Annotated in this window: 111 protein-coding genes and 4 tRNA genes (2 of these 115 cut by a window edge); 37 read left to right on the forward strand and 78 right to left on the reverse strand. The window is 69.7% G+C overall.

All coding sequences use genetic code 11. The features are described from left to right. From rplN to ACZ7OH_RS10265, 18 genes are all read right to left on the reverse strand, one after another. Positions 1 to 189 carry the 5' portion of a 50S ribosomal protein L14 gene (gene rplN / locus ACZ7OH_RS10180; RefSeq protein ID WP_004558867.1) on the reverse strand. Its footprint begins 180 nt before the window's first position, so only the first 189 of its 369 coding nucleotides appear in the window; its start codon is at positions 187 to 189; its stop codon lies off the left edge, out of view. 91 nt (positions 190 to 280) lie between these two features. Continuing rightward, entirely contained in the window at positions 281 to 559 is a 279-nt protein-coding gene (rpsQ, locus tag ACZ7OH_RS10185; RefSeq protein ID WP_372671242.1) for a 30S ribosomal protein S17, read from the reverse strand. Further along, positions 556 to 801, reverse strand: coding sequence for a 50S ribosomal protein L29 (gene rpmC, locus ACZ7OH_RS10190; protein ID WP_086675500.1), 246 nt, complete (start codon positions 799 to 801; stop codon positions 556 to 558). The genes rpsQ and rpmC overlap by 4 nt, the downstream gene beginning before the upstream one ends. Further along, the gene (rplP, locus tag ACZ7OH_RS10195) at positions 801 to 1220 is read right to left on the reverse strand and encodes a 50S ribosomal protein L16 (RefSeq protein ID WP_004558864.1); all 420 of its coding nucleotides are present in this window, start codon (positions 1218 to 1220) and stop codon (positions 801 to 803) included. Before rplP ends, rpmC begins: the two co-directional genes overlap by 1 nt. 3 nt (positions 1221 to 1223) lie before the next feature. Next, entirely contained in the window at positions 1224 to 2063 is an 840-nt protein-coding gene (rpsC, locus tag ACZ7OH_RS10200) for a 30S ribosomal protein S3 (RefSeq protein WP_013222607.1), read from the reverse strand. Further along, on the reverse strand, positions 2063 to 2482 hold the full coding sequence (gene rplV / locus ACZ7OH_RS10205) for a 50S ribosomal protein L22 (RefSeq protein WP_086675501.1): 420 nt from the start codon (positions 2480 to 2482) through the stop codon (positions 2063 to 2065). The genes rpsC and rplV overlap by 1 nt, the downstream gene beginning before the upstream one ends. A gap of 29 nt (positions 2483 to 2511) precedes the next feature. Beyond that, on the reverse strand, positions 2512 to 2793 hold the full coding sequence (gene rpsS, locus ACZ7OH_RS10210) for a 30S ribosomal protein S19 (protein WP_003102083.1): 282 nt from the start codon (positions 2791 to 2793) through the stop codon (positions 2512 to 2514). Positions 2794 to 2811: 18 nt separating this feature from the next. Next, entirely contained in the window at positions 2812 to 3648 is an 837-nt protein-coding gene (rplB, locus tag ACZ7OH_RS10215) for a 50S ribosomal protein L2 (protein ID WP_086675502.1), read from the reverse strand. 15 nt (positions 3649 to 3663) lie between these two features. Next, positions 3664 to 3975, reverse strand: coding sequence for a 50S ribosomal protein L23 (rplW, locus tag ACZ7OH_RS10220; protein ID WP_003102087.1), 312 nt, complete (start codon positions 3973 to 3975; stop codon positions 3664 to 3666). Then, entirely contained in the window at positions 3972 to 4661 is a 690-nt protein-coding gene (rplD, locus tag ACZ7OH_RS10225; RefSeq protein WP_086675503.1) for a 50S ribosomal protein L4, read from the reverse strand. Before rplD ends, rplW begins: the two co-directional genes overlap by 4 nt. Further along, entirely contained in the window at positions 4658 to 5314 is a 657-nt protein-coding gene (gene rplC, locus ACZ7OH_RS10230; protein ID WP_086675504.1) for a 50S ribosomal protein L3, read from the reverse strand. Before rplC ends, rplD begins: the two co-directional genes overlap by 4 nt. 31 nt (positions 5315 to 5345) lie before the next feature. Next, complete coding sequence (gene rpsJ, locus ACZ7OH_RS10235) at positions 5346 to 5651, reverse strand: 30S ribosomal protein S10 (protein ID WP_003102098.1); 306 nt, start codon at positions 5649 to 5651, stop codon at positions 5346 to 5348. Positions 5652 to 6045: 394 nt separating this feature from the next. Then, positions 6046 to 7239, reverse strand: coding sequence for an elongation factor Tu (gene tuf, locus ACZ7OH_RS10240; RefSeq protein WP_470280533.1), 1194 nt, complete (start codon positions 7237 to 7239; stop codon positions 6046 to 6048). A 131-nt stretch (positions 7240 to 7370) separates the two neighbouring features. Continuing rightward, on the reverse strand, positions 7371 to 9470 hold the full coding sequence (gene fusA, locus ACZ7OH_RS10245; RefSeq protein ID WP_470280534.1) for an elongation factor G: 2100 nt from the start codon (positions 9468 to 9470) through the stop codon (positions 7371 to 7373). 63 nt (positions 9471 to 9533) lie between these two features. After that, a complete protein-coding gene (gene rpsG, locus ACZ7OH_RS10250) occupies positions 9534 to 10004 on the reverse strand; it encodes a 30S ribosomal protein S7 (protein WP_003102106.1) in 471 nt (156 codons plus the stop codon). Beyond that, a complete protein-coding gene (gene rpsL, locus ACZ7OH_RS10255) occupies positions 10004 to 10378 on the reverse strand; it encodes a 30S ribosomal protein S12 (protein WP_003102113.1) in 375 nt (124 codons plus the stop codon). Before rpsL ends, rpsG begins: the two co-directional genes overlap by 1 nt. Before the next feature lie 693 nt (positions 10379 to 11071). Next, the gene (locus ACZ7OH_RS10260; RefSeq protein ID WP_086675507.1) at positions 11072 to 11227 is read right to left on the reverse strand and encodes a hypothetical protein; all 156 of its coding nucleotides are present in this window, start codon (positions 11225 to 11227) and stop codon (positions 11072 to 11074) included. 163 nt (positions 11228 to 11390) lie between these two features. Next, positions 11391 to 11612: a hypothetical protein gene (locus ACZ7OH_RS10265; RefSeq protein ID WP_470280535.1), complete on the reverse strand. Its 222-nt coding sequence runs from the start codon at positions 11610 to 11612 to the stop codon at positions 11391 to 11393. A gap of 58 nt (positions 11613 to 11670) precedes the next feature. Here ACZ7OH_RS10265 and ACZ7OH_RS10270 point away from each other — a divergent pair, with 58 nt between their 5' ends. Beyond that, entirely contained in the window at positions 11671 to 12150 is a 480-nt protein-coding gene (locus ACZ7OH_RS10270; RefSeq protein ID WP_470280536.1) for a GNAT family N-acetyltransferase, read from the forward strand. Between the two features lie 39 nt (positions 12151 to 12189). Here the strand turns inward: ACZ7OH_RS10270 and ACZ7OH_RS10275 are convergent, their stop codons facing one another. The 6 genes from ACZ7OH_RS10275 to ACZ7OH_RS10300 form a co-directional block, all read right to left on the reverse strand. Then, complete coding sequence (locus ACZ7OH_RS10275) at positions 12190 to 12408, reverse strand: hypothetical protein (protein ID WP_400900746.1); 219 nt, start codon at positions 12406 to 12408, stop codon at positions 12190 to 12192. A 14-nt stretch (positions 12409 to 12422) separates the two neighbouring features. Next, complete coding sequence (locus ACZ7OH_RS10280; RefSeq protein ID WP_470280537.1) at positions 12423 to 12629, reverse strand: hypothetical protein; 207 nt, start codon at positions 12627 to 12629, stop codon at positions 12423 to 12425. Between the two features lie 26 nt (positions 12630 to 12655). Then, entirely contained in the window at positions 12656 to 14338 is a 1683-nt protein-coding gene (locus ACZ7OH_RS10285) for a hypothetical protein (protein ID WP_470280538.1), read from the reverse strand. A 54-nt stretch (positions 14339 to 14392) separates the two neighbouring features. After that, positions 14393 to 16240, reverse strand: coding sequence for a hypothetical protein (locus ACZ7OH_RS10290; RefSeq protein WP_470280539.1), 1848 nt, complete (start codon positions 16238 to 16240; stop codon positions 14393 to 14395). A gap of 310 nt (positions 16241 to 16550) precedes the next feature. Beyond that, positions 16551 to 17192: a zinc ribbon domain-containing protein gene (locus tag ACZ7OH_RS10295; protein ID WP_470280540.1), complete on the reverse strand. Its 642-nt coding sequence runs from the start codon at positions 17190 to 17192 to the stop codon at positions 16551 to 16553. 95 nt (positions 17193 to 17287) lie between these two features. Further along, positions 17288 to 18457 carry an MFS transporter gene (locus ACZ7OH_RS10300; protein WP_470280541.1) on the reverse strand — a complete coding sequence of 390 codons (1170 nt, stop codon included), beginning with the start codon at positions 18455 to 18457 and terminating at the stop codon, positions 17288 to 17290. A gap of 95 nt (positions 18458 to 18552) precedes the next feature. On the opposite strand from ACZ7OH_RS10300, the gene ACZ7OH_RS10305 reads away from it, so the two are divergent. Further along, the gene (locus tag ACZ7OH_RS10305) at positions 18553 to 19053 is read left to right on the forward strand and encodes an Lrp/AsnC family transcriptional regulator (RefSeq protein ID WP_400900758.1); all 501 of its coding nucleotides are present in this window, start codon (positions 18553 to 18555) and stop codon (positions 19051 to 19053) included. 47 nt (positions 19054 to 19100) lie between these two features. After that, positions 19101 to 19877: a M15 family metallopeptidase gene (locus tag ACZ7OH_RS10310; protein WP_470280542.1), complete on the forward strand. Its 777-nt coding sequence runs from the start codon at positions 19101 to 19103 to the stop codon at positions 19875 to 19877. 61 nt (positions 19878 to 19938) lie between these two features. Here ACZ7OH_RS10310 and ACZ7OH_RS10315 read toward each other — a convergent pair whose 3' ends face one another. The 16 genes from ACZ7OH_RS10315 to rplJ all read right to left on the reverse strand — a co-directional run bounded on the left by ACZ7OH_RS10315 (position 19939) and on the right by rplJ (position 41052). Continuing rightward, positions 19939 to 23850 (reverse strand): DNA-directed RNA polymerase subunit beta', encoded by a 3912-nt coding sequence (locus tag ACZ7OH_RS10315; RefSeq protein WP_470280543.1) that lies wholly within the window; start codon positions 23848 to 23850, stop codon positions 19939 to 19941. Between the two features lie 93 nt (positions 23851 to 23943). Then, entirely contained in the window at positions 23944 to 27447 is a 3504-nt protein-coding gene (gene rpoB, locus ACZ7OH_RS10320; protein WP_470280544.1) for a DNA-directed RNA polymerase subunit beta, read from the reverse strand. 656 nt (positions 27448 to 28103) lie between these two features. After that, entirely contained in the window at positions 28104 to 29057 is a 954-nt protein-coding gene (locus ACZ7OH_RS10325; protein WP_470280870.1) for a hypothetical protein, read from the reverse strand. An 86-nt stretch (positions 29058 to 29143) separates the two neighbouring features. After that, complete coding sequence (locus ACZ7OH_RS10330) at positions 29144 to 29728, reverse strand: hypothetical protein (RefSeq protein WP_470280545.1); 585 nt, start codon at positions 29726 to 29728, stop codon at positions 29144 to 29146. Positions 29729 to 29764: 36 nt separating this feature from the next. Further along, a complete protein-coding gene (locus ACZ7OH_RS10335; RefSeq protein WP_470280546.1) occupies positions 29765 to 31030 on the reverse strand; it encodes an MCE family protein in 1266 nt (421 codons plus the stop codon). Further along, on the reverse strand, positions 31030 to 32208 hold the full coding sequence (locus ACZ7OH_RS10340) for an MCE family protein (RefSeq protein WP_470280547.1): 1179 nt from the start codon (positions 32206 to 32208) through the stop codon (positions 31030 to 31032). The genes ACZ7OH_RS10335 and ACZ7OH_RS10340 overlap by 1 nt, the downstream gene beginning before the upstream one ends. Beyond that, complete coding sequence (locus ACZ7OH_RS10345) at positions 32205 to 33386, reverse strand: MCE family protein (protein WP_470280548.1); 1182 nt, start codon at positions 33384 to 33386, stop codon at positions 32205 to 32207. Before ACZ7OH_RS10345 ends, ACZ7OH_RS10340 begins: the two co-directional genes overlap by 4 nt. Further along, positions 33383 to 34369 carry an MCE family protein gene (locus ACZ7OH_RS10350; protein WP_470280549.1) on the reverse strand — a complete coding sequence of 329 codons (987 nt, stop codon included), beginning with the start codon at positions 34367 to 34369 and terminating at the stop codon, positions 33383 to 33385. The genes ACZ7OH_RS10345 and ACZ7OH_RS10350 overlap by 4 nt, the downstream gene beginning before the upstream one ends. After that, positions 34366 to 35394 (reverse strand): MCE family protein, encoded by a 1029-nt coding sequence (locus ACZ7OH_RS10355; RefSeq protein WP_470280550.1) that lies wholly within the window; start codon positions 35392 to 35394, stop codon positions 34366 to 34368. The genes ACZ7OH_RS10350 and ACZ7OH_RS10355 overlap by 4 nt, the downstream gene beginning before the upstream one ends. Beyond that, on the reverse strand, positions 35391 to 36716 hold the full coding sequence (locus ACZ7OH_RS10360) for an MCE family protein (RefSeq protein ID WP_400900778.1): 1326 nt from the start codon (positions 36714 to 36716) through the stop codon (positions 35391 to 35393). The genes ACZ7OH_RS10355 and ACZ7OH_RS10360 overlap by 4 nt, the downstream gene beginning before the upstream one ends. Next, positions 36713 to 37549 carry an MlaE family ABC transporter permease gene (locus ACZ7OH_RS10365; protein WP_003060266.1) on the reverse strand — a complete coding sequence of 279 codons (837 nt, stop codon included), beginning with the start codon at positions 37547 to 37549 and terminating at the stop codon, positions 36713 to 36715. Before ACZ7OH_RS10365 ends, ACZ7OH_RS10360 begins: the two co-directional genes overlap by 4 nt. Positions 37550 to 37553: 4 nt before the next feature. Next, positions 37554 to 38306 carry an MlaE family ABC transporter permease gene (locus ACZ7OH_RS10370; protein ID WP_086675527.1) on the reverse strand — a complete coding sequence of 251 codons (753 nt, stop codon included), beginning with the start codon at positions 38304 to 38306 and terminating at the stop codon, positions 37554 to 37556. Between the two features lie 38 nt (positions 38307 to 38344). Further along, the gene (locus tag ACZ7OH_RS10375; protein ID WP_400900780.1) at positions 38345 to 39541 is read right to left on the reverse strand and encodes an ABC transporter ATP-binding protein; all 1197 of its coding nucleotides are present in this window, start codon (positions 39539 to 39541) and stop codon (positions 38345 to 38347) included. 288 nt (positions 39542 to 39829) lie between these two features. Then, entirely contained in the window at positions 39830 to 39967 is a 138-nt protein-coding gene (locus tag ACZ7OH_RS10380) for a hypothetical protein (protein WP_400900782.1), read from the reverse strand. A 93-nt stretch (positions 39968 to 40060) separates the two neighbouring features. Further along, a complete protein-coding gene (gene rplL, locus ACZ7OH_RS10385; protein ID WP_400900784.1) occupies positions 40061 to 40447 on the reverse strand; it encodes a 50S ribosomal protein L7/L12 in 387 nt (128 codons plus the stop codon). Between the two features lie 50 nt (positions 40448 to 40497). Then, the gene (gene rplJ / locus ACZ7OH_RS10390) at positions 40498 to 41052 is read right to left on the reverse strand and encodes a 50S ribosomal protein L10 (RefSeq protein WP_086860692.1); all 555 of its coding nucleotides are present in this window, start codon (positions 41050 to 41052) and stop codon (positions 40498 to 40500) included. Positions 41053 to 41360: 308 nt separating this feature from the next. Here rplJ and ACZ7OH_RS10395 point away from each other — a divergent pair, with 308 nt between their 5' ends. Beyond that, complete coding sequence (locus tag ACZ7OH_RS10395) at positions 41361 to 42332, forward strand: hypothetical protein (RefSeq protein ID WP_470280551.1); 972 nt, start codon at positions 41361 to 41363, stop codon at positions 42330 to 42332. Positions 42333 to 42342: 10 nt separating this feature from the next. Here ACZ7OH_RS10395 and ACZ7OH_RS10400 read toward each other — a convergent pair whose 3' ends face one another. The 6 genes from ACZ7OH_RS10400 to ACZ7OH_RS10425 all read right to left on the reverse strand — a co-directional run bounded on the left by ACZ7OH_RS10400 (position 42343) and on the right by ACZ7OH_RS10425 (position 45942). After that, positions 42343 to 43122 (reverse strand): alpha/beta fold hydrolase, encoded by a 780-nt coding sequence (locus tag ACZ7OH_RS10400; RefSeq protein ID WP_470280552.1) that lies wholly within the window; start codon positions 43120 to 43122, stop codon positions 42343 to 42345. 70 nt (positions 43123 to 43192) lie between these two features. Next, positions 43193 to 43912 carry a 50S ribosomal protein L1 gene (rplA, locus tag ACZ7OH_RS10405; RefSeq protein ID WP_470280553.1) on the reverse strand — a complete coding sequence of 240 codons (720 nt, stop codon included), beginning with the start codon at positions 43910 to 43912 and terminating at the stop codon, positions 43193 to 43195. Positions 43913 to 43992: 80 nt separating this feature from the next. Further along, complete coding sequence (rplK, locus tag ACZ7OH_RS10410; RefSeq protein ID WP_043781763.1) at positions 43993 to 44430, reverse strand: 50S ribosomal protein L11; 438 nt, start codon at positions 44428 to 44430, stop codon at positions 43993 to 43995. A 74-nt stretch (positions 44431 to 44504) separates the two neighbouring features. After that, on the reverse strand, positions 44505 to 45329 hold the full coding sequence (gene nusG / locus ACZ7OH_RS10415) for a transcription termination/antitermination protein NusG (RefSeq protein WP_470280554.1): 825 nt from the start codon (positions 45327 to 45329) through the stop codon (positions 44505 to 44507). A 73-nt stretch (positions 45330 to 45402) separates the two neighbouring features. Continuing rightward, positions 45403 to 45843, reverse strand: coding sequence for a preprotein translocase subunit SecE (secE, locus tag ACZ7OH_RS10420; protein ID WP_470280555.1), 441 nt, complete (start codon positions 45841 to 45843; stop codon positions 45403 to 45405). 26 nt (positions 45844 to 45869) lie between these two features. Further along, positions 45870 to 45942, reverse strand: a tRNA-Trp gene (locus ACZ7OH_RS10425). Between the two features lie 197 nt (positions 45943 to 46139). Here ACZ7OH_RS10425 and ACZ7OH_RS10430 point away from each other — a divergent pair. Continuing rightward, positions 46140 to 47069, forward strand: coding sequence for a TIGR03619 family F420-dependent LLM class oxidoreductase (locus ACZ7OH_RS10430; RefSeq protein ID WP_470280556.1), 930 nt, complete (start codon positions 46140 to 46142; stop codon positions 47067 to 47069). Positions 47070 to 47163: 94 nt separating this feature from the next. After that, positions 47164 to 48069, forward strand: coding sequence for an SGNH/GDSL hydrolase family protein (locus tag ACZ7OH_RS10435; protein ID WP_470280557.1), 906 nt, complete (start codon positions 47164 to 47166; stop codon positions 48067 to 48069). Between the two features lie 148 nt (positions 48070 to 48217). Here the strand turns inward: ACZ7OH_RS10435 and ACZ7OH_RS10440 are convergent, their stop codons facing one another. From ACZ7OH_RS10440 to ACZ7OH_RS10465, 6 genes are all read right to left on the reverse strand, one after another. Then, positions 48218 to 48616 (reverse strand): MaoC/PaaZ C-terminal domain-containing protein, encoded by a 399-nt coding sequence (locus tag ACZ7OH_RS10440; protein WP_400900800.1) that lies wholly within the window; start codon positions 48614 to 48616, stop codon positions 48218 to 48220. Beyond that, positions 48613 to 49062 carry an FAS1-like dehydratase domain-containing protein gene (locus tag ACZ7OH_RS10445; protein WP_400900802.1) on the reverse strand — a complete coding sequence of 150 codons (450 nt, stop codon included), beginning with the start codon at positions 49060 to 49062 and terminating at the stop codon, positions 48613 to 48615. Before ACZ7OH_RS10445 ends, ACZ7OH_RS10440 begins: the two co-directional genes overlap by 4 nt. A 77-nt stretch (positions 49063 to 49139) precedes the next feature. Continuing rightward, a complete protein-coding gene (rpmG, locus tag ACZ7OH_RS10450) occupies positions 49140 to 49304 on the reverse strand; it encodes a 50S ribosomal protein L33 (protein WP_005152047.1) in 165 nt (54 codons plus the stop codon). A 49-nt stretch (positions 49305 to 49353) separates the two neighbouring features. Then, positions 49354 to 49426: transfer RNA gene (locus ACZ7OH_RS10455), tRNA-Met, on the reverse strand. A 51-nt stretch (positions 49427 to 49477) separates the two neighbouring features. Beyond that, a tRNA-Thr gene (locus ACZ7OH_RS10460) sits at positions 49478 to 49550 on the reverse strand. 80 nt (positions 49551 to 49630) lie between these two features. Then, positions 49631 to 52276 carry a putative bifunctional diguanylate cyclase/phosphodiesterase gene (locus ACZ7OH_RS10465; protein ID WP_470280558.1) on the reverse strand — a complete coding sequence of 882 codons (2646 nt, stop codon included), beginning with the start codon at positions 52274 to 52276 and terminating at the stop codon, positions 49631 to 49633. 237 nt (positions 52277 to 52513) lie between these two features. Here ACZ7OH_RS10465 and ACZ7OH_RS10470 point away from each other — a divergent pair, with 237 nt between their 5' ends. The 4 genes from ACZ7OH_RS10470 to lon all read left to right on the forward strand — a co-directional run bounded on the left by ACZ7OH_RS10470 (position 52514) and on the right by lon (position 57725). Next, positions 52514 to 53452 (forward strand): GNAT family N-acetyltransferase, encoded by a 939-nt coding sequence (locus ACZ7OH_RS10470; protein WP_470280559.1) that lies wholly within the window; start codon positions 52514 to 52516, stop codon positions 53450 to 53452. A gap of 70 nt (positions 53453 to 53522) precedes the next feature. Beyond that, entirely contained in the window at positions 53523 to 54377 is an 855-nt protein-coding gene (locus ACZ7OH_RS10475; RefSeq protein ID WP_470280560.1) for an SAM-dependent methyltransferase, read from the forward strand. Beyond that, positions 54374 to 55222, forward strand: coding sequence for an SAM-dependent methyltransferase (locus ACZ7OH_RS10480; protein ID WP_470280561.1), 849 nt, complete (start codon positions 54374 to 54376; stop codon positions 55220 to 55222). Before ACZ7OH_RS10475 ends, ACZ7OH_RS10480 begins: the two co-directional genes overlap by 4 nt. A 100-nt stretch (positions 55223 to 55322) precedes the next feature. Continuing rightward, a complete protein-coding gene (lon, locus tag ACZ7OH_RS10485; RefSeq protein WP_470280562.1) occupies positions 55323 to 57725 on the forward strand; it encodes an endopeptidase La in 2403 nt (800 codons plus the stop codon). A 67-nt stretch (positions 57726 to 57792) separates the two neighbouring features. On the opposite strand, the gene ACZ7OH_RS10490 is transcribed toward lon, so the two are convergent. Together ACZ7OH_RS10490 and ACZ7OH_RS10495 are read right to left on the reverse strand one after the other, a co-directional pair. After that, complete coding sequence (locus tag ACZ7OH_RS10490; RefSeq protein ID WP_470280563.1) at positions 57793 to 58587, reverse strand: class I SAM-dependent methyltransferase; 795 nt, start codon at positions 58585 to 58587, stop codon at positions 57793 to 57795. Between the two features lie 221 nt (positions 58588 to 58808). Continuing rightward, a tRNA-Tyr gene (locus tag ACZ7OH_RS10495) sits at positions 58809 to 58891 on the reverse strand. 129 nt (positions 58892 to 59020) lie between these two features. Here ACZ7OH_RS10495 and ACZ7OH_RS10500 point away from each other — a divergent pair. After that, complete coding sequence (locus ACZ7OH_RS10500) at positions 59021 to 59512, forward strand: YajQ family cyclic di-GMP-binding protein (RefSeq protein ID WP_400864504.1); 492 nt, start codon at positions 59021 to 59023, stop codon at positions 59510 to 59512. Positions 59513 to 59548: 36 nt separating this feature from the next. On the opposite strand, the gene ACZ7OH_RS10505 is transcribed toward ACZ7OH_RS10500, so the two are convergent. Next, on the reverse strand, positions 59549 to 60208 hold the full coding sequence (locus ACZ7OH_RS10505; RefSeq protein ID WP_470280564.1) for a hypothetical protein: 660 nt from the start codon (positions 60206 to 60208) through the stop codon (positions 59549 to 59551). 147 nt (positions 60209 to 60355) lie between these two features. On the opposite strand from ACZ7OH_RS10505, the gene ACZ7OH_RS10510 reads away from it, so the two are divergent. Both ACZ7OH_RS10510 and rfbA read left to right on the forward strand, forming a co-directional pair. Next, on the forward strand, positions 60356 to 61492 hold the full coding sequence (locus tag ACZ7OH_RS10510) for a sialidase family protein (RefSeq protein WP_470280565.1): 1137 nt from the start codon (positions 60356 to 60358) through the stop codon (positions 61490 to 61492). Between the two features lie 53 nt (positions 61493 to 61545). Continuing rightward, positions 61546 to 62427 carry a glucose-1-phosphate thymidylyltransferase RfbA gene (gene rfbA / locus ACZ7OH_RS10515; RefSeq protein ID WP_470280566.1) on the forward strand — a complete coding sequence of 294 codons (882 nt, stop codon included), beginning with the start codon at positions 61546 to 61548 and terminating at the stop codon, positions 62425 to 62427. On the opposite strand, the gene ACZ7OH_RS10520 is transcribed toward rfbA, so the two are convergent. Genes ACZ7OH_RS10520 through htpX form a run of 3 tightly spaced genes read right to left on the reverse strand, consistent with a single transcriptional unit; the run spans position 62424 to position 65735 of the window. Continuing rightward, entirely contained in the window at positions 62424 to 63734 is a 1311-nt protein-coding gene (locus ACZ7OH_RS10520; RefSeq protein WP_470280567.1) for an NtaA/DmoA family FMN-dependent monooxygenase, read from the reverse strand. The genes rfbA and ACZ7OH_RS10520 overlap by 4 nt on opposite strands. 1 nt (position 63735) lies before the next feature. Continuing rightward, entirely contained in the window at positions 63736 to 64830 is a 1095-nt protein-coding gene (locus ACZ7OH_RS10525) for an LLM class flavin-dependent oxidoreductase (RefSeq protein WP_470280568.1), read from the reverse strand. Between the two features lie 53 nt (positions 64831 to 64883). Then, complete coding sequence (gene htpX / locus ACZ7OH_RS10530) at positions 64884 to 65735, reverse strand: zinc metalloprotease HtpX (RefSeq protein ID WP_470280569.1); 852 nt, start codon at positions 65733 to 65735, stop codon at positions 64884 to 64886. A gap of 134 nt (positions 65736 to 65869) precedes the next feature. On the opposite strand from htpX, the gene ACZ7OH_RS10535 reads away from it, so the two are divergent. Both ACZ7OH_RS10535 and ACZ7OH_RS10540 read left to right on the forward strand, forming a co-directional pair. After that, a complete protein-coding gene (locus ACZ7OH_RS10535; protein ID WP_470280570.1) occupies positions 65870 to 66838 on the forward strand; it encodes a YncE family protein in 969 nt (322 codons plus the stop codon). 40 nt (positions 66839 to 66878) lie between these two features. Beyond that, entirely contained in the window at positions 66879 to 67751 is an 873-nt protein-coding gene (locus ACZ7OH_RS10540) for an LLM class F420-dependent oxidoreductase (protein WP_470280571.1), read from the forward strand. A gap of 65 nt (positions 67752 to 67816) precedes the next feature. Here the strand turns inward: ACZ7OH_RS10540 and ACZ7OH_RS10545 are convergent, their stop codons facing one another. After that, the gene (locus ACZ7OH_RS10545) at positions 67817 to 68185 is read right to left on the reverse strand and encodes a YrdB family protein (protein WP_470280572.1); all 369 of its coding nucleotides are present in this window, start codon (positions 68183 to 68185) and stop codon (positions 67817 to 67819) included. A 199-nt stretch (positions 68186 to 68384) separates the two neighbouring features. Between ACZ7OH_RS10545 and ACZ7OH_RS10550 the strand changes: the two genes are divergently transcribed. From ACZ7OH_RS10550 to ACZ7OH_RS10605, 12 genes are all read left to right on the forward strand, one after another. Continuing rightward, complete coding sequence (locus ACZ7OH_RS10550) at positions 68385 to 69617, forward strand: class I SAM-dependent methyltransferase (RefSeq protein ID WP_470280573.1); 1233 nt, start codon at positions 68385 to 68387, stop codon at positions 69615 to 69617. A gap of 1 nt (position 69618) precedes the next feature. Continuing rightward, the gene (locus ACZ7OH_RS10555) at positions 69619 to 70410 is read left to right on the forward strand and encodes a sugar phosphate nucleotidyltransferase (protein ID WP_400900848.1); all 792 of its coding nucleotides are present in this window, start codon (positions 69619 to 69621) and stop codon (positions 70408 to 70410) included. Next, the gene (locus ACZ7OH_RS10560; RefSeq protein ID WP_470280574.1) at positions 70407 to 71054 is read left to right on the forward strand and encodes a PIG-L deacetylase family protein; all 648 of its coding nucleotides are present in this window, start codon (positions 70407 to 70409) and stop codon (positions 71052 to 71054) included. Before ACZ7OH_RS10555 ends, ACZ7OH_RS10560 begins: the two co-directional genes overlap by 4 nt. A 5-nt stretch (positions 71055 to 71059) precedes the next feature. After that, positions 71060 to 72079 (forward strand): NAD-dependent epimerase/dehydratase family protein, encoded by a 1020-nt coding sequence (locus tag ACZ7OH_RS10565; RefSeq protein ID WP_470280575.1) that lies wholly within the window; start codon positions 71060 to 71062, stop codon positions 72077 to 72079. Then, positions 72079 to 73359 (forward strand): DUF4910 domain-containing protein, encoded by a 1281-nt coding sequence (locus ACZ7OH_RS10570; RefSeq protein ID WP_470280576.1) that lies wholly within the window; start codon positions 72079 to 72081, stop codon positions 73357 to 73359. Before ACZ7OH_RS10565 ends, ACZ7OH_RS10570 begins: the two co-directional genes overlap by 1 nt. 5 nt (positions 73360 to 73364) lie before the next feature. Continuing rightward, entirely contained in the window at positions 73365 to 74690 is a 1326-nt protein-coding gene (locus ACZ7OH_RS10575) for a hypothetical protein (RefSeq protein ID WP_470280577.1), read from the forward strand. 7 nt (positions 74691 to 74697) lie between these two features. Further along, complete coding sequence (locus ACZ7OH_RS10580; protein WP_470280578.1) at positions 74698 to 75642, forward strand: glycosyltransferase family 2 protein; 945 nt, start codon at positions 74698 to 74700, stop codon at positions 75640 to 75642. After that, on the forward strand, positions 75639 to 76823 hold the full coding sequence (locus ACZ7OH_RS10585; protein WP_470280579.1) for a polysaccharide pyruvyl transferase family protein: 1185 nt from the start codon (positions 75639 to 75641) through the stop codon (positions 76821 to 76823). The genes ACZ7OH_RS10580 and ACZ7OH_RS10585 overlap by 4 nt, the downstream gene beginning before the upstream one ends. Further along, a complete protein-coding gene (locus tag ACZ7OH_RS10590; RefSeq protein ID WP_400900862.1) occupies positions 76820 to 77368 on the forward strand; it encodes a dTDP-4-dehydrorhamnose 3,5-epimerase family protein in 549 nt (182 codons plus the stop codon). The genes ACZ7OH_RS10585 and ACZ7OH_RS10590 overlap by 4 nt, the downstream gene beginning before the upstream one ends. A 5-nt stretch (positions 77369 to 77373) precedes the next feature. Then, positions 77374 to 78690, forward strand: a complete 1317-nt coding sequence (locus ACZ7OH_RS10595) for a glutamate-1-semialdehyde 2,1-aminomutase (protein ID WP_470280580.1) — start codon at positions 77374 to 77376, stop codon at positions 78688 to 78690. 162 nt (positions 78691 to 78852) lie between these two features. Beyond that, a complete protein-coding gene (locus tag ACZ7OH_RS10600; RefSeq protein WP_470280581.1) occupies positions 78853 to 80334 on the forward strand; it encodes a right-handed parallel beta-helix repeat-containing protein in 1482 nt (493 codons plus the stop codon). Positions 80335 to 80500: 166 nt separating this feature from the next. After that, positions 80501 to 81115: an HAD family hydrolase gene (locus ACZ7OH_RS10605; RefSeq protein WP_470280582.1), complete on the forward strand. Its 615-nt coding sequence runs from the start codon at positions 80501 to 80503 to the stop codon at positions 81113 to 81115. Here the strand turns inward: ACZ7OH_RS10605 and ACZ7OH_RS10610 are convergent. The 16 genes from ACZ7OH_RS10610 to ddaH form a co-directional block, all read right to left on the reverse strand. Then, positions 81102 to 81716 (reverse strand): maleylpyruvate isomerase family mycothiol-dependent enzyme, encoded by a 615-nt coding sequence (locus ACZ7OH_RS10610; RefSeq protein ID WP_470280583.1) that lies wholly within the window; start codon positions 81714 to 81716, stop codon positions 81102 to 81104. The genes ACZ7OH_RS10605 and ACZ7OH_RS10610 overlap by 14 nt on opposite strands. Before the next feature lie 421 nt (positions 81717 to 82137). Next, entirely contained in the window at positions 82138 to 82785 is a 648-nt protein-coding gene (locus ACZ7OH_RS10615; RefSeq protein WP_470280584.1) for a phosphatase PAP2 family protein, read from the reverse strand. Next, positions 82782 to 83957, reverse strand: a complete 1176-nt coding sequence (locus ACZ7OH_RS10620; protein ID WP_470280585.1) for a glycosyltransferase — start codon at positions 83955 to 83957, stop codon at positions 82782 to 82784. The genes ACZ7OH_RS10615 and ACZ7OH_RS10620 overlap by 4 nt, the downstream gene beginning before the upstream one ends. After that, positions 83954 to 85207, reverse strand: coding sequence for an O-antigen ligase domain-containing protein (locus ACZ7OH_RS10625; RefSeq protein WP_470280586.1), 1254 nt, complete (start codon positions 85205 to 85207; stop codon positions 83954 to 83956). Before ACZ7OH_RS10625 ends, ACZ7OH_RS10620 begins: the two co-directional genes overlap by 4 nt. 1 nt (position 85208) lies before the next feature. Beyond that, positions 85209 to 86732, reverse strand: coding sequence for a right-handed parallel beta-helix repeat-containing protein (locus tag ACZ7OH_RS10630; protein ID WP_470280587.1), 1524 nt, complete (start codon positions 86730 to 86732; stop codon positions 85209 to 85211). A 9-nt stretch (positions 86733 to 86741) separates the two neighbouring features. Continuing rightward, positions 86742 to 88685: a heparinase II/III family protein gene (locus ACZ7OH_RS10635; RefSeq protein WP_470280871.1), complete on the reverse strand. Its 1944-nt coding sequence runs from the start codon at positions 88683 to 88685 to the stop codon at positions 86742 to 86744. A gap of 109 nt (positions 88686 to 88794) precedes the next feature. Further along, positions 88795 to 90972: a bi-domain-containing oxidoreductase gene (locus ACZ7OH_RS10640; RefSeq protein ID WP_400900882.1), complete on the reverse strand. Its 2178-nt coding sequence runs from the start codon at positions 90970 to 90972 to the stop codon at positions 88795 to 88797. Next, positions 90969 to 92879, reverse strand: coding sequence for an asparagine synthase (glutamine-hydrolyzing) (gene asnB / locus ACZ7OH_RS10645; protein ID WP_470280588.1), 1911 nt, complete (start codon positions 92877 to 92879; stop codon positions 90969 to 90971). The genes ACZ7OH_RS10640 and asnB overlap by 4 nt, the downstream gene beginning before the upstream one ends. Positions 92880 to 92915: 36 nt before the next feature. Beyond that, the gene (locus tag ACZ7OH_RS10650; protein ID WP_470280589.1) at positions 92916 to 94673 is read right to left on the reverse strand and encodes a Wzz/FepE/Etk N-terminal domain-containing protein; all 1758 of its coding nucleotides are present in this window, start codon (positions 94671 to 94673) and stop codon (positions 92916 to 92918) included. Then, entirely contained in the window at positions 94670 to 96031 is a 1362-nt protein-coding gene (locus ACZ7OH_RS10655; RefSeq protein WP_470280590.1) for an exopolysaccharide biosynthesis protein, read from the reverse strand. The genes ACZ7OH_RS10650 and ACZ7OH_RS10655 overlap by 4 nt, the downstream gene beginning before the upstream one ends. Before the next feature lie 111 nt (positions 96032 to 96142). Then, positions 96143 to 97324 (reverse strand): glycosyltransferase family 4 protein, encoded by a 1182-nt coding sequence (locus ACZ7OH_RS10660; protein ID WP_470280591.1) that lies wholly within the window; start codon positions 97322 to 97324, stop codon positions 96143 to 96145. Continuing rightward, entirely contained in the window at positions 97314 to 98630 is a 1317-nt protein-coding gene (locus ACZ7OH_RS10665) for a nucleotide sugar dehydrogenase (protein WP_470280592.1), read from the reverse strand. Before ACZ7OH_RS10665 ends, ACZ7OH_RS10660 begins: the two co-directional genes overlap by 11 nt. A gap of 182 nt (positions 98631 to 98812) precedes the next feature. Then, positions 98813 to 99076, reverse strand: a complete 264-nt coding sequence (locus tag ACZ7OH_RS10670) for a helix-hairpin-helix domain-containing protein (RefSeq protein ID WP_470280593.1) — start codon at positions 99074 to 99076, stop codon at positions 98813 to 98815. A 65-nt stretch (positions 99077 to 99141) separates the two neighbouring features. Next, positions 99142 to 99840, reverse strand: a complete 699-nt coding sequence (locus ACZ7OH_RS10675; RefSeq protein WP_470280594.1) for a glycoside hydrolase family 75 protein — start codon at positions 99838 to 99840, stop codon at positions 99142 to 99144. A gap of 204 nt (positions 99841 to 100044) precedes the next feature. Then, complete coding sequence (locus ACZ7OH_RS10680; RefSeq protein ID WP_470280595.1) at positions 100045 to 100680, reverse strand: polysaccharide deacetylase family protein; 636 nt, start codon at positions 100678 to 100680, stop codon at positions 100045 to 100047. A 95-nt stretch (positions 100681 to 100775) separates the two neighbouring features. Then, the gene (ddaH, locus tag ACZ7OH_RS10685) at positions 100776 to 101603 is read right to left on the reverse strand and encodes a dimethylargininase (RefSeq protein WP_470280872.1); all 828 of its coding nucleotides are present in this window, start codon (positions 101601 to 101603) and stop codon (positions 100776 to 100778) included. 83 nt (positions 101604 to 101686) lie between these two features. Here ddaH and ACZ7OH_RS10690 point away from each other — a divergent pair, with 83 nt between their 5' ends. Continuing rightward, positions 101687 to 102133, forward strand: coding sequence for an Lrp/AsnC family transcriptional regulator (locus ACZ7OH_RS10690; RefSeq protein WP_400900900.1), 447 nt, complete (start codon positions 101687 to 101689; stop codon positions 102131 to 102133). 563 nt (positions 102134 to 102696) lie between these two features. Here the strand turns inward: ACZ7OH_RS10690 and ACZ7OH_RS10695 are convergent. Beyond that, a complete protein-coding gene (locus tag ACZ7OH_RS10695; protein ID WP_470280596.1) occupies positions 102697 to 103065 on the reverse strand; it encodes a hypothetical protein in 369 nt (122 codons plus the stop codon). 22 nt (positions 103066 to 103087) lie between these two features. Between ACZ7OH_RS10695 and ACZ7OH_RS10700 the strand changes: the two genes are divergently transcribed. The 4 genes from ACZ7OH_RS10700 to ACZ7OH_RS10715 all read left to right on the forward strand — a co-directional run bounded on the left by ACZ7OH_RS10700 (position 103088) and on the right by ACZ7OH_RS10715 (position 107514). Next, positions 103088 to 103840: an enoyl-CoA hydratase gene (locus ACZ7OH_RS10700; RefSeq protein ID WP_470280597.1), complete on the forward strand. Its 753-nt coding sequence runs from the start codon at positions 103088 to 103090 to the stop codon at positions 103838 to 103840. 262 nt (positions 103841 to 104102) lie between these two features. Continuing rightward, positions 104103 to 106028, forward strand: a complete 1926-nt coding sequence (locus tag ACZ7OH_RS10705) for a 2-oxoacid:acceptor oxidoreductase subunit alpha (protein ID WP_470280598.1) — start codon at positions 104103 to 104105, stop codon at positions 106026 to 106028. Next, positions 106025 to 107089, forward strand: a complete 1065-nt coding sequence (locus ACZ7OH_RS10710) for a 2-oxoacid:ferredoxin oxidoreductase subunit beta (RefSeq protein WP_470280599.1) — start codon at positions 106025 to 106027, stop codon at positions 107087 to 107089. Before ACZ7OH_RS10705 ends, ACZ7OH_RS10710 begins: the two co-directional genes overlap by 4 nt. Before the next feature lie 95 nt (positions 107090 to 107184). Then, entirely contained in the window at positions 107185 to 107514 is a 330-nt protein-coding gene (locus ACZ7OH_RS10715) for a VOC family protein (protein ID WP_470280600.1), read from the forward strand. Positions 107515 to 107559: 45 nt separating this feature from the next. Here the strand turns inward: ACZ7OH_RS10715 and ACZ7OH_RS10720 are convergent, their stop codons facing one another. After that, positions 107560 to 108783 carry a sunset domain-containing protein gene (locus tag ACZ7OH_RS10720; RefSeq protein WP_470280601.1) on the reverse strand — a complete coding sequence of 408 codons (1224 nt, stop codon included), beginning with the start codon at positions 108781 to 108783 and terminating at the stop codon, positions 107560 to 107562. A gap of 18 nt (positions 108784 to 108801) precedes the next feature. Continuing rightward, a complete protein-coding gene (locus ACZ7OH_RS10725) occupies positions 108802 to 109854 on the reverse strand; it encodes a polyprenyl synthetase family protein (RefSeq protein WP_400901929.1) in 1053 nt (350 codons plus the stop codon). 238 nt (positions 109855 to 110092) lie between these two features. Here ACZ7OH_RS10725 and ACZ7OH_RS10730 point away from each other — a divergent pair, with 238 nt between their 5' ends. The 5 genes from ACZ7OH_RS10730 to ACZ7OH_RS10750 all read left to right on the forward strand — a co-directional run. Beyond that, a complete protein-coding gene (locus ACZ7OH_RS10730) occupies positions 110093 to 110749 on the forward strand; it encodes a hypothetical protein (RefSeq protein WP_470280602.1) in 657 nt (218 codons plus the stop codon). Between the two features lie 160 nt (positions 110750 to 110909). After that, a complete protein-coding gene (locus ACZ7OH_RS10735) occupies positions 110910 to 111326 on the forward strand; it encodes a hypothetical protein (RefSeq protein ID WP_470280603.1) in 417 nt (138 codons plus the stop codon). 17 nt (positions 111327 to 111343) lie between these two features. Continuing rightward, positions 111344 to 111958, forward strand: a complete 615-nt coding sequence (locus ACZ7OH_RS10740) for a DUF3558 domain-containing protein (RefSeq protein ID WP_470280873.1) — start codon at positions 111344 to 111346, stop codon at positions 111956 to 111958. Continuing rightward, positions 111958 to 113277 carry a PPE domain-containing protein gene (locus ACZ7OH_RS10745; RefSeq protein ID WP_470280604.1) on the forward strand — a complete coding sequence of 440 codons (1320 nt, stop codon included), beginning with the start codon at positions 111958 to 111960 and terminating at the stop codon, positions 113275 to 113277. The genes ACZ7OH_RS10740 and ACZ7OH_RS10745 overlap by 1 nt, the downstream gene beginning before the upstream one ends. A gap of 4 nt (positions 113278 to 113281) precedes the next feature. Further along, a protein-coding gene (locus tag ACZ7OH_RS10750; RefSeq protein WP_470280605.1) for an ESX secretion-associated protein EspG crosses the window boundary here: on the forward strand, positions 113282 to 113300 show its 5' portion. Its footprint extends 680 nt past the window's final position; the window shows 19 of its 699 coding nt (coding positions 1–19); its start codon is at positions 113282 to 113284; the stop codon falls past the right edge of the window.

The following is a 113300-nucleotide window of genomic DNA, read 5'->3' on the forward strand; positions in this document are numbered from 1 at the left end:
GACGATGACGGCCTTGACGACATCGCCCTTCTTCACCCCGGCAGCCGGGATGGCGTCCTTCACGGTGGCGACGATGATGTCGCCGATGCCGGCGTAGCGCCGCCCGGAACCACCGAGAACCCGGATGCAGAGGATTTCCTTCGCACCCGTGTTGTCGGCTACCCGAAGCCGCGACTCCTGCTGGATCACGTCAACTCCTGTATGTCGCGCCGGTTCTCGCCCGCTGGTGAGGATTCACCTTGGCGAGCCTTGCGGAACTAAAGACTCCGAAGAGCCCTGCTTACTTGGCCTTCTCCACGATCTGCACCAGGCGCCACCGCTTCGATGCCGACAGCGGGCGGGTCTCCATCAGGGTGACCCGGTCGCCCACGCCCGCCTCGTTGTTCTCGTCGTGCACCTTGACCTTGGTGGTGCTGCGGACGACCTTCGAGTAACGGGGGTGCTTCTTGCGGTCCTCGAGCTCGACCACGATCGTCTTGTTCATCTTGTCCGAGACGACGTAGCCCTCGCGGACCTTGCGGTCGTTCCGGGCCGGCGTCTCGGTGGTGGGCTCGCTCATGCGGCACCTTCACTCTCGGCGTCGGGGGCAACGGACAGGCCGAGTTCGCGCTCGCGCATGACCGTGTAGATCCGCGCGATGTCCGTGCGGACCGTGCGCAGACGGCGGTTGTTGTCGAGCTGTCCGGTCGCCATCTGGAAGCGGAGGTTGAAGAGCTCCTCCTTGTATTCCTTCAGACGCAGGACGAGCTCTTCCGCGGTGAGCTCACGCAGCTCCGATGCCAGAGCACCAGCGTTCGCCATCAGAACTCACCACCTTCACGGGTCACGATGCGGCACTTCATGGGCAGCTTGTGGATCGCGCGGCGGAGCGCCTCACGGGCGGTCTCCTCGTTCGGGAACGAGATCTCGAACATCACGCGGCCCGGCTTCACGTTCGCGATCCACCACTCGGGCGAACCCTTACCGGAACCCATGCGGGTTTCCGCCGGCTTCTTCGTCAGCGGGCGGTCCGGGTAGATGGTCGTCCACACCTTGCCGCCACGCTTGATGTGACGGGTCATGGCGATACGAGCGGACTCGATCTGCCGGTTCGTCACGTAGCTGTGCTCAAGCGCCTGGATGCCGTACTCGCCGAAGCTGACCTTCGTGCCACCCTTGGCGGCGCCGTGGCGCTTCGGGGAGTGCTGCTTCCGGTGCTTGACCCTGCGCGGGATGAGCACGTCTCAGCCCTCCGTCTTTTCTGCGGTCTCGGTGGCCGGAGCCGCCGGGGCCTCGGTCGTGGCCGCAGCGGCGGCGCGACCGGCTTCGGTCGAGGTGGCGGTCGTGCCCGAGGCGCCGGAACGACGCGGGCGGGACGGCCGGTCGCTGCGGTCGCGGTCGCGACCACCGCGCGGCGCGCGCTCGGCGGCGTCACGGGCTTCGCGAGCCTTCAGGCCACCGACGAGCTCACCCTTGTAGATCCACACCTTGACGCCGATGCGACCGAACGTCGTCTTGGCCTCGAAGAAGCCGTAGTCGATGTCGGCGCGCAGCGTGTGCAGCGGGACGCGGCCATCGCGGTAGTGCTCGGAGCGGGACATCTCGGCACCGCCGAGACGACCGCCGCACTGCACGCGGATGCCCTTGACCTGCGGCGAGCGCATGGAGGTCTGGATCGCCTTCCGCATCGCGCGGCGGAACGCCACGCGGTTGGAAAGCTGCTCCGCGACCGCCTGGGCGACCAGCTGGGCGTCGGCCTCGGGGTTCTTGACCTCGAGGATGTTCAGCTGGACCTGCTTCTTGGTCAGCTTCTCCAGCGCGCCGCGGATCCGGTCGGCCTCCGCGCCGCGGCGGCCGATGACGATGCCCGGCCGGGCGGTGTGGATGTCGACGCGAACCCGGTCACGGGTGCGCTCGATCTCGACCTTGGAGATGCCCGCGCGCTCCATGCCGGTGGCGAGGAGCTTGCGGATCTTGACGTCCTCGGCCACGTACTCGGCGTACTGCTTGTCGGCGTACCAGCGCGACTTCCAGTCCGTGGTGATACCCAGGCGGAAACCGTGCGGGTTGATCTTCTGGCCCACTACCGGCCACCTGCCTTCTTCTTGCTCTGAGCCTTCTGCGCGACGGCCGGACGCGACTCCACCTCGACGGTGATGTGGCTGGTCCGCTTGCGGATCCGGTACGCACGGCCCTGGGCCCGCGGGCGGATCCGCTTGAGGGTGGGGCCCTCGTCGGCGTACGCGTTCTTGACCCAGAGCGTCTCCGGGTCCAGCTGAAGGTTGTTCTCGGCGTTGGCCACGGCGCTGGCGAGCACCTTCGCGACCGGCTCGCTGGCCGCCTGCGGGGCGAACCGGAGCACGGCCAAGGCGTCGGCGGCGCTACGTCCCTTGATGAGCTCGATCACCCGGCGCACCTTGGTCGGCGAGTCCCGGACGAAGCGAGCCCGCGCGTACGCCGTAGGCAGTTCAGCCTCGGTCGTCACGTCGTTCTGGGCGTTCATCGCTACTTCCTGTCTGGTTTCGTGCCCGCTCAGCGGCGGCGCGACTTGCGGTCGTCCTTGATGTGACCCTTGAAGGTCCGCGTCGGGGCGAACTCGCCCAGCTTGTGACCCACCATGGCCTCGGTGACGAACACCGGGACGTGCTTGCGGCCGTCGTGCACGGCGATCGTGTGTCCCAGGAAGTCCGGGATGATCGTCGAGCGTCGCGACCAGGTCTTGATGACCGTCTTCTTACCCGATTCGTTCAGCGCGTCCACCTTCTTGAGCAGGTGGTCGTCCACGAACGGGCCCTTCTTGAGGCTACGTGGCATGTTGTTCTACCTCCCTGCTCAGCGCTTGTTCTTGCCGGTACGCCGGCGGCGGACGATGAGGGCGTCGCTCGGCTTGCGCCGGCGCGTACGACCCTCGGGCTTGCCGTTCGGGTTGACGGGGTGACGACCACCGGACGTCTTGCCCTCGCCACCACCGTGCGGGTGGTCGACCGGGTTCATGACGACACCACGGACCGTGGGGCGCTTGCCGCGCCAGCGGTTGCGGCCGGCCTTGCCCCAGTTGATGTTGGCGTGCTCGGAGTTGCCGACCTCGCCGACCGTGGCGCGGTTGCGCACGTCCACGTTGCGGATCTCACCCGAGGGGAGACGCAGCTGGGCGTACGGACCGTCCTTGGCGACGAGCTGCACCTTCGCGCCCGCGGACCGCGCCATCTTCGCGCCGCCGCCGGGGCGGAGCTCGATCGCGTGGATCACGGTGCCGACCGGGATGTTGCGCAGCGGCAGGTTGTTGCCCGGCTTGATGTCGGCCCGGGGGCCGTTCTCGACGGTGTCGCCCTGCTTCAGCTTCTCCGGCGCGATGATGTAGCGCTTCTCGCCGTCGGCGTAGTGCAGCAGCGCGATGCGAGCGGACCGGTTGGGGTCGTACTCGATGTGCGCGACCTTGGCGGGGATGCCGTCCTTGTCATTGCGACGGAAGTCGATGACGCGGTAAGCGCGCTTGTGGCCGCCACCCTTGTGCCGGGTGGTGATCTTGCCGGACGAGTTGCGACCGCCCGAACCGCTCAGCGGACGAAGCAGCGACTTCTCCGGGGTGGAGCGGGTGATCTCGGCGAAGTCCGAGACGCTCGAACCGCGACGACCCGGGGTCGTCGGCTTGTACTTGCGGATGCCCATTGTCAGCTCAGTCCTTTACGCGGTGGGTCCGCCGAAGATCTCGATCGCCTTGCTTTCGGGCGAAAGAGTCACGATGGCGCGCTTGGTGTCCTTGCGCTTGCCGAAGCCCGCGCGAGTCCGCTTCCGCTTGCCCTGGCGGTTGGCCGTGTTGACGCTGACCACCTTGACGCCGAACACCTTCTCGACCGCGATCTTGATCTGGGTCTTGTTGGCGTCCGGGCGGACGATGAACGTGTACTTGTGGTCCTCGAGCAGCCCGTAGGACTTCTCGGAGATGACCGGCGCGAGCAGGATGTCGCGGGGGTCCGGAATGGCGACCGAACTCACTTCTCGTCACTCCCTTCCGTGACCTCGCCCGACCGCGCGGAAGCCTTGACGGTCTTACCGCGGACGGGGCCGGCGACGAACGCGTCGTACGCGGCCTTGGTGAACACGACGTCGTCGTTGACCAGAACGTCGTAGGTGTTGAGCTGGTCCGCCCAGAGGATGTGCACCTCGGGCAGGTTCCGCAGGGAAACCCAGCTCAGCTCGTCGGCCCGGTCCAGCACCACGAGCACGCGCTTCGCGGCCGTGACGGCGGCGAGGGCGGTCTTGGCGGCCTTGGTCGACGGCTTCTCACCGGTCACCAGCTCGGTGACGACGTGCAGCTGGCCGGCGCGCGCCCGGTCGGAGAGGGCGCCACGCAGGGCGGCGGCCTTCATCTTCTTCGGGGTGCGCTGCGAGTAGTCACGCGGCGTGGGGCCGTGGACGACGCCACCGCCGACGAACTGCGGCGCGCGGGTCGAACCCTGGCGGGCACGGCCGGTGCCCTTCTGCCGGTACGGCTTCTTGCCGCCACCGGAGACCTCACCACGGGTCTTCGTGTCGTGCGTGCCCTGGCGCGCGGCGGCCTGCTGGGCCACCACCACCTGGTGCATCAGCGCGACATTGGCCTGCACGTCGAAGATCTCCTCGGGGAGGTCCACGGTGCCGTCGGCTTTACCGGCCGGGGTCTTCAGCTCGACGCTTGTCATTCGGAGTTACCACCCTTCGCGGCGCTGCGCACGAACAGCAGGCCGCCCTTGGGACCGGGCACGGCGCCCTTGATCAGCAGCAGGCCGTCCTCGGCACGCACGGCGTGCACGGTCAGGTTCTGCGTGGTGACCCGGTCGTTGCCCATCCGGCCCGCCATGCGCAGGCCCTTGAAGACGCGGCCGGGGGTGGCGCAGCCACCGATCGAACCCGGCTTGCGGTGCACGGCCTGGGCACCGTGGCTCGCGCCTTGGCCCTTGAAGCCGTGGCGCTTCATGACACCGGCGTAGCCCTTGCCCTTGCTGGTACCGGTCACGTCGACCTCGACGCCGGCGGCGAACACCTCGGCGGTGATCTCCTGGCCGACCTCGTAGGTCTCGGCGTCAGTGGTACGCAGCTCCGCGAGGAAGCGCCGCGGGGTCACGCCCGCCTTGTCGTAGTGGCCGGTGCGCGGCTTGTTCACCTTGCGCGGGTCGACCGCGCCGAACGCCAGCTGCACGGCCTTGTAGCCGTCCTTCTCCTGGGTCCGAACCTGGGTGACCACGTTCGGACCGGCCTTCACGACGGTGACCGGGACAACCCGGTTCTGCTCGTCGAAGACCTGGGTCATGCCGAGCTTGGTGCCCAGGATGCCCTTCATCTGCCTGTCAGACATGAGTCTCTTATCTCCGCCGCTCGCCCAACGCTTACTGGATGTTGACGTCGACGCTCGCCGGCAGGTCGATGCGCATGAGCGCGTCGACCGTCTTCGGCGTCGGGTCGAGGATGTCGATCAGACGCTTGTGCGTGCGCATCTCGAAGTGCTCGCGCGAGTCCTTGTACTTGTGCGGCGAGCGGATGACGCAGTAAACGTTCTTCTCGGTGGGCAGCGGCACCGGCCCGACGACCCGGGCGCCGGTGCGCGTGACCGTCTCCACGATCTTGCGCGCCGAGGTGTCGATCGCCTCGTGGTCGTAGGCCTTGAGCCGGATGCGGATCTTCTGTCCCGCCATGGTGGCTGCTCGTTCCTTGTCGTCTCGTGCCGCTATCTCACAAACCCCGCCGGGTGTTCCCACCCTGAGCCTGGGTTTCCGCAGTTCAACGGCCCTGTCCCCGGTCCACGCGGTCGGGCGTGTCGCGCCCGACGCACAGACGGATCCCGCGGGATCGTCGTCTTGCCTGGTCTTCCTCAACGTGAGGAGGCTATGAGCCGGCTGACCGTCTCACTGCCTTTGCCCGCTCGCCTGCAACCCGAAGGAAGAGCTCGGCGGACCGTGGCCACTCGCACCGAGGCGGCCGGACCCTCGCAAGGATCGGCCGCCCCAGGACGAGCAACCTGAATAGTGTCGCACACGTGATTTGACGCCCCTGACCCGGGGGTGTATTACCCCCGGGCGGGGCGCCGAATCACTTGATGATCTTGGTGACCTGACCCGCACCGACGGTGCGGCCGCCCTCGCGGATCGCGAAGCGCAGGTTCTCGTCCATGGCGACCGGCTGGATCAGCTGCACCGAGATGTCGGTGTTGTCGCCCGGCATGACCATCTCGGTGCCCTCGGGGAGGGTCACGACGCCGGTCACGTCGGTGGTGCGGAAGTAGAACTGCGGGCGGTAGTTGTTGAAGAACGGGGTGTGACGGCCACCCTCGTCCTTCGACAGGATGTAGACCCGGCCCTCGAAGTCGGTGTGCGGGGTGGTGGTACCCGGCTTCACGACGACCTGGCCGCGCTCGACGTCCTCGCGCTTGATGCCGCGGAGCAGGAGGCCGACGTTGTCGCCCGCCTGGCCCGAGTCGAGCAGCTTGCGGAACATCTCGACACCGGTGACAGTCGTCTTCTGCGACTTCTCCTTGATGCCGACGATCTCGACCTCTTCGTTCACGTTGACCACGCCACGCTCGACGCGGCCGGTGACGACGGTGCCGCGACCGGTGATGGTGAAGACGTCCTCGATCGGCATGAGGAACGGCTTGTCGAGCTCACGCACCGGGTCCGGCACGTTGTCGTCGACGGCGGTCATCAGCTCGAGAACGGCTTCGCCCCACTTCTCGTCGCCCTCGAGGGCCTTGAGGCCCGAGACGCGCACGACCGGAGCGTCGTCGCCCGGGAACTCCTGCGAAGACAGCAGCTCGCGGACCTCCAGCTCGACGAGCTCGAGGATCTCCTCGTCGTCGACCATGTCGGCCTTGTTCAGCGCGACCACGATGTAGGGCACGCCGACCTGGCGGGCGAGCAGCACGTGCTCACGGGTCTGCGGCATCGGGCCGTCGGTCGCGGCCACGACCAGGATCGCGCCGTCCATCTGGGCGGCACCGGTGATCATGTTCTTGATGTAGTCCGCGTGACCGGGGGCGTCGACGTGCGCGTAGTGACGCTTCTCGGTCTGGTACTCGACGTGCGAGATGTTGATCGTGATACCGCGCTGGCGCTCTTCGGGCGCGTTGTCGATCTGGTCGAACGCACGCGACTCGTTGAGCTCGGGGTACTTGTCGTGCAGAACCTTGGTGATCGCCGCGGTCAGCGTGGTCTTGCCGTGGTCGACGTGACCGATGGTCCCGATGTTGACGTGCGGCTTGCTCCGCTCGAACTTCGCCTTCGCCACTGGAATGTCCTCCTGGACTGGTTTCGCTTTGTGCTCGGAGGGCAGCGTGGCTGCTGCCCTCCGAATGTTCCTTCGTCGGTGCTAGCGGACGTTCAGGAGAGTCCCTTAATGCCCGCGCGCGGTGAGGGGTTTTACTCCCCCGTCGCCTTCGCGATGATTTCCTTCGCGACGTTCGCGGGAACCTCGGCGTAGGAGTCGAACACCATGGAGTAGTTCGCCCGGCCTTGCGTGCGGGACCGGAGGTCACCGACGTAGCCGAACATCTCCGACAGCGGGACCAGCGCCTTCACGACGCGGGTACCCGACCGCTCCTCCATGGCCTGGATCTGACCACGGCGGGAGTTGAGGTCACCGATGACGTCACCCATGTAGTCCTCGGGCGTGGTCACCTCGACCGCCATCATCGGCTCCAGGATCACCGGGCCGGCCTTCTTCGCGGCTTCCTTCATCGCCATGGAACCGGCGATCTTGAACGCCATCTCCGAAGAGTCGACCTCGTGGTAAGCACCGTCCAACAGGGTGAACTTCAACCCGACGAGCGGGTAGCCGGCCAGGACGCCGTACTGCATCGCGTCCTGCGCGCCCGCGTCGACCGACGGGATGTACTCCCGCGGCACGCGACCACCGGTCACCTTGTTGTCGAACTCGTAGAGCGCGCCGTCGGTGCGCTCGAGCGGCTCCAGCTTCACGATGACCTTCGCGAACTGGCCGGAACCACCGGTCTGCTTCTTGTGGACGTAGTCGAGCTTGTCCACCGTCTTCTTGATCGTCTCGCGGTAGGCGACCTGCGGCTTGCCGATGTTCGCCTCGACCTTGTAGTCGGACTTCATCCGGTTCACCAGCACCTCGAGGTGCAGCTCGCCCATGCCCGCGATGATCGTCTGGCCGGTGTCCTCGTCCAGCTTGACCTGGAACGTCGGGTCCTCTTCGGCCAGCTTCTGGATCGCCAGGGACAGCTTCTCCTGGTCGGCCTTCGTCTTCGGCTCGATCGCGACCCGGATGACCGGCTCGGGGAACGTCATCGACTCCAGCACGATCGGGTTCTGCGGGTCCGCCAGGGTGTCACCCGTGGTGGTGTCCTTCAGCCCGATGACCGCGTAGATGTGGCCGACCTGGGCGTCGTCGACCGGGTTCTCCTTGTTGGAGTGCATCTGGAAGATCTTCCCGATGCGCTCCTTGCGCTCCTTGGTCGCGTTGATGACCTGCGCCCCGGCGGCGACCTTGCCCGAGTACACCCGGATGTAGGTCAGCTTGCCGAAGAACGGGTGCGCGGCGATCTTGAACGCGAGCGCGGAGAACGGCTCGTCGACCGAAGCGGTGCGCGTGGCCGGGGTCTCCCCGTCGGTCAGCGTGCCCTCGACCGGCGGCATGTCCAGCGGCGACGGCAGGTAGTCGATGACCGCGTCGAGCATGGGCTGGACGCCCTTGTTCTTGAACGCGGAACCGGCCAGCACCGGGAAGACGTCCCGCGTGATGGTGAGCTTGCGGATGCCGGACTTGATCTCGGCCTCCGTCAGCTCCTCACCCTCGAGGAACTTCTCCATCAGCGCGTCGTCCGCCTCGGCGACGGTCTCGACGAGCTTCTCGCGGTACTCCGCAGCCTTCTCGGCCAGCTCGGCCGGGATCTCCTCGACGGAGTAGTCCTCGCCCTTCTGGACCTCGCCGCGCCAGGTCAGCGCCTTCATGCGGACCAGGTCGACGACGCCTTCGAAGTCGTTCTCGGCGCCGATCGGGAGCTGGATGACCAGCGGCCGGACGCCGAGGCGCTCGACGATGGTCTTCACGGTGTAGTAGAAGTCCGCGCCCAGCTTGTCCATCTTGTTGACGAAGCAGATGCGCGGGACGTCGTACTTGTCCGCCTGCCGCCAGACCTGCTCGGACTGCGGCTCGACGCCTTCCTTGCCGTCGAAGACGGCGACCGCACCGTCGAGCACCCGCAGGTTCCGCTCCACCTCGACGGTGAAGTCGACGTGCCCGGGGGTGTCGATGATGTTGATCTGGTGGTCGTCCCAGAAGGTGGTGGTCGCAGCCGAGGTGATGGTGATACCCCGCTTCTGCTCCTCCTCCATCCAGTCCATGGTGGCGGCGCCGTCGTGGACTTCACCGATCTTGTAGTTGACCCCGGTGTAGAACAGGATCCGCTCGGTGGTGGTCGTCTTGCCGGCGTCGATGTGGGCCATGATGCCGATGTTGCGGACCTTGTTCAGGTCGGTCAGCACTTCACGTGCCACGAGAGTGTTCCCCTGTTCTCAAGCTTGGGGCCCGGCATGGCTTGGTCGACAGCCGGGCGGTCATCACCAGCGGTAGTGCGCGAAGGCCCGGTTGGACTCGGCCATCTTGTGCGTGTCCTCGCGACGCTTCACGGAGGCCCCGAGGCCGTTCGACGCGTCCAGGAGCTCGTTCTGCAGGCGCTCGATCATCGTCTTCTCGCGGCGGGCCTGCGAGAAGGAGACCAGCCAGCGCAGCGCCAGGGTCGTCGAGCGACCCGGCTTGACCTCGATCGGCACCTGGTAGGTGGCGCCACCGACGCGGCGGCTCTTCACCTCGATGGTGGGCTTCACGTTGTCGAGAGCGCGCTTCAGCGTGACGACCGGGTCGGTGCCCGTCTTCTCGCGAGCGCCTTCGAGCGCGCCGTACACGATGCGCTCGGCCAGGGACCGCTTCCCGTCCTTCAGCACCTTGTTCACCAGCTGGGTGACCAGCGGGGAGGCGTAGACGGGGTCGGAGATCAGCGGCCGCTTCGGGGCCGGACCCTTGCGGGGCATTAGCTCTTCTCCTTCTTCGCGCCGTACCGGCTGCGCGCCTGCTTGCGGTTCTTGACACCCTGCGTGTCGAGCGAACCGCGGATGATCTTGTAACGGACACCCGGAAGGTCCTTCACACGACCACCGCGCACGAGCACCATCGAGTGCTCCTGCAGGTTGTGGCCCTCACCGGGGATGTAGGCGGTGACCTCGATGCCGCTGGTCAGCTTCACACGCGCGACCTTGCGCAGCGCCGAGTTCGGCTTCTTGGGGGTCGTGGTGTACACGCGAGTGCACACGCCACGCCGCTGCGGGCTCCCCTTGAGGGCCGCGGTCTTCTGCTTGGCAGCCTTGTCCTGGCGGCCCTTGCGGACCAGCTGCTGGATCGTGGGCAATGGACCAGCTTCCTGTCGTGATCTGCTTCTTCGTGTCTTCACCGGCCCCCGCGGTCGGGCGTGTCGGCCCGCGTCACGGTCTCTCGACCGGTAACTTCCCGGAGGGATTTTCCGTCGGAACTCCGACCTGCCGAAGCCGGTGACCGGGTGCCTGAGCACCCCGCCCATGCGCACGGCACGCGGAGCGGCCCGACGCCTGCCGGGCACGGTCTCCAAAGATACCCGCCCGGGTCCGGACGGAACGCGGCGGGGGGTCTGAAGGTCGGCGAACCTCCAGCCTACCTCCCGGCACCGCCCGGCCGGGGGATGTTCCGGAGTCCGGTCGCGGTGGCGTGGTTTCCCCGCCCGCCAGGGCCGGTTCCCCCGGGTTTCCGACGCCGGGTGCGCCCGGCACGGACTCCCCCGCACCGATTGCAACACCGCCGGCCTCGGGAATGTTCCGCGGCCGGCCGGCTGCCACGAACGACTCGTCCGCGGCGCCGGAGGTCCCGGATGAGTCGTTCGCGACGGTGGATCCCGGCGTGCGCGACCTGCCGGGCAGCCCTCCAGCTCATCCGGCGTGGCAGGCCCGCCTCAGCGGCCCCGGCTGCCCCGGCTTGGCAGGCCCGGCCCGGCAGGCCCGGCTCGCCGGCGCGTCAGCCGCGCTCCGTGGGCCTGGACCGGGCCCGGCTGGGCGAGCCCGGCTCCCCCGACTCAGTCCTCGTCGGGCTTCGCGTGGTCCGGCTTGCCCGGGTTCGGGTCGCGCGAGAGGTCGATGAGCGGGTGCACCCCGGCCCCCTCCGGCGCCGCGTGGCTGCCCGTCGACTTCGGTTCTTCGTCGGGCCGGCCGGCCCCTTCGCTGCTGCTCATCACGCACTCCTAGCGCTGTTCCCCTGCTTCCCCTTGCGGCCGCAACCTACCCATTACCCGACCGGGTGACGCAGTGGGATCGGATCCGGCGTTCCGTACGTCACACCGTCGCCGAGCGGCCACGATGGGTGGCGGGCAGCAGTGCCCGCGACCCTGTGAACCGTCAGCGGCGGCGCGTCGTGAGGTGCGTCAAGGCCGCCGACAGCGCGAACACCAGCCCCAGCCCGACGATGTAAGGGCCGGCCAGCAGGGCGAACCCCGCGCCGATGTTGGCGTCGGCCGGCTCGGACGCCTGGAACCCGATCGCGCCCACCGACAGCAGGATCGCGCCCACCGTGATCAGCAGGACGGCCACCACCGTCAGGCGCTTCGTGACAGTCGTCATGCGCCCATCGTGCCCGGGGGCCGCCGAATTCGCTGGACAGCGAGCCCAGGATGAGGACGTGAACTGGACGATCACCCAGATCGACGTCGCCCACCCGGACGCCGTCGCGATCATGCGTGAGTACATGGACGAAGTCGCTTCGCGCTACTACGGACGCCAGGTCACCGAAGCCGAGATCGACCAGGGCGTCGCCGACGAGCCCGGCACCGACCTGATGGCCCCGACCGGCGCCTTCCTCGTCGGACGGCGGGACGGCGTCGTCGCGGGCTGCGCCGGCACCCGGGTCGTCGCGCCGGGGATCAGCGAGCTGACCAAGGTCTTCGTGAAGCACGCCCACCGCGGCAGCGGCGGCGCCCCCGCGCTGGTGACGGCCGCCGAGGACGCGGCGCGGCGGCTCGGGTCGCGGCTCATGCGGCTCGACACGCGCCACGACCTCGTCGAAGCCCGCGCGCTGTACGCGAAGCTCGGGTACGCCGAGGTCGAGCCGTTCAACGACGACAAGTTCGCCGAGCACTGGTTCGAGAAGGCCCTCGGCTGACGCAGGCGGCCCCTCGGGGGCGAGGGGCCGCCGTCGCCGTCAGAAGGAGGGCAGGAGCTTGCCCGGCACGCCGTTGACCGACTGGATCAGGCCGAGCACCGGGACGCCGAGCGGCGCGAACGTCCAGATGTTGTTCAGGCCACTGGTGTCCGGCTCGTCGACCACGACGACACCGGGGCCGTCGGCGGCCAGCGCCGGCGTCGCCGCGCCGAACAGGGCCGCACCGGCGAGGACCGCGACAGCGAGGGTCTTCTTCATGGGTTGTCTGCCTTTCAGGAAACAGCGGTGATCAGGTCGAAGACGGGCGCGAGCAGGCCGACCGGCTGGCCGACCGGCCCGAGCACGCTGCCGAGGTCGACGCCGGGCACGAGCCAGACGGAACCGTCGGTCGGGTCGGCGGACGCCACCCCCGCGGCCAGGCCGGTGAACGCCGTCGCCGCGGCCAGCGGCAGCAGCACGCGGGCAGCAAGACGCTTCATGCGTTTTCCTTTCCTCTCAAGGGTTTTCAGCGGAGAACCGACGTGATCGGCACGATGGTTCCGTCGGGCACCCACTGGCCCGCGTAGTCGCGGTCCATCACCATTCCGGTGGCGTGGGGTTCGGTGGGGTACATCGGCATGGCGTTGACCTGGGCGGCGGCGAAGATCTGCACGTCCCCCGCGGCCCGGTCGGCGCCGAGCCAGGTCCGGAAGCCGCCGAGCGTCGGGCTTTCGCCGCCGAAGCGGTCGCCGACCGCCACGGCGTACCCGACCGCGGTCGCCTCCCGCGGGTCGAACCGCAGCGGCAGCGACGCGCTCGCGACGGCGTTGACGATCGGCCCGTTCAGCAGCCACGGCGCCAGGTAGAGCCCGTACTGGTGGGTGGGTTCGAGGCGCTGCAGCTCGGCGGCCCGCGTCATCGCGGTGTAGCCAGCCGCCCAGCCGGAGACGACGACCAGCGCGGTGTCGGGCCCGGCGTCCGGCCGCACGGCCAGCCCGGTCCGCGCCGCGGTTTCGCGCACCAGCTTCGCCGCCGCGACCCCGCGCGGCGAGTCGTCTTCGACGAGCGTGAGCGCGGCCGGCTTCCGCCCGGCCAGGAACTCGACGAGCTTGACCAGCGCGCCGCTGTCGTCCAGCGTCAGCGCGTCGGACGGGCACGCGCTCAGCACGTCGGCGCGGCCGGCGACCAAGCCGCCGAGCGCCGCGGACGCGCATTCCGGCGCGTCCGCCTCGGCGATCGCCGGGCCGGGGGCGGTCCCCGCGTCGACCTCGACGACCGTCGTCGCGTCGCCGCGGCGGATCTCCAGGTCGCTGCGGCCGGGCGGTAAGTCGACATCGGCCCACGTGCCCTCGGCGCCGGGCCGCGCGACGGCCTTCGTGATCAGCCCGCCGCGGACTCCCGCCGAGAGGTCGTCGCCCGCGCTCGCCGGGAAGTGGACGACGTTGCGGCCCGGCCGCTGCGGGCTGACGAGCACCGGGAACCCGGCCTCGTCGGCGAGCAGCGGCACGCCCGGCACGGGCAGCGGCGGCGGCGCGGGGATCGCGCCGAGCGCGCTCCACGCGACGAACCCGAGCGCGACACCGAGCACGCCGAACCGGTAAGCACGCTCGCGCAGGACCGCCGCGAGCCCGGTGACGACCAGCGGGACGACCACGACAGCGACCACCGCGAGCCCGAAGACCGTCGTGTAGAGCCGCCGGTCGAAGCCGAGGCCGGACAGGCCGAACCGGACCGCGCCGGCTAGGACCAGCAGGCCGCCGAGAGTGAGCGCGAGGGGCCCGGGCCGGACGGCCGCCGTCGTCACCGGCCCGAGCAGCGCGAAGCCGAACCACACGGCCGCCCCGGCGACGAACACGGTGTCGATCGCGAACTCGATGCCGGTGCCGCCGAGCGACGTCTCCAGCACGACGAGCGCCAGCAGCGCGGCCGACGTCCAGCGGGTGGCCCGCGGGAGGACCGGCACCGCCACCGCGAGCACGACGTGGATCGCCAGCGCGACCACGTTGACGTCGGCGACGAAGGCCGACACGACGGCGAGCAGCGCCGAGACCCCGCCGAGGACGTACAGCGTGCGGCGAGCCGGCACCGGCCCCCGCACCAGGCCGCCACCGGCGAGGAACGCCGTGGACAGCAGCAGGGCCAGCCGGAGCACCAGCGCCAAGACGTCCACAGTGGACGAACCGGTGGGCGCGGAGTGGTCGTGTTCCATCGGGACCTTCCGGGGAGAGGCGGGCGGGGTCGCGGACGGCCCCGCCCGCGTCGGCTACTTGACGTTCGCGTCGGCGACCACGAACAGCTCGGAGTGCGGCTTGGCGTTGCCGAAGTCCCCGTGCGGCCACGACTTGCGGTTGAAGTTGATGCCGACCTGGCCGGTGAACTCGTCCCGGAAGTTCGAGTCGACCGACACCTTCCCGTCCGGGCCGAGGTTCAGCAGGTTGACCTTGTGGTCACCGTCCAAACCGGACCGCGCGACGAAGTAGTTCGAGACCGCGAGGTGCTGCGGCGACGTCGTTTCGTGGTAGAAGCCGTCGTCGCCGAGCGCGAAGTTGTCGTAGGCGCCCCAGTGCGGGCCCGCGCCCGGCGTGCCGGGGTTGATCGGGGCCGCGCCGACGACGGTCGGCAGGTCGCCGCCCCCGCCCTGCTGCGCCTTCGCCTTCGTGTCGACCCGGCCTTCGATGTCCTCGATCCGGTCGCCGGCGTTGACCAGCTTCTGGATGTCGAGGACGTAGACGCCGCCGGTGGTGCCGGGGTCGTCGGCCGAGAGCGTGCCCTTCTGCCGCCCGACGATCGCGCGGTAGAGGTACTTGTCGTCCGGGCTCGTCTGGATCCAGCCGCCGTTGGAGCTGGCGCCGTTCGAGTCGTTGTTCGCGTAGATGGACTTGTTCGCGGCGCCGTCGTCGAACACCTCGATCCAGTGCGGCTCCTTCGCGGTGATGTCCGGCGTGTAGAACACCGCGCCGCCCTGCATGGTCTGGGCGAACGCGCCCTTGTGGCCCGGCAGGTTGGTCACCGTGGTCTCCATGACCGCGCGGCTCTCGGCGTGCAGCGGGTCGGCCGGATCGGCGCGCGGGCCGTCCTGCAGGTACGACACCGACTTCAGCTTCGGGTGGTTGCGGTCGGAGATGTCCCAGGTCCGCACGGTCGGCCGGCGCAGGTACGGCGACGGCTGCTTCACCGGGTCGAGGATGATGTTGCGCGGCTCGGCGTAGTCGCTCGTGACGAGCGTGTTCAGGTCCTCGCGAGCCTGGACGCCGTGCGGGTTGGCGCAGGTCGGCGTGCCCAGCTGCGGCAGGTTGTCGCAGAGCTTCTTGTTGTCGCCCTGCGGGGTCGCCGCCGGGGACTCCGAGAGCACCTGCGCGTTCTGTCCGAAGTGGACGACCTCGCCGGGGCTGCCCGCGAAGCCGTTGCCGATCTGGGTGGAGCCGTCGGCGTAGGTGTGCGGCCCGGGCACGACCGGGCCGCCCATGTACGTGCCGTACGCGGTGCCGTCCTTGAGCACCCAGTAGGCGTCGGGGACGCTGCCGCCGAGCGTGTTCGTCGGCAGGCTGACGCCCTTGAGCTTCAGCTGCGGCAGCGCGCTGACGTCGAAGGCGTACGTCGCCGCGGCGAACAGCGCGCCCGCGTAGATCGTGTCGCCCTTGTGCCACACGTACTGCATGTGGTGCGGCTCGTTTTCGACCAACGGGCCGACGGTCGCGGTGTTGACGACCTTGCCGTACGTCGGCGAGCCTTGCGTCGCGTCGATGACGGCGAGGAAGTCCGGCCCGGGCAAGGCGTTCTTGATCTTGTTGAGGCCGCCGCCGAGCGTGCCCGGCAGGTTCTTGACGTCCTTGACGAGCGTGTCGGCGATGTTTTCGTCACCGGCCCAGACGAGCAGCCACTTCTTCGGCGTCGCGCTCTCCGAACGCGCGAGATCGTTGGACACCAGGTGGTTCTGCACCCAGTACTGCTTGCCGTCGGACGCGGTCTTCGCGTCGGTGATCGTCTGGACGTCGGCGTAGGCGCCGGTGGACGAGCCGGTGTACGTGACCGCGCCGGCCGCGAGGGCTAATGCAGCGGCGCCGGTCACCACCTTTCGCCACCGGCCCGGGCGCGACGGAGTTGATCGCATGGTTCTCCCTGTTCTTCATCACGGACGGAAACCGTTGGGACACAACGGAAAGCTGACGTCAGCGGACCCGGGCGGAATAGTCGCGCCAAGCGGACGAAGCGTCCAGCCGTGATCAAAGAATGAGATACCCACCGATCGGGTCAATTTCCCACGGCGTGGGCCGAGTTGACGCGATCTGTTGCGCCGAATGGGTGAGCACGGCGCTTAGTCCAACCGGCGGTGTCACGGTTGGTCACAACGGCGCAGCCCCGGCGCCTGAACGCCGGGGCTGCGAGTTACGTATTCGTTATGAAGTGCCGGGAACTCCCGGTCAGAGTTTGGTGCCGCAGTCCGAGCAGAACAACGCGCCCGGCTTGTTGGCCTCACTCCCGCAGCCGCCGCAGGCGACCTTGAGCGCCAGCGACGTGCCGCAGGAAGCGCAGAACTTCCCGCCGTCGGCCTTCAGGCCGCAGCCGGGGCAGGTGACCTTGGCGCGGGTGTCGATGTCCAGCCCGGACGTCCAGTCCTTGTCGCGGGCCTTGTCCCAGATCTGGTCGCGCTGCGCCGACGCCTGCGCGCGCGAGATCTCCTCGGCGACGCTCGGCGAGCAGCGCAGGCACTGGCCGATCTCCTCGTTCCAGCACTGGTCCTGGCACATCCAGTCGCCGCAACCGCGGCACTGGCGGAAGCTCGGGGTGATCTCCTTGACCGCGGCGGCCAGCGCCCGGTCCTTGGCGGGCGAGTTGGTCGCGCGGTCGTAGCGCCACTGGTCGGCCGAGTTGCTCAGGTCCCGCAGCGTCCCGCCGAAGAACGACCCGACCGTGCGAAGCACGCTTCGCCCGGTCTCCATGTTGTCGCGCTGGAAGGCGGAACGGAAACCGTTGCCGCAGCGTTCACAGCGGAACTCGAACTGGTACCCCTGCGTGTTGGAGAGGTCCGAGAAGTTGTCCGTGAAGGGCACAGAGTCAGCCACGGCCCATCTTCGCCAGCCCTCGGCGGCCACCGGGACGAGAATTTTGCCTACAACCGCCCGGCTACGGTCCGTCGACCTGGGAAGATCACCGGATGTCACGGCCGGCGGGGAACCAGCAACACCAGCGGGAGCAGGGCCAGCACCCCGCCGACGACCGCGACGAGCGCGTACCCGCCACCGGCGAACAGCTGTCCGGAGCCCAGCCCGGCCAGCGCGGACGCCGACCAGACGACCGCGTCGACGGTCCCCTGCACCCGGCTGCGCGTCGCGGGCGCGAGGTCGCGGCTCAGCTGCGCGCTGCCGCCGACGAACACCAGGTTCCAGCCGTACCCGAGCAGGAACAACGCCACCGGCAGGCCGGACGCGTGCGCGGTCGGGGCCGCGAGCGCGGTCGCCGTCGAAAGCGCGAGCACGCCCAGGCCCGCGTTGACGGTGACGCGCGGGCCCCAGCGGTCGGCGATCCGGCCGGACAGCGGCGCCAGCGCGAACATGCCGAACAGGTGCGCGCTCAGCACCCAGCCGACGACGTCGAGCCCGTGCCCGTGGTTCTGCAGCTGCAACGGCGTCATCGTCATGACCGCGACCATCGTGAGCTGCGCGGCGACCATCGCGACCAGCGGCCTCGCGACGCCGGTCACCCGCACCGGGGCGCTCACCGGCGCTTCTCGCGGGAGCGGGACGTGCCGCGGGAGGAACGCCGCCGCCAGGGCGGCCCCGGCCATGGCGAGCACCGCGACGGCGACCGGCCCGGACAGCGCCGGCCAGCCGAAGCCGGTCACGACGTCCGCCGCCGGGGCCATCAGCGCCGGCCCGGCGAGCGCGCCGACGGTCCCCGCCCAGACGACGTTCGAGAGCGCGCGGCCCCGGCGTTCCTCGGGGTAGAGGTCCGCGGCCAGGTAGCGCGACAGCTGCGCGCCGCCGTTGCCGAGGCCGACCAGCAGGATGCCCAGCAGGAGCGGCACGAGCGACGTCGTCAGCGCGCCGGCGAACGCGACCAGCGCGCCCGCCGCGGCGACGGCGTACCCGGCGGTCAGCACGCGCCGGCGGCCGTGGCCCGGCAGCAGCAGACCCGCGCCCAGCGCGCCGGCGGCCGTGCCGAGCACGTTCGCGACGCTCGGCAAGCCGCTCCAGCCCGGCCCGCTGCCCGCGGCGACGATCAGCGTCGCCGCCGTGCTCAACCCGACCGTCGCGGTGTTGAGCAGCGCGACGCCGGCGAACAGCGCTCCCACGGACCGGGCCCGGCCGGTCGTCGTCAAAGTCCCCATGACCAGCAACTTTAGGAACTTCCGGCGCGCGATCGAAGGGGCGGTGAACGGCAAATCCGTGGCCACGGCCGCGGTTCGGAAGGAAAATGGGGCCCATGACCTTCCGTTCGGAAAAGCCGCTGGACGACGTCGACTGGCGGCTGCTGGACCTGCTGCAGGCCGACGGCCGGCTGTCGTTCAAGGAACTGGGCCGCCGCATCAACCTGTCGGCGCCGGCGGTGGCCGAGCGGGTGCGGCGGCTGGAGGAGACCGGGGTGATCACCGGCTACCGCGCGCAGGTCGACGCGCGGCGCGCGGGCCAGCCGCTGCAGGCGTTCGTCGAGATGCGCTGCGCGCTGAGCAGCTGCCTGCTGAAGACGTCGAAGTCCGAGGACTACCCGGAGGTCGTGGAGATCCACCGCCTGTCCGGCGACCACTGCACGATGCTGAAGATCCGGACGGCGTCGCTCGAGCACTTCGAGGGCCTGCTGGAGCGGCTGGGCAAGCACGGCGAGCTGCGGTCGTCGGTGGTGCTGTCGACGCAGTTCGAGGGCCGGCCGGTGCAGCCGCCATCCGACGACTTCCTTCGGGCGACGACGTCGGAGGGCTGGTCCTGACCGGTTGGCGGCGGATCGCCGGGGTGCCGAGCTGGTAGAGGAGAGGGATGCCGATCTTCCGCGTTTTCGCCGTCGCCCTCGCCGCCTTGGCCGGGGTCGCCGTCCCCGCTCCGGCGTCGGCCGCCGCCCCGGCTTCGGAGTTCGTGGCGCTGTCCGACGTCGCGCCATCGATCCTGCAGGACATCCGGTACGCGACTCGGCACAACTTCGTCGGGCAGCGGATCGACGGGTACCTCGAGCCGACCTGCATCCTGACCCGCCAGGCGGCGTCGGGATTGCGGCAGGTCCAGGCGCGGGTGCTCCGGCAGGGCTACACGCTCAAGGTATACGACTGCTACCGCCCGCAGCGCGCGGTCGACCACTTCGTGCGGTGGGCGAAGGACCTCGCCGACGAGAAGATGAAGGCGGAGTTCTACCCGAACGTCGCCAAAGACCGGCTGTTCGAAGACGGCTACATCGCCGAGAAGTCCGGACACAGCCGCGGCAGCACAATGGACCTCACGCTGGTGAAGCTCCCGCCGCGCCACCAGCGGCCGTACATTCCCGGCGAGCCGCTGAAGCCGTGCTTCGCACCGCGGGACCAGCGGTTCCCGGACAACACGGTCGACATGGGCACGGGCTACGACTGCTTCGACCCGCTGGCCCACACCGACAAACCGGCGATCACGGGAGTAGCGCGGACGAACCGCGACCTCCTGCGCAACGCCATGACGGCGGCGGGCTTCCGGAACCTGCCCGAGGAGTGGTGGCACTACACGCTGAACGGCGAGCCGTTCCCGGACACGTACTTCGACTTCCCGGTGTCCCGCTGCAACCTCCGCTGAACGCGGAAAGGGGAAAGGCCCCCGCCGGAAACCCGGCGAGGGCCTTTCTCGTGACTCAGCTTCAGCGGAAGTCGCGGCCGAAGTCGTAGTCGTCCAGCGGGACCGCCGCACCGGTGCCCGTACCGAACACGTCCGGGGTGTAGTAGCCGTCGTCGTAGGACGGGATCGCGTACGCCGCGACCCGGGCCTCTTCCGTCGGCTGCACCTGGATGTTGCGGTACTTGTTGATGCCCGTACCGGCCGGGATCAGCTTACCGATGATCACGTTCTCCTTGAGGCCCACGAGCTTGTCCGAGCGGCCGTTGATCGCCGCGTCGGTCAGGACTCGCGTGGTCTCCTGGAACGACGCCGCCGACAGCCACGAATCCGTGGTGAGCGACGCCTTCGTGATCCCCATCAGCACCGGACGGCCCGAAGCCGGCTCGCCGCCCTCGGCGACCGCGGCCCGGTTCGTCGCCTCGAACTTGGTCCGCTCGGGCAGCTCGCCCGGCAGGAAGTCCGTGGAACCGGAGTCGATGATCGTCACCCGGCGCAGCATCTGCCGGACGATGACCTCGATGTGCTTGTCGTGGATCGACACACCCTGCGCCCGGTACACCTTCTGGACCTCGTCCGTCAGGTGCATCTGCGCCTCGCGCGGCCCCATGACCCGCAGGACCTCGTGCGGGTCCGGCGTGCCCTCGAGCAGCTGCTGGCCGACGTTGACGTGGTCGCCGTCGCCCAGCGGGCCGTTCGGGGTGTTCGCGAGCCGCTGACGCTTGGACAGCTTGTCGAAGACGATCTCTTCGCCGCCGTCGTCCGGGATCAGCGTGATCTTCCAGAACCGCTCGCTCTCCTCGATGCGCACGCGGCCATCGACGTCGGCGATCGGCGCCTTGCCCTTCGGGACACGAGCCTCGAAGAGCTCCTGGACACGGGGCAGACCGGTCGTGATGTCGTCACCGGCGACACCACCCTGGTGGAACGTACGCATCGTCAGCTGCGTGCCCGGCTCACCGATCGACTGGGCCGCGACGATACCCACGGCCTCGCCGACGTCGACGAGCAGACCGGTCGCCATCGAGCGGCCGTAGCAGGTCGCGCAGATGCCGACGACCGACTCGCAGGTGAGCACCGAGCGGACCTTGACCTTCGAGATGCCGCTGGAGAGCAGCTTGTCGATGGCCGGGTCGCCGATGTCGTCGCCCGCGTTCAGCACGACGTTGCCCTTGGCGTCCACCGCGTCCGTCGCGAGGTTCCGCGCGTAGACCGAGGTCTCGACGTGCTGGTCGCGCAGGACCTTGCCGTCGCCGATGTCCTCGCCGATCGGCATCATGATGCCGCGGGTGGTGCCGCAGTCGGTCTCGCGGACGATGACGTCCTGCGAGACGTCCACCAGACGCCGGGTCAGGTAACCCGAGTCGGCGGTCCGCAGCGCCGTGTCCGCCAGGCCCTTCCGGGCACCGTGCGTCGCGATGAAGTACTCCGCCACCGACAGGCCCTCACGGAAGTTGGCCTTGATCGGACGCGGGATGTACTCACCCTTCGGGTTGGACACCAGGCCACGCATACCGGCCAGAGACCGGACCTGCGTCATGTTGCCCGCCGCGCCCGACTTCACGATCACGGCGATCGGGTTGTCGTCCGGCAGCGCCGTCTCCATGATCTTGTGGACCTCTTCGGTGGCCTGCGTCCACACCTTGACGAGCTCGTTGTTGCGCTCGGTGTGCGACAGCTGACCACGCTGGTAGCGCTTCTCCACCTGGGAGGCCTTGCCCTCGTACTCGTCGAGGATGGCGGCCTTGCCTACCGGGGTGAGCACGTCCGAGATGGCGACGGTGACGCCCGAGCGGGTCGCCCAGTAGAACCCGGCGTCCTTCAGGCGGTCCAGGGTCTGCGCGACCTGGGTCATCGAGTACCGCTCGGCGAGGTCGTTCACGATCGCGGCCTGACGCTTCTTCGGCATCGGCTCGTTGATGAACGGGTAGTCCGCCGGCAGCAGCTCGTTGAACAGCACGCGGCCCAGGGTCGTCTCGGCCAGCCACGCCTTGCCCGGCTCCCAGCCCTTCTCCGCCAGCGCCGCTTCGTCGGCCTTCGCCGGCTGACGGTCGGTGATGCGGATCTTGACCGGGGCGTGCAGGCTCAGCGCCTTGCGGTCGAAGGCCATGATGGCCTCGGCCGGCGACGAGTACGCGTTGCCCGCGCCCTCGGCGTCCTCGGTCAGGCGGGTCAGGTGGAACAGGCCCGTGACCATGTCCAGCCGCGGCATGGCGAGCGGACGGCCCGACGCCGGCGACAGGATGTTGTTCGCCGACAGCATCAGGATCCGGGCCTCGGCCTGCGCCTCGGCCGACAGCGGCAGGTGCACCGCCATCTGGTCACCGTCGAAGTCCGCGTTGAACGCCTCGCAGACCAGCGGGTGCAGCTGGATGGCCTTGCCCTCGACCAGCTGCGGCTCGAAGGCCTGGATGCCGAGGCGGTGCAGCGTCGGCGCGCGGTTCAGCATCACCGGGTGGCCGGTGATGACCTCTTCCAGCACGTCCCACACCTGCGGCCGCGAGCGCTCCACCATCCGCTTGGCGGACTTGATGTTCTGCGCGTGGTTCAGGTCGACCAGCCGCTTCATGACGAACGGCTTGAACAGCTCGAGCGCCATGTCCTTCGGCAGACCGCACTGGTGCAGCTTCAGCTGCGGGCCGACGATGATGACCGAACGGCCCGAGTAGTCGACGCGCTTGCCGAGCAGGTTCTGGCGGAACCGGCCCTGCTTGCCCTTGAGGAGGTCGGACAGCGACTTCAGCGGCCGGTTGCCCGGGCCGGTGACCGGACGCCCGCGGCGGCCGTTGTCGAACAGCGCGTCGACGGCCTCCTGCAGCATCCGCTTCTCGTTGTTGACGATGATCTCGGGCGCGCCGAGGTCGATCAGCCGCTTGAGGCGGTTGTTCCGGTTGATCACGCGGCGGTACAGGTCGTTCAGGTCCGACGTCGCGAACCGGCCACCGTCGAGCTGCACCATCGGGCGCAGGTCCGGCGGGATGACCGGGACGGCGTCGAGCACCATGCCGCGCGGGTCGTTGCCGGTGGCCTGGAACGCCGCGACGACCTTGAGCCGCTTCAGCGCGCGGAGCTTCTTCTGCCCCTTGCCGTTGCGGATCGTGTCGCGCAGGCTCTCGGCCTCCGCGGCGACGTCGAACTCGGTGGCCAGCTTCTGGATGGCCTCCGCGCCCATGCCGCCGGTGAAGTACTCGCCGTAGCGGTCGACGAGCTCGCGGTAGAGCAGCTCGTCGGCGATCAGCTGGCGGGTGTCGAGCTTCGTGAAGGTTGTCCAGACCTCCTCGAGGCGGTCCAGCTCGCGACCGGCGCGGTCACGCAGCTGGCGCATCTCGCGCTCGCCGCCCTCCTTGACCTTGCGGCGGACGTCGGACTTGGCGCCCTCCGCCTCCAGCTCGGCCAGGTCGGCTTCCAGCTTCTGCGCGCGAGCCTCGATGTCCGCGTCACGCTTGGTCTCGAGGTTCTTGCGCTCGACGCCGATCTCGTTCTCGAGGGTCGGCAGGTCGTTGTGGCGCAGCTCCGTGTTCACGCCCGTGATGACGTAAGCAGCGAAGTAGATGATCTTCTCGAGGTCCTTCGGCGCCAGGTCCAGCAGGTAGCCGAGGCGCGAGGGAACACCCTTGAAGTACCAGATGTGGGTGACCGGGGCGGCCAGCTCGATGTGGCCCATCCGCTCGCGGCGCACCTTGGCGCGGGTCACCTCGACGCCGCAGCGCTCACAGATGATGCCCTTGAAGCGGACGCGCTTGTACTTGCCGCAGTAGCACTCCCAGTCCCGGGTCGGACCGAAGATCTTCTCGCAGAAGAGGCCGTCCTTCTCGGGCTTGAGCGTCCGGTAGTTGATGGTCTCCGGCTTCTTGACCTCGCCGTACGACCACTGACGGATGTCGTCGGCCGTGGCGAGACCAATGCGGAGCTCATCGAAAAAGTTGACGTCCAGCACGTCTAGATCCCCTTGGGGTTGTTTCGGCTAGAGAGGGGGGCGGGCGAGCGAGGGGGCCCTGCGGGAGGCCGGTCCCCCTCGCTCAGCTCGCGATCAGTGCACGACGTCGTCCACCGAGGGCGACTCGTTGCGGGACAGGTTGATGCCGAGGTTGGCCGCGGCGCGCTCGAGGTCCTCGTCGTCGGAGTCGCGCATCTCGATCGCCGCGCCGTCGCTGGAGAGCACCTCGACGTTGAGGCACAGCGACTGGAGCTCCTTGAGGAGCACCTTGAACGACTCCGGGATGCCCGGCTCGGGGATGTTCTCCCCCTTGACGATGGCCTCGTACACCTTGACGCGGCCGACCACGTCGTCCGACTTGATCGTCAGCAGCTCCTGCAGCGTGTAGGCGGCGCCGTACGCCTGCATCGCCCAGCACTCCATCTCACCGAAGCGCTGGCCACCGAACTGCGCCTTACCACCCAGCGGCTGCTGCGTGATCATCGAGTACGGGCCGGTGGAGCGGGCGTGGATCTTGTCGTCGACCAGGTGGTGCAGCTTCAGGATGTACATGTAGCCGACCGCGACCGGGTACGGGTACGGCTCGCCGGAGCGGCCGTCGAACAGCGTGGCCTTGCCGTTCTCCTTGACCATGCGCTCACCGTCGCGGTTCGGCTTGGTCGCGCTGAGCAGCCCGGTGAGCTCCTGTTCCTTCGCGCCGTCGAACACCGGGGTGGCGGTGTTCGTGCCGGGCGCGACGTCGTAGAGCTCCGGCGACAGGTTCTTCGCCCAGTCCGGGTCGCCCTCGATCGTCCAGCCCTGCGAGGCCAGCCAGCCCAGGTGCAGCTCGAGGATCTGGCCGATGTTCATCCGTCGCGGCACACCGTGCGTGTTCAGGATGATGTCGACCGGGGTGCCGTCCTCCATGAACGGCATGTCCTCGACCGGCAGGATCTTGCCGATGACACCCTTGTTGCCGTGCCGGCCGGCGAGCTTGTCGCCCGGCTGGATCTTGCGCTTCTGGGCCACGTAGACGCGGACCAGCTCGTTGACGCCCGGGGGCAGCTCGTCGTCGTCCTCGCGCGAGAACACGCGGATGCCGATGACCTTGCCGGTCTCGCCGTGCGGCACCTTCAGCGAGGTGTCGCGGACTTCGCGGGCCTTCTCGCCGAAGATCGCGCGGAGCAGGCGCTCTTCCGGCGTCAGCTCGGTCTCGCCCTTCGGCGTGACCTTGCCGACCAGGATGTCGCCGTCGCGGACCTCGGCACCGATGCGGATGATGCCGCGCTCGTCGAGGTCGGCCAGGACCTCCTCGGAGACGTTCGGGATGTCCCGGGTGATCTCCTCGGCGCCCAGCTTGGTGTCGCGGGCGTCGATCTCGTGCTCCTCGATGTGGATCGACGTCAAGACGTCGTCCTGCACCAGGCGCTCGGAGAGGATGATCGCGTCCTCGTAGTTGTGGCCCTCCCACGGCATGACCGCGACGAGCAGGTTCTTGCCGAGCGCCATCTCACCGTTCTCGGTGGACGGGCCGTCGGCGATGACCTGACCCTGCTCGACCCGGTCGCCCTCGTTGACGATCGGGCGGTGGTTGAAGCAGGTGCCGTGGTTCGAGCGACGGAACTTGTACAGCCCGTAGCTCTTCCGCGTGCCGTCGTCGTGCATGATCGTGATCAGGTCCGCCGAGAGCTCCTCGACGATGCCGGCCTGCTCGGCGACGAGCACGTCACCGGCGTCGACCGCGGCGCGCAGCTCCACGCCCGTGCCCACGTACGGGGCCTGGTTGCGCAGCAGCGGCACGGCCTGGCGCTGCATGTTCGCACCCATCAGGGCGCGGTTCGCGTCGTCGTGCTCGAGGAACGGGATCATCGCCGTCGCGACCGAGACCATCTGCCGCGGCGAGACGTCCATGTAGTCGATGTCGAGCGGGTCGATCAGCTCGACCTCGCCGCCCTTGCGGCGGGCCATGACCCGGTCTTCGACGAAGGTGCCGTCGTCCGAGATCGGCGCGTTGGCCTGGGCCTTGACGTACCGGTCCTCTTCGTCCGCGGTCAGGTAGTCGACCTGGTCGGTGACCCGGCCCTCGACGACCTTGCGGTACGGCGTCTCGATGAAGCCGAACGGGTTGACCCGCGCGTAGGAGCAGAGCGAGCCGATCAGGCCGATGTTCGGGCCTTCCGGCGTCTCGATCGGGCACATCCGGCCGTAGTGCGACGGGTGGACGTCCCGGACCTCCATGCCGGCGCGCTCACGGGACAGACCACCCGGGCCGAGGGCCGACAGACGACGCTTGTGCGTCAGGCCCGACAGCGGGTTGTTCTGGTCCATGAACTGCGACAGCTGCGAGGTGCCGAAGAACTCCTTGATCGCCGCGCCGATCGGGCGGATGTTGATCAGGGTCTGCGGCGTGATCGCCTCGACGTCCTGCGTGGTCATGCGCTCGCGCACGACGCGCTCGGTGCGGGAGAGGCCGACCCGGATCTGGTTCTGGATCAGCTCGCCGACCGTGCGCAGGCGCCGGTTGCCGAAGTGGTCGATGTCGTCGGTCTCGACCGGGATCTCGGTGCCGTTCTGCGCGTCCATCTTGTCCTCGCCGGCGTGCAGCCGGACCAGGTACTCGATGGTCGTGACGATGTCCTCTTCGGTCAGCGTCCCGGTGTCGTACGGCGTCTCGAGGCCCAGCTTCTTGTTGACCTTGTACCGGCCGACCTTGGCCAGGTCGTAGCGCTTCGCCTTGAAGAACAGGTTCTCCAGCAGGGTCTGCGCGCTCTCCTTCGTGGGCGGCTCGCCCGGGCGCAGCTTGCGGTAGATGTCGAGCAGCGCCTCGTCGGTGCCGGCGGTGTGGTCCTTCTCGAGGGTCGCCAGCAGCGTCTCCGAGAAGGAGAAGCGCTCGCGGATCGCCTCGGTGGTCCAGCCCAGCGCCTTCAGCAGCACGGTGACCGGCTGGCGGCGCTTGCGGTCGATGCGGACGCCGACGGTGTCGCGCTTGTCGACGTCGAACTCGAGCCACGCGCCGCGGCTCGGGATCACGCGGACGCTGAAGACGTCCTTGTCGGTCGTCTTGTCGACGTCCTTCGAGTAGTAGACGCCCGGCGAGCGGACCAGCTGGGACACGACGACACGCTCGGTGCCGTTGATGATGAACGTGCCCTTGTCGGTCATGACCGGGAAGTCGCCCAGGAAGACCGTCTGGCTCTTGATCTCGCCGGTGTTGTTGTTGACGAACTCGGCCGTGACGAACAGCGGCGCGGCGTACGTCATGTCCTTGTCCTTGCACTCCTCGATCGAGGCCTTGACCTCGTCGAACCGCGGAGCGGAGAAGGACAGGGACATCGAACCGGAGAAGTCCTCGATCGGGGAGATCTCGTTCAGGACCTCTTCGAGGCCGCCGACCGGGTTTTCTTCACCTTCTTCGACACGGCGTTCGAACCACGCTTCGTCCCCGGTGAACCACTGGAACGACTGGATCTGGACGTCGAGCAGGTTGGGGGTGTTCAGGGGTTCGCGAATCTTTGCGAAGGAAACCCGCTTGGGCGCGCCGGGGATTCCCGTGGACTCCGAGCGAGATTCAGCCGAGGTGGTCGCAGCAGTGGCCTGGTTCGCGGGAGAGACTGCCAAGATGCGTCCTTCCGGGGACAATGAGCGGTGACGGCCGCCATAGCAACAGCTATGAGCGACTGTCAAGGGTGCCGTGTGCCCACTATCCTAACTACCGGCTCCGGGCAGCCTGAAAGAGGGCAGCGCAAAGAGGCAGTCTAGCCCGAACGGCGCGGTCTGTCCAGGGGGCGCTCCCGATGGGGCCCAGCCTGCCTCGCGACGTCTTCAGGTATGCCTCCAGGCGAGCCGGTTGTCCCTCCCGCAAGGGCCGCCGGTTTCGCCGTCGGGAGTAAGCGTGAACCCACCGGGCCCGAGAGTCAAGATGCCACACGGGGGTCCCGCCGGTTGGCGCAGCGTTGGAGAAGGTCAGCGGAGCGTGAGCGGCCGAATAGTCTTCCAGCTACCGGCTGGTAGCGCCAGTAATAGGGGCCGGACCTGGGGGTTTCCCGCGTACCGGGGCACTGCGGAGCTGTGTTCCAGGCCACTTCGGACGGGACCGGTTCCGCCGCCGGCGGCGTGTCGCGGGCGATTCGGGTGATCGGCCCGGAGCCGGTTTCCAGGGGGTGCCGGACGTCTCAGGCGTCACACGTGTCCCGTGCCCGTGACGGCGGCTCACCGGGCCGCTGCGGGCACGGAAACGGCCCGCGACCGATCGGGTCGCGGGCCGCCGCCGGGAGCTACTTGGTCGGCGAGGGGGACGCCGGCGCCTGGGTGGCCGCCGGGACCTTGGGGGCGTTGTAGGTGTCCATGTCCGTGATCTTCCACTTGTCCCCTTGCAGCTGGGCGTTCAAGTGGAGCTGGGCGGTCCCCGCCGTCGTCTTCTTCGTGTCCGTGCGGGTCGACGTCTGGTCGACGAAGACCATCACCTTCGCCAGGTCGCCGTTCAGCATGATCACCGCCGCGCGGGTCACCTTGCACGTCACGACCATCTTCTGGGCCGGCGCGAGCCGCTTCACCTCGCCCATCAGCGAGTTGTACTTGTTCTTGACGTCGTCGTTGGCGAGCAGGTCGTTCGCCGCGTCCTCGGTCTTCTTGATGTTGTTGAAGTCGTACGAGAAGAGCGCCTCGGCCGCCTTGGACACCGCGTCCTTGACCTGGGCCGTCTTCGCCACGTCCAGCAGCGCCGTGTTGCTCGTCGCCGAGGAGACGGCGACCTCTTCGGACTTGAACCAGAACGCCAGCCCGCCCAGGACCAGCGCCACCAGCACCAGCGCGCCCGCGACCACGTACGGCCGCTGCGCCCTCGGCCTCGCCGGCTCCTCGTCCGCGACGTCGGCGACCGGGACCTCGGACGCGTCCGTCGGCTTCGCGATGCCCGTGTCCCGCTTCTTCCGCCGCGGGGCCGGCTTCGCCGGGGCCTCGTCGGCCGGCTCGGCTTCGGGCTCGCCCGTGAGCGCGTCGACCTGCGGCTCCTCCTCGGTGCCGACCGCCGCGAAGACCTGCGTGTCCTCGGCGGACGCCGTGTCCAGCTGCCCGCTGTCGGCGTCGAAGGGCTCCGGGGCGGGCTTGGCCGCCGGTCGCGGCGCCGGCCGGGGTGCCGGGCGCGGCCGCGGCTTGGCCGGGACCGCGGGGAGCTGGCCGGTCCGCTCGGCGGCGGACTCGTCCGTCGGCGGCTTGCGCAGGCCGGCCACGCGCGGCCGGCGCGACGGCGGGGTGCTGCTGCTGCGAGGCGGCTGGCGGCGGGAGGGGGGCACTACAAGCTCCTTAAGAGGTGACGCTACTGGCCGGCCGCGACGAGCGGGACGCTGTCGATGCCGGACAGCTTCCAATCCTCGCCGACGCGGGTCATCGACACCTCGAGGCGCAGCGGCTTCGCACTGCTCTTGTCGCCCTGGGTGACGGTCGTGGCGATGGCGGCGAGGAAGCTGGCCTTGCCTTCGTGGTCGTCCAGCTCCTCGACGGCGATGTCCTGGACGTCGGTGACGACCTTCGTCTTGGCGTCGGCGAGCGCCTTGCGGAACGTCGGCGCCGACTGGTCGATCTGCTGCGACATCTTGTCGTCCGAGACCGACTTCTGCCGGGCGAAGAACCCGTCGAGGTCCTGGTAGTCGACCTCGGTGTAGGCCTTCAGCGCGTTGGTGCCCGCCTTGACCACGGCCTCGCGCGAGGCCGCCAGGCCGGCGTTGTCGTCGTTGGCGGCCACCCACCACTGGACGCCGAAGATCGCCGCCGCGATCAGCGCGGCCAGCGCCAGCGCCGCGGCGCCGAGCACCAGGACCCGCGACGGATCCCGGCCCGGGGCCGCCGGAGCACCGGCGGGCTCCTCGTCCACCGCCACGACGGCCGGCTCGTCCGAACTCATAGCACTCCAGGGTAGGTAACGGTCATCAAATCCACGTCAGGCGAGCCCGAGCAGCGAACCCAGGCTGTTCAGGCTGACGCCGGGGCTGCCGACGATGCCCGGCACGCCCCGGGTGTTGCGCTCGTCGGCCAGCTCCTGCGCCGGCCGGTTCGCGTTGGCCGAAACGTCGGAGTCGGACGGCGCGACCGGCACCCCGCCGTACGGCGCGTTCTGCGCGCCCCGGACGTTGATCGGGCTGCCCTTCGGCTCGGCACAGTACGCGTCTTCCTTCGCCGGCTTCGCCGAGAGGTCGTTGCCGGTGCGGTACTGCGAGTACGGCAGGTACCCCTTGGTGCACGACGGCGGGTTGAACAGGTTGAGCACCAGGCCGAGGTGGGCGGTGCCGTCGCCCGGCGCCACGCTGCTCGCCGCGCCGGCCAGCGCCGGGTAGGTGACCAGGCCCTGCTCGATGCCGTCGAGCCGGGTCACGGTCAGGTTGGCCGTCGTCAGCAGGTTCGCCGTCAGCGCGCCGAGGCCGGGGCCGGACTCCTTCAGCACCTGGCTGATCTGCGTCGCCACCTGCGGCGTGATGCCGATGAGCTTGCGCAGGTCGCCGTCGGAGCTCTTCAGGGTGCCGGTCAGCTCGTTGAGGCTCTTGCTGAACGACGCGAAGTTCGCCGCCTCGGCGTTCTGCGTGTCCAGGACCTTGCCGCCCTGGTCGAGCAGCTGGATGGTCTGCGGCAGGTACTGCTGCGCGGTCGTGGTGAAGCTGCGCGCGGTGTCCAGCAGCTTCTGCAGGTCGCCGCCGGTGCCGCGGAAGGCGTCGTAGGACTCGTCGACGACCGTGCGCAGCGAGTCGACCGGTACCGACGCGGCGAGGCTGTCGAGGTCGCCGATCAGCCGGTCGGTGCTGACCGGGGTGGTCGTCTTCGACGCCGGGATGACCGAGCCCGACGCCAGGTACGGGCCCTTGTCGGCCTTCGGCTTGAGGTCGACGTACTGCTCGCCGACCGCCGACCGGTTGGCCACGACGGCGTCGAGGTCGGCCGGCACCTGGGGCGCCGACGGGTCGATGTTCAGGTCGGCCTCGAGCCCGGTCGGCGTCAGCCGCATGTCGCCGACCCGGCCGATGTTGTAGCCGCGGTAGGTGACTTCGGCGTTGGTGAAGATGCCGCCCGACTCGTTGAGCTGCAGCTTCACCGTGTAGCCGCTGTTGCCGAACACGGTGCCGAGCCCGGCGAACCGGATCAGCGCGTACACGATCGCGACGATCGAAATGACCGCGAAGGCGATCAGCTGGATCTTCGTCCGGCGGATCAGCATCAGCCCGCACCTCCCGACAGGAGCCCGAAGAGGTTGCCGAGGCCCGGCTGCGACGTCCCCGACTGCTGCCCGGAGCCCGGGATCGGCAGCGGCGGCGGCTGGTTGGCGGGCGTGCCTTCGACGCCGCCGGTGAGCCCCGGCAGCGGGATCTGCCCGGCCAGCGCGTTCTGGCGGCTGTTGCCCAGGTTCTCGACGACGGTCTTCAGGTTCAGGTCCACCTTCGCGTACAGGTTGAAGTAGTCGCCCTTGACGCCGTTGACGGCCTGGTCGCTGAACGGGAACGTCAGCAGGATCTGCAGGGCCTTCGGCAGGTCGTTGCCCGCCTCGCCGAGCTTCTGCAGCGTCGGCGTCAGCGCCTTCAGGTCGGCGACGAGGTCCTTCTGCGACTTGTTGACCGTGTCGGTCGCGACGCCGGACAGGTGGTCCAGCGCCTGCAGCATCGTGACCAGCTGGCCGCGCTGCTGCTCGAGCACGCCGAGGCCGGGCCCGAGGTTGTCGACCGCGCCGACCAGCTTGTCCTTCTGGTCGTTCAGGGTCGAGGACAGCCGGTTCAGCCCGTCGATGGCCCGGGTGATGTTGCGCGACTGCTGGTCGAGGTTCGTGACCAGCTGGTTCGCGTTGTCCAGCAGCGCCTTGATGTCCGGCTCGCGGCCGGAGGTGGCCTTGTTGAGCTCCTTGGTGATCGTGTTGAGCTGGTCGATCCCACCGCCGTTGAGCAGCAGCGACAGCGCGCCGAGCAGCTCTTCGACCTCGACGCTGCGGTTCGTCCGGGCTAGCGGGATGGTCGCGTTGTCGGCGAGCTTGCCCTGGGCCTGGTCGTCGCCGGGCGAGGCCAGCTCGACGTACTTCTCACCGAGCAGGCTCGACTGCTTGACGTTGGCGAGCGCGTTGGCCGGCAGCTTGACGTCGCCGTTGACCTTGAGGGTCACCAGCGCGTGCCAGCCGTCCTTGGTGAGGCCGACGTTCTCGACCCGGCCGATCGGCACCTCGTTGACCTTCACCCCGGCCTGCGGGGTCAGGTCCGTCACGTCCCGGAACTCGACGTTCACCGTGTACGGGTGGTCGCCGAGGTCGGCGCCACCGGGCAGCGGCAGGTCGTAGATGCCGTTGAAGGCGCAGCCGGACAGCGTCAGCGCGGACACCGTGGCGAGTGCCCCGACGGTCAGGAGCTTCTTCACTGGCCACCTCCGTAGAGCTGCCCCGCGATGGGCAGCGGGAGCGGCGGCAGCTGACCGGACTGCAGGGCCTGCACGGTCTGCGCCACGGACGGCAGCGGGATCACCTTGTCGACCACGCCGGCGATGCTCTCGCAGGCGTTGCCGAGCACGTCCGGAATGCCCTTGCCGGCCTGCTTGAGCAGCCGGCAGATCATCACCAGCGGCGGCTGGGTCAGCTCGTTGAGGTTCGGCCGGGCGTCGAGCGTGCCGGACGCGCCGTTGTAGGTGTTGACCAGGTTGCTCAGGCCGACCGGCGCGACGTCCAGGATCTCGGCGAGCGAGCTGCGCTGGTCGACGAGCACCTTGGTGATCCCGGCCAGCTTGTCCACATTGGACTTGAGCCGGTCGTGGTTCTGGTCGATGAACGCCTGTACCGAGGTGAGCGTGGTGCCCAGCTGCTGGACGGTCGCGGCGAGGTTGTCCTTTTCCGACGCCAGGTAGCCGCTGACGTCGGCGAGCTGGCTCTCGAAGCTGCGGACCGACTTGTCGCTGTCGGCCAGCGTCTGCGAGAACTTGCCGAGGTTCTCGACGGTGGTGAACAGGTCGTCCTTGTTGCCGGCCAGCGTGCCGGCCGCCTGGCCGAGCTTGGTGATCGTGTCGTGCAGCGCCTGGCCGTTGCCGTCGACGTTGGCCGCCGCGGTGTTCAGCAGGTTCGACAGCGAGCCGTTCTTGTTGGCGCCGTTCGGGCCGAGGGTCTCGCTGACGCGGGCCAGGCTGGCGGCCAGCTGGTCGACCTCGAGGGGCACCTCGGTGCGGTCGAGGCCGATGACCGCGCCGTCGGAGATCCGCGGGCCGCCGGTGTAGGCCGGGGCGAGCTGGACGTAGCGGTCGGACACCAGCGACGGCGCCACGATGAGCGCCTTGGCGTCGGCCGGGACGGCGACCGAGCGGTCGTACTCGAACTCGACCTTGACCTGGTTGCCCATGGGCTGGATCTTGGTGACCGTGCCCATGTCGACGCCGAGCATCCGCACGCTGTTGCCCTCGTACAGGCCGACGGCGCCGGCGAAGTACGCGGTCAGGTGGTTGCGGCCGGCGTCCTTGAGGGTCCACCAGATCCCGCCGGCGACGACGAGCGCGAGGACGATCGCGATGGTGAAGCCCCGGGTCAGGGCCGCTCCGAAGCGGGTGTCACTCATTTCGTGTAGCACCCCTCTTCGTTGATCGGGCCCATCGACGGCAGCAGCAGGCCGCAGATGTAGTTGTCGAACCAGCGGCCGTTGCCGATGGTGTTGGTGAAGACGCGGATGAACGGCGCGAACTTCTTGATGCCCTCGGCGAGCGAGTCCTGGTTGCGCTGCAGCATCGACGTCAGCTGGTCCAGCGACGTGAGCACCGGGTCGAGCTGCTTGCCGTTGTCGTCGATCAGGCCCTGCAGCTGCGTCGCGAGCTCGCGGGAGCCGTTGAGCAGCGACGTGATCGCGTCTTCGCGCTTCGACAGCTCGTCGAGCAGCTTGTTGCCGTCGGTGAGCAGCTTCTGCACCTCGGCGTCGCGGTCGACCAGCGTCTGCGACACCTGACGGGTGTTGGCCAGCAGGTTCGACAGCTGCTGGTCGCGCGAGGCGATCGTGTCCGACAGCTTCGACAGCCCGGACAGCGCGCCCTTCACGTCCTGCGGCGTGTTGGCGAAAGTCTGCGAGATCGTGTCGAAGCTCTGCGCCAGCTGCTTGGTGTCGATGTTGTCGACCGTCTGCGAGAGCCCGCGGAACGCGTCGAGCACGTCGTAGGGGGCCATCGTGCGGTCGCGCGGGATCGCCGTGCCCGGGTTCAGCGAACCCTGGCCCTGCGGGTCCAGCGACAGGTACTTCTGGCCGAGCAGTGTCTTGATCTTGATCGCGGCGGCGGTCCGGTCACCCAGCCAGGCGTCCTTGACCTTGAACGACACCTTGACCGACGCGCCGTCGAGCTGGATGTCGCTGACCTTGCCGACCTTGACGCCGGCGATCCGGACGTCGTTGTCCTTCTGCAGCCCGGAGGCCTCGCTGAACTCGGCGCTGTAGGTGGTGCCGCCGCCGATCACCGGCAGGTCGTCGGAGTTCAGCGCCGCGATGAACCCGAGGGCCAGGACGGCGATGCCGACCAGCGCGATCGGGACGGGGTTGCGCTTCTGGAAGGACTTCATCCCGTGCACCTCGCCCGGTTCACGGGGAGCAGGGGCAGGGCCACGTCGTTGATCAGAGGGGGCAAGCTGACGCTCCCGGAGAACTCGCAGGCGTAGAAGTTGAACCAGGAGCCGTAGTCCGCGGTGCGGGTCAGCGTGCTCACCTTGGTCGGCAGGAACTGGATGAAGTGCTCCAGCTCCGGCTCGTTCTTGTTCAGCTGGTCGGTGAGGTTCCCGAGGGCGCTGATGTCGTTCTTCAGCGGCTCCCGGACGTCGCCCAGCAGGCCGGAGGTCGTCTCGGCGAGGTTGCCGAGGCTCTGGATCGCGTCACCGATCGGCTTGCGGTCGGCGGCGAGGCCGGACGTCAGCTGCTGCAGCTTGATGATGAGGTCGTTGAGCTGCGGGGTGTGGGCGTTGACCGTGTCGAGCACCGAGTTGAGGTTGTCGATGACCTCGCCGATCACCTGGTCCTTGTTGGCGATCGTGGTGGCCAGCGACGCGGTGTGCGAAAGCAGGCTCTCGACGGTGCCGCCTTCGCCCTGCAGGACCTGGATGACCTCGTAGGACAGCTTGTTGACGTCGTCCGGGTTGAGCGCGGTGAACAGCGGCTTGAAGCCGTTGAACAGCTCGGTCAGGTCCAGCGCCGGCGTGGTCCGGTCCAGCGGGATGGTGCCGCCGGGCTGCAGGGTCTTGCCGCCGCTGTTCTCCCCCTCGCTGAGGGAGACGTAGCGCTGGCCGACCAGGTTGCGGAACTTGATCTGCGCGGTCACCCCGGCCGGCAGCGTCCGCCCGGCGTCGACCTCGAACTCGACCTCGGCCTGGCGCTTGTCGACGATCTTGACGTCCTTGACCTGCCCGACCCGGACGCCGGCGATGCGGACGTCGTCGTTGGGCAGCAGCAGCGTCGCGTCGGTGAAGCGCGCCTTGTAGGCGTTGGTGCTGGTGGTGTTGATGTTGGCGATGCTGATCCCGAGGATCGTGGTGAACAGCACGGTGACGACCACGAAGATGCCGAGCTTGATCAGCGGCGCGAGCAGGCCCCTCACTTCACCGTCACCTCCGCCCCGCGGTAGAGCGGTCCGACGAGCAGCGAGCTCCAGCCCGGGACGTCGGCCGCGTTCATGCCCAGCTGCGGGCCGAGCAGGTCGGCCAGGAAGCCCTGCTCCGCGCTCGAGTACGCCAGGTCCCCGCCGCTGCCGTTGCCACCGGCCGCGTCCTGCTTGAACTTGGCCGGGTTGAGGCCTTCACCGACGGTCTTCGGCGCGGCCTGGTGCTGCGTGCCGTCCTTGAACGCGCCGTCCGGCGGCTCGGACGGGAACGGCTTCGGGATGTCCTTCATGTCGTAGCAGCGCGGGCCGCGCTTGTCCTCGAACCGCGGCTCCTCCTTGCCCGCCTTGTACGGGGCGCGCGGCACGATGATCTCGATGGTCGCGTGCAGGCCGGGCTGGTTGGTGCCCTTGCCGAGCGCCTGGTCGATCAGCGGCACGTTCTGGGCCATCTGGGAGATCACGCAGGGGTACTCCGGCGCGTACTTCGCCAGCAGCTCGGCCGTGGGCCGGGCGGTGTCGACGAGGGAGATGATGTTGTCCTTGTTGTTCTGCAGGAACGTCTGCAGGTCGATCGACGCGGTCGTCAGGCTGCCGTAGAGGTTCGACAGGTTCTGCTGCTCGTCGACCACGGTCCGGGTCGTCGTGCTCAGGTTGTCGAGGCTCTGCACGAGGTCCGGCGCGGCGTCCTTGAGGTGGTCGGAGAACTCCGCCAGCGCCTTGAGGTTGTGCTGCAGCTCCGGCTCGTGCGGGTTCAGCTCGCCGATGTAGGTGCCCAGCTGCGTCAGCGTGTCGCCGAGCTGGTCACCGCGGCCCTGCAGCGCCGTCGAGATCGCGGTGAGCGTCGCCGACAGCTTCTGCGGCTGCACCGCCTGCAGCACCGGCATCAGGTGCTCGAACGCCTGGTCCAGCTCGACCGCGCTGGACGTCCGGTCCTGCGGGATGACGTCGCCGCTGGAGAGGGTCTTCGCCGACGGGTCCTTCGGGATCTCCAGCGAGACGAACCGCTCGCCGAAGAGCGTCTTCGGCAGGAACCGCGCCGAGACGTTCTCCGGGATCAGCTTCGCCGACTCCGGCTTGAGCGCGAGCGTCAGCTCGGCGCCGTGGTCGGTGGCGACGATGTCCTGGACCGACCCGACGATCAGCCCGCGCACCTTGACGTCGGACTGCTTGATCAGCTGGTTGCCGATCTTGTCGGCCTGCAGCTTGACCGTGACGACCGGCGTGAACGCCTTGTCGTAGAGCGCGATGGACAGCGCCACCCCGCCGACCATCACGGCGATGAGCAGCAGGCCGAGCAGCCTGCGTCGGAGCGTCCTCATCCCGCGATCCTTACCGTGACGTCGGTTCCCCAGATGGCGAACCCGATGAAGAAGTTCATGATCGACACCGTGACGATGGACAGGCGCACGGCCTTGCCGACCGCGACGCCGACGCCGGCCGGCCCGCCGGTCGCGCGGTAGCCGAAGTAGCAGTGCGACAGGATGATCAGGACGCTGAAGAGCAGCACCTTGATGAACGAATACAGCACGTCCTGCGGTGGTAAGAACAGGTCGAAGTAGTGGTCGTAGGTACCCGCGGACTGGTTGTAGATGTAGATGACGACCAGTCGTGACGCGAGGTACGAGCTCAGCAGGCCGATGATGTAGAGCGGGATGACCGCGACGAAACCGGCGATGATCCGCGTCGTCACCAGGTACGGCAGGCTCGGCACGCCCATGACTTCCAGCGCGTCGATCTCCTCGGAGATCCGCATGGCGCCCAGCTGCGCGGTGAACCCGGCGCCGACCGTGGCGCTCAAGGCGAGGCCCGCGACCAGCGGCGCGATCTCACGCGTGTTGAAGAACGCCGTCAGGAAGCCGGTGAAGGCCGACGTCCCGATCGAGTTCAGCGCCGAGTAGCCCTGGAGGCCGACGAGGACACCGGTGAACAGCGTCAGGCCGACCATCACGCCGACCGTGCCGCCGATGACCGCGAGCGAGCCGGACCCGAAGCTGACCTCGGCGAGCAGCCGGAGGACTTCCTTCGTGTAGCGGCGCAGCGTCCGCGGCGTCCACAGCAGCGCCCGGCCGTAGAACGACATCTGGTCACCGAGGGTGTCCAGTGTCTGGAGGGGACGGTTGGCGACGCGTTTAGCGCCCTGGAGGAACGTCATCGCGCTAGTCCAGCTTTCCGGGCACGATCTGCAGGTAGATCAGGGTGATCACGAAGTTCACGACGAAGAGCATGAGGAACGTGATGACCACCGACTGGTTCACCGCGTCCCCGACGCCCTTCGGGCCGCCGGAGGGGTTGAGGCCCCGGTAGGACGCGACGACGGCGGCGATGAACCCGAAGATCAGCGCCTTGAGCTCACCGACCCAGAGGTCGGGCAGCTGCGCGAGGGCGGAGAAGCTCGCCAGGTACGCACCCGGCGTCCCGCCCTGCAGCACGACGTTGAAGAAGTAGCCGCCCAGCACGCCGATGACGCTGACCATGCCGTTGAGCAGCAACGCGACCAGCATCATCGCGAGGGTGCGCGGCACGATCAGCCGCTGCACCGCGGAGACGCCGAGCACCTCCATCGCGGCGATCTCCTCGCGGATGGTGCGGGCGCCGATGTCGGCGCAGACGGCGGAGCCGCCCGCGCCCGCCACCAGCAGCGCGGTGACCAGCGGGCTGGCCTGCTGCACGGTGGCGAGCACGGAGCCCGCGCCGGTGTAGGACTGCGCGCCCAGCTGGCGGGCGAGCGAACCGAACTGCAGCGAGATGACCGCGCCGAACGGGATCGCCACGAGGGCCGTCGGCAGGATGGTCACGCTCGCGATGAACCACGACTGCTGGATGAACTCCCGCAGCTGGAACGGGCGCTGGAACAAGCCGCGAATGATGTCCAGGCCGAGTGCGAACAGGTTCCCGGTCTCGCGGAGCATGCCGATCCCGGGGATCTTCGCCTGTGATGCGGGAGAGCTCACCGGCCACCTGGCCCGTTGTTCGGCGGCATTCGGTGCGTGCCGGGTCTCGGCGGCTGGCCGCCCGGGATCCGGGCGACCTGGTCGGCGGGCAGCTGGCCGTGGTGCTGGTTCGGCACGCCGTCACCCTGCGGGCGCGCGCCGGCCGGGACCTGCTGCTGTTGCTGCTGCTGGGCGTGCGCGACCTGCCGCGGGCTGACGCCGTAGTGGCGCTGCTCCTCGGGGCTCAGCGACGCGATGATGCTCTGCTGGGCGGCGTCCGGCAGCCGGTGCATGATCTCCATGACCCGGTCCTTGCGGCGGACCGCGCCCATCCGGGTCGGCACGCCCGGCGTCGGCTGCATCTGCGGCGGCACGCCGCTGACGTCCTCGACCCCGCCCGCGTGGTGACCGGCGTCGAACATCGCCTGCTCGGCCGCGATCTGGGCGCTGTCCTTCTCCTCGGACATGCCGATCGGGCCCTGCATCTTGCCGTTGAGGAACTGCTTGACGACCGGCTCCTCGCTGGTCAGCAGCACCTCGCGCGGGCCGAACATGACCAGTTCCTTGCGGAAGAGCATGCCCAGGTTGTCCGGGACCGTGCGGGCCAGGTTGATGTTGTGCGTGACGATCAGGAACGTCGCGTCGATCTGCGCGTTGACGTCGAGGAACAGCTGCGAGATGTAGGTGGTGCGGACCGGGTCGAGGCCCGAGTCCGGCTCGTCGACCAGGATGATCTCGGGGTCGAGCACCAGGGCGCGGGCGAGGCCGGCGCGCTTGCGCATACCGCCGGAGATCTCGCCTGGGAGCTTCTTGTCGGCGCCGTTCAGACCGGTCATGTCGAGCTTTTCGAGGACGATCCGGCGGATTTCCGTTTCGGACTTCTTCGTGTGCTCGCGCAGCGGGAAGGCGACGTTGTCGTAGAGGTTCATCGAGCCGAACAGCGCGCCGTCCTGGAAGAGGACGCCGAAGAGCTTCCGGATCTCGTAGAGCTTGTGCTCGGAGCAGGTGACGATGTCGACGCCGTTGATCACGCACCGGCCGCGGTCGGGCTTGAGCAGCCCGATCATCGACTTGAGGAACACCGACTTGCCGGTTCCCGACGGTCCGAGCATCGCCGAAACCTCGCCCGGGGGCAGGGTCAGCGTGACGTCCCGCCAGATGGCCTGCTTACCGAAGGACTTGGTCAGGCCTTCGATGACCACCTCGGCACCCATCGCACCTCCAGGAGCTGTTCCGCGTCATTGCGCCCGCTGCCACACCCATGCCACCCCATGCCGGCGGCGGGTGCGGGCCTGGCGCCCCAAGAACCCGCGTCAACCAGGTGCAACGAGCTGAGTGCGAACAGGTTACTCACCAGTTTTCTTTTCTGGCCAGCCCTGGGTTCATCGACACCCCGCCGTGATCGGCAACTGCAGGCACGGTAGTCCATTCGGGGCAACGACGCAGATCTCCGAAGCCCGGAACCCACGATTTAGGGACCCGGGGCTATTCGGACAGCACTCCTAGGGGATCAGCGTGAAGGCGGCGACGACCAGCAGGAACACCACGGGCGCGACGACGGCGGCCAGGGAGAGCGTGAGGAGGGGTTCGCGGTCGGTCAGCTGCTGCGCGAGGAGTTCGACGTACTCGGGGTCGGTCATGGTCATCGAGTCGCTCGGGAGAACGTCGATGCAACAAAAGGGCGGGCACCCGTGGGTGCCCGCCCTTTCGCGGTGGCGCTTGCGCGCCTTGAATCACTTGATGGAGATCTTGGCGCCCGCGGCCTCGAGCTTCTCCTTGGCGGCCTCGGCGGCCTCCTTGTCGACCTTCTCCAGGAGGGCCTTGGGAGCGGCCTCGACCAGCTCCTTGGCCTCCTTCAGGCCCAGACCGGAGACGACCTCGCGGACGACCTTGATGACCTGGATCTTCTTGTCGCCGGCGCCCTCGAGGACGACGTCGAACTCGTCCTGCTCCTCGACCGGGGCGGCAGCGGCGCCCACCGGGCCCGCGGCGGCGACGGCGACCGGCGCGGCGGCGGTCACGTCGAAGACCTCTTCGAACTCCTTCACGAACTCGGAGAGCTCGAGGAGGGTGAGCTCCTTGAAGGCGTCGATCAGCTCGGCGGTGCTCAGCTTCGCCATGATGGCTTCCTCTCAGAAAAAACGAACTAGACGTTCGGGGTGGGGGTGGTTCAGCTCTCGGCGGGTGCTTCGGCTGCTTCGGTACCGGCGGCGTTGCGCTGCTTCTCCTCCAGCGCGGCAGCCAGGCGGGCGACCTGGGACGCCGGCGCCTGGAACAGCGCGGCGGCCTGGGACAGCTTCGCCTTGAACGCGCCCGCTGCCTTGGAGAGCAGGACCTCACGGCTGTCGAGATCGGCGATCTTGTTGATCTCGTCCACGGACAGCGCTTTGCCGTCCATGTAGCCGCCCTTGATCACAAGCGCGTTGTTGTCCTTCGCGAAGTCGCGAAGCGCCTTGGCGGCGTCGACCGCTTCACCCTCGACGAATGCGATGGCGGTGGCACCGACGAACAGGTCTTCGAGCCCCGTGACGCCCGCGTCTTCCGCGGCACGCTTGACGAGGGTGTTCTTCGCGACCCGGTACTTGGCACTGGTGCCGAGAGCGCGGCGCAGCTGGGACAGCTGGGACACGGAGAGGCCGGTGTACTGGGTAACGACGGTGGCCGAGCTGTTGCGGAAGCTCTCCGCGATCTCGGCGACGGCCGCCACCTTGTCGGGCTTCGCCATGGTCGCCTCCTCTCTTGGCTAGTGTTTCCACTGGCATCGAGGGGCCCCCGAAACGACGAAACGCCCTCGCGCAAGCAGGCGCGGGGCGTTGTAGTGGGCACGTGGGTGCCCTGCCTCGTTCCTCCTGCGCGGGCCGCCCGGCGAGTTGCGGGACCTTCGTTCCCCTTGCGGGGAAAACCAGCGGTCTTCGGTAGAACCGTTCTGAACTATACCGGGTGGTCCGGCGAGGCTTCTCCCGGGGGCCACTCTGACCTGCGTTTAGGGCGGCTGGGGGTTCGCACCGGGGCCCGGGAGGGCATCATGGTGACGTGGCGGAGCAGCGCGATGACGGAAAGCCGAGCTCAGAACTCGAACCGGCGGGCTCCAACGCGCCCACGCCTCCCGGCGGCACCCCGGCGCCCGGCAACGCCCTCACGCCCGGTGCGAGCTCGCCGGCACTCCCCCAGCCGTCCGGCGCGCAGCCGCCGATGGACCCGGACCAGCTGGAGCAGTTCCGCCAGTTCCAGCAGTTCCAGGACTACCTGCGGTTCGCCCAGACCCAGCAGGGCAACCAGCCGGCCCCGCCGCCGAACGCCGGGGTGGTCCAAGCCCCGCCGTCCGAGCCGGCCGCGCAGCAGGGTGGCGCCCAGCCGCCGATGATCCCGCCGGGCTACCAGCTCGTCCCGACCGAACGCCGTCGTGCGCCGCGGTGGCTGAGCTGGCTGGGCAAGAAGGTGATCGCCTGGGTCTTGGCGATCATCATCCTCGGCGTGGCGGGAACGTGGCTGTACAACCACTTCTTCCCGAACGACGCGGGCAAGACCTCGGCCCAGCTCGCCCAGGAGGGCGGCGGGAAGTACCACACGAACCACATCTTCTCGACGAACCCGTACGAGGCCGTCCGGTTCGTGTACCACAACATCGCCCAGGGCCGGGTCGACGACGCCTGCGGCCGCTTCCAGAACGAAGGTCAGCGCGACATCCAGACCCAGTTCGCCCAGGACATCGCGCAGACGTTCCGCCAGAACACCGCCCAGACCGACTGCAAGAAGGCCGTCGAGTTCCTCGCCACCCAGGTGGCGAACAAGAACGCCTATGCCGAATCCCTGCCGTCGAGCGTCTCGGACCCGTTGCCCGGCGACACCGTGACGATCGATTCCTGCACGTTCCCCATCAGCGGCGGCCCGGCACTCGGCGTCTTCACGGTGTCGAAGGTCGAAAAGGGACAGTGGCTCATCACCGGTCACGCCATCGGCCCGGCGAAGTGCAGCGGAGTCCCCACCACCACGCCGACGAGCTGATCGGCGACGCTCAGCGGGGCTGGGGCGCCGTCAAGAAGGCCGCCAATGCTTCCGAGAACGCCGGGGACATCACCGCCGTCATGTGGTCGCCCGGGATTCGGACCAACCGCGCCCCCGCGATTGCCGCTGCCAGCCTTTCCGGCTCGGCCGCCAGCACGTCCTGGTCGCCCGCCAACACCAACGTCGGCACGCCGATCGCCGAGAGGTTCAAGCTGCCCTCCTGCGACTCCGAGGCCAACGCCACCGCCGCCAACGCCTGACGGTCCCCGCCCGTCGCGTCGGCCAGCAACCTGAACGGCACTCCCGATGGCGGCACCGTCGACGGGTCCTCCGCCAGCAACGCCGAAGCGATCTCCGCCGGCTTCACCACCCGCAGGTCGACGCCGCCGAAGTCGACGATTCCCGATCCGACTCCGCCCGTGGCCAGCCGGCGGATGCGCTTGTCCGATGCAGTCGAGGAGAGCGCGATGATCGCGCCCATCGAATAGCCGACCAGGGACACCTCGTCCAGGGCCAGCTCGTCCAGCAGCGCCGAGATGTCGCGGGCCATGCTGTCGCCCGTGTACGCCGCCTCGTCGTGGGGCTTCTCCGAACGGCCGTGGCCCCGCGCGTCCAGCGAGATCACCGTCAGACCCGCCGCGCGCAACGCCGCGACCACGCCCGTGGAGATCCAGTTCGCGTTCGTGTCGGCCGCGAAGCCGTGTTGCAGCAGCACCGGGTGGTGGGCGCCGTCGCCCTCCCACACCGTGTAGTTCAACCGGAGGCCGTCGAACGACGCGAAAGTCGGCATGACCTCCATGAGACACGAAGAAAGGGCGCCCCCGCAGCAAGCGGGGACGCCCTTTCCGGTGATGTCCGACTCAGACGTTCGCGTCCTCGGAAAGGAGGTTGCGGGTCCGCAGCGGGTCGACCGGGATGCCCGGGCCCATCGTGGTGGTGAAGGTGACCTTCTTCAGGTAGCGGCCCTTCGCCGACGACGGCTTGGCGCGGAGGATCTCGTCCAGCGCGGCGGCGTAGTTCTCGACCAGCTTCTCCGTGTCGTAGGAAGCCTTGCCGATCACCAGGTGCAGGTTGGCCTGCTTGTCGACGCGGAAGTTGATCTTACCGCCCTTGATGTCCTTCACGGCCTTCTCGACCGCGGGGGTCACCGTGCCGGTCTTCGGGTTCGGCATCAGGCCACGCGGGCCGAGGATGCGGGCGATGCGGCCCACCTTGGCCATCTGGTCCGGCGTCGCGATCGCGGCGTCGAAGTCGAGCCAGCCACCCTGGATGCGCTCGATCAGCTCGTCGGTGCCGACCGCGTCCGCGCCGGCGGCTTCGGCCTCGGCGGCCTTGTCGCCGACGGCGAAGACGATGACGCGGGCGGTCTTACCGGTGCCGTGCGGCAGGTTCACGGTGCCGCGGACCATCTGGTCGGCCTTGCGGGGGTCCACACCGAGACGCATCGCGACCTCGACGGTCGCGTCCATCTTGGTCTTGGAGGTTTCCTTCGCCAGCTTCGCGGCGTCGAGCGGCGCGTACAGACGCGACTTGTCGATCAGCTCCGCAGCCTGGCGGTAAGCCTTGCTGTGCTTGGTCATGCTTCTGTCCTTAACTTCGAAAATGGATCAGTGTGGTGACGAGCCAGCACTCGGCTCTCCCACGGGTAAAGCTGCAGACGTCAGGCGTCGACGACCGTGATGCCCATCGACCGAGCAGTGCCGGCGATGATCTTCGCGGCCTGGTCGATGTCGTGCGCGTTGAGGTCGGTCTCCTTGGTCTTGGCGATCTCGCGGACCTGGTCCCAAGTGACCTTGGCGACCTTGGTCTTGTGCGGCTCGCCGGAGCCCTTCTCCACGCCCGCGGCCTTCAGCAGCAGCTTGGCGGCCGGCGGCGTCTTCAGCTTGAAGTCGAACGACCGGTCTTCGTAGACGGAGATCTCGACCGGGACGACGTCCCCGCGCTGCGACTCGGTCGCGGCGTTGTAGGCCTTGCAGAACTCCATGATGTTGACGCCGTGCTGACCCAGCGCCGGGCCGACCGGCGGCGCGGGGTTGGCCGCACCCGCCTTGATCTGCAGCTTGATGATCGCCGCAAGCTTCTTCTTCTTGGGTGGCATTTCTTTTCCTGTCCTGTACTACGTTCCCCACGTACCTGCCGTGGACGTGGGGACTGCGGCCGAACGGGCGGCCGTCAGATCTTGGAGACCTGGTTGAACGACAGCTCGACCGGGGTCTCCCGGCCGAAGATCGACACCAGGACCTTCAGCTTCTGCCCGTCGACGTTGACCTCGGAGATCGTCGCCGGAAGCGTGGCGAACGGACCGTCCATGACCGTGACCGACTCGCCGACCTCGAAGTCGACCTCGACGGCCGGGCCGCCGAGCGGGGCCGCGGTCGCGGTGGACTCGCCCTTGCCCGCCTTCGCGGGGGCTTTCTTCTCGACCTGCGGCGCGAGGAACTTGAGCACCTCGTCCACGGTCAGCGGCGACGGCCGCGAGGTGGCGCCGACGAACCCGGTGACACCCGGCGTGTTGCGCACCGCGCTCCACGAGGCGTCGTTCAGGTCCATCCGGACCAGGATGTAGCCGGGCAGCACCTTGCGCTGCACCTGCTTGCGCTGGCCGTTCTTGATCTCGGTGACCTCTTCGGTCGGGACCTCGATCTGGAAGATGTAGTCCTCGACGTCCAGGGTCGTGGTCCGGGTCTCGAGGTTGGTCTTCACCTTGTTCTCGTACCCGGCGTACGAGTGCACGACGTACCACTCGCCGGGCGCGGCGACCAGCTCGGCGCGCAGCTTGGCGACCGGGTCCTCGTCGTCCTCGGCGGGTTCGGCGACCTCGTCGGCCGCGGCCTCGTCGGAAGCGCCCTCGTCACCGGAAACGGCTTCGTCGACCTCGTCGGACACCTCGACGGGCTCCAGGTGCGCGGATTCCTCGTCACCGAGTGCCGCGTGCACCTGCTCGTCGGAAAGCTCGGTCAGGTCGTGACCGGCTGATGTGCCGTTGTCGGAGGTCACGTTCCGTCCTCTCAGTTGATCATTGCCGGGGTCAGGCCGGGACCTGAGCCCCATCGGCGCGCGCCGGGGCGCGTCAGCCGAAGATCTTGCCGATGCCCCACTTGAATGCCAGGTCGAGCACGCTCACCAGGGCCACCATGAACACCACGAAGACCAGTACGACCGCGGTGTAGGTGACCATCTGCTTGCGGTTCGGCCAGATGACCTTGCGCAGCTCGGCCCAGACCTCACGGATGAAGCGCACGAGCCGCGCGAACACCGAGGCCTTCTTCGCCTTCTGGTCCCGCTTCGGGGTCGGAGCGCCCTTCGCGTCGGGAGCGGTCTTCTCCCCCGACTTCCCGGCCGGCCGGGACTTGTCGTCCGCACGTGCCGCGGACTTGCCCGCCGGACGAGCGGTCGCACGGCGCTCACGCCGGGCAGCGGCTGTGACCGGACGGGACGAGCTATCGGGCTTCTGCCCGGTGCCGTCCTGATCCTGCTCGCCGCCGCTGGCGTCGCTGTCGCTCACGACCACTCCTCCGCTCCACCAGTTCCGTTACGCAGGGGTGACAGGACTTGAACCTGCAACCTGCGGTTTTGGAGACCGCTGCTCTGCCAATTGAGCTACACCCCTGTGGAGCCCCGATCGCTCGGAGCCCCGGAGGACGCATTCCATCATCCCCACCATCCAGGCGGGGATGACCGTAGTGCGTTCCAAGTCCCGAAGTCTACGGCAAGCCTCGCGAGAGCCCGCAACCGCGCCCCCCGATCGACCACCGAACCCCGGCCGGCCTGCGGAAAACTCCCCGCCGGCCACCTGATCATGCCAGGATGTCCGCCATGACGGACAACCCGGAGTCCCGCTCACCGGTGAGCGGGACGCGGCTGGGGCTCGCGCTGCCGCAGTACGGCGCGCTCGCCGACCCCGCGGCCGTCGCGCGCTTCGCGACCGCCGCCGAGGAGCTGGGTTTCGGGTCCCTGTGGGTCGGCGACCGGATCTTGACGCCGCACGCGCCTTCGGACCTCTACCCGGGCGGCGGGACGCCGGAGCACCCGTACCCCAAGGAGTTCGAGACCTTCGCGGACCCGTTCACGACGCTGGCGACCGCGGCCGCGGTGACCCGCACGGCTCGCCTGGGGATGAGCGCGCTGACCGGCCCGGTTTATTCCCCGGTGCTGCTCGCCCGGGCCCTGACGTCGCTCGACCTGGCCAGCGGCGGCCGCCTGGACGTCGGCCTCGGGCTCGGCTGGCTGCGCGAGGAGTACTTCGCGACGGGCGTCCCGTGGGAGGGCCGCGGCAAGCGGCTCGACGACGTCTTGGACGCGCTCGAAGCCCTGTGGACCGGCGATCCCGTGGCGCACGAGGGCCCGCAGTGGCGCATCGCGCCGTCGACCGTCGGGCTGCGCCCGGCGCAGGACCCGCGGCCGCCCGTGCTGCTCGGCGGGTTCTCGCCGCCGGCGCTGGCCCGGGTCGGCCGGCGCGCGGACGGGTGGCTGGCGGGGTGGATGCCGAAGGAGTACCTGATCGGGCTCTGGGCGGTCGCGCTCGACGCGGCCGAGAAGGCCGGGCGCGATCCCGCGACCCTGCGGCGGGTACTGCGGATCAACCCGCGCGCGGGCACCGGGGTCGAGACGGTCGCGGACGTCGCCCCCTGCCTGGACGTGGCCCGGGAGCTGGGCATCACCGAGGTGCTCGTCGACCTGCACTACGTCGCCAAGGACGTCGACCATGCCTTGGAGCTGGCCGCGGAGCTGGTGTGACGTAGGTCATCGTCACTCAGCGGGGTTCGATGGTTCCCCCTAGTCACCCGGATTGCCCACTTCGGGACCGCCCTCGCTTCGGTAGAAACGACGTGTGGCCAAGAACAGTGGGGGCGGCTGCCTCGTCGTGGTGATCGTGGTCGGCCTGCTGGCCTTCGGGTACTACAAGTGGCAGCACGGCTCCTCGTCCGCTCCGCCGGACAGCGGTGCTGACACCGGGGGTGGGTCCGGGCGGTACGTCGCGTTGGGCGACTCGTACACGTCGTCTCCGCACAACGGGCGGCAAGCCGGTCCGCCGCCCGGTTGCCAGCGTTCGCTCGACAACTACCCGCACGTCGTCTCCGCGAAGTTGAAGCCCGCTGAGCTGGCCGACGTCAGCTGCAGTGGGGCTACCACCGCTAATTTGACCTCGCCGCAGAAGACTTCCGACGGTACTAACCCGGCTCAGTTGGACGCGGTCAACTCCCAGACCACGCTTGTGACGCTCGGGATCGGCGGGAACGACGTCGGGTTCATTTCGATTGCTTCGTCCTGTGCGACCGCGCATCCGTCCGGGTCGCCTTGCCGGGATCGGCTCACCGCCGGTGGGCATGATCAGCTTGCCGAGCGGATCGATGCCGCTGCTCCGAAGGTGGGGGCCGTTCTCGACAAGATCCATTCGAAGGCGCCCAAGGCGAAGATCGTCGTGGTCGGGTATCCGACCGTTTTGCCTGATGGGAATGGGTGTTGGCCCGTTCTTCCCGTGGGCTCCGGGGATGTTGACTACTTCCGGGGGGCGTTGGGGAAGTTGAACAAGATGCTTGAAGATCAAGCTGATGCTCATCATGCGGGTTATGCGGATACCGCTGCGCCCAGCAAGGGGCATGATGTTTGTTCCGCTTCGGATGTGCGGTGGGTCGAAGGCGTCATTCCCGCTTCCCGGACCGCTCCGCTGCATCCCAATGTTCGGGGTGAGCAGGGGATGGCTGATGCTGTGCTTAGTGTCTTGAAGCTTCCGTAGGTGACTCCTCCGGCACCCCGAAGCCGTCATTGTGACTACGGCCGGCAACACCGCCGCCGGCCGTGTTCTGGCTTCGGATCGGGGTGCGGGGAGGTCTGGGTGCTCGTCGGGGCCGGTTCTCGTGCGCCCTGCGTTGGTCTCGCTGACGCTAGATGCGCACCAAAGCTTGGGGCTTGCCCAGGACCGTCTTGCCCTCGAACTTGGCCACCAGGTCGATTCTTGCCGTTCCGTCCTCGTTCAGGGCCCCCACCTTGCCCGAGAACTCCACCAGTGCCCCCTCGGGCGTGTTGGGGACCACCACCGGCCTGGTGAAGCGGGCGCTCAGGTCGATCAGCTTGGCCGGGTCGCCCAGCCAGTCCGTCACCACCCGGCCGGCCAGGGCCATCGTCAGCATTCCGTGGGCGATCACGTCCGGGAGTCCTACGCCTTTCGCGAACGCCTCGTTCCAGTGGATCGGGTTGAAGTCCATCGCCGCTCCCGCGTAGCGGACCAGCTGGTCGCGGGTCACCCGGACCTCGATCGCGGGCAGCTCGTCGCCGATGTTCACGCGTCCTCCCCCCGGACCACCAGCTGGGCCCGCGTCGTGGCGATGTGCTCGCCGTCGCCGTCGGCGATCTCCGCTCGCAAGTTGATGAAGTCGTTGCCCGCCCGGGCCATGATCTTGTCGATGTGCGTCGTCAGCAGCAGCTTGTCCCCCACGCGGACCGGGCGGCTGTAGCTGAACTGCTGGTCGCCGTGGACCATGCGCGAGTAGTCGAGCCCGAGCTCCGGGTCGCTGACGATCGCGTTGATGGCGGCGAGGTTGACGATCGTGATGAACGTCGGCGGGGCGATCACGTCCGGGTGCCCGGCGGCGCGGGCCGCCTCGGGGTCGCGGAACACCGGGTTGTCGTCGCCGATCGCGTCGGCGAACTCCCGGATCTTCTCCCGGCTCACTTCGTAGCTGGTCTGCGGCGGGTACACCCGCCCGGTGAACGACTCGTCCAAAGGCACCCGAGGAGGCTACCAACAGCAAGAAGCCGCCCTGGTGGTCCAGGGCGGCTTCTCGAAAGCTGGGTGAACGCGCTACGTCAGCGGGTTTCCTTGTGCGTCCGGTGCGTACCGCAGTTCGGGCAGAACTTCTTCATCTCCAGGCGATCCGGGTTGTTGCGCCGGTTCTTCTTGGTGATGTAGTTGCGGTGCTTGCACTCTTCGCACGCCAGCGTGATCTTGGGTCGCACGTCGGTGGCAGCCACAGCGTTTCCTTCTCTCTCAGGTCCGGGGGCCAGCCCCGTCGTTACCGCGTAGCGGTGGCCGGACTTGAACCGGCGACACAGCGATTATGAGCCGCTTGCTCTGCCAACTGAGCTACACCGCCCTTACATGACCCAAGCCGCGACACGCGGGCGTGACGCGGCTAGAGGTCGAGAGCCCCTTTACGGAATCGAACCGTAGACCTTCTCCTTACCATGGAGACGCTCTGCCGACTGAGCTAAAGGGGCCTGGCCTCTCGCGAGGACTTGGAAAGATTACCAACCCCCGTCACTCGGCCGTGCAACCGGGGTCCCGTTAGCACAAAACCTCAGGTCAGCAGGGTAAGCACGGTCTCGGAGTGGCGTCCCGGGGAGCGCGCCGTGCGGGCCTGCAGCCACGCCTCGAGGCGGTCCTCCGGCAGCGGCCGCGAGATCAGGTAGCCCTGCGCGACGTCGCAGCCCATCGCCTCGAGCTGGTCGCGCGCCACGTCCTCCTCGACGCCCTCGGCGACCACCGTCAGGCCGAGCGAGTGCCCCAGCTCGACGATCGAGCGGACCACCGCGAGGTCGCCGAGGTCGGTGCCCATGCCGAGGACGAAGCTCTTGTCGATCTTGACCTGGTCGACCGGCAGCTGCCGCAGGTAGGCCAGCGACGAGTAGCCCGTGCCGAAGTCGTCGACCGCGAGGGTGATGCCCAGCGAGTGCAGCTCGCGCAGGATCGGCAGCGCCTTCTGCGGGTCGGACATCACGCCGGACTCGGTCAGCTCGAACGTCAGCAGCTCCGGCGGGATGCCGTAGTGCTCCAGCTCGCGGGCCACCTTGTTCGGGAAGTCCTCGTCGGCCAGGTTGCGCACCGACAGGTTGACCGCGACCGAGATCCGCAGGCCCTCGTCGAGCCACTTGCGGCAGCGCTTGAGCGCCTCGCCGAGCACGAAACCCGTCAGGACGCCGATCAGACCGGCCGCCTCGATGGCCGGGACGAACTCGTCCGGCCCGAGCCGGCCGAACTCCGGGTGCACCCAGCGGACCAGCGCCTCGACGCCCTGCACCTGCCGGTTCGGCAGGGTGATCTTCGGCTGGTAGTGCACGCTGACCTGGCCGTCCTCGAGGGACTGCCGGAACTGCGTGACCATCTGGAAGCGGCGCAGGAAGATCTGGCCCATGCTCGGCACGTAGCCGCGGACCTCTTCGCCGCCCTTCGTGGCGCGGACGGCGACGTCGGCGCGCTGCAGCAGGCCTTCGATGTCGACGACGTCGCCGGACTCCTCGGGCGTCGTCGTCGCGTAGCCGATCATCGCGTTCGCCTCGACCGACAGCCGGTCCACCGGGTACGGCGCGGAGAGCTCTTCGCGCAGCCGTTCCGCCGCCGCGTGCGCGTCCTCCGGCGGGCAGCCGACGAGCAGCGCCGCGAAGGACGCGCCTTCGAGGCGGGCGAGCGGGACGTCGGGGCCGAGCGCGTCGCGGATGCGGCGGCCGGCGGCGATCACCATCCGGTCGGCCCACGCGTAGCCGAGCGCGTCGGACACTGTCGAGAAGACGTCGAGGTCGATCCGCAGCACGACGGCGTTCGCGAAGTCCCGCAACGGTTCCTTCGCCACCTGCCGGAAGCCCGGCCGGTTGAGGTGCCCGGTGAGCGGGTCGTGGTAGGCGTCGTGGCGGAGCGTGGCGAGCAGGCGCCGGTTGTCCAGCGACGTCGCCAGGTGGCTGGCCATCGTGCCGAGCAGCTGGACGTCGTACTTGCCGAACCCGCGCCAGCGGGACAGCCGGTCGTGCGCCTCGACGACGCCGAGCAGCTGGTTCGCGCTGCGCAGCGGGACGACGAGCGCCTCCTGCGCGCCGCGGTCGAGCAGCGCCGCGCGGACGTCGGGGTTGGCTTCGGTGATCCGGAAGTGCCGGACGTGCGCGCCGGGCAGGCGCAGCAGCGGGTCGTCGGCGGCCGGGTCGGCGGGCGGCAGGTCGTCGCCGGCGACGACGACGCGCATGGCGTCCTTCGGTTCGAGCCGCAGTCTCAGCACGACGCGGCCGGCGGCGAGCTGGTCCTTGATGCGCTCGGCGATCGTGGCCCACTCGCGGACGTCGACGCCGCCGACGAGCTCGTCCGCGCGGCTGGCCGGCCGCGCCGCGGCCTGCTGGCCCGAGCGGGCGACCATCAGGCTGACGTCGGAAAGCGCCTCCATGTCCCGCTGCTCGCGCAGCAGGTCGGAGTAGGCCCAGTACAACGCGGTCAGGCCGAGGAACACGGCGAGCACCAGCGGCCACGCCTTGGGCGTGTTCGAAATGACGAGGTAGCCGGACAGGCCGACCGAGGCGTTGACGAAGCCGACGACCAGGATCCGCGCGGTGAGCCGGACGGCGGTGCTGACCCGCATGCGGCGCCGCAGGACGCGGACCGCGGCGAGCGCGAGCAGCGTGCTGACCAGCGGCGCGGTCAGAGTGCCCGCCAGCGCGGCGACCCACGGGATCTTGTCGCCGGCCCCGGCGCCGACGGCGACCTTCACCAGCCCGGCGACCCCGAAGGCACCGGTGATCTCGAGCAGGAACGCGCCCGCGTTGTAGAGGACGCGCCCGGCGACCTTGCGCGCGAGCAGCGTGCCGATGCCGGCGACCAGGTGCGCGGCCAGCACGACTTCGAACGGCGCGACGAAGAACCCGATGACGAGCGGGATCTCGGTGAAGGAGATCGTCCACGAGATACCGCTGCGGACGTCGACGTTGATGCCGAGCTGTTCGGCGAGCAGGAACGCGACCGCGAGCACGGGCCCGATCCACAAGAGCCGGCTGTCCCAGTGGAACGGCAGCCACGAGCCGACGGCGAACGCGGCGACGAGCCCGATGCTCAGGACGGCGAAGGTGTACGCGCGGAACCGGCGTTCGTCCGTGCGGGCTTCGACGGAGACGGGCGGTGTCCCGGAAGCGGTTCCCGGCCCGGGCTGCGCCTGCGCTACGGCGTCGCCGTGGGCGTTGGTGTCCGGCATCCGACCTTCCCTCCCGGCTTGTCCACCGGTACTGATCCGTGACTTCGGGTGTGGACAAGGGCCATACCGTACCCCGTAGGGCGTACCCGTGTCCCTTTCGAGACAGTAGGAGATCACCCCAGGGTTAACAATGCCTCGATGGCGCTGACCTGCGTGGACCAAGGGGTGAAACATCGGGTGGCGCATAGGGGGTCGGTCGTCTGCACACGGCATCCCGGGTAGCGCTTCAATGAGTCCATGCACAGCGACGTGATCGCCACCGAACACGCGGCCCGGCTCGCGGCGGTGGACTCCCTGCTCCCCGGTTCTTCCCCCTTCGAAGCAGCCGAAAGCGCGGTGGTGCTGGAGGTCGCGACGGGCGACTCCGCCGCCTCCGCCCTCGCCTCGCGCATCCAGGTCCACCAGGACGCGCCGAACGCGCCGTGGCGGGCGCTCACCGAGCACCGGCTCGACCTCCAATTGGCCGGTCCGCAGCCGGCTGAGGCCCTCGACGCACTCCTCACCCGATGGGATGAACATCTGCGCGCGGTCGCCGAGCGCGGCGACACCGAGACCGCGGCGATCGTGCCGCGGGCGAGCCGCGACGCCGCCGGCACGCGCGAAATGCTGCACCACGGGTTCGCGCCGCTGCGGGTGATCGCGGTCCGCCCGGCGGACCGGACGATCCCGGCCGGCCCGCGCGGCACGCCCGGCGTCAAGATCCGCCGCGCCGAGCCCGGCGACCTCGAAACCGTCGTCGCGTTGGGCCTGGAGCTGCACACCTTCGACGCGCAGTACGGCACGGTCAACTTCCGCAAGGGCGTCGAGGACATCATGGCCAAGGACCTCGCCGAGCAGCTGAACCGGCCGGAGCCCCCGCTGTGGATCGCCGAGCTGTACGGCCGTCCGCTCGGCATGGTGAACGTCCAGCACCCGGGCGAAACCGGCTGGATCAGCGACCGCGTCAACGCGCCGCGGGTCGGCTACCTCTCTTCACTGGCCGTCGCGGAGACCGCGCGGTCGTCCGGTGTCGGCACCGCGCTGGCCGCGCACGCCCACCACGTCCTGGACGAGGCCGGTGCCGACGTCGTCCTCCTGCACCACGCGGCGGCGAACCCGCTGTCGACGCCGTTCTGGTACGCGCAGGGTTACCGCCCGTTGTGGACGTACTGGCAGCGCCGGCCGGCCGTTCGCTGAACGACTGGTGGCTTACCCCGGGTGGCCGGTCCTTATAGGCTGGTCCCGCGAGCAGCGAGGGGAGCCGGAAGTGACCGACCAGCGCGATTCGGCGCCGAGAGCACCCGAAGGCGTCGACACCGAGAAGCCGTCCGCGGCCCGGATCTACGACTGGTACCTGGGCGGTACGCAGAACTGGGCCGTGGACCGCGAGTTCGGCAGGCGCATGGAGCAGCAGTGGCCGCTCGTGCGCCCCGGCTCGAAGCAGAACCGCGAGTTCATGAACCGCGCGGTCCGGGCGGCGCTGCGGGCCGGCATCCGCCAGTTCATCGACCTCGGCTCCGGCGTCCCGACCGCGGGCAACGTCCACGAGGTCGTCGAGGCGGAGCTGCCCGAGGACCACGACGCGAAGGTGGTGTACGTCGACTACGAGCCGGTCGCGGTCGCCCACGCGACGCTGATCCTCGAAGAGGAGGTGGCGACGGACTGGGCGGGCATCGTCCAGGCCGACATGCGCGACGCGAAGGCCGTGCTGCGCGCGGAAGAGACGAAGCGGCTCATCGACTTCTCGCAGCCGGTCTGCCTGATGATGATGGCGGTCCTGCACTTCGTCGGGCCCGACGACGACCCCGTGGGCATCCTGAAGGCGTACCGGGACAAGCTCGCGCCGGGCAGCTGGCTGGCGATCTCGCAGATGAGCGAGGGCGACGGCACGGGCAAGGCGCTGGAGGGGCTGCGCTGGTTCGTCGAGCAGTACCGCAAGACGAGCAACCCGGTGTGGTTGCGCGACCGCGACGAGATCGAGCCCCTCTTCGGCGACTGGGAGCTGATGGAACCGGGCATCGTGCACCTGCCGGACTGGCGGCCGGACCGGAAGCTGAACGCCTTGGAGGCCGAGGCGCGGCCGTTCGCTTGGTGCGGCATCGGGGTCAAGCCGGGCGGATGAGCGAAGGAGCGCCGATCGCCCCAGCCGGGGTGGACACCGACAAGCCGTCCGCGGCGCGCGTCTACGACTGGTACCTCGGCGGCGACCAGCACTGGGCGGTCGACCGCGAGTTCGGCCGGCGCGTGGAGAAGGTGTGGCCGCTGATCCGGCCGATCTCGCGGCAGAACCGCGCGTTCATGAACCGGGTGGTCTCGGCGGCGGTGGACGCGGGCGTCCGCCAGTTCGTCGACCTCGGCTCCGGCGTGCCGACCGCGGGCAACGTGCACGAGATCGTCCGCGACCGGCTGCCCGCCGGCGAGCGCGCGTCGGTCGTCTACGTCGACTACGAGCCGGTGGCAGCCGCGCACTCGCGGCTGATCCTGGAACGCGAAGGCGCGACGGACTGGGCCGGCCTGGTCGAGCGGGACATCCGACAGCCGGCGGCGATCTTCGCCGACCCGGTGACGGCGTCGCTCATCGACTGGTCGCGCCCGGCGTGCCTGCTGATGATCACGGTGATGCACTTCATCGGGCCGTCCGACGACCCCGAGGGGCTGATGGCGGCCTACCGCGAGAAGCTCGCGCCGGGCAGCTGGCTGGCGTTGACGCACGGCACGTGCCGCGACGACGCGTCGCCGGAGCGCGCCGCGGAAGTGAAGCGGTTCATCGACGCCTACCGCGACACGTCGAACCCGGCGTGGCTGCGCTCGGCCGACGAGCTGCTCCCGTGGTTCGGCGGCTGGCCGCTGCTTCCGCCGGGGATGACATCGTTGCCGGACTGGCGCCCGGAGGAGCCGCCGACGCCGATCGACGCGGAGACGCGGCCCTTCGCCTGGTGCGCCGTCGCTCGCCGCCCGTTGCTCTGACCTGCGGTTTCCCTGATCGCTGTGGGCGAACGCACCATCGGAAACAAACACACCCATCGGAGAGTTGAGCTAGGCAGACTCAACTACACGAGGAGTGCACATGTCCGACACCCGCCTCCTGCCCGTGCTCCCGCTCGATGACGACGTCGTGCTGCCGGGCATGGTCGTCCCGCTCGACCTGACCGACACCGAGACCCGGGCAGCGGTGGAGTCCGCCCAGGCCAACACCCCCAGCCAGGCGTCGTTCCCGGGTATCCGGTCGACCGGCGCCACTAAGGCCGAGGTCCTGATCGTGCCCCGCGTCCACGGTGAGTACGCCGAGTACGGCACCGTCGCGACCGTCGAGCGCATCGGCCGCGTGCCCGGTGGCAAGGCCGCCGTCCTGCTGCGCGGCACGTCCCGCGCGCTCGTCGGCCGGATCGCCGACGGCCCCGGTGCCGCCCGCTGGGTGCACGCCGAAGACGCCCCCGAGACCACGAACGACCAGACCGCCAAGCTCGCGGCCGAGTACAAGGCCGTCGTCATCTCGATCCTCCAGCAGCGCGGCGGCTGGCAGCTGATCGACGCCGTCCAGCAGGTCGAGGACGCTTCCGCGATCGCCGACCTGTCCGGCAACGCGCCGTACCTGTCCACCGACCAGAAGCTCGAGCTGCTCGGCGCCCTGGACGTCACCGTCCGCCTGGAGAAGGCGCTCGAGTGGAGCAAGGAGCACCTGGCCGAGCTCGAGGTGACCGACACGATCCGCAAGGACGTCGCCGAAGGCATGGAGAAGCAGCAGAAGGAGTTCCTGCTGCGCCGCCAGCTCGAGGCGATCCGCAAGGAGCTCGGCGAGCTCGACGGCACCGCGCAGGACGACGACTACCGCGCCCGCGTCGAAGGGGCCGAGCTGCCCGACGCCGTCAAGAAGGCCGCGCTGGCCGAGGTGGACAAGCTGGACCGCACGTCCGAGCAGTCCCCCGAGGGCGGTTGGATCCGCACGTGGCTGGACACGGTCCTGGAGCTGCCCTGGAACGAGCGCACCGAGGACATCTACGACATCGCGGCCGCGCGGGCCGTCTTGGACGCCGACCACGCCGGTCTCGACGACGTCAAGGAACGCATCATCGAGTACTTGGCCGTCCGGAAGCGCCGCGCGGAATCGGGTCTCGGCCCGGTCGGTGGCCGGCGTTCCGGTGCCGTGCTCGCCCTCGCGGGCCCTCCCGGGGTCGGCAAGACGTCGCTGGGTGAGTCCGTCGCGAAGGCCATGGGCCGCAAGTTCGTCCGGGTCGCGCTGGGCGGCATCCGCGACGAGGCGGAGATCCGCGGTCACCGCCGCACCTACGTCGGCGCGCTGCCCGGCCGGATCGTCCGCGCAATCAAGGAAGCCGGTTCGATGAACCCGGTCGTGCTGCTCGACGAGATCGACAAGGTCGGCGCCGACTACCGCGGCGACCCGACGGCGGCGCTGCTCGAAGTGCTGGACCCGGAGCAGAACCACACGTTCCGCGACCACTACCTCGAGGTCGAGCTGGACCTGTCCGACGTCGTGTTCCTGGCGACGGCCAACGCGCTGGAGACCATCCCCGGCCCGCTGCTGGACCGCATGGAGCTCGTCACGCTGGACGGCTACACCGAGCACGAGAAGGTCACCATCGCCCGCGACCACCTGCTCCCCCGCGAGCTGGAGCGCGCCGGGCTGGGCACTTCGGACGTGGTGTTGACGGATGCGGCGTTCAGCCGGATCGCCGCCGAGTACACCCGCGAGGCGGGCGTGCGCGACGCGAACCGGACGATCGCCAAGGTGCTGCGCAAGATCGCGACCAAGGTGGCGCTGGACCAGGTGTCCTTGCCGCTCACGGTGGACGCTGCGGACCTTTCCGACTACCTGGGCCGCCCGCGGCACATCCCGGAGTCGTCGCTGCCGGCGTCGACGCAGCGCACGGCGACCCCGGGCGTGGCGACCGGCCTGGCGGTGACCGGCGCGGGTGGTGACGTCCTCTACATCGAGGCGTCGCTGGCCGACGAGGAGTCCGGCGCGTCCGGGCTGCAGCTCACCGGCCAGCTCGGCGACGTGATGAAGGAGTCGGTGCAGATCGCGCTGTCCTACCTGCGCTCGCACGGCGCGGAGCTGGAGCTGCCGGTCGGCGACCTACGCAAGCGCGGCATCCACGTCCACGTGCCGGCGGGCGCGGTCCCGAAGGACGGGCCGTCGGCGGGCGTGACGATGACGACGGCGCTGGCGTCGCTACTCTCGGGCCGCGTGGTCCGCGCGGACGTCGCGATGACGGGCGAGGTGTCCCTGACCGGACGCGTCCTCCCGATCGGCGGCGTGAAGCAGAAGCTGCTGGCGGCGCACCGCGCGGGGATGAAGACGGTGATCATCCCGCAGCGCAACGAGCCGGACCTCGACGACGTCCCGGCCGAGGTGCTGTCCCAGCTGGACGTCCACGCGGTGGCGAACGTCCGCGAGGTCCTCGACCTCGCCCTGACGCCGGCTTCGACGCCGGTTTCCCAGGCGGCGTAACCCCGAACGCCGCCACCTGAGAACGGCCGGTTTCCCCCACCCCAGGGAAACCGGCCGTTTCTCGCGTCTAGACCCGCCGCGCGGCGATCAGGTACCCGGTGCCGAGCAGGCCGGCCAGCCCGCGGGCGGTCTTCGTGTCCCGCCGGACGAGCCGGTCGAGCGGCGGCACCAGCGCCGTGACGTCGTAGTAGAGCGTGTCCTCCGGCTGCAGCCCGGCGCGCCACAGCTCGTGGCGCAGCCGCCGCGGCGCGTACGCCTGGATCCCGGTGTGGCGCGCGCCGTGGTGCCGCGGGAAGCGCAGGGCCTCTTCGATCCCGCCGAGCACGCGGCGCGCCGGCCAGTACAGGCCCCACTCGACCAGCCGGTACGGGCTGTGCGGGTTGAGCATCGTGACGACGGCGAGGCCGCCGGGGCGGACCACGCGGGCGATTTCGCGCAGCGCCAGCGTGACATCGACGTATTCGAGCACGCCCATCGCGAGCGCGACGTCGAATCCGCCGTCGGCGAACGGCATTTCTTCGATATCACCGACGGAAAAACTCGCTTCTTCCCCGGTGTTCCGCCGCGCGGCGTCGACCATCGCGGCGGACCGGTCGCAACCGGTCACGGAAAATTCCCGCGGCCGGCTTTCCAGAAGATGACGGACCATCATCCCCGGCCCGCAGCCGACGTCGAGGAGCGTGCCGCCCGGGTGGTCGGCGAGCACCTGGTCGACGGCGTGGATCCGGGATCGGTGGAACCGGGCGGTAGGGCCCCGGCCGGCGTACGCCTCGGCGTAGTCGGCCACGAGCTCGGCATCGGCGTACTGGGCCCGCACGAGCTGGTCGCGCGTCGGGTGGTCGAGCGTCCCGGGAACCGGCATGCGTACCTCCACTGGTCTGGGTTCGGCACCTGCGGGGTCGGGCCGGCCGCGAAAGCCGTTACCGTTTTCCAGTGATTTCCGGAAATGGGTTCCAAAGGACGAATGAATCTTCCATCGCACCGGCGAGGAATTGCCGCCGAATCGCGGGTTGAGTAAAGGCGAGGTCATGGCTTGCAAAAACGGCCCCGCGACCTGATGGTCGCGAGGCCGTTTCGGCTGGGTGGCGGGTGAGGGATTCGAACCCCCGTAGGCGTAAGCCAACTGGTTTACAGCCAGTCCCCTTTGGCCACTCGGGTAACCCGCCATGGCCGGTCGCACCGGCCGGGGAGAAGCTTACCGAACGGGTTCGAGCGGGGGTCAACCGGGATGCCCGTCCCCCGGTGGGGGCTAGGCTGGGTGGCCCCTGACAAGCGAGTACGAGGTGTGAGGACACGTGGCGGATCCCTCTTTCGACGTCGTGAGCAAGGTCGACCGCCAGGAGGTGGACAACGCGCTCAACCAGGCAAGCAAGGAGCTCGGCACGCGCTTCGACTTCCGCGGCACGGGCACGACGATCAACTGGTCCGGCGAGGAGGCGATCGCGATCGAGTCCGAGACGGAGGAGCGCGCGCTGGCCGCGGTCGAGGTGTTCAAGGAGAAGCTGATCAAGCGCAGCATCTCGTTGAAGGCGTTCGAAGCGGACGAGCCGGCGCTGTCGGGCAAGATCTACAAGATCTCGGGCAAGATCCTGCAGGGCATCGCATCGGACAAGGCGAAGCAGATCGCGAAGTTCATCCGCGACGAGGGCCCGAAGGGTGTGCAGGCCCAGATCCAGGGCGACCAGCTGCGGGTGTCGGGCAAGAAGAAGGACCAGCTGCAGGACGTGATCGCATTGCTGAAGGGCAAGGACTTCGAGATCGCGCTGCAGTTCACCAACTACCGGTGACGCCGCCGCGGGCACCCGGTCGTCCCGGGTGCCCGCTCAGGACGGGGTGATCGTCCAGCTGGCCTCATACCCCTCGACCAGCAGATAAGCCGGCCCCACGACGTCCACCGTCTTCGAAAGATCGCCGATCTCGTTCACCAGCAGGTCGCGGACCTTCTCCGAGTGCACCCAAACGGCCACGTTCCCCCCCGTCTTGGCCGTGAAAGCCACCGTCCGGACACCCTCCGGCACCCGGAACACCGCGTCACCCTTGCCCGACGCCGTCGCTCCCGAAGCCGCCACCGGCAAGCTGCGGTAGTCCGCGATCGTCGCCGTCCAGGGGGCGTTCGCGTGGACCGTCACCTTTGTTGTCGGGCGGTCCGGTTCCGTGTTCAGCCACGTTGTGCCCTTGTACTTGCCGATCGCGTTGACCAGGCCGTACTCGCCGCCGTCGGTGTCCACCATCACGTTCGACGAGCACTTCGGGCAGTCGAACGTGAAGAAGCCCAGCTGGTCCGCCGGCCACGTCGTCGCGAACTCGCCCTCGCCCTTGCCCGTGTGCGTCTCCGTCGGCACGTCCTTCAGCACCGGTGCCGCCGATGTGGTGGGAGGCGCCGAAGCCGAAGAAGTCACGATCGTGCCGAACCCCGTCGCCGGCGCGCACCCGGCCAGCAGGACCAAGACCAGAACCAGAAGACCGGACCACCGCAGCTTCATCGTTTCCCCCTCGCAGCCACTCCACGTTACCGGTCACCCGAAAGCGCACAGCAAACCCCTCGAACGCGCGAATGGGCCGTGTGACTGTCCACGAAGGACCCGATCCCCGTGCTCTAATCGCGCCGTCACCGCGTGGAGAGGGTCAGGATGCGCCGCTTGCTCGCCTTCGTGCTGTCACTCACCGTGATCGGCGCGACACTGACGCCCGCGAGCGCCGCCGAGCGCAAGCTGCTCCTGCCCGGCCTCGGCTCCTACGCGCGGCTCGTCCGGCTCGACTACTCGATCTTCGGCCGCGGGCACATCGTCGCCGCGCTGACCAGCGAAGACGCCGGTGGCAAGTTCACGCCGGTCATGGAGAGCACCGACGAGGGCGACACGTTCCACCAGATCGGCGCCATCCACGACCCCGACGGCCGGTACGGCATGTGCTGCGGCACCCTCTACGAACTGCCCCAGCGGGTCGGCCGGCTCCGCGCGGGCACGCTGCTCTGGGGCGCCTCCTACCGGCAGGACGCCGGGCCGCAGCGCCGCGTCGGCATCAAGGTCTGGGCCAGCCCGGACGGCGGCCGCTCGTGGCGGTTCCTGTCCGAGGCCGCGCGGTCGCACAACATCGACGGCATCTGGGAGCCGGAGTTCACCGTCGACGCCGGCGGCACGCTCTGGCTCCACTTCGCCGACGAGACGCAGGCCCCGAAGTACGGGCAGGTCCTCAACCGCGTCGCCTCGACCGACGGCGTGACGTGGGGCACCAAGCAGCTCACCCTGGCCATCCCGCCGGACCGGGTCCGGCCGGGCATGCCGATCATCCGCCGGCTGCCCGACGGCCGCTTCTACTTCGCCTACGAGATCTGCAACTTCCGCGACCGCTACTGCGACCCGTACTTCAAGATCTCCCCCGACGGCGCCAACTGGGGCAGCCCGGCCGACCCCGGCACCCGCGTGAACACCGCGAACGGCAACTACTTCCAGCACGCGCAGACGATCACGCTCTTCCCCGGCGGCCCGAACGGCGTGCGGATCGTCATGGTCGGGCAGATCTACACCAACGCCGAGGGTCGGCCGCAGCCCGGGAACGGCCAGGTCCTGCTGGCGAACGACAACTTCGGCGACGGCAACTGGTACGAACTGCCCGCACCCGTCCACATCAACGGCATCTACAACAACTTCTGCCCCAACTACTCCTCGACGCTGCTGCCGGTCGACGACGGCCGGAACGTGCTGGAGATCGCCACCGAGTACAACTCCGGCTGCAAGGCCTACTTCGGCAAGGGACCGGCCTTCTAGCGCCGGCCGCGGCCCGTAGGGTGGGGCCGACGCCGGATCCGAGGAGGCAGTTCATGAAGGGCATCGTGCTGGCCGGAGGCAGCGGGACGCGCCTGCACCCGATCACCCAGGCGGTGTCGAAGCAGCTGCTGCCGGTCTACGACAAACCGATGGTCTACTACCCGATCTCGGTGCTGATGCTGGCCGGGATCCGCGAGATCCTCATCATCTCCACCCCCGCCGACCTGCCGATGTTCCGCAAGCTGCTCGGCAACGGCGACCAGTTCGGCGTCTCGTTCTCCTACGCCGAGCAGCCCAGCCCGAACGGCCTCGCCGAGGCTTTCGTGATCGGCGCGGACTTCATCGGCGACGACGACGTGGCGCTCGTGCTCGGCGACAACATCTTCTACGGCCAGGGCTTCTCCGGCCGCCTGCAGACCGCCGTGCGCGAACTCGACGGCTGCGTCCTGTTCGGCTACCCGGTGAAGGACCCCGAGCGCTACGGCGTCGGCGAGGTCGACGCGGCGGGCAAGCTGCTGACCATCGAGGAGAAGCCGGCGAAGCCGCGGTCCAACAAGGCGATCACCGGGCTGTACTTCTACGACAACGAGGTCGTCGACATCGCCCGCGCGCTGAAGCCGTCGGCGCGCGGCGAGCTCGAGATCACCGACGTCAACCTGACGTACGTGCGCCAGGACCGGGCGTCGCTGGTCGACCTCGGCCGCGGCTTCGCCTGGCTCGACACCGGCACGCACGACTCGCTGCTCGAAGCCGGCCAGTTCGTCCAAGTACTCGAGCACCGCACCGGCGTGCGCATCGCGTGCCTCGAGGAGATCGCGCTGCGGATGGGCTTCATCGACGCCGACGAGTGCTACGCGCTGGGCGAGAAGCTGGCGAAGTCCGGCTACGGCGACTACGTCAAGGCAGTCGCCGCAGCCGCGGGAGCTTCGGCCTAGAAGAGCTGCTCGCGCAGGGTCGTCCCGGCGTACTCGGTCCGGAACACCCCGCGTTCCTGCAGGAGCGGCACGACCTTTTCGACGAACTCGTCGAGCCCGGTCGGCGTCAGGTGCGGCACCAGGACGAACCCGTCGGCCGCGTCGGACTGGACGTACTCGTCGATCGTCGAAGCGACGGTCGCGGGCGTGCCGACGAACTGCTGGCGCGCGGTGGCCTCGATCACCAGCTCGCGGATCGAGAGCTTCTTCTCCTCCGCGATCGCCCGCCACTTGCGCGCGAGCGCGATCTGGTCCTTCTCGTGGCGCACGCGGCCCCAGGTCAGCGGCTCGGCGTCGGGGTCGGGGTCGATCTCCGGCAGCGGGCCGTCGACGTCGTAGTCCGACAGGTCGCGGCTCCACACCTGCTCGAGGAACTGGATCGCGGTGGCGGGACGGACCTGCTGGAGCCGGATCTCACGCGCGTGCTCCTCGGCTTCGGCGTCGGTGTCGCCGAGGACGAACGTCGCCGCCGGCATGATCAGCAGCTCGCCGTACTCGCGGCCGTACGCGGCCAGGCGCCGCTTGACGTCGTGGAAGAACGCCTGGCCGTCTTCGAGGCTGCCGTGGCGGCTGAAGATGACGTCCGCGGCCTTCGCGGCGAACTCGCGGCCTTCGTCGGAGTCGCCGGCCTGGATGACGATCGGCTGGCCCTGCGGGGTCCGCGGCAGCGTGAACTGCCCGTGGATGTCGAACTGCGGTCCACTGTGGACGAACTTGCCGGGGTCGCGGGCGAAGACGCCGTTCTCCTTGTCCCCCACCAGGGTCCCGGGCTGCCAGCTGTCCCACAGCTCGCGCACGGTGGTCAGGAACTCCTCGGCGCGCGCGTACCGGTCCTCGCGCTTGAGGAAGCCGCCGCGGCGGAAGTTCTGCCCGGTGAAGGCGTCCGGCGACGTCACGACGTTCCACGCCGCGCGCCCGCCGGAGAGGTGGTCGATGCTCGCGACCTGGCGGGCGACCTCGTAGGGCTCGTTGAACGTCGAGGACAGCGTCCCGGCCAGGCCGAGGTGCGTCGTGACGGCGGAGAGCGCGGCCAGCACGGTGGTCGTGTTGGGCCGGCCGACGACGTCGGAGTCGAGGATCTTGCCGGCGTGCTCGCGCAGGCGCAGGCCCTCGGCGAGGAAGAGGAAGTCGAACTTGCCGCGCTCGGCGGTGCGGGCGAGGTGCTCGAAGGACGCGAAGTCGATCTGGCTGCCCGACGCCGGGTCGCTCCACACCGTCGTGTTGTTGACGCCGGGGAAGTGCGCGGCGAGCTTGATCTGCTTGGTCATCTCAGGCTCCCGGGGTGACGGCGTAGGCGTTGACGGCCCGGCCGAGGCCGAGGTGGTCGCGCAGGGTCTCGCCGCGGTAGCCGTCCCGGAACGCGCCGGCCGCGCGCAGCGCCGGGACGACCTCGCCGGCGAGCAGGTCGAGGTCGTCGGGCAGGACGGCGGGCCGCAGGTGGAAGCCGGCGACGCCGGTCTCGGCGGCCCAGCGGGGCAGCTCGGCGGCCAGCTGCGCGGGCGTGCCGACGAACGAGAGGCCCGCGGGTTCGAACGGCGTCAGCGCGTCCAGCTCGTGCTGCCGGTCGCGGGCGCCCTGCTCGGTCTCGGCGAGCACGATCGACACCGTGGCCAGGACCTTCGCGCCGGGGAACCGGGCGGCCGCGGCGCGCACGGCTTCGAGGTGGTCCGCGCGGGTGATCACCACGTCGGCGCCGACGGCGTGTGGCGAATCGCCGTAGACGGCGGTCACCGGGTGGCCCTGCGGCGGCCGCGGCGTGATCGACGGGCCCTTCACGCTGAAGAAGCGGCCTTCGAAGTCGACGTAATGCAGCTTCTCCCGGTCGATGAAGCGGCCGGTGGCGGCGTCGCGGATGATCGCGCCGTCCTCCCAGCTGTCCCAGAGCCGGGCGCTGACGTCGAGGACCTCGGCGGTCTCGGCCTCGCCGTCGGCCGGCGACGGGGCCGGGCGGCGGCCGAAGTGCGCGGCCTCCACGTCGGTCAGCGACGGCACCGCGAGGACGCCCGCGCGGCCGCGGCTCGCGTAGTCGAGGGTCGCGACCGACGTCGAGACGTGGAACGGCTCGGTGTGGGTGGTGGTGACCGTCGGGACCAGGCCGATCCGGCTGGTCGCCGGCGCGAGGGCGGACAGCGTGAGCAGCGCGTCGAGACGCCCGCGCACGACCTCCTCGCCGCCGGGCTGCAGCGCCAGGGAGTCGTCGAGGGTCACGAAGTCGAGCGAAGCGGCTTCGGCGAGCTTCGCGTACTTGAGGTAGTGACCGGAGGTGAACAGCGCGGCGGGCTCGACCGCGGAGACACGCCACGCGGCCGGGTGGTACCCGGCCCCGTCGATGGCGACGCCCAGGTGCAGCTGTGCGGAAACCATGCCTACGCCAACTCCGCTGGTCAGATCGGGATTCCCGCTCCCACCAGCTGGGATCAGAACTGGCGGCGGGCCATTTCCTCCAGCCGCGCGACGCGGTCGGCGATCGGCGGGTGCGTCGAGAACAGCTTGCTCAGGCCCTCGCCGGGCCGGAACGGGTTGGCGATCATCAGGTGCGACTGCGACACCAGCTGCGGCTCGGCGACCAGGGGACGCGCCCGCGTCCCGGCCTCCAGCTTCCGCAGCGCCGAGGCCAGGCCCAGCGGGTCGCCGGTGAGCTCGGCGCCGGACGCGTCGGCCTGGTATTCCCGCGACCGGCTGACCCCCATCCGGATGACGGCGGCCGCGATCGGGCCGACGAAGACCAGCATCAGGCTGACCAGCGGGCTGCCGTCGCGGTTGTTGCCGCCGAAGAACAGCGCGATGTTCGCGAGGACGCTGATCACGCTGGCCAGGGCGCCGGCGACGCACGAGATGAGGATGTCGCGGTTGTAGACGTGGGACAGCTCGTGGCCGAGCACGGCCCGCAGCTCGCGCTCGTCGAGCAGGTCGAGGATGCCGGTGGTGCAGCAGACGGCCGCGTGCCGCGGGTTGCGGCCGGTCGCGAACGCGTTCGGCGCGACGGTCGGGCTCAGGTAGAGCTGCGGCATCGGCTGGCGGGCGACCTGCGCGAGCTCGCGCACGATCCGGTACATCGCGGGCTGCTCGACCTCGGACACCGGCCGCGCCCGCATCGCGCGCAGCGCCAGCCGGTCGGAGTTGAAGTAGGCGTACGCGTTCATCCCCAGGGCGATGACCAGGCCGATGACCAGCGCACCGCGGCCGAACAGGCCGCTGATCGCGATGATGATCGCCGACATCAGGCCGAGCAGCATCGCCGTCTTCAACCCGTTCTGGTGCCCGTGCACGCGCGCTCGCCTCCGTCCGCTCTGGAAGTGGGTTACCCAGTGGAAACAACGCGATCGGGGGACGCGAAGTTCCTTCACGTGATGATCGCGCGGGTTAGGCTCCGAGGGCGAGTTGATCACGAGCGGAGGCGCCGATGCGAGGTCGCCCGATAGGCCGGAGGACCCTGTTCACCCTGGTCACGGCGGGTGCCGGGGCCGTGGTCCTGCCCGGGGTGGCGCGGGCGGAGGACGTCCGGTCGATCGACCTCGGCGGGTCCCCGACCGCGGTCGCGGTGAATCCCGTCACCGGGCTGGCGTACGTCACGGACCCCGAGGCCGGGACGGTCTCGGTCATCGACCCGCGCGCGGCCTCGGTCGGCGCGGTTATCTCCGTCGGCGGCGCTCCCGGCGACGTCGCGGTCGACCCGAAGACCAACCGGATCTACGTCGCGAACCCGCCGGCCGGCACCGTCGTGGTGCTGGACGGCCGCACCCACGACCTGGTCAGCGTGATCGGCGCGGGCGCCGGCGCGTCCGCGCTCGCCGTGGACGAGCAGGCCGACCGCGTCTACGCGGCCAGCGGTGCCACCGGCACGCTCGCCGTGCTCGACGGGGTCAGCTGCACCCTTTCCGCGCTCGTGCCGGGCCCGAAGCCGAGCCTCGCCGGGATCGCCGTCGACACCGGCCGCAAGCTCGCCTACTGCGCGAGCACCGACACGGACTCGATCGAGGTGTTCTCGATCGACAGCGGGAGGTTCGTCGCCAGCGTCAAGGTGGGCGCGCGGCCGACCGCGGTCGCCGTGCACGCCGAGAGCGGTTCGGTGTACGTGGCCAACTCCGGCATCCACCACATGTCCATTGTGGACGCGGCGACGCGTGCCGAGCGCAAGACCGTTTTGCTGCGCAGCGAGTCGTCCTCGCTCGCCGTGCACCAGGGCACGAACACCGTCTACACCAACGGCGGCCAGAACGGGCTGAGCCGGGTCGACGGCGGGAGCGGAACGCTCACCGGCGAGCTGTCGCTGGGCGTCAACCCCGGCGACGTCGCCGTCGACCAGCGCACGCGCACGGTGTTCGTCACGGATCCCTTGCACGGCAGGGTTTCCCTCGTCCGCGATTTTTGAGCACGCGGCTGGGGTAACTCCAGGTATACCGTCGGAAGCTATGAAACTCGGACTGCAGATCCCCGACTTCACCTGGCCGAACGGGGCGTCCGCGCTGGGCGCCGACCTGGCCGCCGTCGTCCGCACCGCCGATCAGGCGGGCTTCGACTCCATCGCCGTGATGGACCACTTCTTCCAGATCGGCGGGGTCGGCCCCGTCGAAAACGACATGCTCGAGGCGTACACGACCCTCGGCTTCATCGCCGCGCACACCGAGCGCGCCAAGCTGCTCACCGTCGTCACCGGCGTCCTCTACCGGCACCCGGGCCTGCTCGCCAAGGCGATCACGACGCTGGACGTGCTGTCCGGCGGCCGCGCCATCCTCGGCATCGGCGCGGGCTGGAACGAGGAGGAGTCCCGCGGCCTCGGCTTCCCGTTCCCGCCGGTCGCGGAGCGCTTCGAGCTGCTGGAGGAGAACCTCCAGTACGTGCTGCAGATGTGGGCCGACGGCGACGAGCCGTTCAAGAGCAAGCACTTCGACGCGACCCGGCTGCTGAACGTACCGCAGGCCCTGTCGGACCCCCGCCCGCCGATCATGATCGGCGGCGGGGGCGAGAAGAAGACGCTGCGGCTGGTCGCCAAGTACGCCGACCAGTGCAACCTGTTCAACGGCCCGGAGCTGGAGCACAAGCTCGACGTCCTCAAGCAGCACTGCGAGAACGAGGGCCGCGACTACGGCTCGATCACCAAGACCGTCTACCACATCCTGGACATCGGCGAGGACGGCTCGAAGTCCGGCGAGCTGCTGAAGGAGCTGGAGCGGCTGCACGGGCTCGGCATCGACGTCGCGCTCGGCATGGTCCCGCACGTCCACAACCCGGCCGTGCTGGAGAAGTTCGGCACCGAAATCATCCCGGCCGCCGAAAAGATCTGAGCAATTCCCGATCGGCAATTTGCCCGAGCCCTCTGCGCCATTCCGGCGCGGAGGGCTCGGTGCGTTCAGCCGTCCTTCGCGACGACCCGGGTCAGCGCGGCGACCCCGATGCCGGCCACGGCCAGCACGATGCCCCACACCACCCAGCCGACCAGCACGAGCACCACCCCGGTGGCCGCGAACAGGACGAACTCCACCAGGAACCGGGCCGGTTCGGGCAGCCGGCGGCGGGCCCGCGGGGCGATGAACAGGCCCCAGATAGCGGCCGCGACCAGCGGCAGCAGGACCGCGTCGACGATCGCCAGCGCCACGCCGCTGCCGAGCTGGGTGCCGGCCAGCGCCAGACCGCCCAGCAGGGCCAGCTCGGTGAGGAACCGGACCGTCAGCACCACACCCGCGACCCCGCTCAGGCGGGGACCCGTTTCCGAAGTCATCGGGCCAGCCTAGGGCCCACGTCCACTGTGGACGTTACGGGTCCGGACGGGTACCGTCCGTGATCCCTGCCACATTCATTGAATCCAGGTTGCGGTTCCGAATCGGTCCACCGGCCGCTCACGCGTCGCTGTAACGACGGTCCACCCCTGCTCGACGTGTTAAGCGCACATCGCGACCGCGAGCCAAGGAGCCTGGTAGATGACCACATGTCGACTCTGCGGTTCGACAAACACGGCCAGCGTGGTGGACCTCGGGGCCACTCCCCCGTGTGAGCGATTCTTGACCGCCGAACAGCTCGACGAGCCGGAGGCCACCTTCCCGCTCCACCTCAAGGTGTGCACCGACTGCTGGCTCGCCCAGATCCCCCCGCTGATCGACCCCGACGACACGTTCACCGAGTACGCCTACTTCTCGTCGTTCTCGACGTCGTGGGTCGAGCACGCGAAGCGGTACGTCGACGGCGCGGTCGAGCGGCTGGGGCTCGGGGAGAAGTCGTTCGTCGTCGAGGTCGCCAGCAACGACGGCTACCTGCTCAAGCACGTCGTCGGCCACGGCATCCGGTGTCTGGGCGTCGAACCTTCGGTGAACGTCGGGCAGGCGGCGCGCGACGCCGGCGTGCCCACCCTGACCGCCTTCCTCTCCGAGGAAACCGGCCTCCAGGTGCGCGAAGAGCACGGCCCCGCCGATCTCGTCGCCGCGAACAACGTCTACGCGCACATCCCCGACGTCCTCGGCTTCACCAAGGGCCTGCGCGCCCTGGTCGCGGACGACGGCTGGGTCTCCATCGAGGTCCAGCACCTGCTCACGCTGATCGAGAAGAACCAGTACGACACGATCTACCACGAGCACTTCCAGTACTACACGGTCGAATCCGCGCGCCGGGCCCTCGCGACCGGCGGCCTGACCGTGGTCGACGTCGAGCTGGTGCCGACGCACGGCGGGTCCATCCGGCTGTGGGCGCGGCCCGAGGCGGTCGCCGGCGAGCCCAGCGAGCGGATGACCGACGTCCTGGAGCGCGAAAAGGCCGCCGGGCTGCACGAGCTGTCCGGGTACACCGAGTTCGCCGAGCGCGTCACGCGCGTGCGGCTGGACCTGCTGGAGTTCCTCATCGAGGCGCGCAACGACGGGAAGACCGTCGTCGGCTACGGCGCCCCGGGCAAGGGCAACACCCTGCTCAACCACTGCGGCATCCGGACGGACCTGCTGCAGTACACGGTCGATCGCAACCCGTACAAGCACGGCCGGTTCACCCCGGGCACGCGCATTCCCGTGCTGCCGCCGGAGCGGATCGAAGCCGACCGGCCCGACTACGTGCTCGTCCTCCCGTGGAACCTCCGGGAGGAACTGACCGAACAGCTCTCCTACATCGGGGCGTGGGGCGGAAAGCTCGTGTTCCCGATCCCCCACTTGGAAATCGTCGAGGTGCAGTGACGTGAAGGTCGTTCTCTTCTGCGGTGGCTACGGGATGCGGATGCGCAACGGCGCGGCCGACGACGTCCCGAAGCCGATGGCGATGGTCGGTCCGAGACCGCTCATCTGGCACGTGATGCGCTACTACGCGCACTTCGGCCACACCGAATTCATCCTGTGCCTCGGCTACGGCGCGGCGCACATCAAGAACTTCTTCCTGAACTACCAGGAAACCATTTCCAACGACTTCATCCTGCGCAACGGCCAGGCGGAGCTGCTCTCGACCGACATCGCCGACTGGACGATCACCTTCGTGCAGACCGGCATCGAGTCGCCGATCGGCGAGCGCCTGCGCCGCGTGCGCGACTACCTCGACGGCGACGAAATGTTCCTCGCGAACTACGCCGACGTCCTGTCCGACGTCCCGCTGCCCGACATGATCGAGCGGTTCTCCAACACCGACGCCGGCGCGTCGATGATGGTCGTCCCGCCGCAGTCGTCTTTCCACTGCGTGGAGATGGACGAGGGCGGCATGGTCGGGTCGATCACCGCGGTCAGCGAAATGCCGCTGTGGGAGAACGGCGGGTACTTCGTGCTCCGCCAGGAAGTGTTCGACCACATCCCGGAGAACGGCGACCTGGTCGCCGACGGCTGCGGTGAGCTGGCCAAGCGCGGCCGCCTGCTGGCCTACCCGTACCGCGGGTTCTGGAAGCCGACCGACACGGTCAAGGAGCGGGCGGCGCTCGACAACGCGTACACGCACGGCGAGAAGCCCTGGGCGCTCTGGGAGCGGCCCGTCGCGAGCACCGCGTGATCGGCCTGCGGCCGGGACGGCTCGGCGGCGTCGTCGCCCTCGGCGCCCACTGCGACGACATCGCAATCGGTGCTGGCGGCACGCTGCTGACGCTGTGCGCGTCGCGGCCGGGCCTGAAGGTCGACGCGCTGGTCCTCTCCGGCGGCGGCACGCCCCGCGAAGACGAGGAGCGGGCGGCGCTCGCGGCGTTCTGCCCGGGCGCCGAGCTCGACGTCACGGTGCTGAAGCTGCCGGACGGGCGGTTCCCGGCGCACTGGGAAGAGGCCAAGAACGCGCTGGAGGAGCTGCGGCGGCGGACCGACCCGGACGTCATCCTGGCGCCGCGGACCGACGACGCCCACCAGGACCACCGGGGGCTGGCCAAACTCGTCCCGACGGCGTTCCGCGACCACCTGGCGCTCGGCTACGAGATCGTCAAGTGGGACGGCGACCTCGGCGCCCCGTCGGTGTACCAGCCGCTCGACGACGACGTCGCCGACGCGAAGGTCCGGCTGCTCCAGGAGCACTACGCGTCGCAGCGGCACCGCGGCTGGTACGACCGCGAGGCGTTCCTCGGGCTGGCCCGGATCCGCGGCATCGAAGCCGCCGCGAAGTACGCCGAAGCGTTTTTCGTCAAGAAACTCACTCTCGACCTGAAGGGCTGAATCCGATGCGGGTGTTGCTGACGGGGCACAAGGGCTACCTGGGGACGGTGATGGCCCCGGTGCTCGCCGCCGCCGGCCACGAGGTCTTCGGCCTCGACTCCGGGCTGTTCGAGGACTGCCTGCTCGGCCCCGCCCCGGGCGACCCGGCCGGGCACGTCGTCGACCTGCGGGACGTCACCCTCGAGCACGTCACCGGGTTCGACGCGGTCATCCACCTGGCCGCGCTGTCGAACGACCCGCTCGGCTCGCTCGCGCCGGAGCTGACCTACGACATCAACCACCACGCGTCGGTGAAGCTCGCGAAGCTGGCGAAGGAAGCCGGCGTGCAGCGGTACCTCTACGCGTCGACCTGCTCGGTGTACGGCGCCGGCGGCGACAACCTCGTCGACGAGGACGCCCCGCTGCGGCCGGTGACGCCGTACGCGGAGTCGAAGGTGCGCGTCGAGGCCGACGTCCACGAGCTCGCCGACGACGACTTCACCCCGGTCTACATGCGCAACGCGACCGCGTTCGGCTACTCGCCCCGCCTGCGCGGCGACATCGTGCTGAACAACCTGACCGCGCACGCGCACCTGTCCGGCGAGGTGCTGGTGCTGTCGGACGGCACGCCGTGGCGGCCGCTGGTGCACGCCCAGGACATCGCGCGCGCGTTCACCGCGGCCCTGACGGCACCGAAGGAGGCCGTGCACAACAAGGCCTTCAACATCGGCACCGAGGACAACAACGTCACCGTCGCCGAGATCGCCCAGGAGGTCGTCGAGGCCGTGCCGGGCTCGACGCTGAACATCACCGGCGAGGCCGGCGCCGACCCGCGCTCCTACCGCGTCGACTTCTCGCGCTTCCGCGCGGCCATCCCCGGCTTCGCGTGCGAATGGTCGGTCAAGGACGGCGCCGTCGAGCTCATCGAGGCCTACCGCAAGTTCGGGCTCACGCGGGAGTCGTTCCAGCAGCTGTTCACCCGGCTCGCGTGGTTGAAGAGCGAGGGCGAAGCGGGCCGCGTCGACGACACCATGCGGCGGCGGTAGTGGCGGGCACGCAGCTGCGGACGGGGGCGGAGCTGCACGCCCTGGTCGAACGGCTGTACCCGATCTGCCGCAGCATCACCGGTGACGGTGTGCGGCAGACCCTGGACATCATCGGCGAGCACATCGCGCTGGAGCGGCACGAGGTCCCGACCGGGACGGCCGTGCTGGACTGGACGATCCCGCAGGAGTGGAACATCCGGGACGCGTACGTCGCCGCGCCGTCGGGTGAGCGCGTCATCGACTTCCGGGAGTCGAACCTGCACGTCGTCGGGTACAGCGTCCCGGTGCGGCAGCGGATGCCGCTGAGCGAGCTGCGGGAGCACCTGCACACGCTGCCGGACCAGCCGTCGTGGGTGCCGTACCGGACCAGCTACTACGCCCCGGCCTGGGGTTTCTGCCTGGCGCAGGAGAAGCTGGACGCGCTGCCCGACGGCGAATACGACGTCGTCATCGACTCGACCCTGGCCGACGGCTCGCTGACCTACGGCGAGCACGTCGTCCCGGGGCGTGTCACCGACGAGGTCATCGTGTCGTGCCACGTCTGCCACCCGTCGCTGGCCAACGACAACCTCGCCGGCATCGCGGTGGCGATCTCGCTGGCGCAGCAGCTGGCTGTCACCCAGCCGCACTACACGTACCGGTTCCTGTTCATGCCGGGCACGATCGGCTCGATCACGTGGCTGGCGCGGAACGCTTCCCGGATCGAGAAGGTTCGTCATGGGCTCGTGCTCGCCTGCGCGGGCGACCCGGGCTCGTTGACGTACAAGAAGTCCCGCCGCGGCGACGCCGAGATCGACCGCGTGGTGCAGCACGTCTTGACGTCGCGCGAACATCGAGTTGTCGACTTCTCGCCGTATGGCTATGACGAGCGCCAGTTCTGCTCGCCGGGCTTCAACCTCGGCGTCGGCTCGCTGACCCGGACGCCGTACGCGGGCTACCCCGAGTACCACACCTCCGCCGACAACCCGGGTTTCGTGTCGCCCGCGGCCATGGAGGACACGCTCGAGACGCTTCTCGATGCCTTCGGTGTCCTGGACCGCAACCGCCGGTACGTCAACCTCAGCCCGTACGGCGAGCCGCAGCTCGGCAAGCGTGGGCTGTACGACTCCCTCGGCGGCCGCAGCGACGCCAAGCAGGCCCAGATGGCGATGCTGTGGGTGCTCAACCTCTCCGACGGCGAGCACAGCCTCCTGGACATCGCCGAACGGGCCGGGCTGCCGTTCGGCATCGTCGACGTCGCGGCGCGTGCCCTGCACGACGCCGGCCTGGTCAAGGAGTGAGCGACGTGGCCAACCACCGCCGTGCGCCGCGCTCGATCTTCTCCTCGGGCGCGGTGCGCGCGATGGCCGGACGGCTCAGCTGGGGCCTCGGCGACCAGGCGGTGTCCAGCCTGACCAACTTCGCGGTCGGCCTGTACGTGGCCCGCTCGCTCGGCACGTTCGCGTTCGGCATCTTCAGCCTCGTCTGGGTCACCTACGGGGTGGTGCTGAACGTGTCGCGCGGCCTGGCGACCGACCCGCTGATGGTGCGGTTCAGCGCGGTGCCGGAGGACCGCTGGCGCCTGGGGGTCGCCAGCGCGTCCGGCACCGCCATCGGCGTCGGCTGCGCGACCGGGCTGATCAGCCTGGTCGCCGGGCTGGCCGCGGGCGGCCCGCTCGGCAACGCGTTCGTCGCGCTCGCCGTCGTCCTGCCGGGCCTGCTGCTGCAGGACGCCTGGCGGTTCGCGTTCTTCGCCCGCGGCGCGGGCAAGAAAGCCTTCATCAACGACTGTGTGTGGGGCGTGGCGCTCCTCCCGGCGCTGTACGCGGCCGCTCACGTCCACACGGTGGTCGCGTTCGTGCTCGCCTGGGGCCTCTCCGGCGCGGTCGCGGCCGCCTACGGCTGGTTCCAGACCGGGATCCTGCCCCACCCCCGCGAGGCACTGGGCTGGTTCCGGCGGCAACGCGACCTGAGCGTCCGCTACCTGGTCGAGAACGTCAGCAACAGCGGCGCGTCCCAGCTGCGCGCGTACGGTCTCGGCGCCATCGCCGGGATCACCGCCGTCGGCGCGGTCCGCGGTGCCGAGCAGCTGCTCGGCCCGTTCCTGGCCCTGCTCATGGGGCTGTCCCTGGTCACCGTCGCCGAGGGCGCGCGGGTGCTGCAGCGGGCGCCGCACCGGCTGAAGCACTTCTGCGTGATCCTCGGCGGCGGCCAGGCCGCCGCCGCGCTGTGCTGGGGCCTCGGCCTGCTGCTCCTGCTGCCCGACGACGCCGGCCGCTGGGTGATGGGCTCGGTGTGGGACTCGTCGTCCCCGCTGATCCTCCCGGTCACCCTCGCCGTGGTCGGCGCGAGCTTCGCCACCGGCGCCGCGGCCGGGCTTCGGGCTTTGGGCGCCGCCAAGCGGAGCCTGCGGTCGCAGCTGATCGCCTCCCTGTTCTACGTCACGTTCGGCATCACCGGCGCCTTCCTCGGTGGTGCGGCCGGGTCCGCGTGGGGTGTCGCGACCGCGACGCTCAGCGGGTCCGTCGTCTGGTGGCTGCAACTGCGGATCGGGCTGCGCGACTACGTGCCGCCGGGGGCCGACGAGCCCACCGTGGTGTTCGAGCCGATCAAAGAGCCGATCAAGGAATGAGGACTCCATGACCACCGTCCCGCGGCTGAGCCTCGGCCTCCCGGTGTACAACGGCGAGGAGTACCTCGCCGAGTCACTGGACGCCCTGCTCGGCCAGACCTACGAAGACTTCGAGCTGATCATCTCGGACAACGCCTCCACCGACGGCACCGACGAGATCTGCCGCCGCTACGCCGAGAAGGACTCCCGGATCCGCTACGTCCGGCAGCCGAAGAACATCGGCGCGACGCCGAACCACAACTTCGTGTTCGACGTCTCCCGCACCGAGCTCTTCAAGTGGGTCTCCCACGACGACCTCTACGCCCGCGACCTGCTCAAGCGGTGCGTCGAAGCCCTCGACGAGCGCCCCGACATCATCCTGGCCCACTGCGACCAGGCGATCATCGACGGCGACGGCCGCATCGTCCAGCCGCTCGAGTACACCCTCGACACCGCGTCCCGGCACGCGCCGGACCGCTTCCGCAGCGTCCTGTTCGAGCCGGGCGGCGACGACTTCTACGGCGTCATCCGCGCCGACGTCCTCCGCCGCGTCAAGCCGCTCGACAGCTACCACCACGCCGACCGGACCTACTCCGCGGAGATGGCCCTGCACGGTCCGTTCCACCAGGTGCCCGAGCTGCTCTACTTCCGCCGCGACCACCCGGGCCGCGCGGAACGGGCCAACCCGACCATCCGGAGCCGGTGCGCGAATCTGGACCCGCGGCGCGCGAACCGGCTCCGGAATCCCACCGTCCGCCTGCTCGGCGAGTACGTCTTCGGGTTCGCGGACCTGATCCGCCGCGCGCCGATCTCGGCCGCCGACAAGCGCGAGTGCTTCGGGCACCTCGGCGCCTGGCTGACGAACCGGGCGCGTTCCGGCCACGGCGAGCGCGTCGAGGACCGCGCGCCGACCGCCTCCGACGTCGCCACGGTCAACACGATCGTGGCCGGCCGCGAAGGCAGGCTCGCGTGAAGCGTGCCCCGCGCGTCGGCGTCTTCGGCCTCCTCGGCTCGGGGAACCTCGGCAACGACGGTTCCCTCGAAGCCGTGCTCGGCTACCTGCGCGCCGAATACCCGGACGCGGTCCTGACCGGCCTGGTGGGCGGCCCGGACATCGTCCGCGAGCGCTACGGCGTCGACACCACGCCCCTGCACTGGAACCAGGCCGAGTACGAGACGGCGTCCGGCCTCCGCTCGATCGTCCTCAAGGGACTCGGCAAGCTGGTCGACGTCGGCCGCACGGCCGCCTGGGTCCGCAAGCAGGACGTCGTCATCGTGCCCGGCATGGGCGTCCTCGAAGCGACGCTTCCGCTGCGTCCGTGGGGTTTCCCGTATTCGCTCTTCCTCCTTTCCGCCACCGGGCGCCTCTTCGGCACCAAGGTGGCGCTCGTGTGCGTCGGCGCGAACCACATCAGCGCGCGGGCGACCCGGACACTCGTCCGCTGGGCCGGCCGCCTCGCGGCCTACCGCTCCTACCGGGACGACATCTCCCGCGACGCCATGCGCGCCATGGGCGTCGACACCAGCCGCGACGAGGTCTACCCCGACCTCGCGTTCTCCCTCCCCACCCCGGACGCCGGCGGACGGCCGGGCACCGTCGGCGTCGGCGTGATGGCCTACTACGGCGGCAACGACGACCGCGCCGACGGCGACCGCATCTACCGCCACTACGTCGACACGATGAACCGTTTCGTCGCGTGGCTCGTTGACCAGGGCAGACCCGTCCGGCTGTTCATCGGCGACCAGATCGACCGGCAGGTCGTCGGCGAGATCATCGAGAAGACCGCTTCCCCGCTGGTGACGGCGGCCACGGCGGAGACCCTGGACGAGCTGATGCACGAGATGGCGGCGGTGGACAGCGTGGTGGCCACGCGCTACCACAACGTGCTCTGCGCCCTGAAGGTCGCGAAACCGACCGTCGCGATCGGGTACGCGCCGAAGAACGACGTGCTGATGGCGGAACTGGGCCTCGACGGTTTCACCCAGCGGGCGAAGGACGTCGACTTCGACAAGCTCGTCGCGCAGTTCACCGAACTGGAGAACCGCTCGGCGGAACTGCGACAGACGCTCCTGGAACGGAACGAGATGAACGCGCAACGGCTCAAGGACCAGTTCGCCGCCCTTTCGGCGGCCCTCTTCGGGGGTGGGCGATGAAGGCCATTCCGGTGCCCGAGATCGAGGGCGCGTACCTGTTCGAACCGACCCCGCACGGTGACCAGCGCGGCTTTTTCAGCCGGACGTTCGACCGGGACGTCGTCGCGTCGGTCGGGATCGACCCGGACGGCTTCGTCCAGGACAGCCTTTCCCGTTCCCGCAAGGGAGTCGTCCGCGGGATGCACCTGCGCGGCGGCGCCGGCGAGGCGAAGCTCGTGCGGTGTTCCCACGGCGCGGTCTTCGACGTCGTCGTGGACCTCCGACCGGATTCGCCGACATTCCGGAACATCAAAACCTTCGAACTTTCCGGTGAGACGCAGGTTTCCGTGTACATCCCCGCGGGGTGCGCGCACGGATTCCAGTCACTCACGGACCCCTCAGATGTCGCGTACCGTATCGATCGCGCGCACGATCCGTCCGAAGACATTACAATTTCGTACAAAGACCCTGAATTGGACATTTCCTGGCCACTGTCGGTCACAATGGTCAGTGACCGAGACGAACGTGCGCCGTCTCTCGGAGAGGCGTTGAAACCAACGAGGTGACCCCCATGGGAACGAACTTGTCCCGCTCCACGGAGGCGAACGAGCGGCTGCACCGGGTCGTCCCGGGTGGTGCGCACACCTACGCCAAGGGCTCGGACCAGTATCCCGAACAGATGGCTCCGGTCATCTCCCACGGCCTCGGCGGCCACGTCTGGGACGTCGACGGCAACGAGTACGTCGAGTACGGCTCCGGCCTGAGAGCGGTCAGCCTGGGCCACGCCCACCCGCGGGTCCTCGATGCGGTCCGGACCGAGCTCGGCAAGGGCAGCAACTTCATCCGCCCGTCGATCATCGAGGCCGAGGCCGCCGAGCGGTTCCTGGAGAACGTGCCGACGGCCGACATGGTGAAGTTCACCAAGAACGGCTCGGACGCGACGACGGCCGCGGTCCGGCTCGCCCGCGCGGCCACCGGCCGCCGGCTGGTCGCCAAGTGCGCCGACCACGCGTTCTTCTCGACCGACGACTGGTTCATCGGCACGACGGCGATGAACGCAGGCATCCCGGACGAGACGACGGAAGCGGTGGTGTCCTTCCCGTACGGCGACCTGCGCGCCGCGGAGGAGCTGCTGCAGCGCCACGAGGGTGAGATCGCGTGCATGATCCTGGAGGCCGCGGCGGCGGTGGAGCCTCCGCCGGGGTACCTGCAGGGCCTGCGTGAGCTCGCGACCCGCCACGGCGTCGTGCTGGTCTTCGACGAGATGATCACCGGCTTCCGCTGGTCGGCCCACGGCGCCCAGGGCCTGTACGGCGTGACGCCCGACCTCTCGACGTTCGGCAAGGCCCTCGGCAACGGCTTCGCGGTGTCCGCGCTCGCGGGCAAGCGCGAGCTCATGGAGCTCGGCGGCCTGCACACCGACCGCGAGCGGGTGTTCCTGCTCTCGACGACGCACGGCGCGGAGACCCACTCGCTGGCGGCCGCGATGGCCGTGATGGACGTCTACCGCGACGAGGACGTGATCGGCCGCATGCACGCCCTCGGCGACCGGCTCGCGGCCGGTGTCCGCGAGGTGGCGGCCGGGATCGGCGTGGGGGACCACGTGGTCGTCCGCGGCCGGGCGAGCAATCTGGTCTTCGGCACGCTCGACGAGCGGGGCAAGCCGTCCCAGCCGTACCGGACGCTGTTCCTGCGCGAGCTGATCAGCGGCGGGGTGCTCGGACCGTCGTTCGTGGTCAGCGCGGCGCTCACCGAGGCCGACATCGACAAGACCATCGACGTGGTCGCCCAGGCGTGCACGGTGTACCGGAAGGCGCTGGACGCCGGCGACCCGGCGCCGTGGATGGGCGGCCGGCCGGTGCAGCCGGTGTTCCGCAAGTTCGCTTGACCGAGGATCGCCGAAGGTCGGCCGGGGAGCGCTTCCCGGCCGGCCGGCCGGTTCGCCACCGGGTGCCATCCCTCGCCTGAGCGGGCCGGATTCACCCCTTGGGTCCGATGAGGACACTCCAGGGTGACTGTTTTCCGGCCCGATCGTGCGTAACTTCCTGCCATGGGCAGATCTCGTGCGGTTCTCGTCGCCGCTTGCTCGCTCCTGATCGCCGTGGCCTGCCCGGTGGTCGCGCGGGCCACCGACAGGCCCGGGCCGGTGTGCGACCACCAGCCCGCGGAGCACGAGGAAGCGCCTCCCGGGGCCGTCTCCGTCGATCCGGGCGTCGACGGAGACCTCTCGGCCAAGACCGCGGCGAACCCGCCCGGAACCACCTTCTGGCTCCGCCCCGGCACCCACACGCTCGGCACCGACGAGTTCGACCAGGTGGCCCCCAAGGACGGCGACGTCTACCTCGGCGCTCCGGGCGCGGTCGTCGACGGCCGCGGCGTCAACCGCGCGGCTTTCACCCAGCGCGCCCGCGACGTCGAGCTCCACGGCCTCACCATCCGCGGGTTCGCCGCGCTCCAGGACCAGGGCGTGGTCAACCACGACTCCGGCGACGGCTGGCTCATCGAGAACACGACCATCGAGGACAACGCCGGCGCGGCGCTGATGGCCGGCGCGCGCCAAGTCGTCCGGCACAGCTGCCTGCGGAACAACGGCCAGTACGGGCTGAACGCCTACCAGGCCGGCGACGGCATCACCGGGCTCGTGCTGGTGGGCAACGAGATCACCGGCAACAACACCGGCGACTGGGAAGCGAAGGTGCCCGGCTGCGGGTGCAGCGGCGGCGCCAAGTTCTGGGCCGTGAACGGGGCCGACATCACCGGCAACTGGGTCCACGGCAACCACGGCGCCGGCCTCTGGGCCGACACGAACAACAACGACTTCTTCGTCGAGGGCAACCTCTTCGAGGCCAACGACGCCGAGGCGCTGTTCTACGAAACCAGCTACAACCTCGTGCTGCGCGGCAACACCTTCCGCGGCAACGCCGTGGTGCAGGGCCGCGCGTTCGCGTCGCGCGGCGACAACTTCCCGACGGCGACGGTGTACCTGTCGGAGTCGGGCGGCGAACCGCGCGTGCCGGCGCGGACGTCGTCCATCGACATCAGCGGGAACACCTTCGAGGACAACTGGGCCGGGATCACCTTGTGGGAGAACGCCGACCGCTTCTGCAACAGCCCGGCGAACACGTCCACCGGCTACTGCACCGAGGTGGCCGCCAAGTCGTCCTGCGTCGCGGGCAAGATCGAGAAACCACCGGCGTACGACGACTGCCGCTGGAAGACCCAGCGGGTGGAGGTGCACGGGAACACCTTCCGCTTCGACCCCGGACGGCTCGGCTGCACCGGCCTCTGCGGGCGGATGGCCCTGCTGTCGAACTACGGGACCTTCCCGGACTGGTCCCCCTACAAGGGAACCGTCGTCGAAGAGGCGATCACCTTCCGGCAGGGCAACCGCTGGCACGACAACTCCTATGCGGGGCCGTGGACCTTCGTCGCGCATGACACCTCCAAGACGGTCGACGCTGCGGGCTGGCGGGCGGAGCCCTACTCGCAGGACGAGTGTTCTTCGTTCGACGGCGGGACCGCCGGCTGCTGATCAGGAGCTTGCCGAGGGGGTCCGACACTTTTCGCTGCGACCCGCGTCGCCGATAGCGATTTCCCTTGCCCCCAAAGGGAAAAGTCGCGAACGGCGAATTTCGGACGGCGTCACTTCACCCATTTCAGTGATGGCGTTCGCACGCATGTTCGGTACCGTCGGAGACATGCCCGCCATTCCCGCACCCCTCCACCGCGACGCGATCGACGTCGTCCTGTTCGACGCGATGGGTGTCCTCTACTCACCCGCCGACGACGTCGGCGAGCTGCTCGTCCCCTACCTCCGCAGCCACGGCTGCGTGCTGCGCCGAGAAGAAATCGCGCAGCTGTACCGGGAATGCAGCCTCGGCAAGATGTCCTCCGCGGACTTCTGGGCGACGTCCGGCGCATCAGGCGCGTCGGACGAGGAGTACTGCCGGAACCACCGCCTGACCGAGGGCGTGGTCGCGCTCCTCGCCGAACTCGACGCCACCGGAGTGCGGCTCGGCTGCCTGAGCAACGACGTCACCGAGTGGTCGAAGCTCCTGCGCGAACGCTTCGGCCTCGGCGAGTACCTGACCGGCTGGTTCATCAGCGGTGACATCGGCGTGCGCAAGCCTTCGCCCGAAGCGTTCACGATCCTGTGCCGGCGCCTGGACGTGGTGCCGGACCGGATCCTCCTCATCGACGACCGCGCGGAGAACGTCTCGGCCGCGCGAGCCGCCGGCCTGCAGGCGCTGCAGTACGGCACGGCTCGACTGTCCACAATGGATCTTTTGCGGAAGGAACTCAGACCGTGGTGAAGCGCGCGCTCGGCTCGCCCCGAAGACGCCCGGCCGGCAGCCGCCGGTTGCAGAGCACCAGGAGCAGATCCTGGGCGAGGCCGGTGACCGGAGTCCCGGTGCCGTACGACCAGTCGAGGTCGTCGGCACGCAAGCAGACACCAGCGAGATCGGTCCCGAAGTACTTCACCTGCTTCGGCTTGGTCCCGCCGAGGACGATCTCGAGCCGCTCCAAGGGCACGCGACGGTCCAGCCCGAGGGCGGTGGTGATGTCGAGGCCGTGGATCACGTCGTGGCTGAGAGCGCCCACCAGCCCACCGCCGGGCGGCTGCCAGGGATGGCCGGCGTTGTCCCGCAGCGAGGCGACCAAGGCCTCCCGCGACAGCTCGGCGGCTTCCTGGCGAGCCAGGCGGTCGGCCATCCGGTTGAAGCGCCCGCCGGACTTCACCATCTCGCGCACGAACCGCCCGGTCGAGAGCCGGAACGGCATGGTCACGTGGGCGACGACTTCCGGAACCCGCCACCCGGCACACAGGGTCGGCGACGCCCACTCGTCCGCCGACAGGTCACCGAGCAGCGCGGCCAGCTCCCGCCGTTCGGCGGCGATCAGGTCTGGGATCATCGGTCTCTCCTTCGCGAGTAGGTCACCCCACCGACGAACAGGTCCGCCCCGAACCGACACCGGCTAGCGAGCGCAACGGGGCCCCGGCCAGGAGGCCGACCGAGCCCGCAAGGGCGAGAATCGGGCCCGCGGCCCTCCGCCGACCAGTACGCCGCCTCAGCCGCCCGGGGTTGAGGATCACCAGCGCCATCGCGATGGCAGCACCGCACCCGAGCCGGCGGTTTGATCACCGCTCGGCCGAATCCACGCCACCGACGAACCGGCGCCGACCTGGCCCGACTCCGTCCGCCGAGCCCACCTTCGCGGCCCAAGTCAGCCATCAGCGAGTCGTCGAGGCGCGTGCGCAGCACCCGCGAGCCTCAGCCGTGCTGCGCGCGGGCGGCTGTCGAAGGCGCGCGGCCCTCCCAAGCCCCCCCCGGGGTCAGAGCCGGTCGGCCGCCCGGTCCACTACCCACCCCGTCGCCGGAACCGCGGCCAGCGCGGCACAGAACCCACCCACCGCATCCGTCGGGTAGTGCGCCCCCAGCGCCACCTCAGCCCACCCCATCACAATCCCGGCGACCAACGCCAAGCCCAGGACCAAGACCACCCCAGCAACCCGCCCCAACCCCAGCCGATCGACCAGCAGCAACCCGATCACCAACGCCAGCGCGGTGGCCAACGCCGTGTGCCCGCTCGGATAGGAAAGGAACTCGCCATGGATCTTGCGGCCCACGATCGGCTTCAGCACCGTCGTCAGCGCCACCGTGACCGCCACTCCGAGCACCGTCAGCACCGCCGCCCGGAGCCGGTGGACCAGGAAGCACACCACCGCGAGCAGCGCGACCAGGACCGTCGATCCCACCGGCTCGCCACCGAAGTCGATGACCAGCGCCGCATACCGCCAGGGCGGCTGGACGCCGTCGATCGACGGGAGCAGCGCCGCGTCGATTCCGGTCAACCCCGAGTCGTGGAAGTGGAGGATGCCGAGCGCCGCCAGGACCGCCGTCGCCAACGCAGCCGTCATCGCCAGCGGCGTGCGCAACGCGGCCGGCAAGGCCGCGGGGGCCGTCCGGACCTGCTGCCTCACCCGTGCGCCTCGATCGCTGCCTCGTATCCCGCGATCAACCGGTCGAGCCCCACCGCCGGGGTGAAGTCCTTCTCGTACCGGACGCGGGCCGCGTCGCCCATCTCGCCGTTGCGGTCGCCGGCCACCTCGCGGAGCCGGTCCGCGAGCGATGCCTCGTCGTTCGGCGTGTGCAGGAGGCCGGTCACGCCGTCGTCCACCAGTTCCGGGAAGGCGCCATGGGCCGCCGCGACCGTGGGCACCCCCGCGGCCATCGCTTCGACCACCACCAAGCCGAACGCCTCCAGCCACGTCGACGGTGCCACCACCGCCAGCGCGTCGGCCGTCAGCGCACGGCACTCCGCCTTGTTCTGGAGGCCGACGTACGACACGTCAGTGCGGCGGGCCGCCCACGTCGCGACCTCGTCCTGCATCGGACCGGTACCGGCGATGACCAGCGGCACGCCCAGGGCTCCGCCGAGCCGGTCCCACGCCCGCATCAGCAGGCCGACCCCCTTTTCCTCCGTGACGCGGCCGAGGAACAGCACGTGCTTGCCGTCGCCGGTGCGGCGGACACCGGGGTCGGTGACGAAGTTGTGCTTCACCGCCATCCGCTCGCCGGGCATCCCGGCCGACACCAGGAGGTCACGTTGGGCCGCCGAAATGCAGAAGAACCGCGAAACGCCCGTCCACCACCGGCGCCGGTTCGCGGCCGTGCTCGCCGCCATCGGGAGCGTCGCCACGCGCGAACCGCGGTAGCAGCCGTGCTGCACCGCCGGCAGTGGCAGGCCGCCGACGCAGTCGGTGCAGATGCGGCCGTCGCGGTGGAGCGTGCCGGGTGGGCAGACCATCCCGTAGTTGTGGAGCGTCGCGACCGCGGGCACCCCCGCGTCCGCGCAGGCCGCGACCACCGACGGCGACAGCAGCGGGAACGTGTTGTGGATGTGCACGACATCCGGGCGCGAGGCCCGCAGCCGGGTGGCGAGCTCCTTGCGCACCGCCGGGTTCCACGGCACGGTCAGCGGCACTGCGGCCTTGCGGACCGTCGGCATCGACGCGATGTCGTCGCTGCGGCGTTCGAACAGCGACACCTGGTGCCCGCCCTCGGCGAGGAGCGTCACCTCGGCGTCGACGACGTTGTTTTCGCCGCTCGGCTGCTCGGACCGGTACCGGTTGTGCACCACGAGCACCTTCACGCGACTGTCCCCTTCGCCGGGATGAATGCTTGTTCGTCGGACTGCGGCACCCCGCGGACCAGCAGCGACGCGGCCAAAGCCAGGTGCAGCAGGTACGGCGACGCGTCGCCGAGGCCGGCTTCGGTGTAGGAGGCCGAAATGCAGTAGGTGATGAGGAAGATCGCGCACGCGCGAGCGAGCGACGGCGGCCGCAGCACGGCCACCACCGCCAACGTGAGGAGGAACCCCGCCACCAGCGTGATCCCGACGAAGCCCTGCTCGTGGTAGATCGCGAGCCAGCTGTTGTCGATCGGGAGGCCGTCGTAGGACTTGTCCGTCAGCCCGACCCCGAAGATGTACTCCGACGTCGTCCTCGGGGCTTCCAGCAGCGCGTCCCACACCTTCGCGCGGCCGGTGAGGCTGGAGAAGTTGTCCGCGCTCTGCCCGCGCAGGAACCACGCCTGCAGCGCGCCCGCCAGCACGACGCCGGCGAGCCCGCCGACGCCGACCGTCCACGCGAACACCTTCCGCGCGCGGGCGCTGGTCAGCAGCATCGACAGGAAGGCCACGGCCAGCCCGGCGATCAGGCCGAGCGTCGCCGTGCGGGTGTGCGTCAGCATCAGCAGCCCGACCACCGGCACCACGATGAACACCGCGCTGCGCCACGTCGTGCGGCGCCCGAACCAGAGGAGGAGCGTGAGCCCGGCGATGACCGCCGCGTACTGGCCGATCTGCGGCGGGGTGAGCGGCCAGATCGCGCCCGAAAGCCGGCCGCCGTAGATGTCCGGCATCGCGTTGCCCGGGGAGATCACCAGGCCGATCGCCACCGACGCGAGCACGATGCCGTACGTCCGGATGTGGTAGCGGACGAAGCTGAACCCGCCGTCCCACCAGCGGGTCAGCAACCAGAGCGTGGAGACGAACACCGTGAGCCGGAAGCACCGGAACAGCGCGCCGGCGCCCTCCTTGAGGTCGATGCTGGCGAGGATGCTCGAGCCCAGCAGCAACGTCAGCAGGAGCAGGTACGCGCTCGGCCGGATCCGCAGGTGCTTGTTCAGCACCAGCGCGATCACGAACGCCGTCATCAGCGAACCCATGGTCACCAGCTGGCTGACCGACCGCGGGAGCGGGATGACCGTCTTCGCGCCGGTCGAGCCGAGCGTGTTGAGGATCAGTAGCGCCCACGCCAGGCCCGCCCACTTCGGCGTCGCCGAGGCGGGTTCGGTCGGGGCGTCGCCGCGGATGCCCGCGATGCCGGTCTGCGCCGCCATGTCAGCCCCCACCCTGCGCGGTGAACGTGCTGCCGGTGTCCTGCGAGTACGGCCCGCCTTCCCACTCGCCGATCTCGAGGACGCGGTCGGTGGTGTAGGCGATGAACGTCCACGGGCCGGCGTAGCTGTTGTCGTGCCAGTGGTTGTCCTGCTTGTAGGTGATCGCCTCCTGGACGACGTCACCCTTGTACGGCGACCAGTCCGGGTAGCTGCCGAAGTTCGACAGCAGGCCCATCCGTCCGCACGAGGCCTGGCAGCCGACCACGGCCGGGTCGAGGACGAACTTGTTGTCGTGGATGTCGACGTGCTGGGTCTTCCAGCGGCAGTCGCTCAGCAGCGGCCCGCTCGCGATGGCCGGGGCCGCGCACTGCTTGACGTTCTGGACGAGCCGGGTGCAGTCGCCGGAGGAGGTGTTCGCCGGGCTGTTGCAGTAGCGGTCGGCGTTCTCCCACAACGTGATCCCGGACCAGTTGTTCTCCAGGTAGTTGCGGGAGATCTCGAGCTTCGCCGTCCGCGCCTTGATCCGCGGCTCGCCGCCGGACTCGGAGATGTAGACCGCCGAGGTCGGGAAGTTGTCGCTCTTGTCGGCGTACCGGCGGCCGTCGACCCAGTTGTTCTTGCGGATCGTGTTGTCGCGGATGACCGCGTTGTAGCTGATCTCGTAGATGAGCGCGGCGCTGTCGTTGTTCTCGATGAGGTTGCCCTCGATGAGGAAGTCGTTGTTGTTCGTGTCGGCCCACAGCCCGGTGCCGTGGTTGTCGTGCACCCAGTTGCCGCGCACGTCGGCGCCGTTGACGTCCCAGAACTTGACGCCGCCGGTGCAGCCGCAGCCGTCGATCTTCGCTTCCCAGTCGCCGGTGTTGTTGCCGGCGATCTCGTTGCCCTCGACGACCAGCGCGGTGATCGGGGTGCTGCCGGAGAAGGCGTTGATCCCGTACTGGCCGTTGCGGCGCAGGCAGTTGCCGCGCACCTGCTGGCGCGCGCCCGCCATCAGGCCGGCGCCGTCGTTGTCCTGGACGGTCGAGTGCTCGATCACCCAGCCGTCGCCGGAGTCGTGGTTGACCACGCCTTCGTCGCGGGGCGCCGCGAAGCCCTGGACGGTCAGGTAGGTGAGCTTGACGTTCGTCCCGTGGCCGGTGAACGCGTACTGGTTGATCTTGCGGCCGTCGACGACCGCGCCGGGGGCGCCGATGTAGACGTCGCCGTCCTTCGGGGTCACCTGGTCGTACTTGTCGTCGCCGAGGATGTGCTTGCCCGGCTTGAGCCAGAACGTCGTGCCCGGGCCGGCCGCGCGCGTCTTCGTGGCGAGGTCGCCCGGCACGGCCGGGTCGACGACGACCGCGCCCGCCGGCGCCGTCGCCGGGCCGGCCGGCTCCTTGTCGCACACCGCGGCGACCGACCCGCTGGGAGCCGGGGTCGCCTGCGCCGGGCCTTCGGTATCGGGTCCGCCCGAGCACGCCGCGACCGTGAGGAGGACGCCGAGCAGCGGAGCGGCACGGCGGAGTCGGAAGCGACGGGCTGTCACAGGCGGGTCCTAACTGAAGCGAAGCAGGGTGGTGAGGTGTCCGGGGGTCCCGGAGCCGACGAGCGTGGTCGAGGGTTCCTTGCGGCCGAAGCCCGCGGAGTACCAGCCGAGGGATGGCTCGACCTCACCGCGGTGGGCGGTCCACGACAACTCGGACGGCAGCTCCACGACCGCGGTGTGCACCGGGGCTACGGAACCCGTGGCGGTGCCCTGCCAGCGCAGGTGGGCGACGTTCCCCTCAAGCCGGACGGTGATCGCCGGGCCGAGGTGGAACGCCAGGCGCGCGGCCGGGCGGGTCTCGCCGAGCACCTCGTCGACGATCTTCAGCACGTCGCCGTCAAGCTCGACCGTGCGGCGATGGACCGCGGGCGCGTAGCCGTCGTGGGCCGCCGTCCAGCGGGAGGGCCCGCTCGACGGCGTCTCGACGGCCAGCACCTTCGTGACCGCGTGCCGCGTCCACAGGAACGGGCCGCCGGACACCGACTGGTCGGTCCCGTCCAGTTCGAGGGTGTTGTGGCCGAGCGTGGAGCGGAAGTACGACCGCCACCGAGGCTCGCCGTGGTAGCAGAAGGTGCCCGGATCGGCGAGGACGTCAACGCCGTCGTGGCGGACCTCGACCGACAGCGCGTCCGCGTGGGCGTGCGCGGCAATCGACAGGAAGCCGTGCGGGCCGCCGTCGCAGCGAGCCCAGACGCGGCCCGACCGCAGGATCGTCATGCCCGCGTCCCGCAGGTGCGCGGGACGGCGGCCGGGCCGGACGCCCGACGCGCGAGGTGTCCGGGAGACCAGGGCGGCGAGCAGCGGCGTGCGGACGTCGTCGCCCGGCACCGGCGGCCACCACTCCAGCCGGCCGAACAGCGCCTCGCCGGTCGCGAGCAGCGACGCCCAGCGGTCGGTCTCGACGCCGTCGACGATCAGGCCGAAGCCGTCGTCGGCGTCGCCCTGCCGCGGCGGGCGGAGCCGGTTGTCCACAATGGACGCAAGAGCGTCGGTCATCCGGAGCAGGACGTCCCACGTGGAGTCCGGCACCGGCGTGCCGGCCGCGTCGGCTTCCACGGCCGCCGCGAGGCCGAGCTCCAGCACCAGGCCGTGGTACTCCGACGCCAGTTCGGCGTTGAGCCCGGAGGGGAAGGTGTTGCGGGCGAGCTGGACGTCCAGCGAGCGCATGGCCTCGGTCCGCCAGCCCGCGGACTCCGGGAACCAGCCGAACGCGCAGGCCGCGGCGAGCAGCCCGGCGTCCTCGGCGATGACGTGGTTGTTCGCCGACGAGCCGTGGCTGCGCAGGGTCGCCAGCCAGTTCTGGTGGTGCCACAGCTGGAGGTGGAAGTCCGGGTTGTCCTCGAACAGGTCGCCGACGCCGGCCCAGCCGTCGAGCAGCCGGCGCGTCCAGACCCAGGACAGGAGCCGGATGCCCAGCTCGATGCCGCTGATCCAGTGCGGGCCGCGCAACGGCGGGTTCTCCGCCCACCACGAGCGCAGGTGCGCGGCCACGCGTTCGGCGTAGGCCGCGGAGCCGGTGAGGGCGTACGCCGCGGCCAGCACGGTCAGGTGCTGGTGGCGCGACGGCTCCCAGATCTGCTTGATGTCGCCGACGGTGTCTTCCGAGCGGTACGGGACGTCGAAGGCGTACGGCTCGGACGGTGCCCGGCGGCCGGTCTTGGGGTCGAGGAACCAGTCCGGCGTGTCCAGGTCCGAGCGGACCACGCCGAAGTACTCGGCGCGGCCGGCCAGCAGCTCGTCGGCGGTGGCCAGCAGCCGCTTGACGGCCTCGCCGGACACGTTGTCGAGCGCGCCGGAGGGCAGCACGGCGGTGAAGCGCGGGTGCGCCGGCCAATCGGGCGGGGTCGGCAGCGCGGTCCGCCACTGCCGCTGGACAACGGCGTGCCGAGCACGGCCGACGACCTCCGCCGGCCCCATCCGGGACAGCCGCCGCAGGTACCAGCCGGGACCCATCACGGCCGGGCACCTTCCTCCGGCAGCAGCTCCGACCGGCTCGGGGCGACGCTCGGCATGCCCGGACCCGCCGTCCGCGGAACCACCAGCCGACTCGGGGCGACGCTTGTCATGCCGGGGCACCCGCCTTGGCCGGCAGCTCGATCCGGACCGGGGCCGCGTTCGCGACGCTCGTCTGCGCCGCCAATGTCGCCAACGTCGTCGCCGCCAGCGAAGCCACCGAGATCGGCATCGGCCCACCGGAGCGCACGGCCTCCAAGAACGCGTTGACCTCCGCCGCCTGGCCCTTGTCGCGGCCCTTCGGGATCCGGGAGCTCGCCCACTTCTTGCGCGAATACACCGATGCGCGCACGAAGTCGTCGAACTTGAGGACCTTGCCGTCGGCCGTGAGGTCCAGCGTCTCCTTCGGGAAGCCCGATGAGCCCGTCTCCGCGTACGTGATGACCGCCGTCGAGCCGTCCGGGTAGCCGAGGGTCACCTGGACGTCGCCCGTCGCGTAGACCGACACCGGGTCGGCGTCGAGGAGCCAGCTCACCGTGTCGATGAAGTGGCCGCCCTCGCCGGCGAAGCGGGAACCTTCCGAATCCGTCTGGTTGTACCAGCTGCCGTGGTCGAGGCGGCCGGCGTTGACCAGGTAGCGGACCGTCGCCGGGCCGACGCGCGGGCCGAACTGGTCGCGGGCCTCGTGCAGCAGCGGTGCGAACCGGCGGTTGAAGCCGACCTGCAGGCGGTCGTTGCCCGACTCCTCGATCGCGTCCAGGACCTTCTGCAGCTCCGAAGGCGACAGCGCCAGCGGCTTCTCGACGAACACCGTCTTACCCGCCAGCAACGCCTGTCGGGTCAGCTCCGCGTGCGAGCTGTGCCGCGTCACGACGAACACCGCGTCGATCGAGGAGTCGCCCAGCACGTCGTCGATGTCGGTCGACGCCGCCGCGAAGCCGAACTTGCGGCGGGCGTTGGCGCCCGACAGCGCCGACGTCGTCGCGACGTGCTTGAGCTGCACGTCCGCGCGCTCGGCCAGGTGCGGCAGCAGCATCGACGACGCGTAGTTGCCCGCGCCGATGAAGCCGAGGCGCACCGGCTGCCCCGCCGGCAAAGCGGCAGGCGAAGACGACGCCACGCCGACCCGCGCCGACGTGACCACGGGCTCCGTCCGGGCGACCGCGTCCGGGTAGCGGAACAGCACCGCCACCGCCTTCAGCGACCCCTCGTTCAACGACTGGTACGTCGAAACGGCGTCAGAGAAGTCCGAGACGTGCGTGATCAGCGGCTCGACGTCCAGCCGGTCACGCGCGATCAGGTCGAGGACGCACTCGAGGTTGCGGCGCTCGGTCCAGCGGACCTGGCCGATCGGGTAGTCGCGCCCCTCCAGCTCGTACGACGGGTCGTAGCGACCCGGCCCGTAGGAGCGCGAGAACCGGACGTCCAGTTCCTTTTCGTAGTAGGCGTTCCACGGCAGGTCGAGCTTGCACTTGCCGATGTCGATCACGCGGCCGCGGTCGCGCGACAGCTTCGCGGCCAGCTCCACCGGGTCGTTCGTGTTGCCGCCGGCCGCGAGGTACGTCTGGTCGACGCCCGCGCCGTGGGTCAGCTCGTCCACCGCCGTGTCGACGATGCCGGACGCCGGGTGCGCGCAGGTCAGCGCGCCGAGGCTCTCGGCGAGCTTGCAGCGCTCGGGGTCCGGGTCGACGCCGACCACGCGCACGCCGGACGACGTCAGCAGCTGGACGACCAGCTGGCCGATCAGGCCGAGGCCGATGACCAGGGCGACGTCGCCGATCTGCGGCTCGCCGCGGCGGACGCCCTGCATGGCGATCGACCCGACGGTGCCGAACGCCGCGTGCCGCGGGTCGACGCCGTTGGGGACGCGCGAGTAGAGGTTCTTGGGCACCCAGTTCAGCTCGGAGTGCAGCGCGTGCTCGTTGCCCGCGCAGGCCACGAGGTCGCCGACGGCGACGTCGGTGATGCCGTCGCCGACCTGCTCGACGATGCCGCACAGCGAGTAGCCGAGCGGGGTGTAGGAGTCCAGTTTGGACGTGACCTTGCGGTAGGTCGCCGAAAGGCCGTTCGTGGCGACGCTCTGCATCACCTTCGCCACCTGGTCCGGGCGGGCCTTCGCCTTGCCCACCAGGGACAGGCTGGCCTCGGACACCTTCATCATCTCGGTGCCGGTCGAGATCAGCGAGTACACCGTCCGCACCAGCACGCCGCCCGGCTTGCAGGCGGGCTCGGGGACCTCGAGGAGCGCCAGTTCCCCGCTCTTGTAGTTCTGGACTACCTGCTTCACTTCGCTCCCGCTCCAGACATCGCGTTCCGGTACCAGTACTCAAGGGTCAAGACGTGCCAGAGGTGCTTGCCGCGGTCTTCCTGACCGGCGGCATCCTCGGCGACCATGCGCTGCAGCGCCTCGCGCTGCAGAAATCCCGAGGAAACGAGCACGCCTTCGTTGACGACTTCACGCACCAGCGGCGCCAGGTCGCGGCTCATCCACGCCCGCAGCGGCGCGCTGAACAGGCCCTTCGGCCGGTGCACGATCTCGCTGGGCAGGATGTTCAGCGCCGCGTTCTTCAGCGCGACCTTGCCGGCGCGGCCGACGATCTTCTTGTTGCCCGGGATCTTGAAGGCGGCGCGAACCACCTCGACGTCGACGAACGGCGTCCGCACCTCGGTGGACGCCGCCATGGTCGAGCGGTCGGTGTAGGTCAGGTTCAGGCCGGGCAGGAACAGCCGCGAGTCGGCCAGGCACATGCGGTTGACGAAGTCGTCGAGCGCCTGGTCGTTGTACGTGTCGGCGTGCTCGGTCAGGACGTCGTCGACGACCGGCGCGAGATCCGGGTTCACCAGGTCGAGCAGCTCGGCGCGGTCGTACATCGTGTAGCTGCGCCGGAACGCCGTCTCCTCGGGCAGGCCCGCGAAGGACAGGAACCGCTTGGCGAACCGCACCGACCGGTAGCCGCGCTTGGCCGACGCCACCGGCAGTCGGTCCACAATGGACTCCACCGGACGCCGGACCGCGCCCGGCACCTTGTGGTAGCGCAACGCGATCAGGTTCGCGAGGTGCTTGCGGTAGCCGGCGAACAGCTCGTCGGCGCCCATCCCGGACAGCATCACCTTGACGCCGGCCTCGCGCGCGGCCGAGCAGATCAGGAACGAGTTGATCGCCGCGGGGTCGCCGATCGGCTCGTCGAGGTGGTAGGTCATCTTCGGCAGCAGGTCGAGGACCTGGGGCGCGATCTCGATCTCGTGGAGGTCGACGCCGAACTGCTGCGCCACGATCCGGGCGTACTTGAGGTCGTCCGGCATGGCCTCGAACTTGGCGTCCTCGGCGCGGAACCCGATGGTGTAAGCCGAAATCCCCGGCTGCGAACGTGCGGCGAGGGCCGTCAGGTAGCTGGAGTCCAGGCCGCCCGAGAGGAACGTCGCCACCGGGACGTCCGAGATCAGGTGCTTGGCGGTCGACTCGGCGATCACTTCGTGCAGGTCGACCTCGCCGTCGAAGGCCGCGCCCTCCTCGGCGACCTCCCGCAGCGACCAGAAGCGGCCGCGGTCGACCTGGCCGTCCGGGCGGCAGCGCAGCCAGGTGCCCGGCGGCAGCTTCTCCGCGCCCTGGTAGGCGCACCGGCTGTCCGGCACCCAGTAGTAGAGCAGCGACGCGATCAGCGCCCCGCTGTCGATCTGCAGCGAACCGCCCAGCTCACCGGCCAGGGCCTTCAGCTCGGACGCGAAGGCGACCCCGCCGCCCCGCTGGACGAAGAACAGCGGCTTGATGCCCAGCTGGTCGCGGACCAGGAAGAGCTCGCCGGTGCCCTCCTCGAACATGGCGAAGGCGAACATCCCGCGCAGCTTCGGCAGGCAGTCGGTGCCCCAGCGCCGCCACGCCTGCAGCAGCACCTCGGTGTCGGACGTGCCGCGGAAGCGCACGCCGGCCGCGGAAAGCTCGGCCTGCAGCTCCGGTGCGTTGTACAGCTCGCCGTTGTAGCTCAGCGCGAGGCCGTCGAGGACCATCGGCTGGGCGCCGGTCTCGGTCAGGTCGACGATCGAGAGCCGCCGGTGTCCCAAGTGGACGGATCCGTCGCCGACCGCGTGGTCGTAGCGGCCGGAGCCGTCCGGCCCGCGGTGGGCCAGCGTCTTGGTCAGCCGGTCGGTGAGCGGCCCGCCGTCCGGCCAGAGGTAGGTGCCTGCGATGCCGCACATCTCGAGTGGGTCCCCTTCATTCGCGGCGCACGGGAGTCAGGAGACTTCCGCGCTTTTCTCGGGCTCGAGCCCGGCGTTCAGCTCGCCTTTGTGCGTCGGTTCGGCGTGGTCGCGCTTGAACGGCGTCGGCCGCTTCGGCGGCTTGACCGGGGCGAACTTCTTCGTCGGCGCGTCCAGGTGGTCCGGGACGCTGACCTTGCCGGGTTCCGGCAGCGGCGCGGGCGGCTTGGCCGGCGGCGGAGCGACCGGCCGGACCGGCGTGATCCGGCGCGTCGGCGGATCGACGACCGCGACGCGCTCGGCGATCCGGGCGGCCAGTTCGTCGATGCGGTCCTCGTGCTCGACGACCGAGACGCGGTGCACGGACTGCGTCGATTTTGCGCGGCCGCGCAGGGCCGTGTGCAGGCCGTCCCACAGCGTGCCGTCGGACTTGTCGCGCGGGTCCGGGTCGACCAGCACCACGCCGACGATCGGGATCTGCTGGTCGGCGAGCTGCCGCGCCACCGTGTGCAGCCACAGCGTGTTCGCGTGCCCGGCCTTGACGACCAGCACCGCCTCCGTGCCGAGGTGCTCCAGGTCGGTCCACGCCGTGCCCGGCGACACCGTGCCGACGCCGACCCGGCGCTCGTCCGGCTCGGCGGCCGGGTCGCCGGCGCCGACGACGGCGACCTCGCTCTTCGTCTCGGTGACGAGCTTGCGGACGTCCTCGCCCGGCAGGTCGTCGAGGACGCTCGCCTTGCCGTCGGCGGCCAGCTCCTCGGCGATGTCGAGGGCGAGCGCGGCGGCGACCTTCGGGGCGCCGAGCTCCAGCAGCGACACCTGGGGCTTGTCCTTCTTGATCGCGCGCACCAGCGTCGTGGCGACGCGCTTGCGTTCGGACACCGCGCGCGAGCGCCGCCACAGCCGCGCCGGGCCGCGCGGCTTCGCCGGCAGCTGGGCGAGCACGGACGCGCCGAGGTGCGTGGAGATCTCGCGGCGCAGCACCGGCCGGTCGCGCGAGACCGCGCCGACGGCGGCGAACGCGAGCCCCACGGCCAGGCCGAGCGCGAAGCCGATGCCGGCGTTGGTAGCGGTGGTCTTGAGGAACGCCTTGGGCAGCGCGCGCGGCGCGTCGACGATCTGGGTGCCCGCGGCGACCTGCGGGCTGCCGATGCCGGCCTGCTGGGCGCGCGAGTCGAAGTCGGAGATCTGCGACGCGAGCGCCGCGCGGCGGCCGTAGAGGCCTTCGAGGGTGCTGGCGTTGGCGTTGCGGCCCTTGCCGGTCTCGTCGGCGATCTGCTGGTCGACCTTGGTCAGCTCGTCCTGGGCGTTCTTCCGCTGGTCGAGGATGGCCTTGGACTGCGCGGCCGCGGCGGCCTGGCTGCGCTGGACGTGGTCGGCGATGAACGTGTCGGCCAGCGCCTTCGCCTGCGCCACGGCCTCGGCGTCGCTCTTGGCCTTCACGGTGATCTGCATGACGTTGTTCGTCAGGCCCAGCCCGGCGTAGTTCTTCATGAAGTCTTCGGCCGACTGGGTGCTGCCCAGCTTCTTCAGCGCACCTTCGGCGATGTTGGTCGTCGAGAGCACGGCGACGTCGGTGCGCATGAGCGTGCCGCTGTCGGTCGGTGAGTCGTCCTGGTGGACCACGATCACCTTGGTGACCGCGGTCGGCGGCGCCGGCAGCACGACCGCCACCGCGGCGCCGGCGATCAGCCCGAGCAGGGCCGTGGCCAGCCACAGGCGCTTGCGACGGCGGATGGTGACGAAGAGGCGCTGGAGGTCGACCAGCGGCGCGGTTTCCGCGGGAGTGCTCACGCCGAACCTGCCAGGGCTTTCTCGGGGGCTTCCGCCGCGGGTTCGGGTTTCTCCGGCTCCCCGGCCGGCCGGACCGGATGGGTGAGGACGGCGCCGACGACCTCCTGGCCGGCGTCGGCGCAGGCCTCGGCGAGCCGGACGAGCTCCCACGCGGTGCGGGAGCCGGCGCTGAGCACCACCAGGACCCCGGAGCCGGGTCCGGCGTCCGGCACCGTCGGCCGCCCGGCGGTGAACTCGAAGGTTCGCAGCGGCACCGACAGCCGGTCGGCCAGCTCGGCGAGCTGACCGGCGGCCAGCTTGCCCGTCTCGTCGTCGTCGGCTACGAGCAGCAGGACGTCGGCGGGGCCGGTGGCCAGCCGGGCCAGCACGCGGCGGTAGCGGATGTCGCGGTTGACCTCGTCGGCCGACGTCGCGACCGGCGGCAGCACCCAGGGCCGGTCGCTGCCGAGCAGCCGTCGCACCTTGCCGACGAGGCCGGTCGCCGGAAGGCGGTCGCCCTGCGGCGTCGTGACGTCGACGCCGGCGAGGATCGGCGAGCCGAGCGCCGAGGCGATCTCGGGCTCGCCGCGCAGCCGCCGGTCGGACCGGGCGGTGAACAGGTGGCCGATCACACCGGCGAGGAAGAACAGCACCGCGCCGCCGGCGACCAGCTGCACCAGCGTCGGGGAGGCCGGCCCGGCCGGGCGCTCGGACGGCCCGAGCACGACGGTGTTGCCGATGCCGGTCGCGAGGTCGGCCTGGTTGAGGTCGTTGATGGCCTGCTCCAGCGACGTCCGCAGGCCTTCGAGCTGGGTGCGGACCTGGACGCTTTCGACGGTCAGGTCCCCGCCCACGTTCTTGGCGAGCTCGCTGATCTTGTCGGTGGTCAGCTTGACCTGGTTGCGCAGTGACTCGCGCTGCTCCTGGGCGAGCTGCACCGAGGCGTCCGCGGAGTTGCTGGCCAGCTGCGTGGAGTACTTGACGAACTGTTGCGCGATTTGGTCGGCGAGCTGCTGGGCGTGCTCGGCGGTGTCGGCCGAGACGGTGATCGCCACGACGTTGCCGTTCGCGACGGACGTGGTGACCTGCTTCTTCAGGTCGGCGCCGCTTGGATGCCAGGGCAGCTGCGCGGCGGCGCGGTCGAGGACGACCGAGCTGGTCGCGACCTCCGCCTGCGTCAGCAGCTCGTCCGCATGCCGCGGTCCCTGCAGCAGGACGCTCGAGGAGGTCTGGTAGCCGGGCGAAAACAGCACCGAAGCGCCGGCGCCGATCGCCGCGCCCAGGACGGCGAGGGCGGCCAGCAGCCGCCATCGTCGTCTGAGGACCTGCCCGACCAGGGCCAGGCGCACCGTGTCGTCAGTCAACGGCGGTATCTCCATTCCTGAGCCGGGTACGCCGAACGGATCTGTACTTGATCGGCCGGTTACCCGAACCGTCGTCGGACCGGGAGCTTTGGTTACACGTCCGGTGACTTCTTGACCGAACGGCGATCAGGACTTCACAGCGTGCTCATACGCGGCGAGGAGGTTCTTCGCCGAGTTCTCCCACGAGAGCGCGCCGACGACCCTGGCCTGGCCGAGCTTGCCCATCCGGGCCCGCTCCTCCGGGTCGTCGAGCAGCTGGGCGACGAGCTTCGCGAACGCGGACTCGTCGTTCGCCGGGGCGTAGACCGCCGCGTCGCCCGCCGAAACGCGCGCTTCGCGCAGTTCGAACGAGACGATCGGCTTGCTCATCGCCATGTACTCCATGACCTTGTTCATCGTGGAGACGTCGTTGAGCGGGTTCAGCGGGTCCGGCGACAGGCAGACGTCGGCGGTGGACAGGTAGCGGACGAGGTCCTCGTCGGAGATCCGGCCGGTGAACTCGACCTGGTTGGCCAGCCCGAGCTTCGCCGACAGCGCGACCATGTCGTCGAAGGCGTCGCCGGAGCCGACGAACACCGCGTGCCAGTCGGTGCGCCCGACCTCGTCCCGCAGCTTCGCGAGCGCGCGCAGGGCGTAGTCGACGCCGTCCTGCGGGCCCATGACGCCGAGGTAGGCCAGCATGAAGGGCTTGCCCTTCTTCAGCTCGGGCTCGGCCGGGACCTCGTGGAACCGCTCGACGACCGGGGCGCTGCGCACCACGAAGACGTCTTCGGGCTTCTTGCCGCCGCGGATCCGGGCGACCTGCTTGTAGCTCTCGTTCGTCGAGATCACGACGTCGGCGGCGCGGTAGGTGGCGCGTTCGAGCGCGCACACCCCGCGGTAGAGCAGGTCCTGCCCGCGGTCGAACCGCGAGAGGTACAGCTCCGGGCAGAGGTCGTGCTGGTCGAAGACGAACCGCGCGCCCTGGCGCTTGAGCACCTTCGCGACCAGGTACAGCAGGTCCGGCGGGTTGCAGGCGTGCACGACGTCGACCGGCCCGACCTTCCGCGCCAGCCGCAGCGTGTGCCACAGCGCGCTGCCGTACTCCTGCAGGTAGCCGGCGGGACCGCCGGTCGCCGCCTTCAGCGGGTAGCGGTGGATGTGGACGCCGTCGACGACGGCTTCGGCCTCGGTGTCGCGCTTCGTGCCCTGCGGGCAGATCACGTGGACTTCCCACCCGGCGTCGCGCAGGGTCGTGGACTCCTGCCAGACCCGCCGGTCGAAGGGAACGGACAGGTTTTCGACGAGGATGAGCGCTTTACCAGGCAAGGCCGGCGTATCCCTCTTCAAGGCGACGCTCGGCGGCGTCGGGCAGGCGGACGAGGTCGATCAGGGCCCGGTCGCCACCGTGCGGCAGCGCCGCCACGACGTCCGGGTCCTTGGTGCCGACGAGCAGGACGTCGGCGTGGTCCAGCACTTCTTCGACGGACCCGGCGAGCAGCTGGCCGAGGTGCGGCAGGCGCCCCTCGATGTACTCGCGGTTGGCGCCCATCAGCCGCGAGAGGCTGACGTTGGCGTCGTAGATCTTCAGGTCGAAGCCCTTGCCGAGCAGCTTCTCGGCCAGCTCGACCAGCGGCGACTCGCGCAGGTCGTCGGTGCCTGGCTTGAAGGAGAGGCCGAACAGCCCGACCTTGCGCTTGCCGGTGCGCGCGACCAGGTCGAACGCGCGCTGCAGGTGGTCGGCGTTGGACGCGAGGACGTGCGACAGGATCGGCACGCTGACGTCGTTGCGGTGCGCGGCGTAGACCAGCCCGCGCAGGTCCTTCGGCAGGCACGAGCCGCCGAACGCGAAGCCGGGCTTGAGGTAGGCCGGGCTGATGTTGAGCTTCGTGTCGGCGAGGAAGACGTCGATCACCTGGTGCGAGTCGAGCCCGAGCGCCCGGCAGACCGCGCCGAGCTCGTTCGCGAACCCGATCTTGAGACCGTGGAACGAGTTGTCGGCGTACTTCGTCATCTCCGCGACCGGGATCGGCACGCGGAAGACCGGGCCGGGCAGCCCCTCGTACAGCCCGGCGACGGCGTCCCCGCTCGCGGTGTCGATCTCGCCGATCACGGTCTTCGGCGGGTCGAAGAAGTCGCGGACGCTGGTGCCCTCGCGCAGGAACTCGGGGTTCACCGCGACGCCGAAGTCGACCCCGGCCGTGCGTCCCGAGGACTTCTCCAGGATCGGGATAAGCAGGTCCAGGCAGGTGCCCGGCAGCATCGTGCTGCGGAAGACGACCGTGTGCCGCTCGCTCTTCTTCGCGATCGCCTCGCCGATCTCCTCGGCGACGCGCTCGAGGTAGACCGTCGAGAGGCTGCCGTTCGGCGCCGACGGCGTGCCGACGCAGACCAGCGAGATCTCGCTGTCGGCGACGGCTTCCCCGACGTCGGTCGTGGCTCTCAGCGCGCCGCTCGCGACGACTTCGGCGGTCAGCTCGCCGATCCGCTCCTCGACCACCGGGGCCTTGCCCTGGGTGATGAGGTCGATCTTGACCGGGTTGACGTCCACGCCGACCACCCGGTGCCCTTGCCCCGCCAGGCACGCGGCGGAGACACAGCCCACGTAACCGAGCCCGAAGACACTGATCTTCACGCCAAACCTCCGCTATTCCGCGCGACCCTCAAGTTGGTCGCCCGGCTCCCCTGGATCGTTACCGCGCGGGCGGCGAACGGGGTAATGCGTGAGACAGCCGTTAGGCGTAACGGTTTTCGCGTAAAATCGGATCTCGAATTGCATCTTGCAGTGGGTGGGCAACGCGGTCGGCGCGGTTGTCGTCAGCGGGTCCCGAGAAGGCGTTTCCGTTCCGGCGTGTAGGTCCACCACGGCCGCGGCGGCGCGCCGTCGGCTTGGTCGACGGCCGACATGAACGTGTCGAGCACGCAGGGGTCGTGCCGCACGCCGTCGAGCTCGCAGAGCTGTTCGTACAACTCGACGGCGTCGCGGCCGGCGAGCTGGGCGGGCTCGGTGATGCCGAGGCGGGCGAAGTCGCGAACCATCGCCGGTCCGATGTTGGCGAGTTTAAGCAGTTCCTTGCTCATGTCCCCCAGCACAGCAGGCGGGGCCGATCCGGTCTTGAACGGATCGGCCCCGCCTCGCGCGCGGGTCAGTTGTTGTTGACGAACGTGGTGGCCAGGCTCTGGCCCTTGCTCGTCGCGGCGGAGTGGTTCTCGATCGGCGAGACCGTCGAGTTCTTGAAGCAGATGTACGTCACCCCGGAGTCGACGCCGCCGTTGGACGGGTCGGGGTTGATGCCGAGGTCCTTCGCGGTGGCGTAGGAGGCTTCGCCGATGATCTGCGTCGGCCCGGTGTCGCCGATGACCGCGTACTCGACCTTGCCGTTGTAGATCACGGCGCAGGAGCCGCCGCCCTTCAGCTGCGACGAGCTGTACTTCCAGATGCTGCTCGAGCTCGGCACGACGATGTAGGGCAGCTTCGCGGCGTTGAGCGGCTTGCCGTCGGACTGGTGGAACGCCGTGTCGTTCTGGTAGCAGCAGTCGGTGTTTTCGTTGCACTGCGAGCTGCGCTGGCCGTCGCAGTCGATGTCCATGTCGGCCTTCCAGAAGACCGCGCCGTTGGCGTCGCAGATGGCGACGGTCTTGGCCGAGACGTCCTCGTCGGTCTTGTACTTGCCGTTGGAGATCTGCTTGCAGCTGTTCGTCTTCGCGAGCAGCTGGGCCGCGGTCGGGGCGGCCGCGGTGGTCGCGGGTGCGGCGGGGGCCGAAGCCGGGGCCGCGGACGCGAGGGCCGAGGGCATCACGGCCGCGGCGAGCGCCATGGTCGCGAGCAGGATCAGTTTCCGCATTCCTGGTGCTCCCTTTAGTTAGGAAACTTTCCTTACGGCGGCGAGGCGACCAGGATGCACCGGGACCGTGGCGCGTTCAAGACCCCGCGGTGCGGGAATTTCCCATCATCCGGCCAGTCTTGACGAAAACGCTGCTCACCCGGACGCGGGCGGAGGAAACCGGTTCCGGCGCTGTGCCGATCACCGGGAAGCACGCGACGGATTTCAGTCCCGGCGGAACAGCCGGCCCGCCCAGCTCCCCCGGCGGCGCCCGGCCGCGAGCACGCCGTCGAGCGTCTCGCCGTCGAGGTCGTGGCGCAGCTCGGTCCGCGCCTGCAGCCAGCCGTCCCGGCTCGCCGCGCCGCCGCCGCTCGTGTAGACGCGCGTCGCGCCCGCCTGCCGCAACCGCGTCAGCACGCGGCGGTCGTAGGCGCCGAACGGCAGCGAGTACCGCCGGACCGGGCGGCCGCACAGGTCGCCGAGGAGCTTCGGGGCGTCGGTCAGCTCGCGGCTGGCCTGGCGGTCGTCGAGACGCCGCCAGTCACGCGGCTCCCAGCCGTGCGAGCCGATCTCCATGCCGGCGCGCGCGAGCGCGCGCAGCCCGTCGCGGTCGAGGTAGCCGCGCAGCCCGAGCCGGCCGGCGAGCGGGAAGAACTCCGCCGTCAGCCCGCGGTCGACGAGCCGCGGCAGCGCGATCTCGACGTCGGACTCGTTGCCGTCGTCGAAGGTGAGGTGGACGTCGTCGCGCTCGGCGACGGCCTCGAGCACCTGCTCGAACTGCTCGACCGTCACCCAGCGCTCGTCCTCGCCGGGATCGAGCTGCCGGGCCGGCCGGCCGATCCCGTGCAGGGCGAGGTTCATCGCCACCACTCCCACCGCCTGACACCGCGCGTAGTCGATTTGTTACTTCGATTAATCGCGATGGCAAACGGGTGAGTTACAGGTTTTGCCGTTATTTAGCCTTTGCGGATTTCGAGCGTGCAGCACTTCGGGCCACCGCCGGCTTTCCGCAGCTCAGAGATGTCGACGTAGACGGGCTCGTAGCCGCGATCCGCGAGGAGGTCACCCAATCGGGTGGCCTCAATCGGGAGGACGACATTGCGGCCATCGGACACACCGTTGAGGCCGAAGCACTCTGCGTCCTCACGCGTCGCGAGCACGGCGTCCGGGAACAGCCGCTCCAGCACGCGGCGCGAACCGGCCGAGAACGCCTCCGGGTAGTAGACGATCTGCGCGCGCGTGGTGTCCGTCGCCTCGGCGAGGACGAACAACGCCGTGTCGAGGTGGTAGTAGCGGGGGTCGACCAGGTGCAGCGAGACGACCGGGACGCCGAGGACCTCCTGCGCCTCGGCGTGCGCCGCCGGGTCGGTGCGGAAGCCGGTGCCGGCCAGCAGCAGGGTGCCGGTCCAGGCGAAGTCGCCTTCGGCCTCGTTGATCTTCTCGGGCATGGTGATGTCGCGGTAGCCGTGCTCGACGAACCAGCGGCGGAAGTGCTCGGCCTCGGCGGCCCGCTGCGGCGCGCGGAACCGCGAGCCCAGGACGCGGCCGTCGACGACGGTGCCGGAGTTCGCGGCGAAGACCATGTCGGGCAGCCCGGGCTGGGCGTCGATCTCCTCGACGGTGTGGCCGAGGCGGCGGTAGGTGTCGCGCAGCTCGGTCCACTGCGCCATCGCGACGTCGGCGCTGACCGGCTGGGTCGGGTCCATCCAGGGGTTGATGACGTAGTCCACCGCGAAGTGACGCGGCGGACACATCAGGTATCGACGGGTGGTCGGTACGCGCATCGCCTGCATGACTGCAGGGTAAGGGGCGCCAAATATCGCAATCAATCGCTGTTCGCTGCGTGTATCTGTGCTAAGTGTTGCGTGTGAACACCATCGACCAGCGAATCGTTTCGTGCCTCGTGGCGAACGCGCGATCAAGCTACGCGGAGATCGGCAAAGTGGTCGGCCTGTCCGCCCCGGCGGTGAAGCGGCGGGTCGACCGGCTCCTGGAAACGGGCATCCTCCGGGGCTTCACGGCGGTGGTCGACCCGGAGGCGCTGGGCTGGGGAACGGAGGCGTTTGTCGAGGTCACGTGCCAGGGCAACATCACGCCGGCCCGCATCCGGGCGCGGCTGGAGCCACTGCCGGAGGTGGTGGCGGCGTACACGGTGTCAGGCGCGGCGGACGCGATCGTCCACCTCCGGGCGGCGGACATCCACCACCTGGAGACGGCGCTGGAGCGGCTGCGCGGGCTGGAGATCGTGGACCGGACGGTGTCGACGGTGGTGTTGTCGCGACTGCTCGAACGGCCGCCGACGCCGGAGACCTGACGCCTCCGGCCCCCGTCTTCCAGCTTAGTGGCGGGGGCCGACAGTTCCGGGCCACTGCGCGGCCGAGGCCGCCGGCTATGCACAAGCCCGGCGGGTTGTGGAGCAACGGCGGGCGCGAGCCGCCGAGATCGCCGGACTGTCGGCCCCCGGCGATACGCTGGCGACCGGGGGCCGGAGGCCCGCCCTCAACCCGCCAGCGCCCGCAGGACCAGCGGCGCCTCGTCCGGGTGCAGTCGTAGCCGCGTTCGCCACGTGGAACTTCACCGCCGTGACCCTCGGCTTGCGCGCGACGGGGCGGCGGGTCTTGGCGCGCCGGTCTCCGCTGTAACCAGGCCTGGAAGCCGGCCGGCTGCGCGAGGCAGCAGGCCCGTCCTCAACCCGCCAGCGCACGCACGACCAGCGGTGCCTGCAACTCGGCCCGTCCGCCTGCCGCGTGGAACGTCACCGCCGTGACTCCCGGCTTGTACGTCTCGACGGTGCACCGGGCCCAGGCGCGCCGACAACCGCTGAAACCGCCCTGGCCGGGCACCCGACCCACGCTGCGCAAGGCCGGAGGCCCACCCTCAACCCGCCAGCGCGCGCAGGACCAGCGGCGCCTCGTCCGGGTGCAGCCGCAGCTCGGTGCGCCCGGCAGCCGCGTGGAACGTCACCGCCTGGCGGTCCACCGCCTGCATCGTCAGCTCCCCCGGCTCGAACGCCACCGGCACCCCTCCCGGGACCCGCCACGTCGCCGGCCCCTCGCCCACCGCGATCCAGCCCCGCTGCTCGCGACCGGATGTCAGCTCGCCGGACCGCAGCACGCACGGCACCGACACCCGCGAGCCCCGCGCGAAAGCCGCCGCCCGGGCCCGGCGGCGACGGCCGCCGAACAGCTCCGACATGTCGATCATCGGCAGCAGGTTGCCGACCAGCACCACCAGCAGTTCCCCCATGCCCCACTAATACCCTGACCCGATGACCGACAGCATCGTCAGCGAGCACTCGGCCGGCATCGCGCTGCTGACCGTCGACGCCCCCGGCAGCCGCAACGCGCTCACGCTGGACCTCTCCGCCCAGCTCGCCGCCGCCGTCGAAGCCGCGGAACGCGACGAAACCGTCCACGCTGTCGTCGTCACCGGTACGCCGCCCGCCTTCTGCGCCGGCGCCGACCTTTCCGCGCTCGGCCGGGCCGACGAGACCGGCCTGCGCGCCATCTACGAAGGCTTCCTCGCCGTCGCCCGCTGCAGCCTGCCCACCATCGCCGCGGTCAACGGCGCCGCCGTCGGGGCCGGGCTCAACCTCGCCCTCGCCGCCGACGTCCGGCTGGCCGGGCCGCGCGCGAAGTTCGTCGCCCGGTTCCTGGAGCTCGGCCTGCACCCCGGGGGCGGGATGACGTGGATGACGCAGCGGCTGGCCGGCCCGCAGGTCGCCGCCGCGATGACGTTGTTCGGGCAGCCGCTCGACGCCGAGGCGGCGGTACGCGCCGGGCTCGCCCTGACGGTGGTCGAAGACGTCGTCACCGCCGCGAAGGAGCTCGCCGCGCCCGCCGTCGCCGCGCCACGGGAGGCGCTGCTCGCCACCAAGCGCAGCCTCCGGACGACCGCCTCGCTGGCGGCGCACGCCGACGCCGTCGACGTCGAGATCCAGCCGCAGCTCGCGTCCCTCGCCTCGCCCGAATTCGCGGAGCGGCTGGCGGCGATCCAGGCGCGCATCCGCTCCCACCCCTGATCCCAGCAGGTGGACCCCTGACTCCGAGACCCGCGTCACAACGAAGACAGGGGTCTACCCGTTACCATCGGTCACAGGTATTTGTCGGACCAGCACAGAAGAACCGTCAGCGCAGTTATGAGGTCGTTCGGGACCCCGGGTCTCTAGGAACATCGTTGTTCAGCGCGAGCTAACCTCGTGGTAGGGCCTGGTGATCCGCGTGTCACTGCACCGGGCAGGCGACCGATGGCCGCAACGTCGGGAGAGAGGGAATCCCTGACCCATGAGCACGAGTGCGAACGGCAACGGCGCTGGTCACGGCTCGCTCGCCGCGACCAGGCCGACCGAGGTCAGCAAGCTGGACCGGGTCGTCATCCGGTTCGCGGGCGACTCGGGTGACGGCATGCAGCTGACCGGCGACCGCTTCACGTCCGAGGCCGCCGCGTTCGGCAACGACCTGTCGACGATGCCGAACTTCCCCGCCGAGATCCGCGCACCGCAGGGCACCATTCCCGGCGTCTCGAGCTTCCAGGTGCACTTCGCCGACTACGACATCCTCACCCCCGGCGACCGCCCGGACGTGCTGGTGGCGATGAACCCGGCCGCGCTCAAGGCGAATCTGGCCGACGTCCCGCACGGTGGGACGATCATCCTGAACACCGACGACTTCATCAAGCGGAACCTGACCAAGGTCGGCTACGCGACCGACCCGCTCGACGACGACACGCTCAGCCCGTACCAGGTGCACCGGGTCGCCATGTCGACGCTGACCCAAGGCGCGCTCGCCGACACCGGCCTCGGCAAGAAGGACGCCGAGCGCTGCAAGAACATGTTCGCCCTCGGCCTGCTGTCGTGGATGTACCACCGGCCCACCGAGGGCACCGAGCAGTTCCTGCGCGAGAAGTTCGCGAAGAAGCCGGACATCGCCGAGGCGAACATCCTGGCCTTCCGGGCGGGCTGGAACTACGGCGAGACCACCGAGTCGTTCGCGACGACGTTCGAGGTCGCCCCGGCCAAGCTGGCGCAGGGCACCTACCGGCAGATCACCGGCAACACCGCGCTCGCCTACGGGATCGTGGCCGCCGGGCAGCGCTCCGGCCTGCAGATCCTGCTCGGCACGTACCCGATCACGCCGGCGTCGGACATCCTCCACGAGCTGTCCAAGCACAAGAACTTCGGCATCATCACCTTCCAGGCCGAGGACGAGATCGCCGGCATCGGCGCCGCGCTCGGCGCGTCCTACGGCGGCGCGCTCGGCGTCACCTCGACGTCCGGCCCGGGTGTCGCGCTGAAGTCCGAAGCCGTCGGCCTCGGCGTAATGGTCGAGCTGCCGCTGGTCGTCATCGACGTCCAGCGCGGTGGCCCGTCGACCGGCCTGCCGACCAAGACCGAGCAGGCCGACCTGCTGCAGGCGATGTTCGGCCGCAACGGCGAGTCGCCGGTCCCGATCGTCGCGCCGCTGTCCCCCGCGGACTGCTTCGACGCGGCCGTCGAGGCCACCCGGATCGCGCTGAAGTACCGCACCCCGGTCCTGCTGCTCTCCGACGGCGCGATCGCCAACGGCTCCGAGCCGTGGCTGATCCCGGACGTCGAGACGCTGCCCGACCTGACCGTCGAATTCGCGCAGGAACCCAACGCCGACAACGACTCGGGCGAGTTCTGGCCGTACGTGCGCGACCCCGAGACGCTCGCCCGCGCGTGGGCGATCCCGGGCACGCCGGGCCTGCAGCACCGCATCGGCGGGCTGGAGAAGGCCGACAAGACCGGCCACATCTCCTACGACCCGGCCAACCACGAGAAGATGGTCCGGCTGCGGCAGGCGAAGGTCGACGGCATCGATGTCCCGGACGTCGTGGTCGACGACCCGTCCGGCGGCAAGGCGCGCGTACTGGCCCTGGGCTGGGGCTCGTCCTACGGCCCGATCGGCGCCGCGTGCCGCCGGGTGCGCAAGCTCGGCCTGCCGATCGCGCAGGCGCACCTGCGCCACCTCAACCCGCTGCCGGCCAACCTCGGCGACATCCTGCGCAGCTACGACAAGGTCGTGGTGCCGGAGATGAACCTGGGCCAGCTCGCGCTGCTGCTGCGGGCGAAGTACCTGGTGGACGTCCACAGCCACACCAAGGTCGCGGGTATGGCGTTCAAGGCCGAAGAGCTGCAGAACCTGTTCTCGGAGATCATCACCGGCGTTGCTACGGAGGCGGCGAAATGACCGCAATCGATATCGGGCTCCCCACTCTCGGTGGCCTGGACCTTGTGCCCACCACCGAAGAGCCGCAGAAGGCCAAGGACTACAAGTCCGACCAGGAAGTCCGCTGGTGCCCCGGCTGCGGCGACTACGTCGTGCTGAACGCGGTCCAGTCCTTCTTGCCGACGCTCGGCCTGAAGCGCGAGAACATCGTCTTCATCTCGGGCATCGGCTGCTCGTCGCGCTTCCCGTACTACCTCAACACCTACGGCATGCACTCGATCCACGGCCGCGCGCCGTCGATCGCGACCGGCCTGGCCACCACGCGCGCGGACCTGTCGGTGTGGGTCGTCACCGGGGACGGCGACGCGCTGTCCATCGGCGGCAACCACCTGATCCACGCGCTGCGCCGCAACGTGAACATCAAGATCCTGCTGTTCAACAACCGGATCTACGGCCTGACCAAGGGGCAGTACTCGCCGACGTCGGGCCAGGGCATGGTCACCAAGTCGACGCCGATGGGGTCGGTGGACACGCCGTTCAACCCGCTCTCGCTGGCGATCGGCGCGGAGGCGTCGTTCGTGGGCCGCGCGATGGACTCCGACCGCAAGGGGCTCACCGAGGTCCTGCAGGCCGCGGCCGAGCACCGCGGGTCGGCGCTGGTGGAGATCTACCAGAACTGCCCGATCTTCAACGACGGCGCGTTCGACGTCCTCAAGGACGCCGACGAGGCCGCCGCCCGGCTGATCCCGCTGCGGGCCGGCGAGCCGATCCGCTTCGGCCCGAACCAGGAGTTCGGCGTCAAGCGCGGCGACTGGGGCGGCCTGGACGTCGCGAAGGTCGCCGACATCGGCGAGGACAACGTGGTGGTGCACGACCCGTCGATCACCGACACGTCGTACGCGTTCGCGCTGTCGCGCCTCGGCGACCAGAACCTCAACCACGTCCCGACGGGCATCCTCCGCCAGGTCGAGCGCCCGACGTACGACGACGGCGCCCGCGCCCAGGTCGAGCAGGCCCGCGCTGCCCGCACGCCCGACCTGCAGGCGCTGCTGCGCGGCAAGGACACCTGGACGGTCGCGTAAGTCCCGGTTTCCGGAGGCCGCCACGCCGAGTGCGTGGCGGCCTCCGGCGTTTCGGGGGTTGCCAGACTTAGGACATGTGTCCTAAGTTTTGGGTCATGCGACCTTTCGTGTTCTTCGATGTCCGGACGTCCGACGCGGACGGCACCAAGCGGTTCTTCGGCGAGCTGCTGGGCTGGGAGTCCGACGGGCCACTCCTCACCGCGGACGGCGCACCCTGGGGCGGCCTGACCGAGCTGCCTCCCGGCGACGACCGCGCACCGCAGTGGCTGCCCTACGCGCCGGTGTCCGATGTGGACGCGGCGGCGGCGAAAGCCGTGGAGCTGGGCGGAAAGGTCGTCCGCGAGCGCACCGACCTGCCCTTCGGCTCCCTGGTGGTGGTCACCGACCCCGGCGGCGCGGCCATCGTCCTGTTCCAAGCGGCCTGAGAACGACGAAAGGCCGCCCGCGGGCGGCCTTTCGTCTTCGGGAAGTCAGCTGAGCGGGCGGAACCCGACCCGCTCGGCGTCCTCGGCGGTCCGGAACCACACCTCGGCCACCATCTTCGGGAACTGCGCCGACTCCTCGGTGCAGTAGCGCAACGCCGTCACGCTGGCCTTCACCTCGAACGCGTCGCTCGGCCGGCCGCCTCCGGGCCGCGGCATCGCCGAGCCGGGGCCGAACGGGCCGGGCGGGACCGCATCGCCCGCCGCCTGCCGCGCGGGCGGCGGCTCCGGCGCCGCGACGGCCGCCTGGTTCGGCTGCACCGACGGCTCGAACAGCGAGCCGCTGTGGGCACCGGCCAGGTCGGTCTCGCGCCGCTCGACCGTGCGCATCGACGGCTGGATCGGCTGCGGCGACTCGAACCCGCCGCGCAGCGCCTCGCGCGGCTGCCGCTTGGGCAGCACCTGCGTCGCCTCGGCCGGCGTCTCCGGCGGTACGTCCAGGTCGCCGTTCGCCGCGTCGTCGCCGCCGAACGCGTACTGCGGCGCCTCCTCGGCTTCTTCAGGTGCTTCGACCGAACCCAGGTAGCGCGTCCGCTCGACCGGCTCCTCGAACGCCGACCGCTCGGACGGGACGTCCTCGTCGAACCAGTCCGGCGCCTGCGCGTGCGCCCCCTCCGCCGGCGTCTGGAACAGCGAACCGGCGGCCGGTTCCGGGTCGAGCTGCTGCTCGAGCTGCGAGAGCGCCGGGGCCGCGGGCTCGAGCTCGTCCTCCGGCGTCAGGTACTCGGTCGCGGCGGCGCGGTACGGGTCGTCGTTCTCCGGCTGGGCGACCGGAGCCAGGATCTGGGTCTCCGACGCCCGGTAGGACGCGTCCTCGTCACGCTCCGGCTCCGGCCGGAAGACCTCGTCGGGGTCGTGTGTCCCCGGCGGCACCTGGGAGTCCAGCTCGGCGAAGTCCGCGTCGATGTCGTCGTGGACGTCGTCGCGGTTGAACGGCGCGGCGGCTACCAGCGTGCCGGGGTAGGAGGTCTCCTCGCGAGCCGGCGCCGGCTCGGGCCGCGGCTCCGGCCGGGTGAACACCTCGGTGCCCGGCGCGCTCAGCCCGGCGGCGTTCGCGGGCGTGCGCGCGGCGTCGGCGTGGGCCTGCGCCAGCGAACTCTCCAGCTTGCGGACGCTCTTGCGGAGCGGCAGCACCAGCACCAGCCAGGTGAGCAGCACCCCGACGAAGAACGCCGCGAGACTCCACAGCCAAACCTGTCCGAAAATGGACATCTTTCTTCCTGCCCCTGCTTAGTGCGTGCGCGCGACCAGGTAGTCGGCGACCGACTCGCACGCGTCCCGGGCGGGTGACGCGGGCAACGCGGCTAGCTCGGCTCGCGCGCGCTGAGCGTAGTCGGAAAGGGTGACGCGTGCGCGTTCGAGTCCGCTACTGGCCCGCAGCAGCTCCAGCGCCTCGCGCACGAGCTCGTCGTCGGCGATCGGGCCGGACAGCAGCTCGACCAGCCGGGGGTCGGTGCCCGGGTCGGCCAGCGCGTACAGCATCGGCAGCGTCCGGACGCCTTCGCGCAGGTCGGTGCCCTGCGCCTTGCCGAGTTCGGCGGACGGCGACGCGATGTCGATGATGTCGTCGGAGATCTGGAACGCCGTCCCGATGATGTCGCCGAAGCGGCGCAGCGCCTGGATGTGCTCCTCGGCGGCGCCGGACATCATGCCGCCGAAGCGGCCGGACGTCGCGATCAGCGAGCCGGTCTTCTGGGCGATCACGGTGAGGTAGTGCGCGACGGCGTCGTCACCCGGTCCGGGGCCGACGGTCTCGCGCATCTGGCCGGTGACCAGCTCGCCGAAGGTCTCGGCGATGATCCGCGCGGCGTCCGTGCCGAGGTCGGCGACCAGCCGCGAGGCGTGCGCGAAGAGGAAGTCGCCGGTGAGGATGGCGATGGTGTTGTCCCACCGCGCGTTGACGCTCTCGGCGCCGCGGCGCATGTCCGCCTCGTCCATGACGTCGTCGTGGTAGAGCGTGGCGAGGTGCACCAGCTCGACCGCCGCGGCGGCGATCACGACGTGGTCGTCCTGCTTCGGGCCGAACTGCGCGGACAGCAGCGTGAAGAGGGGACGAAAACGTTTGCCCCCCGCCTCGACCAGGTGCAACGCGGCGTCGTTGACGGCCTGGACGTCGCTGCGGACGACCTCGCGCAGCAGCTTCTCGACGTCGGCCAGGCCGGTGGCGATGGCGCGCAGCAGGGTTTCGTCGGCGATCTGCAGGCCAACCGACGCGCGCAGGTCCTCGAGGGCGCCACCCGGCGCAGCGGGGAGGGATCCCGCCCCGGGGGCTGGGGAAGGCACAGACACGTCGGCTCCGCTCTACTCGTGCACCGGTCGGGTTATGCCTTGAGCGTAGTGGCTACCTCGCGCGGTCGTTTACCCGCTGTCCAGCGGAAACGGTGATGAACACGACACCCCGTCCGGCGCCACCGACGGGTGGTTCGCGATCCCCGAAGGAGTGATCAGCGATTTCGGGCGCAACGGGCGCCTCCGGCGGGCGGATATTGCCCTCAGGGAGATCACTCAAGGAGGACTCGCAATGCGCAACACGATCGCGAGGCGGGCCGGGCTCGCCGGAGCACTGCTGGTGGCCGGGCTCTGCGCCGGCGTGGCGCCGGCGCAGGCCGCGCCCGAGCCGGGCGTGGCGAACATCGGCTCGGCGTCGTTCACGAAGGCGGGCTCGACGATCACGGTCCCGACGCAGGGTCACTGCTCGGTGGAAGGACCGACGAGCGCGACGGCCCAGGTGGTCACGAAGACGGGCATCACGTTCGGCGGCGGCACGTCGTCCTGCACGACGACGGTGACGGACCCGGACACGGACGCGACAACGACGACGTCGACGGCCACGGGCAAGAACTTCGAGCTGTCGGCCTTGGTGAGCGCGGGCGGCCCCCGCGTCAAGCTGTCGACGTTCACGGTGAAGTGCACGGCGACCCAGACGCAGACGAACGCGAACTGGAGCTATGGCGGGATGTCGGGCATCCCGAACCCGCCGAGCCCGGTGCCGGTGGGGTATGTGTCGCCGATCAAGAAGTCCAACGGAACGGTGCTGGCGAACGCGGTGTTCAACATCCAGAACCTCCCGGGCGACGGCAGCATCGAGCTGACGATGCTGCGGATCGACTTCCTGCCGGCGTCGGGGGTGAGTGGCCAGGTGGTGCTGGGTCACACTTCCTGCTCACCGACGCCGTAGGGGGTGTCCGAGGGGCCGCGGCCGGGGAGTTGGCTGCGGTCCCTCGTTCGTGTTTCGGGAGGTGGGAACCCTGGTAGTGTGCTGGCCGTCGGATACGCAGGGTGGCGGGGTTGAAGCACACTGCGAGCTAGGGGAAAGCTGATGACGACGGGGATTTGCGGTGGCTGAGGGGCCGGTATACGACCCGAACGGCACGCGGCGGGCGCCTTTGCGTCCGGTGGTGCACGAGGCGGGGTCTTATGGGGGCGGGTCGGGTACTGGTGGCGCGGGCTTCCAATACGACGAGGCGACTCTTCGTGCCTTGATGCACGAATGGAACGACCTGGCGAACGAGTTCCGCAACGACCAGCGCCGTGCTCAACAACTCGCGCAAACCGAAGGTCCGGGACTCGAGTACGCGAGTGAAGGCAACGCGGACCAGATCCGGAACTCCGGCCGCGCCTTATTGGAGACCCTGGGAAGCCGCGAGGACTACTGCAGGTCGATGGCCAGGAAGTTCGAAGCCGCCTTGGGCAAGTACGCCTCAGCCGAGGACGCCAACAGCACCGAGCTCAAGCAGACCGGGGGGACGCTTTGAGGCGCCGCACAATCACTTTGGTCTGCGTTTCTCTGCTGGCCCTCGCCACGAGTTGCACAGACAAGACGAACGGCTCCGCGTCACCGTCTGCCCCTTCCTCGAACTCGTCCGATTCGCGGCCCCCGTCATCGGAAGGCGTGCCTGGTCCGGGTGTACCGGTTGTGGAAACCCCGCTCGACGTGAGCCGGTTCCAGCAATCCCCGTGCAACTCCTTGACGAGCGCGGAAAGCCAAGAACTGCTCGGCGCGAACGTCGTCGCCAAGCCGGTCGTCGACGATCCGGCGGGGCCTACCTGTAACTGGGACGCGCCGGCCGTTTCCCAGGCCGGAGTGGGAGTGACCTACTTCAAAAAGACGCAGCTTGGTCTGACCGGGATTTACCAGTCCAAGGGCACTGTGTACCCGTTCTTCGAACCGCTGGACTCAATCGACGGTTACCCCACGGTCGCGTTCGGCACGGTCGACGAGCGGAACACGAAAGGCCGCTGCCTGCTGGCGCTGGGCACGAGCGATACGCAGCAGGTCGACATCGCCGTCTCCCTGTCCGAGGCCAACATCGGGAAAAAGGATCCCTGTGCGGCTGCCCACGACGTCGCAGCGAAAGTCTTGGCCAACCTCCGGAAGGTGAACTGATGGTCGCCGAAGGGCCGCTGACGGCAGCGCAAATCTACGAGCAGATCACCGGCGGGAAGGGCGTCCAGTCACTGGGCGATGCCCAAGACAGCGCCAACGAGCTGACTACTCGGATGGTTGAGCGGGCTCAGCGGATCAACGCCCTCCGGGCCAAAACCATCTCTGGTTGGCAAGGTGCGGCTGGGGAGGCTGCTGCTGATGCCACCCTCCCCCTTGTTCAAGCCGCTGCTGATGATGCCGTTCACTTCAAGACTGCTCAGGCCGCTGTTGGGGCTCAAATGGATGCCTTTGGGACCGCCAAGCACTCCGTCAAGCCCGTTGCTGCTCAGCCTCCCGAGCTCACCGCTCAGGACATTCTTCACGTCTTCAACGGGCAAGGCACCGGCTCCTACGCCACCAAAGTTGCCAGCTGGCAGTCCGATAGCCAGGCCAATATCGAAGCCTTCAGCGCCTACCACTCCGCCAGCAGCACCAATGGCGTTCAGATGCCCGCCCAATATGCTCAGCTCGCTGACTTCGGTGCTCCCGTCTCCATGACCACCACCCCCAAGGCCGACACTCGTAGCAAGACCGCCGGGGCTACCGATACCGGTGAGTGGGCCCGGAATCCCAGCCAGCCGCGGGTTCCCGGGCAGCAGACCCGAGAGACCGTCCAACCTGGACAGCGCCAAGTTCAGAACCAGTTCACGAATCAGAACCAGAACCAGTTCCAGAACCAAGGTCAGCAGCCAGGCAGCAACAATGTTCAACAGTCTGGCAACAGCAACACCGACAACACCCACGCCAACAGCTACGTCCCCCAGCCCGTCATGCCTCCCGCGGCTCAGGGTGGGTACCAGTTCGGGCCCACCGGCCAGCCCGTCAGCAACCTCGGGGACAACTACGCCTTCGGGCCCGGCGGCAGTGGTAGCTACTCCGGCGGCTTTGGTCCCGGAACCGGCGGCTACGGCACCAACACCGGCACAGGCACAGGCACAGGCACAGGCACAGGCACAGGCACCGGATACCGAGGAGCAGGCACAGGACCAGGGACAGGCACAAACCCGGGAACAGGCCTACGCGCCCCAGGCCCGAGCACCGGTGCGCGGCTCCCCGAGGAACGGATCCCCGGCGGTGGCGCCACCCGAAGCACCGCCGGTCCGAGGGGGGCCAACGGCATGCCCATGGGCGCCCCCGGTGGTGGGCGTGGCGGTAAAGAAGAAGACCGGGAAAAGAAAAAAGCCGGCTACCTCAAAAACCCCGATCCCGACGAAACCTTCGGCGGCTTCATCGAAAAGCCCATGCCGCCGGTGATCGGCGAGAATCGGCCCAAGAAGTAGACCCATGCTGCACGCCGATCTCT

It is taken from the genome of Amycolatopsis sp. NPDC114478 (genome assembly GCF_055633805.1).

Coding starts and splice junctions, on each gene's coding strand:
- rpsQ (WP_372671242.1), bottom strand. CDS start 559: ATGAGCGAGCCCACCACCGAGACGCCGGCCCGGAACGACCGCAAGGTC.
- rpmC (WP_086675500.1), bottom strand. CDS start 801: ATGGCGAACGCTGGTGCTCTGGCATCGGAGCTGCGTGAGCTCACCGCG.
- rplV (WP_086675501.1), bottom strand. CDS start 2,482: ATGAACGCCCAGAACGACGTGACGACCGAGGCTGAACTGCCTACGGCG.
- rpsS (WP_003102083.1), bottom strand. CDS start 2,793: ATGCCACGTAGCCTCAAGAAGGGCCCGTTCGTGGACGACCACCTGCTC.
- rplB (WP_086675502.1), bottom strand. CDS start 3,648: ATGGGCATCCGCAAGTACAAGCCGACGACCCCGGGTCGTCGCGGTTCG.
- rplD (WP_086675503.1), bottom strand. CDS start 4,661: ATGACAAGCGTCGAGCTGAAGACCCCGGCCGGTAAAGCCGACGGCACC.
- rplC (WP_086675504.1), bottom strand. CDS start 5,314: ATGTCTGACAGGCAGATGAAGGGCATCCTGGGCACCAAGCTCGGCATG.
- rpsJ (WP_003102098.1), bottom strand. CDS start 5,651: ATGGCGGGACAGAAGATCCGCATCCGGCTCAAGGCCTACGACCACGAG.
- rpsG (WP_003102106.1), bottom strand. CDS start 10,004: ATGCCCCGCAAGGGTCCGGCCCCGAAGCGGCCGCTGATCTCCGACCCC.
- ACZ7OH_RS10260 (WP_086675507.1), bottom strand. CDS start 11,227: ATGAGCAGCAGCGAAGGGGCCGGCCGGCCCGACGAAGAACCGAAGTCG.
- ACZ7OH_RS10265 (WP_470280535.1), bottom strand. CDS start 11,612: ATGACGACTGTCACGAAGCGCCTGACGGTGGTGGCCGTCCTGCTGATC.
- ACZ7OH_RS10275 (WP_400900746.1), bottom strand. CDS start 12,408: ATGAAGAAGACCCTCGCTGTCGCGGTCCTCGCCGGTGCGGCCCTGTTC.
- ACZ7OH_RS10280 (WP_470280537.1), bottom strand. CDS start 12,629: ATGAAGCGTCTTGCTGCCCGCGTGCTGCTGCCGCTGGCCGCGGCGACG.
- ACZ7OH_RS10285 (WP_470280538.1), bottom strand. CDS start 14,338: ATGGAACACGACCACTCCGCGCCCACCGGTTCGTCCACTGTGGACGTC.
- ACZ7OH_RS10290 (WP_470280539.1), bottom strand. CDS start 16,240: ATGCGATCAACTCCGTCGCGCCCGGGCCGGTGGCGAAAGGTGGTGACC.
- ACZ7OH_RS10300 (WP_470280541.1), bottom strand. CDS start 18,457: ATGGGGACTTTGACGACGACCGGCCGGGCCCGGTCCGTGGGAGCGCTG.
- ACZ7OH_RS10305 (WP_400900758.1), top strand. CDS start 18,553: ATGACCTTCCGTTCGGAAAAGCCGCTGGACGACGTCGACTGGCGGCTG.
- ACZ7OH_RS10310 (WP_470280542.1), top strand. CDS start 19,101: ATGCCGATCTTCCGCGTTTTCGCCGTCGCCCTCGCCGCCTTGGCCGGG.
- ACZ7OH_RS10330 (WP_470280545.1), bottom strand. CDS start 29,728: ATGAGTTCGGACGAGCCGGCCGTCGTGGCGGTGGACGAGGAGCCCGCC.
- ACZ7OH_RS10335 (WP_470280546.1), bottom strand. CDS start 31,030: ATGCTGATCCGCCGGACGAAGATCCAGCTGATCGCCTTCGCGGTCATT.
- ACZ7OH_RS10345 (WP_470280548.1), bottom strand. CDS start 33,386: ATGAGTGACACCCGCTTCGGAGCGGCCCTGACCCGGGGCTTCACCATC.
- ACZ7OH_RS10350 (WP_470280549.1), bottom strand. CDS start 34,369: ATGAAGTCCTTCCAGAAGCGCAACCCCGTCCCGATCGCGCTGGTCGGC.
- ACZ7OH_RS10360 (WP_400900778.1), bottom strand. CDS start 36,716: ATGAGGACGCTCCGACGCAGGCTGCTCGGCCTGCTGCTCATCGCCGTG.
- ACZ7OH_RS10365 (WP_003060266.1), bottom strand. CDS start 37,549: ATGACGTTCCTCCAGGGCGCTAAACGCGTCGCCAACCGTCCCCTCCAG.
- ACZ7OH_RS10370 (WP_086675527.1), bottom strand. CDS start 38,306: ATGCTCCGCGAGACCGGGAACCTGTTCGCACTCGGCCTGGACATCATT.
- ACZ7OH_RS10375 (WP_400900780.1), bottom strand. CDS start 39,541: ATGGGTGCCGAGGTGGTCATCGAAGGCCTGACCAAGTCCTTCGGTAAG.
- ACZ7OH_RS10380 (WP_400900782.1), bottom strand. CDS start 39,967: ATGACCGACCCCGAGTACGTCGAACTCCTCGCGCAGCAGCTGACCGAC.
- rplL (WP_400900784.1), bottom strand. CDS start 40,447: ATGGCGAAGCTGAGCACCGCCGAGCTGATCGACGCCTTCAAGGAGCTC.
- rplJ (WP_086860692.1), bottom strand. CDS start 41,052: ATGGCGAAGCCCGACAAGGTGGCGGCCGTCGCCGAGATCGCGGAGAGC.
- ACZ7OH_RS10400 (WP_470280552.1), bottom strand. CDS start 43,122: ATGCCGACTTTCGCGTCGTTCGACGGCCTCCGGTTGAACTACACGGTG.
- rplA (WP_470280553.1), bottom strand. CDS start 43,912: ATGACCAAGCACAGCAAGGCTTACCGCCAGGCTGCGGAGCTGATCGAC.
- rplK (WP_043781763.1), bottom strand. CDS start 44,430: ATGCCACCCAAGAAGAAGAAGCTTGCGGCGATCATCAAGCTGCAGATC.
- ACZ7OH_RS10430 (WP_470280556.1), top strand. CDS start 46,140: ATGTCCGCCATGACGGACAACCCGGAGTCCCGCTCACCGGTGAGCGGG.
- ACZ7OH_RS10465 (WP_470280558.1), bottom strand. CDS start 52,276: ATGCCGGACACCAACGCCCACGGCGACGCCGTAGCGCAGGCGCAGCCC.
- ACZ7OH_RS10470 (WP_470280559.1), top strand. CDS start 52,514: ATGCACAGCGACGTGATCGCCACCGAACACGCGGCCCGGCTCGCGGCG.
- ACZ7OH_RS10480 (WP_470280561.1), top strand. CDS start 54,374: ATGAGCGAAGGAGCGCCGATCGCCCCAGCCGGGGTGGACACCGACAAG.
- lon (WP_470280562.1), top strand. CDS start 55,323: ATGTCCGACACCCGCCTCCTGCCCGTGCTCCCGCTCGATGACGACGTC.
- ACZ7OH_RS10490 (WP_470280563.1), bottom strand. CDS start 58,587: ATGCCGGTTCCCGGGACGCTCGACCACCCGACGCGCGACCAGCTCGTG.
- ACZ7OH_RS10505 (WP_470280564.1), bottom strand. CDS start 60,208: ATGAAGCTGCGGTGGTCCGGTCTTCTGGTTCTGGTCTTGGTCCTGCTG.
- ACZ7OH_RS10510 (WP_470280565.1), top strand. CDS start 60,356: ATGCGCCGCTTGCTCGCCTTCGTGCTGTCACTCACCGTGATCGGCGCG.
- rfbA (WP_470280566.1), top strand. CDS start 61,546: ATGAAGGGCATCGTGCTGGCCGGAGGCAGCGGGACGCGCCTGCACCCG.
- ACZ7OH_RS10520 (WP_470280567.1), bottom strand. CDS start 63,734: ATGACCAAGCAGATCAAGCTCGCCGCGCACTTCCCCGGCGTCAACAAC.
- ACZ7OH_RS10525 (WP_470280568.1), bottom strand. CDS start 64,830: ATGGTTTCCGCACAGCTGCACCTGGGCGTCGCCATCGACGGGGCCGGG.
- ACZ7OH_RS10535 (WP_470280570.1), top strand. CDS start 65,870: ATGCGAGGTCGCCCGATAGGCCGGAGGACCCTGTTCACCCTGGTCACG.
- ACZ7OH_RS10540 (WP_470280571.1), top strand. CDS start 66,879: ATGAAACTCGGACTGCAGATCCCCGACTTCACCTGGCCGAACGGGGCG.
- ACZ7OH_RS10545 (WP_470280572.1), bottom strand. CDS start 68,185: ATGACTTCGGAAACGGGTCCCCGCCTGAGCGGGGTCGCGGGTGTGGTG.
- ACZ7OH_RS10550 (WP_470280573.1), top strand. CDS start 68,385: ATGACCACATGTCGACTCTGCGGTTCGACAAACACGGCCAGCGTGGTG.
- ACZ7OH_RS10565 (WP_470280575.1), top strand. CDS start 71,060: ATGCGGGTGTTGCTGACGGGGCACAAGGGCTACCTGGGGACGGTGATG.
- ACZ7OH_RS10580 (WP_470280578.1), top strand. CDS start 74,698: ATGACCACCGTCCCGCGGCTGAGCCTCGGCCTCCCGGTGTACAACGGC.
- ACZ7OH_RS10590 (WP_400900862.1), top strand. CDS start 76,820: ATGAAGGCCATTCCGGTGCCCGAGATCGAGGGCGCGTACCTGTTCGAA.
- ACZ7OH_RS10595 (WP_470280580.1), top strand. CDS start 77,374: ATGGGAACGAACTTGTCCCGCTCCACGGAGGCGAACGAGCGGCTGCAC.
- ACZ7OH_RS10600 (WP_470280581.1), top strand. CDS start 78,853: ATGGGCAGATCTCGTGCGGTTCTCGTCGCCGCTTGCTCGCTCCTGATC.
- ACZ7OH_RS10605 (WP_470280582.1), top strand. CDS start 80,501: ATGCCCGCCATTCCCGCACCCCTCCACCGCGACGCGATCGACGTCGTC.
- ACZ7OH_RS10610 (WP_470280583.1), bottom strand. CDS start 81,716: ATGATCCCAGACCTGATCGCCGCCGAACGGCGGGAGCTGGCCGCGCTG.
- ACZ7OH_RS10625 (WP_470280586.1), bottom strand. CDS start 85,207: ATGGCGGCGCAGACCGGCATCGCGGGCATCCGCGGCGACGCCCCGACC.
- ACZ7OH_RS10635 (WP_470280871.1), bottom strand. CDS start 88,685: ATGGGTCCCGGCTGGTACCTGCGGCGGCTGTCCCGGATGGGGCCGGCG.
- asnB (WP_470280588.1), bottom strand. CDS start 92,879: ATGTGCGGCATCGCAGGCACCTACCTCTGGCCGGACGGCGGGCCGCTC.
- ACZ7OH_RS10655 (WP_470280590.1), bottom strand. CDS start 96,031: ATGGAGATACCGCCGTTGACTGACGACACGGTGCGCCTGGCCCTGGTC.
- ACZ7OH_RS10670 (WP_470280593.1), bottom strand. CDS start 99,076: ATGAGCAAGGAACTGCTTAAACTCGCCAACATCGGACCGGCGATGGTT.
- ACZ7OH_RS10675 (WP_470280594.1), bottom strand. CDS start 99,840: ATGCGGAAACTGATCCTGCTCGCGACCATGGCGCTCGCCGCGGCCGTG.
- ACZ7OH_RS10680 (WP_470280595.1), bottom strand. CDS start 100,680: ATGAACCTCGCCCTGCACGGGATCGGCCGGCCGGCCCGGCAGCTCGAT.
- ddaH (WP_470280872.1), bottom strand. CDS start 101,603: ATGCGCGTACCGACCACCCGTCGATACCTGATGTGTCCGCCGCGTCAC.
- ACZ7OH_RS10695 (WP_470280596.1), bottom strand. CDS start 103,065: ATGGGGGAACTGCTGGTGGTGCTGGTCGGCAACCTGCTGCCGATGATC.
- ACZ7OH_RS10700 (WP_470280597.1), top strand. CDS start 103,088: ATGACCGACAGCATCGTCAGCGAGCACTCGGCCGGCATCGCGCTGCTG.
- ACZ7OH_RS10705 (WP_470280598.1), top strand. CDS start 104,103: ATGAGCACGAGTGCGAACGGCAACGGCGCTGGTCACGGCTCGCTCGCC.
- ACZ7OH_RS10710 (WP_470280599.1), top strand. CDS start 106,025: ATGACCGCAATCGATATCGGGCTCCCCACTCTCGGTGGCCTGGACCTT.
- ACZ7OH_RS10715 (WP_470280600.1), top strand. CDS start 107,185: ATGCGACCTTTCGTGTTCTTCGATGTCCGGACGTCCGACGCGGACGGC.
- ACZ7OH_RS10720 (WP_470280601.1), bottom strand. CDS start 108,783: ATGTCCATTTTCGGACAGGTTTGGCTGTGGAGTCTCGCGGCGTTCTTC.
- ACZ7OH_RS10730 (WP_470280602.1), top strand. CDS start 110,093: ATGCGCAACACGATCGCGAGGCGGGCCGGGCTCGCCGGAGCACTGCTG.
- ACZ7OH_RS10745 (WP_470280604.1), top strand. CDS start 111,958: ATGGTCGCCGAAGGGCCGCTGACGGCAGCGCAAATCTACGAGCAGATC.